General features: G+C 66.2%; 107 protein-coding genes, 2 tRNA genes and 1 pseudogene (1 of these 110 running past the window's edge). 55 read left to right on the plus strand and 55 right to left on the minus strand.

Annotation, left to right across the window (positions count from 1 at the left end):
- Positions 1-186: 186 nt before the first annotated feature.
- Positions 187-399, minus strand: coding sequence for a 30S ribosomal protein S21 (gene rpsU, locus P7644_RS07755; RefSeq protein ID WP_069103317.1), 213 nt, complete (start codon positions 397-399; stop codon positions 187-189).
- A gap of 269 nt (positions 400-668) precedes the next feature.
- Between rpsU and sufB the strand changes: the two genes are divergently transcribed.
- The 6 genes from sufB (at position 669) to sufT (ending at position 6,520) form a co-directional block, all read left to right on the plus strand.
- The gene (sufB, locus tag P7644_RS07760) at positions 669-2,171 is read left to right on the plus strand and encodes a Fe-S cluster assembly protein SufB (RefSeq protein ID WP_404302610.1); all 1,503 of its coding nucleotides are present in this window, start codon (positions 669-671) and stop codon (positions 2,169-2,171) included.
- Between the two features lie 71 nt (positions 2,172-2,242).
- Positions 2,243-3,013, plus strand: coding sequence for a Fe-S cluster assembly ATPase SufC (sufC, locus tag P7644_RS07765; protein WP_404302611.1), 771 nt, complete (start codon positions 2,243-2,245; stop codon positions 3,011-3,013).
- A gap of 4 nt (positions 3,014-3,017) precedes the next feature.
- A complete protein-coding gene (locus tag P7644_RS07770) occupies positions 3,018-4,265 on the plus strand; it encodes a SufD family Fe-S cluster assembly protein (protein WP_404302612.1) in 1,248 nt (415 codons plus the stop codon).
- Positions 4,258-5,508, plus strand: a complete 1,251-nt coding sequence (locus tag P7644_RS07775) for an aminotransferase class V-fold PLP-dependent enzyme (RefSeq protein ID WP_404302613.1) — start codon at positions 4,258-4,260, stop codon at positions 5,506-5,508. Before P7644_RS07770 ends, P7644_RS07775 begins: the two co-directional genes overlap by 8 nt.
- Entirely contained in the window at positions 5,505-5,969 is a 465-nt protein-coding gene (gene sufU / locus P7644_RS07780) for a Fe-S cluster assembly sulfur transfer protein SufU (RefSeq protein ID WP_404302614.1), read from the plus strand. The genes P7644_RS07775 and sufU overlap by 4 nt, the downstream gene beginning before the upstream one ends.
- Entirely contained in the window at positions 5,966-6,520 is a 555-nt protein-coding gene (gene sufT / locus P7644_RS07785) for a putative Fe-S cluster assembly protein SufT (RefSeq protein ID WP_404302615.1), read from the plus strand. Before sufU ends, sufT begins: the two co-directional genes overlap by 4 nt.
- A gap of 3 nt (positions 6,521-6,523) precedes the next feature.
- Here the strand turns inward: sufT and P7644_RS07790 are convergent, their stop codons facing one another.
- Positions 6,524-7,765 (minus strand): NAD(P)/FAD-dependent oxidoreductase, encoded by a 1,242-nt coding sequence (locus P7644_RS07790; RefSeq protein ID WP_404302617.1) that lies wholly within the window; start codon positions 7,763-7,765, stop codon positions 6,524-6,526.
- Positions 7,766-7,836: 71 nt separating this feature from the next.
- Between P7644_RS07790 and P7644_RS07795 the strand changes: the two genes are divergently transcribed.
- Entirely contained in the window at positions 7,837-8,334 is a 498-nt protein-coding gene (locus tag P7644_RS07795; RefSeq protein WP_404302618.1) for an acyl-CoA thioesterase, read from the plus strand.
- Here P7644_RS07795 and cobA read toward each other — a convergent pair whose 3' ends face one another.
- Together cobA and ybiB are read right to left on the minus strand one after the other, a co-directional pair.
- The gene (gene cobA, locus P7644_RS07800) at positions 8,335-9,108 is read right to left on the minus strand and encodes a uroporphyrinogen-III C-methyltransferase (protein WP_404302620.1); all 774 of its coding nucleotides are present in this window, start codon (positions 9,106-9,108) and stop codon (positions 8,335-8,337) included.
- Complete coding sequence (gene ybiB, locus P7644_RS07805; protein ID WP_404302621.1) at positions 9,105-10,034, minus strand: DNA-binding protein YbiB; 930 nt, start codon at positions 10,032-10,034, stop codon at positions 9,105-9,107. The genes cobA and ybiB overlap by 4 nt, the downstream gene beginning before the upstream one ends.
- Positions 10,035-10,179: 145 nt before the next feature.
- On the opposite strand from ybiB, the gene P7644_RS07810 reads away from it, so the two are divergent.
- On the plus strand, positions 10,180-10,806 hold the full coding sequence (locus tag P7644_RS07810; RefSeq protein WP_404302622.1) for an ANTAR domain-containing response regulator: 627 nt from the start codon (positions 10,180-10,182) through the stop codon (positions 10,804-10,806).
- Between the two features lie 193 nt (positions 10,807-10,999).
- Here the strand turns inward: P7644_RS07810 and P7644_RS07815 are convergent.
- The 3 genes and pseudogenes from P7644_RS07815 to P7644_RS07825 form a co-directional block, all read right to left on the minus strand.
- A pseudogene (locus tag P7644_RS07815) lies at positions 11,000-11,233 on the minus strand (PIN domain-containing protein); the annotation flags it as partial.
- A 171-nt stretch (positions 11,234-11,404) separates the two neighbouring features.
- Positions 11,405-11,752 (minus strand): FMN-binding negative transcriptional regulator, encoded by a 348-nt coding sequence (locus P7644_RS07820; protein WP_404302624.1) that lies wholly within the window; start codon positions 11,750-11,752, stop codon positions 11,405-11,407.
- A gap of 9 nt (positions 11,753-11,761) precedes the next feature.
- Entirely contained in the window at positions 11,762-12,409 is a 648-nt protein-coding gene (locus tag P7644_RS07825; RefSeq protein WP_404302625.1) for a LysE/ArgO family amino acid transporter, read from the minus strand.
- A 74-nt stretch (positions 12,410-12,483) separates the two neighbouring features.
- Between P7644_RS07825 and P7644_RS07830 the strand changes: the two genes are divergently transcribed.
- Entirely contained in the window at positions 12,484-13,380 is an 897-nt protein-coding gene (locus P7644_RS07830; protein ID WP_404302627.1) for a LysR family transcriptional regulator ArgP, read from the plus strand.
- A gap of 168 nt (positions 13,381-13,548) precedes the next feature.
- On the opposite strand, the gene P7644_RS07835 is transcribed toward P7644_RS07830, so the two are convergent.
- Positions 13,549-15,906 carry a P-loop ATPase, Sll1717 family gene (locus P7644_RS07835; RefSeq protein WP_404302628.1) on the minus strand — a complete coding sequence of 786 codons (2,358 nt, stop codon included), beginning with the start codon at positions 15,904-15,906 and terminating at the stop codon, positions 13,549-13,551.
- Between the two features lie 549 nt (positions 15,907-16,455).
- Between P7644_RS07835 and P7644_RS07840 the strand changes: the two genes are divergently transcribed.
- Genes P7644_RS07840 through P7644_RS07850 form a run of 3 tightly spaced genes read left to right on the plus strand, consistent with a single transcriptional unit; the run spans position 16,456 to position 19,476 of the window.
- A complete protein-coding gene (locus P7644_RS07840; RefSeq protein WP_404302629.1) occupies positions 16,456-17,700 on the plus strand; it encodes a CmpA/NrtA family ABC transporter substrate-binding protein in 1,245 nt (414 codons plus the stop codon).
- A 16-nt stretch (positions 17,701-17,716) separates the two neighbouring features.
- A complete protein-coding gene (gene ntrB, locus P7644_RS07845) occupies positions 17,717-18,655 on the plus strand; it encodes a nitrate ABC transporter permease (RefSeq protein WP_404302631.1) in 939 nt (312 codons plus the stop codon).
- Positions 18,652-19,476: an ABC transporter ATP-binding protein gene (locus tag P7644_RS07850; RefSeq protein WP_404302632.1), complete on the plus strand. Its 825-nt coding sequence runs from the start codon at positions 18,652-18,654 to the stop codon at positions 19,474-19,476. Before ntrB ends, P7644_RS07850 begins: the two co-directional genes overlap by 4 nt.
- On the opposite strand, the gene P7644_RS07855 is transcribed toward P7644_RS07850, so the two are convergent.
- The 9 genes from P7644_RS07855 to P7644_RS07895 all read right to left on the minus strand — a co-directional run bounded on the left by P7644_RS07855 (position 19,473) and on the right by P7644_RS07895 (position 35,867).
- Positions 19,473-21,851 carry a TonB-dependent receptor plug domain-containing protein gene (locus P7644_RS07855; RefSeq protein ID WP_404302633.1) on the minus strand — a complete coding sequence of 793 codons (2,379 nt, stop codon included), beginning with the start codon at positions 21,849-21,851 and terminating at the stop codon, positions 19,473-19,475. The genes P7644_RS07850 and P7644_RS07855 overlap by 4 nt on opposite strands.
- Positions 21,848-22,396 (minus strand): YfiR family protein, encoded by a 549-nt coding sequence (locus P7644_RS07860; protein ID WP_404302634.1) that lies wholly within the window; start codon positions 22,394-22,396, stop codon positions 21,848-21,850. The genes P7644_RS07855 and P7644_RS07860 overlap by 4 nt, the downstream gene beginning before the upstream one ends.
- Positions 22,380-23,621 (minus strand): diguanylate cyclase, encoded by a 1,242-nt coding sequence (locus P7644_RS07865; protein ID WP_404303155.1) that lies wholly within the window; start codon positions 23,619-23,621, stop codon positions 22,380-22,382. Before P7644_RS07865 ends, P7644_RS07860 begins: the two co-directional genes overlap by 17 nt.
- A gap of 263 nt (positions 23,622-23,884) precedes the next feature.
- Positions 23,885-26,683, minus strand: coding sequence for a molybdopterin-dependent oxidoreductase (locus tag P7644_RS07870; protein WP_404302635.1), 2,799 nt, complete (start codon positions 26,681-26,683; stop codon positions 23,885-23,887).
- On the minus strand, positions 26,680-27,063 hold the full coding sequence (gene nirD, locus P7644_RS07875; RefSeq protein ID WP_404302636.1) for a nitrite reductase small subunit NirD: 384 nt from the start codon (positions 27,061-27,063) through the stop codon (positions 26,680-26,682). The genes P7644_RS07870 and nirD overlap by 4 nt, the downstream gene beginning before the upstream one ends.
- A 74-nt stretch (positions 27,064-27,137) precedes the next feature.
- Positions 27,138-29,588 carry a nitrite reductase large subunit NirB gene (gene nirB / locus P7644_RS07880; protein WP_404302637.1) on the minus strand — a complete coding sequence of 817 codons (2,451 nt, stop codon included), beginning with the start codon at positions 29,586-29,588 and terminating at the stop codon, positions 27,138-27,140.
- Positions 29,589-29,853: 265 nt separating this feature from the next.
- Positions 29,854-31,362, minus strand: a complete 1,509-nt coding sequence (locus tag P7644_RS07885; protein ID WP_404302638.1) for an efflux transporter outer membrane subunit — start codon at positions 31,360-31,362, stop codon at positions 29,854-29,856.
- A complete protein-coding gene (locus tag P7644_RS07890) occupies positions 31,359-34,526 on the minus strand; it encodes an efflux RND transporter permease subunit (protein ID WP_404302639.1) in 3,168 nt (1,055 codons plus the stop codon). Before P7644_RS07890 ends, P7644_RS07885 begins: the two co-directional genes overlap by 4 nt.
- Positions 34,527-34,544: 18 nt before the next feature.
- A complete protein-coding gene (locus P7644_RS07895) occupies positions 34,545-35,867 on the minus strand; it encodes an efflux RND transporter periplasmic adaptor subunit (protein ID WP_404302640.1) in 1,323 nt (440 codons plus the stop codon).
- Between the two features lie 286 nt (positions 35,868-36,153).
- Between P7644_RS07895 and P7644_RS07900 the strand changes: the two genes are divergently transcribed.
- The 8 genes from P7644_RS07900 to P7644_RS07935 all read left to right on the plus strand — a co-directional run bounded on the left by P7644_RS07900 (position 36,154) and on the right by P7644_RS07935 (position 44,892).
- Positions 36,154-36,591, plus strand: a complete 438-nt coding sequence (locus tag P7644_RS07900) for a CBS domain-containing protein (protein ID WP_404302643.1) — start codon at positions 36,154-36,156, stop codon at positions 36,589-36,591.
- 151 nt (positions 36,592-36,742) lie between these two features.
- Complete coding sequence (gene tsaD, locus P7644_RS07905) at positions 36,743-37,786, plus strand: tRNA (adenosine(37)-N6)-threonylcarbamoyltransferase complex transferase subunit TsaD (protein ID WP_404302645.1); 1,044 nt, start codon at positions 36,743-36,745, stop codon at positions 37,784-37,786.
- Between the two features lie 86 nt (positions 37,787-37,872).
- A complete protein-coding gene (locus P7644_RS07910) occupies positions 37,873-39,300 on the plus strand; it encodes an efflux transporter outer membrane subunit (protein WP_404302646.1) in 1,428 nt (475 codons plus the stop codon).
- Positions 39,297-40,655: an efflux RND transporter periplasmic adaptor subunit gene (locus P7644_RS07915; protein ID WP_404302648.1), complete on the plus strand. Its 1,359-nt coding sequence runs from the start codon at positions 39,297-39,299 to the stop codon at positions 40,653-40,655. Before P7644_RS07910 ends, P7644_RS07915 begins: the two co-directional genes overlap by 4 nt.
- Positions 40,652-41,407 carry an ABC transporter ATP-binding protein gene (locus P7644_RS07920; RefSeq protein WP_404302650.1) on the plus strand — a complete coding sequence of 252 codons (756 nt, stop codon included), beginning with the start codon at positions 40,652-40,654 and terminating at the stop codon, positions 41,405-41,407. The genes P7644_RS07915 and P7644_RS07920 overlap by 4 nt, the downstream gene beginning before the upstream one ends.
- Complete coding sequence (locus P7644_RS07925; protein ID WP_404303156.1) at positions 41,407-42,615, plus strand: ABC transporter permease; 1,209 nt, start codon at positions 41,407-41,409, stop codon at positions 42,613-42,615. Before P7644_RS07920 ends, P7644_RS07925 begins: the two co-directional genes overlap by 1 nt.
- Positions 42,616-42,771: 156 nt before the next feature.
- Positions 42,772-43,569, plus strand: coding sequence for a DUF2242 domain-containing protein (locus P7644_RS07930; protein ID WP_404302652.1), 798 nt, complete (start codon positions 42,772-42,774; stop codon positions 43,567-43,569).
- A 39-nt stretch (positions 43,570-43,608) separates the two neighbouring features.
- Entirely contained in the window at positions 43,609-44,892 is a 1,284-nt protein-coding gene (locus tag P7644_RS07935) for a branched-chain amino acid ABC transporter substrate-binding protein (RefSeq protein WP_404302653.1), read from the plus strand.
- 257 nt (positions 44,893-45,149) lie between these two features.
- On the opposite strand, the gene mltB is transcribed toward P7644_RS07935, so the two are convergent.
- From mltB to P7644_RS07955, 4 genes are all read right to left on the minus strand, one after another.
- Complete coding sequence (mltB, locus tag P7644_RS07940) at positions 45,150-46,214, minus strand: lytic murein transglycosylase B (protein WP_404302655.1); 1,065 nt, start codon at positions 46,212-46,214, stop codon at positions 45,150-45,152.
- Complete coding sequence (locus tag P7644_RS07945) at positions 46,211-48,265, minus strand: DUF3488 and DUF4129 domain-containing transglutaminase family protein (protein ID WP_404302656.1); 2,055 nt, start codon at positions 48,263-48,265, stop codon at positions 46,211-46,213. Before P7644_RS07945 ends, mltB begins: the two co-directional genes overlap by 4 nt.
- Before the next feature lie 102 nt (positions 48,266-48,367).
- Positions 48,368-49,357: a DUF58 domain-containing protein gene (locus P7644_RS07950; protein WP_404302658.1), complete on the minus strand. Its 990-nt coding sequence runs from the start codon at positions 49,355-49,357 to the stop codon at positions 48,368-48,370.
- A gap of 5 nt (positions 49,358-49,362) precedes the next feature.
- The gene (locus P7644_RS07955) at positions 49,363-50,283 is read right to left on the minus strand and encodes an AAA family ATPase (protein ID WP_404302660.1); all 921 of its coding nucleotides are present in this window, start codon (positions 50,281-50,283) and stop codon (positions 49,363-49,365) included.
- A 92-nt stretch (positions 50,284-50,375) separates the two neighbouring features.
- On the opposite strand from P7644_RS07955, the gene P7644_RS07960 reads away from it, so the two are divergent.
- The 6 genes from P7644_RS07960 to P7644_RS07985 all read left to right on the plus strand — a co-directional run bounded on the left by P7644_RS07960 (position 50,376) and on the right by P7644_RS07985 (position 56,860).
- Entirely contained in the window at positions 50,376-51,281 is a 906-nt protein-coding gene (locus tag P7644_RS07960) for a histone deacetylase family protein (protein ID WP_404303158.1), read from the plus strand.
- Positions 51,282-51,295: 14 nt separating this feature from the next.
- Positions 51,296-52,084 (plus strand): enoyl-CoA hydratase, encoded by a 789-nt coding sequence (locus P7644_RS07965; RefSeq protein ID WP_404302662.1) that lies wholly within the window; start codon positions 51,296-51,298, stop codon positions 52,082-52,084.
- Between the two features lie 168 nt (positions 52,085-52,252).
- Positions 52,253-53,002: an electron transfer flavoprotein subunit beta/FixA family protein gene (locus P7644_RS07970; RefSeq protein WP_404302664.1), complete on the plus strand. Its 750-nt coding sequence runs from the start codon at positions 52,253-52,255 to the stop codon at positions 53,000-53,002.
- Between the two features lie 19 nt (positions 53,003-53,021).
- The gene (locus P7644_RS07975) at positions 53,022-53,954 is read left to right on the plus strand and encodes an electron transfer flavoprotein subunit alpha/FixB family protein (protein WP_404302665.1); all 933 of its coding nucleotides are present in this window, start codon (positions 53,022-53,024) and stop codon (positions 53,952-53,954) included.
- An 80-nt stretch (positions 53,955-54,034) separates the two neighbouring features.
- The gene (locus tag P7644_RS07980; protein ID WP_404302666.1) at positions 54,035-55,825 is read left to right on the plus strand and encodes an acyl-CoA dehydrogenase; all 1,791 of its coding nucleotides are present in this window, start codon (positions 54,035-54,037) and stop codon (positions 55,823-55,825) included.
- 78 nt (positions 55,826-55,903) lie between these two features.
- Positions 55,904-56,860 carry an NAD(P)H-dependent flavin oxidoreductase gene (locus P7644_RS07985; protein WP_404302668.1) on the plus strand — a complete coding sequence of 319 codons (957 nt, stop codon included), beginning with the start codon at positions 55,904-55,906 and terminating at the stop codon, positions 56,858-56,860.
- Positions 56,861-56,865: 5 nt separating this feature from the next.
- Here P7644_RS07985 and P7644_RS07990 read toward each other — a convergent pair whose 3' ends face one another.
- The 6 genes from P7644_RS07990 to P7644_RS08015 all read right to left on the minus strand — a co-directional run bounded on the left by P7644_RS07990 (position 56,866) and on the right by P7644_RS08015 (position 62,133).
- Positions 56,866-57,690 carry a zinc-dependent peptidase gene (locus P7644_RS07990; RefSeq protein ID WP_404302670.1) on the minus strand — a complete coding sequence of 275 codons (825 nt, stop codon included), beginning with the start codon at positions 57,688-57,690 and terminating at the stop codon, positions 56,866-56,868.
- The gene (locus tag P7644_RS07995) at positions 57,678-58,457 is read right to left on the minus strand and encodes a UDP-2,3-diacylglucosamine diphosphatase (RefSeq protein WP_404302672.1); all 780 of its coding nucleotides are present in this window, start codon (positions 58,455-58,457) and stop codon (positions 57,678-57,680) included. The genes P7644_RS07990 and P7644_RS07995 overlap by 13 nt, the downstream gene beginning before the upstream one ends.
- Before the next feature lie 8 nt (positions 58,458-58,465).
- A complete protein-coding gene (locus tag P7644_RS08000) occupies positions 58,466-58,993 on the minus strand; it encodes a peptidylprolyl isomerase (RefSeq protein ID WP_404302674.1) in 528 nt (175 codons plus the stop codon).
- A 21-nt stretch (positions 58,994-59,014) separates the two neighbouring features.
- On the minus strand, positions 59,015-59,593 hold the full coding sequence (locus P7644_RS08005; RefSeq protein WP_404302675.1) for a peptidylprolyl isomerase: 579 nt from the start codon (positions 59,591-59,593) through the stop codon (positions 59,015-59,017).
- Positions 59,590-60,972, minus strand: a complete 1,383-nt coding sequence (locus P7644_RS08010) for a L,D-transpeptidase family protein (protein WP_404302677.1) — start codon at positions 60,970-60,972, stop codon at positions 59,590-59,592. The genes P7644_RS08005 and P7644_RS08010 overlap by 4 nt, the downstream gene beginning before the upstream one ends.
- A gap of 78 nt (positions 60,973-61,050) precedes the next feature.
- Positions 61,051-62,133 (minus strand): tetratricopeptide repeat protein, encoded by a 1,083-nt coding sequence (locus P7644_RS08015; protein ID WP_404302678.1) that lies wholly within the window; start codon positions 62,131-62,133, stop codon positions 61,051-61,053.
- A 212-nt stretch (positions 62,134-62,345) separates the two neighbouring features.
- On the opposite strand from P7644_RS08015, the gene cysS reads away from it, so the two are divergent.
- From cysS to P7644_RS08045, 6 genes are all read left to right on the plus strand, one after another.
- Positions 62,346-63,722, plus strand: coding sequence for a cysteine--tRNA ligase (gene cysS, locus P7644_RS08020; protein WP_404302679.1), 1,377 nt, complete (start codon positions 62,346-62,348; stop codon positions 63,720-63,722).
- A gap of 45 nt (positions 63,723-63,767) precedes the next feature.
- Positions 63,768-64,415, plus strand: coding sequence for a DNA-3-methyladenine glycosylase family protein (locus P7644_RS08025; RefSeq protein ID WP_404302680.1), 648 nt, complete (start codon positions 63,768-63,770; stop codon positions 64,413-64,415).
- 54 nt (positions 64,416-64,469) lie between these two features.
- Positions 64,470-65,444 carry an acetyl-CoA carboxylase carboxyltransferase subunit alpha gene (locus P7644_RS08030; protein ID WP_404302681.1) on the plus strand — a complete coding sequence of 325 codons (975 nt, stop codon included), beginning with the start codon at positions 64,470-64,472 and terminating at the stop codon, positions 65,442-65,444.
- Between the two features lie 67 nt (positions 65,445-65,511).
- Positions 65,512-66,459 (plus strand): tRNA lysidine(34) synthetase TilS, encoded by a 948-nt coding sequence (gene tilS / locus P7644_RS08035; RefSeq protein ID WP_404302682.1) that lies wholly within the window; start codon positions 65,512-65,514, stop codon positions 66,457-66,459.
- Between the two features lie 96 nt (positions 66,460-66,555).
- Positions 66,556-67,824, plus strand: coding sequence for an aspartate kinase (locus P7644_RS08040; RefSeq protein WP_404302683.1), 1,269 nt, complete (start codon positions 66,556-66,558; stop codon positions 67,822-67,824).
- 44 nt (positions 67,825-67,868) lie between these two features.
- A tRNA-Ser gene (locus P7644_RS08045) sits at positions 67,869-67,961 on the plus strand.
- On the opposite strand, the gene P7644_RS08050 is transcribed toward P7644_RS08045, so the two are convergent.
- A complete protein-coding gene (locus P7644_RS08050) occupies positions 67,929-68,252 on the minus strand; it encodes a hypothetical protein (RefSeq protein WP_404302684.1) in 324 nt (107 codons plus the stop codon). The two genes, P7644_RS08045 and P7644_RS08050, sit on opposite strands and share 33 nt — an antisense overlap.
- Positions 68,253-68,338: 86 nt before the next feature.
- Here P7644_RS08050 and P7644_RS08055 point away from each other — a divergent pair, with 86 nt between their 5' ends.
- The 12 genes from P7644_RS08055 to P7644_RS08110 all read left to right on the plus strand — a co-directional run bounded on the left by P7644_RS08055 (position 68,339) and on the right by P7644_RS08110 (position 75,791).
- A complete protein-coding gene (locus P7644_RS08055; protein WP_404302685.1) occupies positions 68,339-68,674 on the plus strand; it encodes a hypothetical protein in 336 nt (111 codons plus the stop codon).
- Entirely contained in the window at positions 68,671-69,141 is a 471-nt protein-coding gene (locus tag P7644_RS08060) for a hypothetical protein (protein WP_404302686.1), read from the plus strand. Before P7644_RS08055 ends, P7644_RS08060 begins: the two co-directional genes overlap by 4 nt.
- Positions 69,138-69,515: a hypothetical protein gene (locus P7644_RS08065; RefSeq protein ID WP_404302687.1), complete on the plus strand. Its 378-nt coding sequence runs from the start codon at positions 69,138-69,140 to the stop codon at positions 69,513-69,515. The genes P7644_RS08060 and P7644_RS08065 overlap by 4 nt, the downstream gene beginning before the upstream one ends.
- Positions 69,515-70,702, plus strand: coding sequence for a phage/plasmid replication protein, II/X family (locus tag P7644_RS08070; RefSeq protein ID WP_404302688.1), 1,188 nt, complete (start codon positions 69,515-69,517; stop codon positions 70,700-70,702). The genes P7644_RS08065 and P7644_RS08070 overlap by 1 nt, the downstream gene beginning before the upstream one ends.
- Before the next feature lie 11 nt (positions 70,703-70,713).
- Positions 70,714-71,034 carry a single-stranded DNA-binding protein gene (locus P7644_RS08075; protein ID WP_404302689.1) on the plus strand — a complete coding sequence of 107 codons (321 nt, stop codon included), beginning with the start codon at positions 70,714-70,716 and terminating at the stop codon, positions 71,032-71,034.
- Positions 71,035-71,039: 5 nt separating this feature from the next.
- The gene (locus tag P7644_RS08080) at positions 71,040-71,360 is read left to right on the plus strand and encodes a hypothetical protein (RefSeq protein WP_404302690.1); all 321 of its coding nucleotides are present in this window, start codon (positions 71,040-71,042) and stop codon (positions 71,358-71,360) included.
- A gap of 12 nt (positions 71,361-71,372) precedes the next feature.
- Positions 71,373-71,585, plus strand: coding sequence for a hypothetical protein (locus tag P7644_RS08085; protein WP_404302691.1), 213 nt, complete (start codon positions 71,373-71,375; stop codon positions 71,583-71,585).
- A 4-nt stretch (positions 71,586-71,589) separates the two neighbouring features.
- A complete protein-coding gene (locus P7644_RS08090) occupies positions 71,590-71,871 on the plus strand; it encodes a major capsid protein (protein WP_404302692.1) in 282 nt (93 codons plus the stop codon).
- A gap of 137 nt (positions 71,872-72,008) precedes the next feature.
- Positions 72,009-73,748, plus strand: a complete 1,740-nt coding sequence (locus P7644_RS08095) for a hypothetical protein (RefSeq protein WP_404302693.1) — start codon at positions 72,009-72,011, stop codon at positions 73,746-73,748.
- 2 nt (positions 73,749-73,750) lie between these two features.
- Positions 73,751-74,053, plus strand: coding sequence for a DUF2523 domain-containing protein (locus tag P7644_RS08100; RefSeq protein WP_404302694.1), 303 nt, complete (start codon positions 73,751-73,753; stop codon positions 74,051-74,053).
- Between the two features lie 3 nt (positions 74,054-74,056).
- Positions 74,057-75,220: a zonular occludens toxin domain-containing protein gene (locus P7644_RS08105; RefSeq protein ID WP_404302695.1), complete on the plus strand. Its 1,164-nt coding sequence runs from the start codon at positions 74,057-74,059 to the stop codon at positions 75,218-75,220.
- A gap of 172 nt (positions 75,221-75,392) precedes the next feature.
- Entirely contained in the window at positions 75,393-75,791 is a 399-nt protein-coding gene (locus P7644_RS08110) for a hypothetical protein (RefSeq protein WP_404302696.1), read from the plus strand.
- A 146-nt stretch (positions 75,792-75,937) separates the two neighbouring features.
- On the opposite strand, the gene P7644_RS08115 is transcribed toward P7644_RS08110, so the two are convergent.
- On the minus strand, positions 75,938-76,135 hold the full coding sequence (locus P7644_RS08115) for a hypothetical protein (protein ID WP_404302697.1): 198 nt from the start codon (positions 76,133-76,135) through the stop codon (positions 75,938-75,940).
- Positions 76,136-76,137: 2 nt separating this feature from the next.
- Here P7644_RS08115 and P7644_RS08120 point away from each other — a divergent pair, with 2 nt between their 5' ends.
- Together P7644_RS08120 and P7644_RS08125 are read left to right on the plus strand one after the other, a co-directional pair.
- Positions 76,138-76,728 carry a recombinase family protein gene (locus tag P7644_RS08120; RefSeq protein WP_404302698.1) on the plus strand — a complete coding sequence of 197 codons (591 nt, stop codon included), beginning with the start codon at positions 76,138-76,140 and terminating at the stop codon, positions 76,726-76,728.
- A gap of 591 nt (positions 76,729-77,319) precedes the next feature.
- Positions 77,320-77,580 (plus strand): hypothetical protein, encoded by a 261-nt coding sequence (locus tag P7644_RS08125; protein WP_404302699.1) that lies wholly within the window; start codon positions 77,320-77,322, stop codon positions 77,578-77,580.
- Positions 77,581-77,588: 8 nt separating this feature from the next.
- Here the strand turns inward: P7644_RS08125 and asd are convergent, their stop codons facing one another.
- Positions 77,589-78,440, minus strand: a complete 852-nt coding sequence (gene asd, locus P7644_RS08130) for an archaetidylserine decarboxylase (RefSeq protein ID WP_404302700.1) — start codon at positions 78,438-78,440, stop codon at positions 77,589-77,591.
- A 154-nt stretch (positions 78,441-78,594) separates the two neighbouring features.
- On the opposite strand from asd, the gene P7644_RS08135 reads away from it, so the two are divergent.
- From P7644_RS08135 to P7644_RS08150, 4 genes are all read left to right on the plus strand, one after another.
- Entirely contained in the window at positions 78,595-79,746 is a 1,152-nt protein-coding gene (locus P7644_RS08135; RefSeq protein ID WP_404303159.1) for an HPP family protein, read from the plus strand.
- Between the two features lie 235 nt (positions 79,747-79,981).
- Positions 79,982-80,248, plus strand: a complete 267-nt coding sequence (gene infA / locus P7644_RS08140) for a translation initiation factor IF-1 (RefSeq protein ID WP_404302701.1) — start codon at positions 79,982-79,984, stop codon at positions 80,246-80,248.
- 63 nt (positions 80,249-80,311) lie between these two features.
- Positions 80,312-80,388 (plus strand) — tRNA-Pro (locus tag P7644_RS08145).
- A gap of 458 nt (positions 80,389-80,846) precedes the next feature.
- Complete coding sequence (locus P7644_RS08150) at positions 80,847-81,551, plus strand: heparan-alpha-glucosaminide N-acetyltransferase (protein ID WP_404303161.1); 705 nt, start codon at positions 80,847-80,849, stop codon at positions 81,549-81,551.
- A gap of 420 nt (positions 81,552-81,971) precedes the next feature.
- Here P7644_RS08150 and P7644_RS08155 read toward each other — a convergent pair whose 3' ends face one another.
- From P7644_RS08155 to dsrO, 12 genes are all read right to left on the minus strand, one after another.
- Positions 81,972-83,090: a ComEC/Rec2 family competence protein gene (locus P7644_RS08155; RefSeq protein WP_404302702.1), complete on the minus strand. Its 1,119-nt coding sequence runs from the start codon at positions 83,088-83,090 to the stop codon at positions 81,972-81,974.
- A 17-nt stretch (positions 83,091-83,107) separates the two neighbouring features.
- Positions 83,108-86,008: a hypothetical protein gene (locus P7644_RS08160; RefSeq protein WP_404302703.1), complete on the minus strand. Its 2,901-nt coding sequence runs from the start codon at positions 86,006-86,008 to the stop codon at positions 83,108-83,110.
- Positions 86,009-86,068: 60 nt separating this feature from the next.
- Positions 86,069-87,082, minus strand: coding sequence for a patatin-like phospholipase family protein (locus P7644_RS08165; RefSeq protein ID WP_404302704.1), 1,014 nt, complete (start codon positions 87,080-87,082; stop codon positions 86,069-86,071).
- 161 nt (positions 87,083-87,243) lie between these two features.
- Positions 87,244-88,065, minus strand: a complete 822-nt coding sequence (locus P7644_RS08170) for a TlpA family protein disulfide reductase (RefSeq protein WP_404302705.1) — start codon at positions 88,063-88,065, stop codon at positions 87,244-87,246.
- Positions 88,066-88,069: 4 nt separating this feature from the next.
- Positions 88,070-89,563, minus strand: a complete 1,494-nt coding sequence (locus tag P7644_RS08175; protein ID WP_404302707.1) for an ATP-binding protein — start codon at positions 89,561-89,563, stop codon at positions 88,070-88,072.
- Positions 89,560-90,237 carry a response regulator gene (locus tag P7644_RS08180; protein WP_404302708.1) on the minus strand — a complete coding sequence of 226 codons (678 nt, stop codon included), beginning with the start codon at positions 90,235-90,237 and terminating at the stop codon, positions 89,560-89,562. The genes P7644_RS08175 and P7644_RS08180 overlap by 4 nt, the downstream gene beginning before the upstream one ends.
- Before the next feature lie 587 nt (positions 90,238-90,824).
- A complete protein-coding gene (locus tag P7644_RS08185; protein WP_404302709.1) occupies positions 90,825-92,528 on the minus strand; it encodes a DUF2326 domain-containing protein in 1,704 nt (567 codons plus the stop codon).
- 20 nt (positions 92,529-92,548) lie between these two features.
- Complete coding sequence (locus tag P7644_RS08190; protein WP_404302710.1) at positions 92,549-92,776, minus strand: ABC-three component system middle component 6; 228 nt, start codon at positions 92,774-92,776, stop codon at positions 92,549-92,551.
- Positions 92,763-93,923, minus strand: a complete 1,161-nt coding sequence (locus tag P7644_RS08195; RefSeq protein ID WP_404302711.1) for an ABC-three component system protein — start codon at positions 93,921-93,923, stop codon at positions 92,763-92,765. Before P7644_RS08195 ends, P7644_RS08190 begins: the two co-directional genes overlap by 14 nt.
- A gap of 441 nt (positions 93,924-94,364) precedes the next feature.
- A complete protein-coding gene (locus P7644_RS08200) occupies positions 94,365-97,553 on the minus strand; it encodes a tetrathionate reductase subunit A (protein ID WP_404302712.1) in 3,189 nt (1,062 codons plus the stop codon).
- Positions 97,554-97,620: 67 nt separating this feature from the next.
- The gene (gene nrfD / locus P7644_RS08205; protein WP_404302713.1) at positions 97,621-98,691 is read right to left on the minus strand and encodes an NrfD/PsrC family molybdoenzyme membrane anchor subunit; all 1,071 of its coding nucleotides are present in this window, start codon (positions 98,689-98,691) and stop codon (positions 97,621-97,623) included.
- A 17-nt stretch (positions 98,692-98,708) separates the two neighbouring features.
- Positions 98,709-99,482: a sulfate reduction electron transfer complex DsrMKJOP subunit DsrO gene (dsrO, locus tag P7644_RS08210; protein WP_404302715.1), complete on the minus strand. Its 774-nt coding sequence runs from the start codon at positions 99,480-99,482 to the stop codon at positions 98,709-98,711.
- A gap of 255 nt (positions 99,483-99,737) precedes the next feature.
- Between dsrO and P7644_RS08215 the strand changes: the two genes are divergently transcribed.
- Positions 99,738-100,334 carry a 2'-5' RNA ligase family protein gene (locus P7644_RS08215; protein ID WP_404302716.1) on the plus strand — a complete coding sequence of 199 codons (597 nt, stop codon included), beginning with the start codon at positions 99,738-99,740 and terminating at the stop codon, positions 100,332-100,334.
- 101 nt (positions 100,335-100,435) lie between these two features.
- Here the strand turns inward: P7644_RS08215 and P7644_RS08220 are convergent, their stop codons facing one another.
- From P7644_RS08220 to P7644_RS08235, 4 genes are all read right to left on the minus strand, one after another.
- A complete protein-coding gene (locus tag P7644_RS08220; RefSeq protein ID WP_404302718.1) occupies positions 100,436-100,915 on the minus strand; it encodes a hypothetical protein in 480 nt (159 codons plus the stop codon).
- Positions 100,916-101,042: 127 nt separating this feature from the next.
- Positions 101,043-101,513, minus strand: coding sequence for a periplasmic heavy metal sensor (locus tag P7644_RS08225; RefSeq protein WP_404302720.1), 471 nt, complete (start codon positions 101,511-101,513; stop codon positions 101,043-101,045).
- Positions 101,510-101,953, minus strand: a complete 444-nt coding sequence (locus P7644_RS08230) for an anti-sigma factor family protein (RefSeq protein ID WP_404302722.1) — start codon at positions 101,951-101,953, stop codon at positions 101,510-101,512. The genes P7644_RS08225 and P7644_RS08230 overlap by 4 nt, the downstream gene beginning before the upstream one ends.
- Positions 101,954-101,978: 25 nt before the next feature.
- Complete coding sequence (locus P7644_RS08235) at positions 101,979-102,533, minus strand: sigma-70 family RNA polymerase sigma factor (protein WP_404302724.1); 555 nt, start codon at positions 102,531-102,533, stop codon at positions 101,979-101,981.
- Positions 102,534-102,639: 106 nt separating this feature from the next.
- On the opposite strand from P7644_RS08235, the gene P7644_RS08240 reads away from it, so the two are divergent.
- A complete protein-coding gene (locus P7644_RS08240; protein ID WP_404302726.1) occupies positions 102,640-102,960 on the plus strand; it encodes a hypothetical protein in 321 nt (106 codons plus the stop codon).
- Positions 102,961-103,010: 50 nt separating this feature from the next.
- Entirely contained in the window at positions 103,011-104,462 is a 1,452-nt protein-coding gene (gene rlmD, locus P7644_RS08245; RefSeq protein WP_404302727.1) for a 23S rRNA (uracil(1939)-C(5))-methyltransferase RlmD, read from the plus strand.
- A gap of 67 nt (positions 104,463-104,529) precedes the next feature.
- On the opposite strand, the gene P7644_RS08250 is transcribed toward rlmD, so the two are convergent.
- Entirely contained in the window at positions 104,530-104,910 is a 381-nt protein-coding gene (locus P7644_RS08250; RefSeq protein ID WP_404302728.1) for a hypothetical protein, read from the minus strand.
- Positions 104,911-105,008: 98 nt separating this feature from the next.
- Positions 105,009-105,701 carry a Bax inhibitor-1/YccA family protein gene (locus P7644_RS08255; RefSeq protein ID WP_404302730.1) on the minus strand — a complete coding sequence of 231 codons (693 nt, stop codon included), beginning with the start codon at positions 105,699-105,701 and terminating at the stop codon, positions 105,009-105,011.
- Positions 105,702-105,956: 255 nt separating this feature from the next.
- Here P7644_RS08255 and P7644_RS08260 point away from each other — a divergent pair, with 255 nt between their 5' ends.
- A complete protein-coding gene (locus P7644_RS08260) occupies positions 105,957-106,364 on the plus strand; it encodes a heme-binding protein (RefSeq protein WP_404302731.1) in 408 nt (135 codons plus the stop codon).
- 152 nt (positions 106,365-106,516) lie between these two features.
- On the opposite strand, the gene hemP is transcribed toward P7644_RS08260, so the two are convergent.
- The 6 genes from hemP to P7644_RS08290 form a co-directional block, all read right to left on the minus strand.
- Positions 106,517-106,738, minus strand: coding sequence for a hemin uptake protein HemP (gene hemP / locus P7644_RS08265; protein WP_404302732.1), 222 nt, complete (start codon positions 106,736-106,738; stop codon positions 106,517-106,519).
- 102 nt (positions 106,739-106,840) lie between these two features.
- Positions 106,841-107,251 (minus strand): ExbD/TolR family protein, encoded by a 411-nt coding sequence (locus tag P7644_RS08270; protein ID WP_404302733.1) that lies wholly within the window; start codon positions 107,249-107,251, stop codon positions 106,841-106,843.
- A 6-nt stretch (positions 107,252-107,257) separates the two neighbouring features.
- Positions 107,258-107,977 carry a MotA/TolQ/ExbB proton channel family protein gene (locus P7644_RS08275; RefSeq protein WP_404302734.1) on the minus strand — a complete coding sequence of 240 codons (720 nt, stop codon included), beginning with the start codon at positions 107,975-107,977 and terminating at the stop codon, positions 107,258-107,260.
- A gap of 15 nt (positions 107,978-107,992) precedes the next feature.
- Positions 107,993-108,709, minus strand: coding sequence for an energy transducer TonB (locus tag P7644_RS08280; protein WP_404302735.1), 717 nt, complete (start codon positions 108,707-108,709; stop codon positions 107,993-107,995).
- Positions 108,710-108,815: 106 nt separating this feature from the next.
- Entirely contained in the window at positions 108,816-109,088 is a 273-nt protein-coding gene (locus tag P7644_RS08285; RefSeq protein WP_404302736.1) for a bacterioferritin-associated ferredoxin, read from the minus strand.
- Positions 109,089-109,289: 201 nt separating this feature from the next.
- The gene (locus P7644_RS08290) at positions 109,290-109,580 is read right to left on the minus strand and encodes an SWIB/MDM2 domain-containing protein (RefSeq protein ID WP_317703036.1); all 291 of its coding nucleotides are present in this window, start codon (positions 109,578-109,580) and stop codon (positions 109,290-109,292) included.
- 259 nt (positions 109,581-109,839) lie between these two features.
- Between P7644_RS08290 and rraA the strand changes: the two genes are divergently transcribed.
- Complete coding sequence (gene rraA, locus P7644_RS08295; RefSeq protein ID WP_404302737.1) at positions 109,840-110,346, plus strand: ribonuclease E activity regulator RraA; 507 nt, start codon at positions 109,840-109,842, stop codon at positions 110,344-110,346.
- A gap of 161 nt (positions 110,347-110,507) precedes the next feature.
- Here the strand turns inward: rraA and P7644_RS08300 are convergent, their stop codons facing one another.
- A protein-coding gene (locus tag P7644_RS08300; RefSeq protein WP_404303162.1) for a DMT family transporter crosses the window boundary here: on the minus strand, positions 110,508-111,422 show its 3' portion. It continues 21 nt past the right edge of the window; only the last 915 of its 936 coding nucleotides appear in the window; its start codon lies beyond the right edge, outside the window; it ends in the stop codon at positions 110,508-110,510.

The raw sequence follows: 111,422 nt of genomic DNA on the forward strand, positions 1-111,422 counted from the left end.
GGCCGGGGGACAGGGTTTGCCAAAAGGCTTTCTGGCTAGGCGCAACGCCGCAGGCAGTAGTGTTGCTACGACAAGGCGGTGCAACGACGCCAGAAAGTCTTTTGGCAAACCCGCAAAAACAAAAAACCCGCGCTTGGCGTCCCTAGCGCGGGTTTGGTGGGCGTCTCGTAGCAACGCCGGCTGTGCTTAGTACAGCTTCTTGGGCAGCTGCATGCTGCGCACGCGCTTGTAGTGGCGCTTGACGGCGGCGGCCTTCTTGCGCTTGCGCTCGGAGGTGGGCTTCTCGTAGAACTCGCGGGCGCGCAGGTCGGTCAGCAGGCCCAGCTTCTCGATGGTGCGCTTGAAGCGGCGCAGGGCAACGTCAAAAGGCTCGTTTTCTTTAACGCGAATGGTGGTCATTAGCTAATTTGTTTCCAAAATATGCCCACAGAGGGTATCCAGGAAGATCGGGCCTGGGTGCCATGTGCGGCGGGTTCCCCGTCTATAACTAGTATCCGGCCGACGGGGCATTGCCAGCAGAGCCAAGCATTATAACTACACGAGGCATGGTGACAAGGATTGCGTGGCATGCTTGGCGATGTCCCTGGTGCGTGTGCAGGGACAGCCGCCCGGTTTGCCGGAATTGCAAAAGATTCATACGATATGAATATTTAAACCATGCCTCAGCCATGACCTCACAAACTGCCACCCTTGGCGCACCGGCCGCGAGCCAGGATGCCCAGCCAGTCCAGCAGGCGCCGGCCCTGGAGCAGGCGCTTGCCCGTCCCTACCAGCATGGTTTTGTCACCGACATCGAGTCCGACAGCCTGCCGCCGGGTCTAGATGAAGACACGATCCGTGCCATCTCGCGCAAGAAAAAGGAGCCCGAATTCCTGCTCAACTGGCGCCTGGCGGCGTTTGAGCGCTGGCGCGCCATGGAGCTGCCCGATTGGGCACACCTGAAGATAGCACCGATCGACTTCCAGGCGCTGTCCTACTATTCGGCGCCCAAGTCCATGAAGGACCGCCCCAAGAGCCTGGACGAGGTCGACCCCAAGCTGCTGGAAACCTACGAGAAGCTCGGCGTGCCGCTGCACGAGCGCGCGGCGCTGGCCGGCGTGGCGGTGGATGCGGTGTTCGACTCGGTCTCGGTGGGCACGACGTTCCGCAAGCAGCTGGCCGACGTGGGCGTGATCTTCTGCTCGTTCTCGCACGCGGTGCAGAACCACCCCGAGCTGGTGGAAAAATACCTGGGCACGGTGGTGCCTCAGGGTGACAACTTTTATGCGGCGCTGAACTCGGCCGTGTTCTCCGATGGCTCGTTTGTCTACATCCCCAAGGGCGTGCGCTGCCCGATGGAGCTGTCGTCCTACTTCCGCATCAACGCGCAGAACACGGGGCAGTTCGAGCGCACGCTGATCATTGCCGAGGAGGGCAGCTCGGTCAGCTACCTGGAGGGCTGCACCGCGCCGCAGCGCGACGAGAACCAGCTGCACGCGGCCGTGGTCGAACTCATCGCGCACGACGATGCCTTCATCAAGTATTCGACGGTGCAGAACTGGTACCCCGGCGACGAGAACGGCCGGGGCGGCATCTACAACTTCGTCACCAAGCGCGGCCTGGCCGCGGGCAGGCGCTCGCGCATCGCCTGGACGCAGATCGAGACCGGCTCGGCGATTACCTGGAAGTACCCCAGCGTGGTGCTGCGCGGCGATGAGTCCAACGGCGAGTTCCACTCGATTGCCGTGTCCAACCACTGGCAGCAGGCGGACACCGGCACGAAGATGATCCACCTGGGCAAGAACACCACCAGCCGCATCGTCTCCAAGGGCATCAGCGCGGGCCACGCGCAGAACAGCTACCGCGGCCTGGTGCGCGTCAACCCCGGCGCTGCCGGCGCGCGCAACCACACGCAGTGCGACTCGCTGCTCATCGGGCCGCATTGCGGCGCCCACACCTTCCCCTATGTGGACACCGCGCGCGGCGACGCCGTGGTGGAGCATGAGGCGACGACCACGCGCATCTCCGAGGAGCGGCTGTTCTACTGCGAGCAGCGCGGCATCGACGCGCAGGAGGCCACGGCGCTCATCGTCGGCGGCTTCTGCCAGGCCGTGCTGGAGGAACTGCCCATGGAGTTTGCCCTGGAGGCCAAGGCGCTGCTGGCCGTGTCGCTGGAAGGCGCCGTAGGCTGATATTTATGGATAAAAAGGCTTTATCGCTTGTGTATAAAGCGTAAGCAGCTATCAAAAAAGTAGGAACCCACATGACCCACACCCCACCCCTGCTGCAAGTGCGCGACCTGCGCGTTCAAGTTGGCGAGCGCACCGTGCTGCACTCGGTCTCGCTGGATGTGCAGCCCGGCCAGCTCGTCGTGCTGATGGGCGCCAACGGCAGCGGCAAGAGCACGCTGGGCATGGCGCTGGCGGGGCACCCGCATTACGCCGTCCAGGGCGGGCAGGCGCTGCTCGCCGGGCAGGACCTGCTGCAGCGGCCCGCGCATGAGCGCGCGCGCGCGGGGCTGTTCGTCTCCTTCCAGTCGCCGCCCGACGTGCCGGGCGTGAAGAACAATCTTTTCATCCGCACCGCCTTGAATGCCATGCACGAGGCGCGCGGCCAGGAGCCGCTGGATGCGTTCGACTTCCTGGCCAGCGCCAAGAAGGCCGCCAAGGAACTGGGCCTGCCCGAGGCCATGTTGAGCCGCCCGGTGAACGAGGGCTTCTCCGGCGGCGAGAGAAAGCGCAACGAGCTTTTGCAGCTGTCGCTTTTGAAGCCGCGCCTGGCGCTGCTCGACGAGATCGACTCCGGCATGGACGTGGACGGCGTGCGCGCCGTGGTCGCCCTGGTGCAGAAGCTGCGTGCCGAGGGGACGGCCTTCATCGTCGTCTCGCATTACCTCACGATGATCGAGCAGCTGCAGCCCGACGCCGTGCTGCGCCTGGACCAGGGCTGCATTGCCGAGACCGGTGACCTGGAGCTGGCGCGCCGCATTGCCCGCACCGGTTTTGCACGCGCGCACCAAACGGTGGAGGCCTGAGGCCATGGACAGCGCAAGAGCCGACATCCTCGCCGCACGCCAGCACCTGCAGCAGCAGGGCTGGATCGCGCGGCGCAGCGAAGCCTTTCACCACCTGCCGCCGCCCGCGCTCGACCAATGGCTGGGAGCGCAACTGGAGGGCGGCTGCGAGGCCCCGGCCCTGGACGGGTCGGGCTGGACGCTGCATCCCATCCACAACCAGTTTGGCAACCATGCCTCCAGTGGCATCCACGCCCGCTGGCTGGACGCCCTGGCCCCGGCCGAGCGCGCCGAGCTGTTCGCCGGCCTGCCGCTGCCGGGCGAGGGCGAGGCCGCGCCCTTTGCCTGGGCGCACCGCGCGCTGTGCCGCCTGGGGCTGCGCGTGCGCATCAGCGCCACGCCAGGCCGTGAGCGCGAACCCGTCTGGCTGGAGCTGCGCCACCAGCCGCGCGCCCAGGCCGAGGCGCCGCTGCTGGTGCTGGACGTGGAGCCCGGCGTGCGCTGCGTGCTGATAGAGACCCATGAACGCCAGGCCGACGCCTGCGGGCATCCGGTGGCGCAAAACCTGCACGCCCATGTGCGCCTGGGCGCGGGTGCCGAGCTGCAGCACCTGCGCATCGTCGGCCCCGCCGAGGCCGACAGCGTGGCGCACCATGTGCACGCCAGCCTGGCCGCGGGTGCGCAGTACGCGCAGGCGCTGGTGGCGACCAGCAGCAGCTACCACCTGCAGCGCAGCTGCATCACGCTGGAGGGTCGGGGCGCACAGGCGCGCAGCGCGGCCCTGCTGCTGGCGGGGGCGCACAAGATCGATCTGCAAACCTACACCCGCATGCAGGCCGCGCATGGCGCCAGCAGCGTGGAGGCCCTGGCCCTGGCCCAGGGCCGGGCTCAGGCCGTGGCCAACGCACACACGCGCATAGCGCCCGGCGCCGACGAGGCCGACGTGCGCCAGCGCCTCATGGGCGTGCCGCTGGCGGGCAGCCCGCGGCTCGTCCTGCGTCCGCACCTGGAGATCCTGCACGACAACGTGCAGGCCGCGCACGGCGCCACCTGGGGCGCGCTGCCCGAGGATGCGCTGTTCTACGCGCGCCAGCGCGGCCTGGACGAGGCCCGCGCCCGCGCCCTGATCATCGAAGGCATGGCGCGCGCATTGCTGGAGCGCTGCCTGGGTGGCGAGGACGACGGCCTGCTGGCGCAGTGGCTGCAAGGCGGCTGGCTGGCGCGTGCCATTGGCGGGCAACTGCAAGCGGATACGGAGGTGCAGCATGCTTGATACGGTGCGTGATCTTCCCTTGGCCGACCTGCGCGCGCAGTTCCCCCTCCTCGCGCAGTCCATCCACGGCCACCCCTTGGCCTACCTGGACAACGCCGCGACCACGCAAACGCCGCTGGCCGTGCAGCAGGCCATGCAGCGCTTCGAGCAGCATGACCGCGCCAACATCCACCGCGGCGTGCACACCCTGAGCCAGCGCGCCACCGACGCCTTCGAGGCGGCGCGCGCCACGCTCAAGGGCTTCATCGGCGCGGGCCAGGAGCACGAGCTCATCTTCACCAGCGGCACCACCGAGGCGCTGAACCTCGTGGCCCAGGGCCTGTGGGCCGCCGGCCCTGCCAAGGCCTGGCTGCGCGCGGGCGAGCGCATCATCGTCAGCGGCCTGGAGCACCACGCCAACCTCGTGCCCTGGCAGCAGGCGGCGCGCATGAGCGGGGCCGAGCTGGTCATCCTGCGGCCCGACGCGCAGGGCCGCGTGCATGTGCAGGACCTGCAGGCCCTGCTCACGCCGGCCACGCGCGTGCTGGCCATCACCGCAGGCGCCAACGCCACGGGCGAGCGTCCGCCCTACGAGGAGATGCTGGCCCTGGCGCGCGCGGCAGGGGCACTGACGGTGCTGGACGCGGCCCAGGCCGTGGGCCACGACATGCTGCCGCTCACCGCGCTGGACTGCGACTTCATGGCCTTCTCCGGCCACAAGATGTATGGCCCTATGGGCACGGGCGCCTTGGTGGGTAAGCGCGAGGCGCTACAACTTTTATATCCAGTGCGCCTGGGTGGAGACATGGTGGACTGGGTCAGCTACGAAGCGGCCGGCTATGCCCAGCTCCCTGCGCGCCTGGAGGGCGGCACGCCCAACGTCGCCGGGGCCGTGGGCCTGGCGGCGGCGGCGCAGTTCATCGCCGGCGTCGGGCGCAGCGCCATGGACCAGCACCTGCACGCCCTGCGCGCGCAGGCGCTGGCGGGCCTGTCGGCCATCGGCGGCGTCACCGTGCTGGCGCCGCACGCCACGCAGGCCACGCTGGTGTCCTTCGTGGCGCGCGACGTGCATCCGCACGACATTGGCACGCTGCTCGACGAGCGCGGCATTGCCGTGCGCACTGGCCACCACTGTGCCCAGCCGCTGCTCGATCACCTGGGCCTGGGGCCGACCACGCGCGCCTCGTTCGCGCTCTACAACACCGCCGAGGAGGTCGATCGCCTTATTGCCGCCGTGGCCCACGCCATCAAGGTCTTTCAATGAACAACGCCGAAAACGATCTGTACCAGGAGGTGGTGCTGGAGCACAAGCGCGCGCCGCGCAACTTCGGCACGCTGGAACATGCCACGCACCAGGCCCAGGGCACCAACCCCTCCTGCGGCGACCGCGTCGCCGTGCAGTTGCGGCTGGACGGCGAGCGGGTCGCCGACATCCGCTTCACGGGCCAGGGCTGCGCCATCTGCATGGCCTCCACCTCGATGATGACCGAGGCCGTCAAGGGCCGGGACCTGGCCGCGGCCCAGGCGCTGCAGCAGCATTTCCGCGCCGTGCTCACGGGCGAGGAAGATCCTGAGGAGGCGCCCCTGGGCAAGCTCATCAGCCTGGCCGGCGTGCGCCAGTACCCCAGCCGCATCAAGTGCGCGCTGCTGGGCTGGCACGCGCTGATGCACGCCATTGCCGACAACGACGGCCAGCCCGTATCGACCGAGGAGGGCCAGCCATGATGCACCGCCGCCACCGCGAGGACGTGCTGGTGCGCCGCAACGTGATGGTCGAGACCATCCCCAGCGGCCACCCCGTGGAGCTGGAGCAGGGCATGCTCGCGCAGATCACGCAGGCGCTGGGCTCCTCCTTCACGCTGCTGGTCGAGGGCCAGCTCATGCGCCTGAAAGGCGTGGACGCCGACGCCATCGGCAAGCGGCCGCCCGAAACCATCGCCGTGCCGGAGGACCTGCCCATCGATGAGCTGGAGCCGCTGATCTGGGACACGCTGCGCACCTGCTACGACCCCGAGATTCCGGTGAACATCGTCGATCTGGGCCTGATCTACCGCCTGGACTTCGAGCCTTCGGACGAGCCCGACAAGCTGCGCGTGGTCATCGACATGACGCTCACCGCCCCCGGCTGCGGCATGGGCGAATCCATTGCCAACGAGGTCTGCGACAAGGTGCTGGCGCTGCCGCGCGTGGGCGACATCACCGTGAACCTGGTGTTCGACCCGCCCTGGGACCGCTCCATGATGAGCGAGGAGGCGCAGCTGGCGCTGGGCCTGTAGCGTTCAACCCTGAGGCAATGCCTGCGCGCAGGCTGCGGCGCTGGACCAGGCCCACTGGAAGTTGTAGCCGCCCAGCCAGCCGGTGATGTCCACCACCTCGCCGATGAAGTACAGGCCGGGCTGGCTCTTGCACTCCATGCTCTGCTGCGACAGGGCGCGCGTGTCCACGCCGCCCAGCGTGACCTCGGCCTTCTTGTAGCCCTCGGTGCCGGTGGGCGTGAGCTGCCAGCGCGCCAGCCGCTCGGCCAGGCGCGCCAGGGCCTTGTCGCTGGCCTCGTTGATGGGGCGCTGCCAGTCGGCGTCGGTGCTGGCCCAGGCGTCGGCCAGGCGGGTGGGCACCAGGCCGGCGAGTTCGTTGGCGATGAGTTTCTTGGAGCGCGCCTTGGCCTGGGCCAGCGCGGCGGGCAGGTCCAAGCCCGGAGCCAGGTTGATGGCCAGCGGCTGGCCCGCCTGCCAGTAGCTGGAGATTTGCAGCACCGCCGGCCCCGACAGGCCGCGGTGCGTGAACAGCAGGTCTTCCAGAAAGGCCATGCGCTCCTTCTTGCTGCCGGTACTGATCTCCACCGGCAGCGCCAGGCCGGCCAGCTGCGCATAGGGCGCCCAGTCCGCGCCGTCAAAGGTCAGCGGCACCAGGCCGGGGCGGCGTTCGACCAGCGGCAGGTTGAACTGCCGGGCCAGCCGGTAGCCAAAGTCGCTCGCGCCTATCTTGGGAATGGACAGCCCGCCCGTGGCCACCACCAGGCTGCGCGCCTGCACCGGGCCGCGATCGGTATTTATTTGATAGCAGCTATCGCTCTCTCCTTCTGCGCTATCGGCCAAAAAGACTATATTTTTAACGCCGCAGGGCTGCCAGTGCTGTACGCCGCCATCGGCGCATTCGGCCAGCAGCATGGCGATGATGTCCTCGGCCGAGCGGTCGGCAAACAGCTGGCCCTTGTGCTTTTCATGGAACGCGATGCCGTGGCGCTGCACCAGGGCGATGAAGTCCTGCGGCGTGTAGCGCGACAGGGCCGAGCGGCAGAACTGCGGGTTCTGGCCCACGAAGTGCCGGTGCGGTGCGCGCACGTCGAGCTCGCGGTTGGTGAAGTTGCAGCGCCCGCCGCCCGAGATGCGGATCTTCTCGGCCACCTTGTCGGCATGGTCGATGAGCAGCACTTTCAGGCCGCGCTGACCCGCCCGGGCGGCGCAGAACAGGCCGGCGGCGCCGGCGCCGATGATGACGGCGTCAAAGAATGGTGTGGGCATGGGGCGGGGCGGGCTGGCAAAGCCGGACATTGTCGCCGCGTCTGCGCTCAGCACTTTCTACAATGCTCCGCATGAACCTGCCCGCCCACCAACTCAACATGACCGTGCTCATGTCGCCCGACATGGCCAACTTCTCCGGCAACGTGCATGGCGGCGCCATCCTCAAGCTGCTCGACCAGGTGGCCTATGCCTGTGCCAGCCGCTACTCGGGGCGCTACGTGGTCACGCTCAGCGTGGACCAGGTGATGTTCCTGCAGCCCATTCATGTGGGCGAGCTGGTGAGCTTTCTGGCCAGCGTGAACCACACGGGCAAGTCGTCGATGGAGATCGGCATCAAGGTCGTGGCCGAGGACATACGCAGCCAGGTGGTGCGGCATGTGAACAGCTGCTTCTTCTCGATGGTGGCGGTGGATGACGACTCCAAGCCCACGCCCGTGCCGCCGCTCACCCCCAGCAGCCCCGACGAGCGCCGCCGCTGGGAGGCCGCCCTGCTGCGCAAGGCGCTGCGCAAGGAGCAGGCCGAACGCTTCGAGCAGATCCGCCAGGCGGCGCAGGCCAGCTCCGGTTGATCAGGCCGGGGTGCCGCCCGCAGCGGCGATGCCGCGCACCACGTCGCCGATCACGATCACCGAGGGGCTGGCCAGGCGCTCGCGTTCAATGGTGTCCTGCAGCGTGCCCAGCGTGGTGACCGCATGGCGCTGCTGCGGCAGGCTCACATGCTGGATCACCGCCGCCGGCGTGTGGGCGGGCAGGGCGGTGAGCAGCTCCTGCTGGATGCGCGCGCAGCTGGCCACGCCCATGTAGATCACCAAGGTGAGGCGCGCATCGCGCGCCGTGGCCGCCAGCTGGCGCCAGTCGGTGCCGGCGTCCCCCGGCTGGCTGTGGCCGGTGATGAAGACCACGCCATGGGCATGGCGGCGGTGCGTGAGCGGCGCGCCCAGCAGCGTCATGCCGGCCAGGCCCGCCGTGATGCCGTTGACCACCTGCACGGCGATGCCGGCCGCGCGCAGGTGCTGCACCTCCTCGCCGCCACGGCCGAAGATGAAGGGGTCGCCGCCCTTGAGGCGCACCACGCGCTCGCCGGCCCGCACGGCCGCAACCATGCGCGCCTCGATATCGGCCTGGGGCGTGCTCTTGCAGCCGCCGCGCTTGCCGACATGCTCAATGCGCGCGCCGGCCGGGGCCAGGGCCACGATGGCCTCGCTCACCAGGTCGTCCACCAGCAGCACCGTGGCCGCCTGGATGGCCTTCAGGGCCTTCAGGGTGAGCAGTTCCGGGTCGCCCGGGCCGGCGCCCACCAGGGTGCAGCTGCCGGATGTGGGTGCAGCGTCGGGCGCGGTCATGGCTGGGCCTGCGCGGTGATCTGGCGGGCGAGCCGCACGATGTGCTCGACCTGCTGCTGTAGCGGCGCCGGCACGGGCGCCTGGCCCGCGAGCACGCGGCGCGTATAGGCGGCGGTGCTCGCCACGTCGATCTCGGCCGGCAGGCCCGGCACCTCGGCGGCCGTGCCCGGCTGCTGCTCCTGCAGCAATTGGTGCCGGCCGGCGATGAAGGCGTCGTAGCGTGGTGTGCGCCGCGGGTCGGCCGCCACCTCGCCCTCCAGCCCGCGCGACAGCAGCGCGTGCATCCCTCGCGTGGCGAAGGTGGCGCCCAGCAGCTCGAAATACTCGGGGTGGGTGTAGCTGGCCAGCAGCAGCGCCGGGCCCGCGCAGGGGGCGATGAGCTTGACCACGCTGTGGCCCGGGGTGCGCAGGCCGATGGCCTCGCGCACCGCCAAGAGCCGCGCCAGCCCCGGCAGCAGCGCCGCGGTGGCGATATGCGCCACACTTCCTGGAGCTATTGATTTGGGAGCTTGAAGCGTTTGTATATCAAGCGCTTCAAGCACTTCAGATGCCAGAACGCGGCGCGCCTCGGTGCGCATGCCGTGCAGCAGCACGGGCAGGCCTTCGCGCGCCAGCAGCAGGGCCAGCAGCGGCGTGAGCACGGGCAGCTTGCGCGCGCCGTTGTAGCAGGGCAGCACGATGAGCGGCTGCCCGCCCGCGCAGGCGGGAAAGGCGGCGATGCGCGCCTGCACGGCATCCAGAAAGCCGCACATCTCCTCCAGCGTCTCGCCCTTGATGCGCATGGCCACGCAAAAGGCGCCGAGCTCCAGGTCGGACACCTGGCCGTCGAGTACCTGACCGAACAGATCAGCCGCCTGCGCGCGGTCCAATGCCTTGGCGCCGCGTGCGCCACGGCCGATTTCCTTGATGTAGTGGCTGATGCCCATGGTGTTTCGTAATTAATGGATCTGCATATTTTCTGGCATCCCAGATAACTTGGCGCTATATCTATCACAAACCGAGGCAAGGAGCTTACGCAAGCCGCGTGCCAGGCGATAGTCTGATGGCGTGGTTTTTGCTTGCCTTGAGGCCATGGATGAACAACTACGCATCGTGGTCGTGGCCCCCGACCTGGCCCCCGCCGACCCCACCGACGAGCGCGCCATGCGGCAGGCCGAGCGCTCACGTACGCTGCGCATCGGCCTGCTGCAGCATGGCTTCAACCTGGTGGCCGTGCTGCCCACCGACATGCTGTTGGGCGCACACCTGGCGCAGCTGCAGCCGGACCTGGTGATCGTGGACGCCGAGAGCGAGGCGCGCGACACGCTCGAACATGTGGTGCTGGCCACGCGCGACGCGCCCCGGCCTATCGTGCTGTTCACCGACGACGAGGACACGACCCATGTGAAGGACGCCATGGCCGCCGGCGTGACGGCCTACATCGTCGCCGGCCTGGCGCCGCAGCGCATACGCCCCATTTTGGAAGTGGCGCTGGCCCGCTTTGCCCACGAACAGGCATTGCGCACCGAACTGGTGCAGGCACACACCGCCTTGCACGAGCGCAAGCTCATAGAGCGGGCCAAGGGCCTGCTGATGCAGCGCCAGGGCCTGAGCGAACAGGCCGCCTACGAGAAGCTGCGCAAGACCGCCATGGACAAGGGCCTGAAGCTGGGCGAGGTGGCGCGGCGCATGCTGGACATGGCGGAGCTGCTGGGGTAGCGCACCTCAGCCCCGCTGCGGTCCCGGCGTGCGCGCCACGTTCATCACCCAGCACACCAGCGAGGTAGCTCAGTGCCTCCATCCGAATGCCAATTGAGCCATTGCAGGCCCGGCACGCGGGAACCCCCCGCACATTGCGGGTTACCAAGGCGGCCTGGTGGCGCAAGGCCGTGGCGGCAATCAGGATGTCGTGCGGACCAATGGGCGTGCCCACGGCCTCCAGATCGGCACGCAACCGGGCCGCGTGGGTCGCGCATTCGCTGTCGAACGGCAATGCATGCCTGGGCCGCAGCAACTGCGCCAGCGCCGCCAGGCGCGGAGCCGCCGCCTCCGGCGGCAAGCGCAACAGCCCATAGCGCAGCTCATGTTCAACGATGGCGGGCACGCCGATATCGACGGGGGCGATGGCCTGCAGACGCGGCACCACCTGGGGGTCGCCGCGAAATTAGTAGCTGATGGTATTGCTGTCGAGGATCAGCATGGCCCGTCTTCAAAAGCCCAGGCGGGGCACATCGGCGGGCAAGCCTTCGGCGGCCCCGGCTTCGCGCAGCGGAAAATTTTCATCAACAGGCATCCCATGCCACACACTGGCGGGCCATCACGGCCCATCCGGCACCTCCGGATCCATGGTCTTTGCCACCCAATCGGCCACCTTGCCGTGCTCCGCCTTGCCCGGGTACCAGCCCGGCGTGATGTAGGCCTGCGGCCTCCGGAACATCACCACCGACGGCAGGCCCGCGCCCAATGCGCGCCACACCGGATTGGCGCGCGACACATGGCACATCAGCGTGCCGTGCTTGCCCCGGCCACGGTCCAGCACGAAGGGCACATGGTTGGCGGTGAGCCCGCCCTCCGCCTGGCACACCCAGGCCCCCAGCGCATGCGCCTCGATCAGCGTGAAGACCGCTTCGCGGTCCGTCCACTGGTGCTGTTTTCTGAGGTACATGAAGAACCCTCACATTCCTGAGAAAGCGTGGCGCGCCAGCAGCGCCGCCAGCGCGAACATCGTGGCGCCGATCAGCGCATCCAGCGCCTGCCATGCCCGGGGCCGCGCAAACCAGGGCGCCAGCCAGCGCGCTCCAAAACCCAGCAGGCCAAACCACAGCAGGCTGGCGCAGCTGGCCCCCGCCACGAACCAGCCGCGCAGCGCCTGCGGCTGCTGCGCGCCAATGCTGCCCATGAGCAGCACGGTATCCAGATAGACATGCGGGTTGAGCAGCGTGAACGCCACCGCCTGCGCCAGGGCCGCGCCCCGGCCCAGCCCCACGCCGCCACCCGCTGCCTGCAACGCCCCCGCATGCCGCGCCCGGCGCAGCGCCCGCCAGCCGTACACGGCCAGAAACACCGCCCCGGCCAGCGCCAGCGCGCGCGCCAGGCCGGGCCGCTCGCCCAGCGCCTGCGCCATGCCCAGCACGCCCGCCGTAATGAGCACCGCGTCGGATAGCGCGCAAAACAGCACCACGCTGCCCACATGCTCGCGGCGCAGGCCCTGGCGCAGCACGAAGGCGTTCTGCGCCCCGATGGCCACGATGAGGCCCAGGCACAGGACCAGGCCCTGGATGAACACAGGGGGAGCGAGGGCAGCGGTATCAATCCAGTTCATGCCGCGCAGCTTGCCAGCCGCAATCAATAAAGACAAACTGTCTTTGCTTCATCCACATTAACAAAACTGAATTCATGCTGGACTATTCCGCGCTCTCTGCCTTGACTGCCGTCATCCGCGAAGGGAGCTTCGAGCGCGCCGCGCGCACGCTGCATGTGACGCCCTCGGCCATCTCGCAACGCATACGCCTGCTGGAAGAGCGCGTGGGCTGCGCCCTGGTGGTGCGCGGTCAGCCCTGCCGCGCCACCGACGCCGGGCGGCGCCTGTGCCAGCACACCGACCGCGTGCGCCTGCTGGAGCAGGAACTGCAAGGCGCCCTGCCCGCGCTGGCCCCGGAAGGCATTGCCCGGGTGCCGCTGCCCGTGGCGGTGAACGCCGACAGCCTGGCCACCTGGTTCGCGCCCGCCGTCGCCACCTTCGCGGCCCAGGCGCCCGTGCTGATGGAAGTGGCCGTGGACGACGAAACCCACACCGCCGAATGGCTGCGCAGCGGCGCCGTGCTCGCCGCCGTCACCGCCACCGCCCGCCCCGCCACCGGCTGCAACAGCCAGCCCCTGGGCGCCATGCGCTACCGCGCCGCCGCCAGCCCGGCCTTCATGGCGCGCCACTTCGCCGAGGGCGTGACCGCTGGCACCCTGGCCCGCGCGCCCAGCCTGGTGTTCAGCCCCAAGGACGAACTGCAGGCCCGCTGGGCCCGCCGCCTGTGCCACCGGCATGTGGAGCTGCCCCGGCACACCCTGCCCTCGCCCCAGGCCTTCGCCACCGCCGCGCTGGCCGGCATGGGCTGGGGCATGCAGCTGGAGGTGCTGGTGGCGCAGCATTTGAAAGACGGCACCCTGGTCGAGCTGGTGCCCGATACGCCGCTGGATGTGCCGCTGTACTGGCAGCAGGCGCGGGCGGCTTCGGGGGTGTTGGAGGGGTTGAGTCGGGTGGTAGCGGAGGCGGCGCGGGGGGTGCTACGGGCGGTTTGAAAACCACCAAAAGGGAATGCCGAAATCAGGCTGGTTGCTGTCTTCGGTCCGAGTCCTGTGATCGGTGGTCAGGTGTCGCATAACGGACGTTCAACACCACGACGGGGCTTTGGGCTTGCCCCGTTCAGCCTGAGCCCTGCAGGTTCAACCCAGCCCATCACCTCAAGCTCACACCGAGTTGGTGTCACGAATTCCAAGCGCAGGGCGGAATGCTGGATTCATCACGTACACGGCATCACTTTTAGCACGAGCTGCACGAACCTGTAGAACCTTCAAATCGTAGTTCACGTTGAAGATGTAGTGAATGTGCTCTGCAGAATCCTGAATACCAAGAATTCCATAATACAAAAGAAAATCAATCACGCGCTGCACATCGCTAGATTCAATGCCAGCGCTTGCAATCAATTCCGTTAGAACGGCTTCTGTTAACTGAGGCGGTGCATCTATGAAGTGATAGAGCAAGTCGCGAGAATCAGGAAATACATCTGTCAATTCATGATCGAGCTCGACCAGTAGATCCTGGGAGTAGGCACGAATTCCTTTTTCAAGATCGCTCTCTTGAATTTTCTGATGAGCAAGATTTGCCGCAAAACCTTTTGCATGAGCAAACATTTTGATCACATTTCGCGGACGCATTAGCGAGCGCTCAATAATGTAGGCTGAAGTTTCCTCACCTTTGTAGTGTGAAATACAAAGTTGAGGCCAGATCTGATCAAACCCCACATTTACTGAACTAGCAGGCAGCCCGGACATCAAACGCAGTCGCAGCAACTCACGCAACATATCCGGGTCAGTCCAATCCAAAGCCACCCTCATCTCTTTGCCGTAGTCAGCGCTCTGACGCATCAGATGCTCATACACATCGTTACGAATGAAGGCGATGCAATGGACAATATGACCATCCTTGCGCATGTCGCGCTCAACCTTTCGCCCTGCATCAATAAGGCAGCGTAAGACCATCGCGTCGACAGCATCAACGCCTTGAGTGCTCCAACCTTTATCTAGGTTGTCAAACAGAACCCAAACACTTTGCTTATGCTCAAGATATGCGGATACTTGCCGCCGCAGATGCCGCACGTCATGAGAGTAAACAAGCTGCGTGACCTGATCTGTCGACAGCTTCGTCCCATCAGTGTCCCCGAATCTTTGTGCATAATCCTGGGCAATACGCTGCGAAAGAGCCAAAAGTCTCTCTGAAAAGTCGCCCTCAACGGAGTAACCTTCAGTTTTATAAGTCTGCTCAAGCTCTAGATATAAATCGCGAATTTCATGATTGAATTTGTGTGCACTGTGATCCTTCTCGAGGAGCTTGTAAGTAATCTCTAGCAAGATTAAATATTCCCAGAAAGCAGTCACCAAGTGATGGCTGGCGCCCTGCGTCAGATGGGCAAGAATATCCTCTTTCAACTTGAGCAGCTGATAGCCCTCAGGCTTTAGGTCAAGAACGACGTTTCGTTTGTCAGAGCGAGTCTTATCGCGGACTTGAATAAATAAAGCTGTTTTGCCAGCACCTTTTCGACCCACTACGAGGTTTACCTCTCCTCGCACTGCCTTACTATATTGATCGGTGCGTAAGAAGTAGCTACCCAAGGTCGTCATCTCATTCTCGGCCGTTGGATCTCCGATCTGCAACGACTGGAGTGGCGTTAGATCTTTGAGCGGTGTCGGATCTGCCTGCTGCAGATGCTCCGTAATTTCGAGGGAAAAGGCCGCTATGTGATCGATTATGTCTTCAGATCGGCCGAAGCGCTTGACTACATCACGAACATCCAAAGGTATATCTGCAGAGCCATGCGCCAGAATAAGGGTCGGTTTACCCATCCCATGGGCCAGACCAGCAACGAACAGTGTCCGAGTGTCGTGAATGAAGTTTGTTTCCTGACTCCCATCCAAGAAGTAGAGCAATATGCCAGCTGAACTTGCAACTTGCCTTATTGCATCTGCAGCGGATAGACGAGCATCTTCAGCTGGATTGAAGCTTCTGTACTTGTATCTTGCCTTCTTAAGGCGTGATGTCATCACTGTGGTGACGCCCCCTTTTGTAGGCGGCTCTACGACATATACCGGCGCAAGCCTGTCAAGCGCCGTCGAAAACGCCAGTGGCTTTGGGTCGACATATGCAGTAAGTGATCCAGCAAGCCCGTCCGAGTCGTCATATATATCGTAGCCAAGGGTGTCGAATATTCCAACTTCCCTAGCGACTCGTTTGTCACCCTCGGTATGCGAGTGCCTTATGAGGAAACAACGGCGGGATCTCCCAATCGCGAAACCAATTTCATATACCACATTTGGATTCAGGTAGGTAATGTCCGCGACAACAAACTTCGATGACTCTATCCCTTCCAAGATTGGAGAGATGAGTGGGTTTCCCGCAACGTCGTTAAACTCCCAGGGTGTGTAGCGCAGGCGCTTGCCTGACATACGATTTGCTTTGGCTACGCCTTCAGCAATGATTCCGGCCAACGACGAATCTCTAGACGGATACGCAACGAATGCTTTGTCAACTCCCCCTATAGTAGCTTCCATCGTCATCCTTAAAGTTCTCATGAATTTGGGAGATATTAAGCGACTACGTGGTGTGTAGCCATGGTCAGTTCTAAGGAGCGGTAGTTGACACCTATGACAACACTGTGGCAAACCCGCTCTGTCTAATCCGACGTCCGACCAGCAGCTACTGCAAAGCGATCCCTTGATCAGTGCGGCCACGCTGCTTCTCAGTGCGAGGCCGGTGCCCAGCCGATCAACGCACTACCTCACTCCCGCGCCCCCATGGTGCACCGCACAACCCCGGTGCGCCCTTGCACGCATCGCTTCAAGCCAAATTGGCCTCCAGCGCCCTAAAACAAAGCGCCTCAAGCTCCACATTCCATAGCAAACCCAGCTCCCAAAAGCTGGCACAAGCCTTGCATTGCTAGTTGCAGACCCCCACAGGGTCACCACGGCGGCGCCACCCAACGGCGGGCGGCTGCCACCGGAAACCGGACAAAGGCGTCCCCACCCTGCGCATGCTGCCCCTGGCGGCACGTGCGCAGCGTGAGGACGCCTTTTTTACTTTCACGATGCAAGGGGAGCCCCATGACCGATCTTCTGAAAACCAGCCTCAACCGCCGTACCGTGCTGCAGGCCGCCACCGTGGGCGCCGTGGGCGTGAGCCCCGCGCTGCGGGCGCTCGTGCATGCCCAGGGCTCGGACGCGCCCGAGAAGAAGGAGGTGAAGATCGGCTTCATTCCGCTGACCGACTGCGCCAGCGTGGTGATGGCCTCGGTGCTGGGCTTTGACAAGAAGTACGGCGTGACCATCATTCCCACCAAGGAAGCATCGTGGGCTGGCGTGCGCGACAAGCTGGTGAACGGCGAGCTGGACTTTGCCCACGTGCTGTACGGCCTGGTGTACGGCGTGCACCTGGGCACGGCCGGCCCGAAGAAGGACATGGCGGTGCTCATGTCCCTCAACAACAACGGCCAGGCGATCACGCTGTCGAAGGCGCTGGCCGACAAGGGCGCGGTGGACGGCCCCTCGCTCGCGGCGCTGATGGCCAAGGAGAAGCGCGAATACACCTTCGCGGGCACCTTCCCCACGGGCACGCACGCGATGTGGATGCACTACTGGCTGGCGGCGGCGGGCATCAACCCGCTGTCGGGCGCCAAGCTGATCACCGTGCCGCCGCCGCAGATGGTGGCCAACATGCGCGTGGGCAACATGGACGGCTTCTGCGTGGGCGAGCCCTGGAATCACCGCGCCATCATGGACGGCATCGGCATCACGGCCAACACCACGCAGGACATCTGGAAGGACCACCCCGAGAAGGTGCTGGGCACCACGGCGGAGTTCGTGAAGAAGTACCCCAACACCACGCGCGCCGTGATGATGGCGGTGCTGGAGGCCAGCCGGTGGATCGATGCGAGCCTGTCGAACAAGATGAAGATGGCCGAGACGATTGCCGGCAAGGCCTATGTGAACACCAGCGTGGATGCGATCAACCAGCGCATCCTGGGCCGCTACCAGAACGGCATGGGCAAGACCTGGGACGACGCCAACCACATGAAGTTCTTCAACGATGGCGCGGTGAACTTCCCCTATCTGTCGGACGGCATGTGGTTCCTCACGCAGCACAAGCGCTGGGGTCTGCTCAAGAGCCACCCCGACTATCCTGAAGTGGCCAAGCAGGTGAACCAGGTGGAACTGTACAAGTCGGTGGCCAGCGCCATGAAGATCAGCGTGCCCAAGGACGTGATGCGCCAAGCCAAGCTCATCGACGGCGTGGTGTGGGACGGCAAGGACCCCGCCAAGTACGCCGATGGTTTCAAGATCAAAGCCTGAGCCACCGGAGGTCACCATGGTCAGTGCCGTTTTTCATGCACCGCTGGACCCCACGCCAGCCGACGCGCCCGACGCTCACAAAAGCATAGCTGCTAGCGCCCTATCCACGGCCTCAACGGCCAAAAACACTGCAAAAGTATCAGAGGCTCCCGCCCCACGCGATGGCGGCGCGCTGTCGCGCGCCTTCTGGCAGAACGTGCTGCCGCCCGCGCTGGGCCTGGGGCTGCTGGTGGGGCTGTGGGCACTGGTGTCGGCCAGCACGGGCCGCAGCATTCCCAGCCCCTACGAGACCTGGCTGCAGGCGGTGGAGGTGTTCAGCAACCCCTTCTACCGCAACGGCCCCAACGACCAGGGCGTGGGCTGGAACGTGCTGGCCTCGCTGCAGCGCGTGGCCATCGGCTTTGGGCTGGCGGCGCTGGTGGGCATTCCGGCGGGGTTTGCCATCGGGCGCTTCGCCTTCCTCTCGCGCATGTTCAACCCGCTCATCAGCCTGCTGCGGCCGGTGTCGCCGCTGGCGTGGCTGCCCATCGGGCTGCTGGTGTTCAAGGGCGCCAACCCGGCGGCGATCTGGACCATCTTCATCTGCTCGATCTGGCCCATGGTCATCAACACCGCCGTGGGCGTGCAGCGCGTGCCGCAGGACTACCTGAACGTGGCCCGCGTGCTGAACCTGAGCGAGTGGAAGGTGCTCACCAAGATCCTGTTCCCCTCGGTGCTGCCCTACATGCTGACCGGCGTGCGCCTGGCCGTGGGCACGGCGTGGCTGGTGATCGTGGCGGCCGAGATGCTGACGGGCGGCGTGGGCATCGGCTTCTGGGTGTGGGACGAGTGGAACAACCTCAACGTCAAGAACATCATCATCGCCATCTTCGTGATCGGCATCGTCGGGCTGCTGCTCGAAGCGGCCCTGGTCAAGCTGGCCACGGCCTTCACGTTCGAAGAGGTGAAATCATGAACGCATCCACCCATCCCTCGCTAACCACCAAGTTCATCGAGGTCCAGGGCGTCGAGCAGACCTTCAAGACGGCCAAGGGCCTGTTCCCGGCGCTGCGCGATATCCACCTGACCATCGCCAAGGGCGAGTTCGTGGCGCTCATCGGGCACTCGGGCTGCGGCAAGTCCACGCTGCTGAACCTGATCGCCGGGCTGACCACGCCCACCAATGGTGCGCTGCTGTGCGCCAACAAGGAGATCAAGGGCCCGGGGCCCGAGCGCTCCGTGGTGTTCCAGAACCACTCGCTGCTGCCCTGGCTCACCTGCGAAGGCAACGTCTACCTGGCCGTGGAGCGCGTGTTCGGCGCCCGCGAGAGCAAGGCGCAACTGAAGGCCCGCACCGACGCCGCGCTGGCCCTGGTGGGCCTGACGCACGCCGGCCAGAAGCGCCCCGGCGAGATCTCGGGCGGCATGAAGCAGCGCGTGGGCATCGCCCGGGCGCTGTCGATGGAACCCCAGGTGCTGCTGATGGACGAGCCCTTCGGCGCGCTCGACGCGCTCACCCGCGCCAAGCTGCAGGACGAGCTGCTGGAGATCGTGGCGCGCACGCAAAGCACCGTGGTGATGGTGACGCACGACGTGGACGAGGCCGTGCTGCTGTCCGACAAGATCGTGATGATGACCAACGGCCCGGCCGCCACCATTGGCGAGGTGCTGCACGTCGAGCTGCCCCGCCCGCGCTCGCGCGTGGAGCTGGCCGAGGATGCGCGCTACGTGAACTACCGCAAGGCGGTGATCGACTTCCTCTACACGCGCCAGGGGCATGTGGAGAAAACCGCTTAAAACCGCACCCCCAGGCGCAGGTAATACGCCGCGCCGTTGTAGCCAAACGGCGCGTACTGCGAATAGCGGATCGGCTTGCCGGCGCCCGTGACGGCATCGTCCGTCACGCCCCACTGCGCGGGCTTGGCGTTGAGTACGTTGGTGCCGCCCAGGGTCAGGGTGGTGTGCCGGTTCAGGTGGTAGCTCCACTGCAGATCCAGCGTCCAGCGGGCGGCAAACGTGACGGGCGTGTGGCCGTGGGTGCTGGCGAAGCTGCCGTAGCGGTTGAGGTTGGCCACCAGCGCGTAGCCCGGGGTTTTGTACTGCGCCCAGAGCTTGAAAGCACTGCTCGGTTGGCCCGACTCCATCGTCACCCGGGTGTAGGGGTCGAGGATCAGATCCGTCATGTCCACCCCCAGCACCGCAGGCGCGCGGTTGACCTGGGTGATGCGCGTGCGCGCGTGCTGGTAGGCAGCGCTCAGGTGCCAGCGCCGGCCCTGGGGCAGGTCGTGCTGGTAGTCCAGGCGCAGGTCCACGCCGCGCGTGCGCGTGCCGACGGCGTTGGTGAAATAGGTGGCGCCGTCCACATGCTGCTGCAGCAGGATGGCCTGGGCCTGCGGGCTGAGCTGGGCCAGGTTCCAGCCGGCGATGTAGCCGGTGGGCATGATGCGGTCGCGGATGTCGGTGATGAAGCCGTCCACGCTGGCGGTGAGGGCGCGCGAGGGCTGCCAGACCGCGCCCAGGGTGAAGTGCCGCGAGCTTTCGGGCTTCAGGTCGGTGGCGCCCAGGGCGCGGGCGACGGGGTGATCAACGCCATAGTTGCCGTATTGCAGGATGGCGTCGCCATCGCGGATCATGGTCGTCGAGGTGTAGTTCGCCTGCGCCAGCGACGGCGCGCGAAAGCCGCTGCTCACGCTGGTGCGCAGCAGCCAGTGCGGCGTCGGCTGCAGGCGCAGGGCCAGCTTGCCGTTGAGGGTGTTGCCAAAGTCGCTGTAGTGCTCGGCGCGGGTGGCGGCGTTGAGCGTGAGCTGCGGCAGCAGGGCGTACTTCAGGTCCAGATACAGGGCGTGGCTATCCCGCTGGGTGCGGACCGCGTTCTCGGGCGCAAAGCCGCCAAAGCCCTGCGCCCCGGCGTACCAGGCGGAATCGGGGCCCAGCAGGTACGAGGCGGGCTCGCCGGCGCGGATGCGGTAGCTCTCGCGCCGGTATTCGTAGCCGCCGGCCAGGGTGTGCCGGCCAAACGGGCGGCTCCAGTCGGCGTTGATGCTGTGCTGCGCCAGGGCGGTGCCGCCGCTGTCGAAGGCCGTGGGCGAACTCGCGCCCAGGGAGCGGTTGAGCGAGTTGGCGACGTAGAAATGAAAGTCGTTGGCGCCGCCGGTGTAGGCCAGGTTCCACTGCGTGCCGTCGGTCCAGCTGCCCTTGGCGCCCAGGGTGGCCGAGAGGTCGGTGATCCGGGGCTCGATGCGCGGCAAGAAGCCCTGCGGGTAGAGGCTTGGCAGGTTGCGCTCGTCATCGGCCCGGCGGAAGAACGCGCCCGCGCTGCTGTGGCGGCGGCTGGCCTTGCCATGGGTGTAGACGGTGGTGTCGCCGCGGGGGATTTCGGCGTTCCAGGCCAGCAGCGCGTCTTGTGTGTCGGCCTCGCCAAAGTGGGTGTTGATGCGCCCGCCGTCCAGCGGGTCGGGCGCGGCGCGGTTGGTCGCGCCCCGGTCGCGCAGCTCGGCCGTGAGATTGATGAAGCCGTCGCCCGCCAGCGGCCGGGTGGTGAACAGCGCCGCCTGGCGCTGCAGGCCGTCGCCCGCCGTGGTGCGCCCCCAGCCGAGCAGCGCCTGGTTGGCGTGGCCGTAGCCCTTGAGCACGATGTTGATGATGCCGGCGATGGCGTCCGAGCCGTACTGCGCGGCGGCGCCGTCGCGCAGCACCTCCACGCGCTCGACGGCCAGCAGCGGGATGGTGCTCAGGTCCACCCCCGAGCTGCCCCGGCCGATGGTGCCGTTGGTGTGCAGCAGCGCGCTTTGCTGTTGGCGCTTGCCGTTGACCAGCACCAGCACCTGGTCGGGGTTGAGCGCGCGCAGCGTGAATGGCGGCGCGTGGTCGGTGCCGTCGGCAATCGAGGGGCGGGGGTAGTTGAAGCCGGGCACCAGCGCGGCCAGGGCCTGGGCCAGGCTCATGGTGCCGACGGAGAGCAGCTGCTCGGCGGTGTAAACGTCGATGGGGACGATGGCGCCCGGCGCGCTATGTGCGCCTGCGCGCGAGCCCACGTCGGCCTGCGGCGGGATCTGCACGCGCAGCAGCTCGTCGAGGGGCAGGGTGTACAGGTCTGGCTCCGGGGCCTGCGGGTTGGCCAGGGCGGCGGCGCAGACGGCCCACAGGGGCAGGAGGGACAGGGTTCGCTTCATGGCTGGCTTCCCCGCAGCACCGTGGCAATGGACAGCAGGGGCGCGCCAATGTGCAGGCCCGTTTTCACGGCAGCGTCGTAATTGATCTTGATCTGGACGTTTTGCTCGACGAAGTTGATCTGGATGATGCCGCCGAGCGCGGCAAAGCCCTTGGCATCGCTCACGCTCAGGATGCCGTGCTCCTGGGCGTAGGCGATGGCGGCCTGGCGCGTGGCGACGCTGGGCAGGGCGACGAAGAGCATGTCCGGCGTGCCCACGTCCTGCACCTGGGCCACAGTGCGGATGCGCACCGGCCGGCCCTGGATACGCTTGTCGGCGTACAGCCGGGCCAGCTGCTCGCCCAGGGGGTGGGCGCCGAGCACGGTAATGTCGAAGGCCGCGCGCTCGGGCTGCGGCCACTGCACGTAGCTGGCAAAGCGGCCCAGGAACACGGCCTTGAGCTGCAGCTCGTCCTGGCCCGGCCAGGCGGGCGCCATGCCGGCCAGCAGGCACAGCAGGACCACGAGGCGCTGCGCCAGGCGCCGCACCTCAGGTGCTCTCCACACGGTCGCGCCCGGCCTGCTTGGCGCGGTACAGGGCCTGGTCGGCGGCTTCGATCAGCGCCAACGCGGTCTCGGGGGCGGTGCTGCCCACGTGCAGGCCCAGGCTGACGGTGACGTGCAGCACCTGGCCACCCGCCAGGCGAAAGCTGTGGCTGGCGACGCTGGCGCGGATGCGCTCGGCCATGTCGGTGGTGATGGCGAGGTCGGCACCGTCGCACAGCACCAAAAACTCTTCCCCGCCAAAGCGCGCCGCCAGGTCGTAGCTGCGGATGTTGGCCTGCAGGATGCGCGCCATGTCTTGCAGCACCAGATCGCCCGCCGCGTGGCCCCAGCTGTCGTTGATGCGTTTGAAATGATCGACGTCGAGCAGGATCACGCCCATGGGCTCGCGCTTGCGCTGGGCGCGGGTGGCCATGGCCTGCAGGGTGGCGAGCGCATGGCCGCGATTGGCCAGGCCGGTGAGGGTGTCGGTGGTGGCCAGGCGGCTTAGTTGCTCGTCGCGCAGGCGGATTTCCTGCAGCATGGCGTTGAAGCCCCGGTACAGCTCGCCGAACTCGTCCGTGCGCTGCGTTGCCAGGACCGGGGTGTAGTCCTTGCTGCGGCCGATGCGGCGCATGAGGGCCAGCAGCTGCAGGATGGGCCGCGTGAAGATCAGTTGCAAGCGCCATGACAGCAGCAGCAGGCTTGCCAGGATCAGCGCCGATGCCACTCCCTGCAGCACGAAGAATTGGCGCATCTTGGCGTACATGGCGTCGTTGTCGGCCAGCAGGGCCAGGGTGCCGATGCGCTTGCCGTCGAAATCAATCGGGTAGATGACGTAGTGGTATGAGCGCTCCATGGCCTCGTGCAGCTCCCCGGGCCTGCCCGGGCGCTGGTCGATCTGTGCGCGCCAGGCCAGCGCCGCGGGCTCGGTCGTCCCCGGGGCCTGGTATTGGCCCAGCAGCTGGCCGTTTTCGCTTTCCACCACGGCGTAGCGGATGTGCGGGTTGGTGTGCAGCGGCGCCAGCATGTTGGCGGCGCTCTGCGCATCTTGGAAGGCGAGCGCGGCGCGCATGTTCTCGCTGATGATGGCGGCGATCTGGTGCAAGGCGCGCAGCGACGACTGGCGCTCGGCGGCCCAGGTGGAATACAGCGCCACCAGGGCCGACACGCACAGCCCCAGGCCCAGGCTCAGGCCGAGCAGCACCACCAGTTTGTAGCGAATGGAAAGCTGGTCAAACAGGGGCACGGTCAAGGCAGCGGGGGGCGGAAGTTCGGTTGGCGGCACTATACCTAAGGTGCTGCCGTCCCGCGCCTTGCGGCCGCAGCCCGAGTCTCTCTGCCGGCGGGTGACGTCTGGGGCGCGAGCGCGCGCCCGCCGGCGCGGCTCCGGGTGCGCGTCCAGTGCGGGTGCAGCAGGCGCAGCATCGCCAGCAAGGCCAGCCTTGAGAAAGCTGCGCAATTGCACCGTGGCGCATCTCCGCGGGAACAGCGAAGGGGGCGATACGGGGTTCAGGCCAGGCTAGCCTGCACCATGCGCTGCAGCTGCGGCACGCAGGAGCCGCACTGTGTGCCGCAGCGCAGGGTGTCCTTGAGTTGCTGCAGGCGCTGTGCGGCATCGCCCGTGCAGTGCTGCAACAGGGCGGTGATGGTGTTCTCCGCGACTCCCACGCAGGAGCACACGCTGGCGCCACGGGCTGCCACTGGTACCGGCGGCTGCGCGCCTGGCTGCAGCAGGGCGCGGCGCAGTGGCTGGGCGTCGTGGCGCTCCTGCAGCAGCGGGGCGATCCAGGCCTGGGCGCTGACGTCGCCGGCCAGCAGTACGGCCTGCAGCCGCTGGCCGTTGTCTGTGGCCTGCAACCGGGCGCGGCGCCATTGGCCCCGGCGAGCGTCGCGGTAGGAGAGCGGCCCCGCGCCCTGCAGCCCCAGCAGGGTGGCAATGCGCTCGACCAGGGCCTCATCGACGGCGTGGTGCGCGGCCGCGCGCAACTGCACGCCACTACCTTGTTCGGCGCGGCCAAACAGGCTGCAGCTGGCGAAGGGGAACTCGGCCATCAGCGCTTCGAGCTGCTGGCGCACCCGCTGCACCTGGGTCAGCGGCAGCCAGGCCTGGGCCCACAGGCCCCAGGGCAGCTCGGCCTTGAGCACCTTGATGGCGGCGTGCTTGAGTTCGGGTTGCAGCGATTGCGGGCAGCGCGCCGCCGTGGTCAGTGCGTTCACGCCCGCCAGGCGCTTGCCGGTGCTGCTGGCGCCGCCCAGCACCTCGTCGCCCCAGTGCATGGCCATGAACACCTGGCCGCTGCGCAGGCCTTCGCCCGCCTGCACGGGCGCCAGCACGCTGCCCCTGCGGCTGGTGAGGTAGGCCAGGTCGCCCGGCGCCAGGCCGAGCCGGTCCATGTCTTCGCGGGCCATTTGCGCCACGGGCTCGCTGGCGTGGGCCCAGAGGTTTTCCACCAGGCCGCTGCGGCTCAGGCCGTGCCACTGGTCGCGCAGGCGGCCGGTGAGCAGGGCCAGGGGGTGGCGTGCATCGATGGGATCGGCCACGGTGCCCGGCAGTTGCACGGCAAAGCGCGCGCGACCATCGGGGGTGGCGAAATGCTGGTTGGTGTACAGGCGCGCCAGGCCTTGGCTCTGGCCCTCGGGGCAGGGCCATTGGCGCGGCGCGGTTTCCAGCTGCGCCCAGGAGAGGCCCGTGATGTCCAGGTCGCGCCCGCGCGTGCTTTCGCGGTGCTCGTTCCAGATGGCCTCGGGGCCGTCGTAGGGGAACAGGCTGGGCAGGTGGGCGCGGTCGGGCAGCTGCGGCTGCAGGCGGCGCGCCACCTCGGTGACGATGCGCCAGTCGGCCCAGGCGAGGTCCGGCGCGGGCACGGCGGCGCGCACACGGCTGATGCGGCGCTCGCTGTTCGTCACCGTGCCTTCCTTCTCGCCCCAGGTGCTGGCGGGCAGCAGCAGGTCGGCAAAGCGCGCGGTGGCGCCGGTGGCATAGGCGTCCTGCACCACTACGTATTCGGCGCGCTGCAGGGCGCGGCGCACCAGGGCCTGGTCGGGCAGGCTGTGCGCGGGGTTGGTGCAGGCAATCCACAGCAGTTTGATCTGGCCGTCGGCGGCGGCCTGGAACATTTCGATCGCCGCCTTGCCCGGTGCAGCAGGCACGCTGGGCACGCCCCACAGCGCCGCCACTTCGGCACGGTGCCGGGCGTCGGCCAGGTTGCGGTGCGCGCTCAGCTGGTTGGCCAGCGCCCCCACCTCGCGCCCGCCCATGGCGTTGGGCTGGCCGGTGAGCGAGAGAGGCCCCGCGCCTGGCTTGCCGATCTGGCCACAGGCCAGGTGCAGGTTGATGAGGGCGGTGTTGTTGTCCGTGCCGTGCGCGGACTGGTTCAGGCCCTGGCAGTACAGGCTGAGCGTGGGTTGGCGGGTGCTGTTGCCATCCTGCACGCCGGCAAACCAGCGCGCGGCCCGCAGCAGGTCGCCGGGGGCAATGCCGCAATGCTGCTGCACTGCCTCGGGCGTGGCCTGGGTCACCAGGGCGGCCAGGCCCATCCAGCCCTGGGTGCGGGTGGCGATGAACTGCGGGTCTATCCAGGACTGCTCCAGCATGCAGCGCAGCATGCCGTGGTAGAGCCACACGTCCGAGCCGGGCTGGAGCGCCAGGTGCAGGTCGGCCAGCTCGGCGGTGTCGGTGCGGCGCGGGTCGCAGACGATGATCTTGAGCGCCGGGTTGGCGCGCCTGGCGTCCTCGATGCGCCGGAAAAGAATCGGGTGCGCCCAGGCCGGGTTCGCGCCGCTGATGAACAGCGTGGCCGCCTGGGCGATGTCGTCGTAGCAGGCGGGCGGCGCGTCGGCCCCCAGCGTGGCCTTGTAGCCGGCCACGGCGCTGCTCATGCACAGGCGCGAGTTGGTGTCGATGTTGTTCGTGCCCAGCAGCCCCTTGGCGAACTTGTTGAAGACGTAATAGTCCTCGGTGAGCAACTGGCCCGAGACGTACAGGCCCACGGCGTCGGCGCCGTGCTGCTGCACGGTGGCGGCGATGCGCTGGCCCAGGGTGTCCAGCGCCTGGTCCCAGGCCAGCGGCAGCGCCGCGCCACCGCGTTGCGCGCGCTGCAGGGGCTGCAGCAGGCGCACCTGGGCCTGCACCTCGGGGCGGGCCGTGAGGTGCAGGGTCGAGCCCTTGGAGCACAGCCGCCCGAAGTTGGCGGGGTGCTCCGGGTCGCCGCGCACGCGCGTGATGCGGCCGCCCTCGCTGTCGATGAGCACGCCGCAGCCCACGCCGCAGTAGGGGCAGGTGGAGCGGGTGGTGGTGCTTGCCGTCATGCCAATGCAACGCGCAAGGCAGGCCCGGCCAGCGGGCGGGTTTCGGTCAGGGCGCGGTGGGCCAGTTCGTCGGCATCCAGATACACGGCGCCGCCCTCCAGCTTGACCTGAAAGCTGGGCGTGCAGCCTTCGTCCGGCGCCTGGGCCTGGCCGTTGCACAGGCCGATGGTCCAGTTGTGCAGCGGGCAGGCCACGCTTTGGCCGAACACCATGCCCTGGCTCAGCGGGCCGCCCTTGTGCGGGCAGCGGTCCAGCAGGGCAAACACCTCGTCCGTGGCGGTGCGGAACACGGCCACCTCCAGGCCCTGCGCGCGCGCCACGCGGCGGGCGCCCAGCACCGGAATGTCTTCGAGCTTGCAGATGTATTTCCACTGTGTCATTGCTATACCTGTAGTAGCTGGTTGCGCTTGTCAATAAAGGGCTGGGGCCACTTTTTGTTTAAATAATGGAGGTCTCATGCCACGGCAATGGGGATGAACTGGCGTGCATCGACGCGTGCCTTCTCGCCCTCGAACCAGGGATCGGGCTCGCCCTCCAGCGCCGCCTGCAGCCGCGCCCACAGGGCCTTGCGGTTGGCGTGGTCTTCGAGCACCTTTTTCTTGGCGTGGTCCAGGCCCACGCGGGCGATGTAGTGCGCGGTGCGCTCCAGGTACCAGCCTTCTTCGCGGTACAGCTGCAGGAAGGCGCCGCTGACTTCCAGCACCTCCTCGGCGGTCTTCACCTTGGTGAAGAACTGCGCCACCTCGGTCTTGATGCCGCCGTTGCCGGCCACGTAGATTTCCCAGCCCGAGTCCACACCGATCACGCCCACGTCCTTGATGCCGCTTTCGGCGCAGTTGCGCGGGCAGCCGCTGACGGCGAGCTTGACCTTGTGCGGCGCGTACATGCGCCACAGCGCGCGCTCCAGGTCGCGGCCCATCCGGGTGCTGTCCTGCGTGCCAAAGCGGCACCATTCGCTGCCCACGCAGGTCTTCACGGTGCGCAGGCTCTTGCCGTAGGCGTGGCCGCAGGGCAGCCGCAAGTCGTTCCACACGCCCTGCAGGTCTTCCTTCTTCACGCCCAGCAGGTCGATGCGCTGGCCGCCCGTGACCTTGACGGCCGGGATCTGGTACTTGTCCACCACGTCGGCAATGCGGCGAAGTTCGTCGGCCGTGGTCTCGCCGGCCCACATGCGGGGCACCACGCTGTAGCTGCCGTCCTTCTGGATGTTGGCGTGGCTGCGCTCGTTGATGGCGCGGCTTTGCGGGTCGTCCAGCGCCTCCTTGGGCCAGGTGCTGAGAAGGTAGTAGTTGACGGCCGGGCGGCAGGTGGGGCAGCCGTTGGGCGTCTTCCATTCCATGAAGGCGAACACCTCCTCCTTGGACAGCAGCTTGTGGGTGCGGATCGCATCGCGCACCGCCTGGTGGCCGTGGTCGGTGCAGGCGCACACCGGCTTCGTTCTAGGCGTGGCGGAATAGTCGCCGCCCACCGTGGCCATGAGGATCTGCTCCACCAGGCCGGTACATGAGCCACAGCTGGCGCTGGCCTTGGTGTGCTTGCGCACCTCGTCCAGCGTGAACAGGCCTTTTTCCTTGACGGCCTTGCAGATCGTGCCCTTGGTCACGCCGTTGCAGCCGCAGACCTCGGCGTTGTCCGCCATGCTCGCGGCCTGGTTCTGGCCAGCATGGCCGCCTTCGCCGATGTTGCTTTCGCCAAACATCAGCTTGTCGCGCAGGTCGTTCACAGGGCGGCCGTCGCGCAGCAGCTTGAAGTACCAGCTCCCGTCCATCGTGTTGCCGTACAGGCAGGCGCCCACGAGCCTGTCGTCCTTGAGCACGAGCTTTTTGTACAGCCCGGCGCCGGGGTCGCTCATGACGATTTCCTCGGTGCCTTCGCCGCCCATGAAGTCGCCCGCAGAGAACAGGTCGATGCCCGTGACCTTGAGCTTGGTGGAGGTGAGCGAGCCCTGGTAGCGCCCGATGCCGAACTCGGCCAGGTGGTTCGCCAGCACCTTGCCCTGCTCGAACAGCGGCGCCACCAGGCCATAGGCCACGCCGCGGTGCTCGGCACACTCGCCCACGGCGTAGATGCGCGCGTCGGTGGTGGTCTGCAGGGTGTCGTTGACGACGATGCCCCGGTTCACATGCAGGCGCATGTTCTGCGCCAGCGCCACGTTGGGGCGGATGCCCACGGCCATGACCACCAGGTCGGCGCTCACCTCGGTGCCGTCCTTGAACTTCACGGCGCGCACACGGCCCGCGTCGTTGCCCAGCAGCGCCGAGGTCTGCGCCTGCATGAGGAACTGCATGCCACGCTCCTGCAGCGACTTCTGCAGCATCTTTCCGGCCACATCGTCGAGCTGGCGCTCCATCAGCCATTCGCTGGCATGCACCACGGCCACCTGCATGCCGCGCCTGCATAAACCGTTGGCCGCCTCCAGGCCCAACAGGCCGCCGCCGATGACCACCGCGTGCTGGTACTGGGCGGCAGCGTCGATCATGGCCTGCGTGTCGGCAATGTCGCGGTAGGCCAGCACGCCTTGCAGCTCCTTGCCCGGAATGGGCAGCATGAAGGGCCTGGAGCCCGTGGCCATGATGAGCCGGTCATAGGCCGCGCTCACCGTCTCGCCCGCCGCATTGGTGGCGTGCACCATGCGCCGTGTGCGGTCCACCTGCGTCACCGTGTAGCCGGCGTGGAGCTGGATGTGCTTGTCCTGGTACCAGGACCAGTCGTTGAGCACGATCTGTTCCAAGGTCTGCTCGCCCGCCAGCACCGGCGAGAGCAGGATGCGGTTGTAGTTGGGGTGCGGCTCGGAGCCGAACACCGTGATGTCGTACAGGTCGGGCGCGATCTTCAGCAGCTCTTCGAGCGTGCGCACCCCCGCCATGCCATTGCCCACCATCACCAGCCTGAGTTGCTTCACCATCGTCTCCCAGGGGCCATGCCCCGCAGCGATTACACCAAGAAGGGCGCCTGTGCGCCGCGGACCACAGTGGCCGCGAGTGGATCAATGCAATAGGCATGCCAGCCTGTGCGCTGGCTGGGATTGATGATCAAAATGGCCTGTAGCGCTTATGTATAAAGCGCGAACAGCTATTTATTCAGTAGTTTTTTGTGGTGCTGGCTAGCCTGCCGGTGCACGCTGGTGCGCGCCGCGCCCCGCCGTGGTGCGGCAGCCTGCCGCGCCTGGGTCAGGAGTTGTCCGGGGCCGCGTCCGCGTCCGCCCATTGCCCGCCCAGCGCCTTGTAGAGCGTGATGCGGTTGAGCTGCTCGGCCAGCTGCAGCGCGATCTCGGCCTGCTGCGCGGCATACAGCGAGCGCTGCGCGTCCAGCACCGCGAGGTAGTTGTCGGCGCCCAGGCGAAAGCGCGCATCGGACAGTTCCAGCGTGCGCCGGCTGGCCTGAACCAGGGAGCGCTGGGCGGCGAGACGCTCGTCCAGCGTGGCGCGCTCGGCCAGGGCGTCGGCGACCTCGCGGAAGGCCGTCTGTATGGCCTTCTCGTACTGGGCCACGGCCTGATCGCGCGTGACCTCGGCCACGCGCAGGTTCGCCTGGTTGCGCCCGGCGTCGAAGATCGGCAGGCGCAGCTGGGGCGCGAAGGTCCAGGTGCCGTTGCCGCCGTCGAACAGGCCCGACAGCGCATTGCTGGCCGTGCCCACCGAGGCGGTGAGCGTGATCGCGGGAAAGAAGGCCGCGCGCGCCGCGCCGATGCTGGCGTAGCTGCCGCGCAGCAGATGCTCGGCGGCGCGCAGGTCGGGGCGGCGCAGCAGGGTGGTGGAGGGCAGGTCCGTGGGGACGGCCAGCAGCACCGTGGCGGGCGCGGTTGCTGCGGCCGGCTCCGGGTCTGCGGTGCCGGGCATGCCGCCCGCCACGCTGGCGGGCAGCAGAGCGTAGTCCACGCTCGCGCCCACCAACAGCGCCAGCGCATTGCGGTCGCGCACGACCTGCGATGTGAAGGCGGCCACGTCCACGCGCGCGGTGTCGGCGCTGGATTGGGCCTGGGCCAGTGCCAGGGCCGAGGTGGCGCCCAGCTCGTGGCTGCGGCGCGTGAGATCGAGCGCCTGCTGGCGCGTGCGCAGGGTCTCGCGCGCCAGCGCGAGGCGCCGCGCGTCGGCGTCCAGCAGGAGCCAGGCGTTCATGACCTCAGCTACCAGGCTCAGCTGCACGCTGCGGCGGTTCTCGGCCACGCGCAGGAATTCCTGCAGCGCGGCATCGTTCAGGTTGCGCACGCGGCCGAAGAAGTCGATCTCGTAGCTGCTGAAACCCAGCGTGGCCCCGTACTGGCCGGCGGTACTCGGGCGCCCGGGCGTGGTCAGGTCGTCGGCCGTGCGGCTGCGGCTGCCGGTGCCGGCGGCGTTGATGCCGGGAAAGCGGTCGGCCTGCGCCACCCCGTACTGGGCGCGGGCCTTGTCGATGGCCAGCACGGCCACGCGCAGGTCGCGGTTGTTCTCCAGGGCCATGCCGACGAGCGTGCGCAGGCGCTGCTCCTGCACGAAGTCCTGCCACTGCATGGGGCCGGAATCGGACAGCGGCACGGCGTTCGTGCCGCCGGCGCCCTGGGCCAGCGGCGGCGCGACGGTCTCGGGCACGGGCAGCTGCGGTGCCTGGTAGCGTGGCGCGAGGTTGCAGCCGGCGAGCAGGGCGCAGGCCAGCGCGGCGTGCAGGGCCAGGGGCTTGAACAATGGGCTTGGACGCGTCATGTGGCGCTCTCAGGGCGGGTTGGGGCCGGCTGGGCCGCGTCCTCGTGGCGCGAGCGGCTCTTGAACCAGCTGCGGATCAGCAGAAAGAACACCGGCACCATGAAGATGCCGAGCACGGTGGAGGCCACGGTGCCGCCCAGCACGGCGGTGCCGATGGCGTTGCGCCCGCCCGCGCCCGCACCGGTGCCCAGGGCCAGCGGCGTGACGCCGAAGCCGAAGGCCAGCGAGGTCATGAGGATGGGGCGCAGGCGCATGCGCACGGCCTCCAGCGTGGCGTCCAGCAGCTTGCGGCCCTGCTCCTGCAGCTGCACGGCGAATTCCACGATCAGGATGGCGTTCTTGGACGCCAGGCCCACGGTGGTGATCAGGCCCACCTGGAAGTACACGTCATTGGCCAGGCCGCGCGACCAGGTGGCCAGCAGCGCGCCCAGCACGCCCAGCGGCACGGCCAGCATCACCGACACGGGCACGGTCCAGCTCTCGTACAGCGCCGCCAGGCACAGGAACACGAACAGGATGGAGATGGCGTACAAGAGCGGCGCCTGCGCGCCCGACTGGCGCTCCTGCAGCGAGGCGCCGGTCCATTCGTAGGCGATGCCGGGCGGCAGGCCCTTCAGGATGTCCTCCACGATCTGCATCGCCACGCCCGAGCTCACGCCCGGCGCGGCGCTGCCCACCAGCTCGTAGGCGGGCGCACCGTTGTAGCGCATGAGCTGGGGCGAGCCATAGGCCCAGTAGGCGCGCGAGAAGGCGCCGAAGGGCACCATCTCGCCGTTCTTGTTGCGCACCGTCCACTTGCCCACGTCCTGCGGCAGCATGCGGTGCGGCGCGTCGCCCTGGATGTAGACGCGCTTGACGCGGCCGTTGTGCAGGAAGTCGTTCACATAGGTGCCGCCTATGCTGCTGGAGAGCACGCCGTTGATGGCGTCGTAGCTCAGGCCCAGCGCGGCGGCCTTGCGGTCGTCGATGTCCAGGCGCAGCTCGGTGGCGTCGTCCAGGTTGGTGGTGCGCAGGCTGGTGAGCTCGGGGCGCTTGCGCGCCTCGTCCAGGAACCGGTCCTTGGCGGCCAGCAGCGCCTGGTGCCCCAGGCCGTTGATGTCCTTGAGCATGAAGTTGAAGCCCGAGTTCGAGCCCAGACTGCGCACGGCCGGCGGTGGCGAGATGAAGATGCGCGCATCGCGGATCCGGCCCAGGTCCTTCGTCGCCTGGTGGGCGATCGCGGCGGCGGACTGGTCTGCCCGAGCGCGCTCGTCCCAGGGCTTCAAACGGATGAAGGCGCGCGCCGAGCTCTGGTCGCCGTTCAGGCCCGAGACCTGGTTGAAGCTGATGACCTCGGGGATGGTCTTGAAATACGCGTTCACCTGGTCGAGCACGCCCTGCAGGCGCATGTCGGTGGCGCCCGCGGGCAGGTTGATGTTGGCCAGGATGTAGCCCTGGTCCTCCTCCGGCAGGAAGGCGGTGGGCACGCGGCCGATGATCCACCACACGGCCAGGCAGATCGCGGCAAAGACCAGCAGCATGCGCTTGGTGCGCCGCAGCATCCAGGCCACGCGGTTCTGGTAGCGCGTGGCGCCGGCATCGAACTGGCGGTTGAACCAGACGAAGAAACGGTCGTTCAGGCCCAGCAGTCCGCCGCGGATGCGCGGCTGCTGCTCCAGGTGGGCGGGCGTCTTGAGGATGCTGGCGCACAGCGCAGGCGTGAGCGTGAGGGCCACGAACACCGACAGCGCCATGGCCGCCACGATGGTGATGGAGAACTGCCGGTAGATCACGCCCGTGGAGCCGCCGAAGAAGGCCATGGGCACAAACACCGCCGCCAGCGTGACGCCTATGCCCACCAGCGCGGGCGTGATCTCGCGCATCGAGCGGCGCGTGGCCTCCTTCGGCGGCAGGCCGGTCTCGTGCATCACGCGCTCCACGTTCTCCACCACCACGATGGCATCGTCCACCAGCAGGCCGATGGCCAGCACCAGCGCGAACATGGTCAGCGTGTTGATCGAGTAGCCCGCCGCCGCCAGCACGCCAAAGGTGCCCAGCAGCACCACCGGCACGGCAATGGCCGGGATCAGCGTGGCGCGCAGGTTCTGCAGGAAAACGAACATCACCAGCACCACCAGCGCCATGGCCTCGGCCAGCGTGACCACCACCTCCTTGATCGAGGCGCGCACGAAGGGCGTGGAGTCGGAGCTGACGAAGTAGTCGATCTGGTTGGGAAAGTAGGGCTTGAGCTCGGCCAGCTTGGCGGCCACGGCGTCGGATACGGCCATGGCGTTGGCGCCGTCGGCCAGCACGATGCCCATGCCGGCGCCGGGCCGGCCGTTGAGCTTGGCCTTGACCCCGAGGTTGTCGGCTCCCAGCTCCACGCGTGCCACGTCCTTCACGGTGACCACCGCGCCGTCGGTGGCGGTCTTGAGCACGATGGCCTCGAACTCGGGCACGGTCTGCAGCTTGGTGCGCGCGGTGATGGTGGCGTTGAGCTGCTGCTCGGCCACGGCGGGCAGGGCGCCGAGCTGGCCGGCCGAGACCTGCGCGTTCTGCGCGTTCAGCGCGCTGATCAGGTCCGACGGCATGAGCTGGTATTTCTCCATCTTCGCTGGGTCCATCCAGATGCGCATGGCGTAGAAGGTGCCGAACACGCGGATGTCGCCCACGCCGTCGATGCGCCCGATCACGTCCACCAGGTTGGAGTTCAGGTAGTCCCCCACGTCCACCGCCGTCATCTTGGGGTCGTCGGAGAAGAACGCGTAGGTGACCAGGTAGTCCGTGCCGCCCTTGTTGATGAACACGCCGCGGCTCTTCACGGCGTCGGGCAGGCGGTTCATGGCCGACTGCAGCTTGTTCTGCACCTGCACTTGGGCCACGTCGATATTGGTGCCCGGCGCGAAGGTGAGGGTGGTGGCCGAGCGGCCCGACGCATCCGACGTCGAGCCCATGTAGATCATGTTGTCTATGCCCTTGAGCTGCTGCTCGATGATCTGCGTGACCGAGTTTTCCACCGTCTCGGCCGAGGCGCCCGTGTACTGCGCCGAGATGGTCACGCGCGGCGGCGCGATGTCCGGGTACTGCTCCAGCGGCAGCGTGAAGATCGCCAGGCCGCCGGCCAGCATGATGATGATGGACAGCACCCACGCGAAGATGGGGCGGTTGATGAAGAACTGGGCCATGTGCGCCTGCCCCTGCGGTTATTTGGGGGCGCCGGCCCGGGGGGCGGCGATGTCCACGCTCTGGCCATTGGCGGGGGCGGGGCGCTTGCCGTCCTCGGGGGCGCTGGGCAGCTTGGCCCCGCCCTGGCCGGCGTTCAGATCCACCACCTGCGGGCTGACCTTGTCGCCGGGCTTGACGCGCTGAAAGCCGTCCACCACCAGGCGCTCGCCCGCCTTGAGGCCGCTGTCGACCAGCCAGCGGCTGCCCAGGGCGCGCGCCAGCTCCACCGGGCGTTTCTCGATCACGTCGTCGGAGTTCACGATGAGTACGTTGGCGCGGCCCGTGAGGTCGCGGCTCACGGCCTGCTGCGGGATCAGCAGCGCGTCGCTGGCCAGTCCCGTGGGCAGCAGCGCCTGCACGTACATGCCGGGCATGAGCACGCCGCCCGGGTTGGGCAGCACGGCGCGCAGGGTCACCGTGCCCGTGGTGTCGTTGACGATCATGCCGGCGAACTGCAGCCGGCCCTCGTGCGGGTAGTCGCTGCCATCGTCCAGGCGGATGCGCACGCGCGCCTGGTTGCCGTCCACCTTCTGGTAGCGGCCCGCCTCCCAGTCGCGCCTGAGCTGCAGCAGCTCGGTGCTCGATTGGGTGAAATCCACATACATCGGGTCCAGCTGCACGATGGTGGTGAGCGCGCTCGCCTGGTTGGCCGTCACCAGCGCGCCGGGTGTGACGCTGGACAGGCTGGTGCGCCCGGCGATGGGGGCCTCGATGCGGCTGTAGCGCAGGTTGATGCGCGCCGTCTCCAGGTTGGCGCGGGCCACGCCCACGTCGGCGCGCGACTGTGCGGCGGCCGCCTGGCTCTCGTCATGGGCCTGGCGGCTGATGGCGTCGATCTTCACCAGCTCGGCATTGCGCCGCGCCGTAGCCTCCAGCGTGCGCGCGCTGGCCTCGGCCTTGGCGAGCGCCGCCTCGGCGCTGGCCAGCGCGGCGCGCAGTGAGCGGTCGTCCAGCTGGTACAGCGCCTGGCCGCGCTGCACCATCGCCCCTTCGGTGAACAGGCGCTGCTGCAGGATGCCCGAGACCTGCGGGCGCACCTCGGCGCTCAGGTAGGCGCGCGTGCGCCCCGGCAGGGTGGTGTCAAGCTGCTGCTGCTGCGGCTGCAGCGTGATCACGCCGACCTGGGCTGGGCCCTGCGGGGCGGCAGGTTTGCCCGCCTTGTCACCACAGGCGGCCAGTCCCGCGATGAGCACCAGGGCCGCCAGGCGCAGCGCCCAGCCTTGGCGCTGGAGTGCGGGTACATCATGGGGCGGGGCGGGGCGGGTGTGGCGGGCAATGTGGTCGCAGGTCGCGGTTGTCATGGGAACTGGGCGCAGTTTCTGGCGGGTGGCGGTCATTGTCTTCGGGGCCAGGGGTTGCAGCGCAAGGCCTTTGGACGAATGTCACCGAAGGTAAATGCCGCACTTTCGCATATTGGCGGCCGATACGCCGTGACGGGGGCGCTTCTTCATCCTTCTTTACATGCCTGCAATACATGCCACGGCCTGACCAATGCGGGGTGGCCGTTGTCAAGGTTGCATTTTTCCCCTGGTTCGGCGGACACTGTGGGCCACGCGTTCGTTTCACTTCAAAGCCTGGGAGGCCGCTATGACAACTGTTGCAGAAATCATCAAATCCAAATCCGATGCACAGGTGTATTCCGTCACGCCGTCGGATACGGTGCTCAGTGCCCTGCGGCTCATGGCCGAAAAGCGCATAGGCGCGCTGCTGGTGATGGAGGGCGAGCAGATCGCCGGCATCTTCACCGAGCGTGACTACGCCCGCAAGGTGGTGTTGCTGGGCCGGGCATCGATCGACACGCCGGTGCGCGAGGTCATGACGCGAGCGGTGCGCTTCGTGCACCCCACGCACAGCGCCGAGCAGTGCATGGCGCTGATGACGGAAAACCGCCTGCGCCACCTGCCCGTGGTGGACAAGGAGCGCGTGGTGGGGCTGTTGTCCATCGGCGACCTGGTCAAGAGCGTGATCTCCGAGCAGAAGTTCATCATCACCGAGATGGAGCGCTACATCACCGGGGCGCGCTAGTCGCTACTGAATTTGCAGTGTTTTAGGGTTGCAGCCTTTGCTCGGTGAGCGTCGATAGCTATCATTTTTATATGCCTTGACTGGCAGCACCCGACCCGGCTGAAGCCGGGGCCGGGGTGTATACCATTGCCCACGCCCTACACTCGCGGCCATGAGTCTGCTGATCCTGGGCATTGAATCCTCTTGTGACGAAACCGGCGTGGCCCTGGTGCGCGCGGGCGATGGCGGCGGCGTGCCCACGCTGCTGGCGCATGCGCTGCACAGCCAGATCGAGATGCACCAGGCCTATGGCGGCGTGGTGCCCGAGCTGGCCAGCCGCGACCACATCCGCCGCGTGCTGCCGCTGACCGAGGCCATTTTGAAGGAATCGGGCGAGCGCCTGGACGCCGTGGACGTGGTGGCCTATACGCGCGGCCCCGGCCTGGCGGGCGCGCTGCTGGTGGGGGCGGGCGTGGCCTGTGCGCTGGGCGCGGCGCTGGACATACCCGTGCTGGGCGTGCACCACCTCGAGGGCCATCTGCTGTCGCCCTTCCTGAGCAGCGACCCGCCCGAGTTCCCCTTCATCGCGCTGCTGGTCTCGGGCGGCCACACGCAGCTCATGCGCGTGGACGGCGTGGGCCGCTACGCCATCCTGGGCGAGACCATCGACGACGCGGCCGGCGAGGCCTTCGACAAGTCCGCCAAGCTCATGGGCCTGGGCTATCCCGGCGGGCCGGCGTTGTCGCGCCTGGCCGAGCAGGGCGACCCCAAGGCCTTCAAGCTGCCGCGTCCGCTGCTGCACAGCGGCGACCTGGACTTTTCCTTTGCCGGGCTCAAGACCGCGGTGCTGACCCAGGCCAGGACGCTGGGCGACGAACTGCAGGCGCGCAAGGCCGACCTGGCCGCCAGCACCCAGGCCGCGATTGTCGAGGTGCTGGTGAAAAAAACCCTGGCGGCCTTGGACCAGACCGGCATGCGGCGCGTGGTGGTGGCCGGCGGCGTGGGCGCCAACCGGCTGCTGCGCGCGCAGCTCGATGCCGCCTGTGCCCAGCGCCAGCTGCGCGTGCACTATCCGGAGCTTGAGCTGTGCACCGACAACGGCGCCATGATCGCCATGGCCGCGGCCATGCGCCTGCAGGCCGGCCAGCAGCAGGCCAACCGCGACTATGCCTTCGACGTGAAGCCGCGCTGGCCGCTGGACGCCATCGTGGCCTGACCTGCAGCCTCGCGGCGCGCGGCTTCTTTACAAAAGTTCATCCGGCGCTGGCGGCCGTGATAAACGGGCCTGTGACAATCCCCGTCATGCCTGTTTTTCTGCCTTCTTCTCCCATGTGGCCAAGGACGCCGGCGTGGGCGCCCTTGCTGGCGGCCCTGGTGCTGGCCGGCTGCGCCACGCGCCTGCCGCCGGTGCCGGACAGCGGCGTTTCCGTGCCCGGCACCTGGGCCCGCCAGGCCGGGGCAGCGGTGCAGTCTTCCGGCAATCTCGCCCAGTGGTGGCAGCAGCTCGGTGACGCGCAGCTCACCGGCCTGATCGACCAGGCGCTGCAGGCCCACACCAGCATGCGCGGCGCCCGCGCCGCCGTGGCGCAGGCCCGCGCACTGCGCGATGTGCAGGCGGCGGGGCTGCTGCCGGCGCTGGACGCATCGGGATCGGCCCAGCGCAGCCGCAGCCATGGCAGCACGGGCAGCAGCTTCCAGCTGGGGCTGGATGCGAGCTGGGAGCCCGACCTGTTCGGCCGCACCGCGAGCGGTGTGCGCGCCAGTGATGCCGACCTGCTGGCCGCCGAGTCCGGCGTGGCGGCGGCCCAGGTGGCGCTGGCGGCCGAGGTGGCGGTGAACTACATCAACCTGCGCAGCCAGCAGCAGCGCCTCTCGATTGCCGAGCGCAACCTGGCGGCGCAGCGCGAGACGGCGCAGATCACCCGCTGGCGCGTGCAGGCGGGCCTGGCGAATTCCGTGGCCGAACAGCAGGCGCGCACCATCGTCGAGCAGACCGCGGCCCAACTGCCCACACTGCAGGCCGGCATGGCCCAGTCGCGCCATGCGCTGGCGGTGCTCACCGGCCAGCCGCCCGCGGCGCTGGACCAGGCCCTGGACGCCAGTGCGCCCGTGCCACAGCCGCCCGCGGATCTGGCGCTGGCCTTTCCTGCCGACACGCTGCGCCAGCGCCCGGACGTGTGCCAGGCCGAGCTGCGCGTGCGTGCCGCCTGGGAGCGCGTGGCCCAGGCCGAGGCGCAGCGCCTGCCCAGCCTGCGCCTGGGCGGCACGCTCGGCCTGCAAGCGCTGTCGCTGGGCGCGCTCACGGGCGGCGGCGCCTCGGTGGCCTCGCTGCTGGCCGGCGTGTCGCTGCCGGTGTTCGATGGCGGCGCGCTGCGCGCGCAGGTGCGCGTGCAGCAGGCGGCGCTGGAGCAGGCGCGCCTGGGCTACGAGGCCGCTGTGCTGGCCGCGCTCAAGGATGTGGAGGACGCGCTGGTGGCGCTGCAGGGCGAGCGCGCGCGGCTCGCGCGTCTGAGCGCAGCGGCCGAGGCGGCGGGCAATGCGGCCGAGCTGGCGCAGCACCAGTACACCAGCGGCCTGGTGGATTTTCAGACGGTGCTGGACACGCAGCGCACGCTGCTGGCGGCGCAGGACGGTGTCGCCGGCTCGACGGCCAGCGTGGCTACCGACCATGTGCGCCTGTACAAGGCGCTGGGCGGCGGCTGGCAGGTATCGCAAGGGCAGGAACCATGACAGAGCAAGAGAAAAACACCAACTCCAATGCACCGGCGCCGCAAGACCTGCAGGCCCTGCTGGGCGACGGCCTGGGCCGGCGCTGGTGGCAGAGCATCACCCTGTGGCTGGGCCTGCTGGCCGTGGCCGCCGCGGCCGGCGGCTGGTGGTACTGGCAGGCGGGCAAGCGCGCCCAGGCCGTGCCGCGCTATGTCACGCAAGAGGTGCAGCGTGGCCAGGTCAGGCTGACCGTGGCGGCCAATGGCACGCTGCAGCCCACGCGCTCGGTGAACATCGGCAGCGAGCTGTCGGGCACGGTGCGCCGCGTGCTGGTGGATGTGAACGATGTGGTGAAGAAGGGCCAGGTGCTGGTGGAGCTGGACACCACCAAGCTCGACGCGCAGGTGCTGCGTTCGCGCGCCGCCGTGGCCTCGGCCCAGGCGCGGCTGGCCCAGGCCGCGGCCACCGTCAAGGAGGCGCGCGCGAGCCTGGCGCGGCTCGAAGAGGTGGCGCGCCTGTCGGGCGGCAAGGTGCCGTCCGCCGCCGAGCTGGACGCGGGCCGCGCCAGCTACGACCGCGCCCAGGCCGACGAGGCCGCCGCGCGCGCCAGCGTGCAGGACGCCAGGGCCGCCCTGGCCACCGACGAGACCAACGTCACCAAGGCCTCGATCCGCTCGCCCATCGACGGCGTGGTGCTGTCGCGCGTGGTGGAGCCGGGCAACGCCGTGGCCGCGTCGCTGCAGGCCGTGACCCTGCTCACGCTGGCCGAAGACCTGTCCCGGCTGCGCCTGGAGGTCAGCGTGGATGAGGCCGACGTGGGCGCTGTGCGGCCGGGCCAGCAGGCCAGCTTCACCGTCAGCGCCTACCCCTCGCGGCCGTACCCGGCGCGCACCACGCGCGTGGCCTTCGGCTCCACCAAGACCGACAACGTGGTCACCTACATCACCTACCTGGAGGTGGACAACGCCGACCTGAGCCTGCGCCCCGGCATGACGGCCGCGGCCACCATCACCTCCACGCAGCGCGACGACGTGCTCACCGTGCCCAACACGGCGCTGCGCTTCACGCCTGCGGGCGCGGCCGGCGACGCCGCGGCGCAGGGGCCCGCGGCCAGTGGCGACAAGGCGGGCGGCGGCATCATGGGCCAGCTCATACCGCGCATGCCGCGCCAGGCGGGCCAGCGCCGCAGCGCCGGCGATGGCGGCAAGGGCGGCGCCGGGCAGCGCCAGATCTGGGTGCTGGAGGGCGGCGCCCCCAGGGCCATGCGCGTGAAGGTGGGCATCAGCGACGGGCGCGTGACCGAGGTCGAGGGCGACGCATTGCAGCCCGGCATGCAGGTCATCACCGACCAGCTGGCCGCAGGGACGCGCCCATGAGTGCCCAGGCCGATGCCCAGCCGCTGATCCGTCTGCGCGGCATCACCAAGGTCTATGGCGAGGGCGCGCTGGCCTTGCAAGCGCTCAAGGGCGTGGACCTGGATATCGCCGGCGGCGAGTTCCTGGCCATCATGGGGCCCAGCGGCTCGGGCAAGTCCACGGCCATGAACGTGATCGGTTGCCTGGACCGGCCCAGCGCGGGCAGCTACCTGTTTCGCGGCGTGCCGGTGCAGTCGCTGGCGCGCGACGACCGGGCGCGGCTGCGCCGGCGCTTCATGGGCTTCGTGTTCCAGGGCTTCAACCTGCTGGCGCGCACCTCGGCGCAGGAGAACGTGGAGCTGCCGCTGCTCTACCGCGGCGAGAGCGCGGCGGCGCGCCACGCGGCCGCCGCACGGGCGCTGGATGCGGTGGGCCTCAAGGGCTGGGAGCACCACACGCCCGCCGAGCTGTCGGGCGGACAGCAGCAGCGCGTGGCCATTGCGCGCGCCATGGTCAGCCAGCCCGCGGTGCTGCTGGCCGACGAGCCCACGGGCAACCTGGACACGCAGCGCAGCCGCGAGATCATGGAGCTGCTGTGGCGCCTGAACGTGGAGCAGGGCATCACCGTGCTCATGGTCACGCATGAGATGGACATGGCGCAGTACGCGCGGCGCATCGTGCGCTTCGTCGATGGCCGCATCGACAGCGACATGCGCAACCCGCACCCCTACGCGCTGGCGCACCAGGGGGCGAAGGAGGGCACGCTGCCATGATGCTGCTCAACTCCCTGCTGCTGGCGCTGCGTTCGATCCGGCGCAACCTGATGCGCTCGTTTCTGACCGTGCTGGGCATCGTCATCGGCGTGAGCGCGGTGATCACCATGGTCACGCTGGGCAACGGCGCCACGCTGGCCGTGCAGGCCCAGATCGCCAGCCTGGGCACGAATCTGCTGCAGGTGCGTCCGGGCCAGCGCATGGGGCCGGGCGGCGGCAGCGGCGCGCCCGCGTTCAAGGACGTGGACGCCGACGCCATCGCGCAGCAGATCGGCGGCATCCTGGCCGTGGCGCCCGAAGCGCGCACCGGCGCCACCGTGGTGGCCAATGGACGCAACTGGGCGACGAGCGTGCTGGGCAGCACCAATGCCTGGCTGCAGACGGGCGGTTGGACGCTGGCCAGCGGGCGTGAGTTCACCGGCGACGAACAGCGCGTGGGCGCCGCCGTGTGCCTGATCGGCCAGACCGTGCGGCGCGAACTGTTCGGCGCCAACGCCGACCCGCTGGGCGCGCGCGTGCGCGTGCGCCAGTTCTCGTGCGAGGTGGTGGGCGTGCTGGCCTCCAAGGGGCAGGGGGCGTTTGGCAACGACCAGGACGACCTGGTGCTGCTGCCTTTGACAACCCTGCAGCGCCGCGTGATCGGCAGCACGCGCGTGCCCACGCTGCTGGTGTCGATGCAGGACGGCAGCGACCCCGAGCGCGTGAAGGCCGGCCTGACCGAGCTGCTGCGCGAGCGGCGCAAGCTTTCGGACACCGACGACGACAACTTCAACGTGCTGGACACCAAGCAGCTGGCCGACACCTTCTCGGGCACCACGCGCGTCATGACCACGCTGCTGGGCGCCGTGGCCGCCGTGAGCCTGCTGGTGGGCGGCATAGGCATCATGAACATCATGCTGGTCAGCGTGACCGAGCGCACGCGCGAGATCGGCCTGCGCCTGGCCATAGGCGCGCTGGAGCGCGAGGTGCTGATGCAGTTCCTCATCGAGGCCGTGGTGCTGGCGGCGCTCGGCGGGCTCATCGGTATCGTGCTGGCCACGGGCGCGTCCATGCTGCTGGCCGGGGCCATGGGCATTCCCTACATCTTCCACCCGGGGGTGAACATCCTGGCGTTCGCGTTCTCGGCCGTGATTGGCGTGCTGTTCGGTTTCTTTCCCGCACGGCGTGCGGCGCGGCTTGACCCCATCGAGGCGCTGCGCCATGAGTGAGTTTGGGATCAAATCCGCCTCAAACCCTTGGTGGTAAGGCGTTAATAGCTCCTGATTGAATAGTAATAGTCGGCGCATCAAGGGGTTTCACCCCGGCGCGCCGCTGCCGCGCATTCACAATGCGCCTTGCTCCGGGTTTTTTCCTGTCCGATTGCCGTGATCCGATTCCTACGCCTTCCCCCCGCCGCCGTCCTGGGCCGCCGTCTCGGCCTGGTGGCCTGCGCCCTGCTGGCAGGTTGCGCGCGCATCCCCGAAGCCATGCCGGGGCTGGAGCGCAACCTGCAGTTCACCCCCAACGATTTCGACAGCGCCGGCATGCATACGCGGCACATCGAGGCCTCCCAGGCACGCACCTGCGAGGCCGCGCGTCGCGCGCTGCTGAGCCAGGGCTATGTGGTGAACACCGCCAGCACCGAGCTGGTGGCCGGACGCAAGTACTACCAGCCCCACACCGACATCCACTACGAGGTGGAGATGCGCGTGGTCTGCGCCCCCGAGGGGCAGGGCGATGCGCGCACCTCGGCCTTCGCCAGCGCGCTGCAGGACCGCTACGTGATCAAGAAGGTCAACAATTCCGCATCGCTGGGCGTGGGGGGGCTGGGCTCGGTGTCGCTGCCTGTCTCGGCCACCGACGACACGCTGGTCAAGGTGGGCAGCGAGACCATCTCCGACCCACAGTTCTATGAGCGCTTCTTCCAGCTTTTCGAGCGCTATGTGCGCGTGGCGCCTGCGTCCGCCGCTGCCGCGCCGGCTCCGGCTCCGGCTCCGGCTCCGGCTCCGGCTCCGGCTCCGGCTCCGGCCGCCGCCGCCGCCGCCGCCGTGCAGACACCGACCGCCAGCGCCAACCAGTTGCCCTTGCAGGAGCACGAGGCGGTGCCGCGCGCTGAGGCGCCCGTGGATCAGGCCGCGGGCGAGCAGGCGCCGCAAGCCATCGAGCGGCTCATGGCCCAGTGAGGCTGCGGGGCTACCGTTTTCTTATCTCCACGACCTTTCATGTCCTTTCTGTCACGTCGGCAGGCGGTTCGCGCCTGCACCCTGGCGCTGCTGGCCCTGGCGGGCGGCGCCGCATCGGCGCAGCCTGCGCCGCCCGCCGCGCCCATCAAGCTGGCGCTCATCGAAAGCCTGTCCGGCAGCTTCGCCAACACCGGCGAGGCCGTGTTCCGCAACCTCCTCTGGGCCACCGAGCGCGTGAACGCGCGCGGCGGCGTGAAGCTGCCGGGCGGCGCCCGGGCGCTGCAGCTGGCCCGCTACGACAGCAAGGGCACGAACGAGGAGGCGCTGTCGGCCCTGCGCGCAGCCATCGACGATGGCGTGCATTACGTCTTGCAGGGCAACTCCTCGGCCACCGCCGCCGCGCTCATCGAGGCCATCGCCAAGCACAACCAGCGCGAGCCCGGACGGCGCGTGGTGTTCCTCAACTACTCGGCGGTCGATCCCGCGCTCACGAATGACAAGTGCAGCTTCTGGCACTTCCGCTTCGATGCCCATGCCGACATGCGCATGGCTGCGCTCATGGACGTGATGCGCGAGGACCAGACGCTCAAGCGCGCCTACCTCATCGGCCAGGACTACAGCTTCGGCCAGGCCGTGCTGCGCGAGGCCCGGCGCCAGCTTGGCCTGCAGCGCCCCGACGTGGCGATCGTCGGCGACGAGCTGCACCCCGTGGGCCGGGTGAAGGACTTCGCGCCCTATGCGGTGAAGATCAAGGCCAGCGGCGCGCAGGCCGTGATCACCGGCAATTGGGGCAACGACCTCACGCTGCTCGTCAAGGCCGCGCGCGAGGTGGGCTACGACGGCATGTTCTACACCTTCTACGGCAACGCCCTGGGCGCGCCCGCAGCGCTGGGCGACGCCGGCGTGGGCAAGGTGGTGGCCGTGGCCGACTGGCTGCCGAACCTGCCCACGCAGGGCAGCGAGGATTTCTACCGCGCCTTCCGCGCCCGCTTCCCGCAGCCGCAGGACGACTACGTGCACATGCGCATGCAGCTCATGGTCGAGGCCCTGGCCCAGGCCATGGAACGCGCCACCAGCACCGAGCCGCTGCCCGTGGCGCGTGCGCTGGAGCAGGCCAGCGTCAGCCTGTACGGCCAGGCGGGCCGCATGCGCGCGGCCGACCACCAGTTCCAGCAGTCGCTGGTCGTGGGCGTGATGGACAGGCTGGGCGCGCCGGGCGTGAAGTTCGACGTCGAGGGCTCGGGCTACGGCTTTCGCGTGGTGCGCCAGATTGCGGCGGACAAGGCGCAGATGCCGACCAGCTGCCGGATGCAGCTGCCGTGACCCCTTGATCGGGGGCGGATTCCAATCAATCCTGAGGCTTGTGGGGTAGTTATTCTTTTTGAGGGTGGCTGGCCGGGATGTGCCCCCGGCGGCGCACTCACTTTCTTTTGCTTCCACCATGTGTCCGGTCCATACAGCGAAGCAAAGAAAAGTACCTCGCCCGCCGGGGCGAGACCCGGCCAGCCGAACTCAAAAAGAAGAGCTGCCAACGCTTACCCAATAAGCCCTGGAAGCCATTCCTTCAAACCCACCCCCGATCAAGGCCGCGCCGCAGCCACCGCCCGCCCCAGCTCGATCACCGCCATGGCGTAGTAGCTAGACCAGTTGTAGCGCGTGACGGCGTAGAAGTTCTCGGTGCCGGCCACGTAGCTGGGGGGCAGGCCGCCGTTTTGCAGCTCCACCAGCGCCAGCGGGCCGGCGTGCTGCGCGCCTTCGCCCTGTACCTGTGCGCCCATGGCGGCCATACGGGCCGTGCTGAAGGTTGGCAGGATGTCGGGGGCGAGCAGCTCATCGAGTTGCAGGTGGGCGGCATCGAACTCAACGGCGTAATGCGTGGCCATGCCGGCCGTCCAGCCATGGCCCACGAAGTAGTTGGCCACCGAGCCGATTGCGTCCTGTGCGCTGCGCCACAGGTCGATGCGGCCGTCGCCGTCGAAGTCCACGGCCCAGCGTGCCCAGCTTGACGGCATGAACTGGCCCAGGCCCATGGCGCCGGCGTAGCTGCCGCGCGGGCCGAGCGGGTCCATGCCGGTGCGCTTCATCAGGGTCAGGAACTGCTCCAGCTCGCGCTGGAAGAAGGCGCGCCGCTCGGCCGCGCGTGGGTGGGCGTCGGGGAAGTCGAAGCTCAAGGTGGCCAGCGCGTCGATCACACGGTAGCCGCCCATGTGCTGGCCGTAGAGGGTTTCCACCCCAAGGATGCCGATGATGATCTCGGCCGGCACGCCGTATTCACGCTCGGCGCGTGCCAGGGCCTGGGCGTTGTCCTGCCAGAAGCGCAGCCCGGCGCGGATGCGCACCGGCTCGACGAAGCGCGCGCGGTAGGCGGCCCAGTTCTTCGGCGCGCCTTTGGGAGGCGGCAGCACCAGGCGCGGCACCTCGCGCAGCAGCCGGGCCTGGCCTATGGTGCGGCGCACCCATGCGCGTTCCAGGCCGCGGCGCTCGGCCAGGTCGTCGGCGAAGCGCATAGCATCGACGCGCTTGGCGTAGGGTGGAGCGGGTGCCGCCTTGGCGGTGTGATTTTTATGGTCATTTTTGGCTGTAACGCTTATGGATAAAGCGCTGAAAGCTATCAAAAAAATGGCTTTTACGGTGCGGGATGTCATGGCGTTCCTGTGCGGCGCGATTGTGCCGCGGGCCAGGGCAGGCGGGCGAATTCGCGCCGCAGCCGGGGCAGGGCGGCGGCGGGGTGGCGGGCGTAGCGCGCTTGCTCCAGGCGCAGCAGCCATTGCGCGGCGGGTTCGGCGGGCGGGCCCAGGTGGGCGCGTGCCTGCTCGGCCATGCCGCGCGGTGGCAGGTGCGGCGGCAGTGCCAGGCCGGCGCGGGCCAGGCGCTCGCGTGCCCGCTGCAGCAGCTGCTGCCAGGGGTCTTGGCGGCGTCGTTCCCATAGCGCCCACAGGGCGCCTGCGGCGGCGCTGCTGCAGATCAGAAAACCCAGCAGGCGCACCAGGTCCTGCCAACTGGGCGACTGCACGCCCAGGGCCTTGAGCAGATCCAGCTGGCGCCCCTGGGTGTAGTTGAGCACCCACTGGTTCCAGCCGTTGTTCACGGCCTCCCAGACGGTGCGCAGGTTTTGCAGCAGCGTGGGGCTGACGACGGCGTCCATGGCCGCGCCGAACACGCCGCGCGGCGCCTGCAGGCGCTGCAGCTGGCCCACGCGGCCGGGGGCGACGGCGCCCGTGGGGTCCACGCGCACCCAGCCGCGCCCGGCGATCCAGACCTCGGCCCAGGCATGGGCGTCGCTCTGGTGCACGGTCCAGTAGCCGTCGATGGCGTTCATCTGCCCGCCCTGGTAGCCGGTGACGATGCGCGCCGGCACATCCAGAGCGCGCATCAGCACCACGAAGGCCGAGGCGATGTGCTCGCAAAAGCCCTCCTTGCGCGTGAACCAGAATTCGTCCGCCGTGTGCTCGCCGTACAGGCCGGGCTCCAGCGAGTAGCGGTAGCCGCCCTGCGCCAGGCGCGCGAGCGCCGCATCCACGAAGGCCTGGGCGCCGCCGCGGCCAAGGCGCGGGTCGGCCTGCATCTGCCGCGCCAGGGCCAGGGTGCGCGGGTTCAGGTCCGGTGGCAGCTGTACGTAGGCCTGCATCTGGGGCGTGCGCCGCAGCGGGCCGTGGGTAAAGCGCAGGTGGCTCTCGGCACGGTAGCGCAGCACGCTGTGGATGGGACGGCTGGCGCTCCATTGCAGCTCGGGCGACATCAGGGCCCAGCTGCCCTGGGGCAGCTCGGGCGCGGCCTTGGTGGCGTCCAGGGTCAGCAGCCAGGGGCGCTGGTGCGGCTCCAGCGTGAGCTCGTAGCGCAGCGGCGCGCCCTGCACCTGCAGGTGGGCGGGGCTGGGCGCGGCCGCTGTGATGCCGCGCGCCTCGGGCTGCGACAGGGCGAACCAGTCGCGTCCGTTGAAGGCCGTGAGCACCGGGCCGCGAAAGTACAGATCCTGCGGCTCAGGGGGCAGCCCGCCCGGCGTGTCAAAGCGCACGCGCAGGGCCACGCTGCCGTCCAGCACCAGCGAGGCCATGCTGCCTATGCTCATCTGCCCCGACAGGCCGGTGCGTGCGCCGGTCTTGTCCGCGGGCATGCCCCACAGCGGCGCCATGCGCGGAAACAGCAGAAACAGCAGCGCCATGATGGGCGCGCCCAGCAGCATCATGCGCGCGGCCTGGCGCATGGCCGTGGCCAGCGGCGGCCGGCCCACGGGCATGTGGGCGTTGACCAGGGCCGTGAGCAGGCCCAGCAGCGCCACCAGCATGACGGCGGCGATGGGTAGCGCCTGCGAGAAGAAGAAGTTGGCCAGCAGCGTGAAAAAGCCCAGGAAGAACACCACCATGGCGTCGCGCCGCGCGCGCAGCTCCAGCGTCTTGAGCGCCAGCAGCATGACGATGAGCGTCACGCCCGCGTCGCGCCCGACGATGGTGCCGTGCGACTGCAGGGTCAGCAGCACCACCAGCGCCAGCAGCACGGCCGTGAGCCAGCGCCCGGGCAGGGGCCGGCTGCCCGCCGCCAGCCAGGCGCGCCAGGCCAGCAGCGTGGCGGTCATGGCGCTGGCCCAGGGCGGCAGGTGCGCTGCCAGCGGGGCGATGCAGCAGGCGACGACGGCCAGCAGGAACAGCGTGTCGCGCGCCTCGCGCGGCAGGCGCGCAAGGCGGCTGGCGAGGTTCATGGCAGGCCTCCGCCGCGCAGGTGCCATGGCTTGAAGCTATTTAAAAAATAGCTGATAGCGCTTGATGGTATTGGGGTGGATGCCAATTTCATTGAATATTCTTCAGCTGAGCGCCAGCGCCTCCAGGCAGCGGCGCCGGTGTGCGGGCCCATGATCCGGCGCGATCTGCCGGCCGGGCAGGCGCAGGCCGTAGTCCGCGCCCAGGCGGTCGGCCTGCAGCACCCAGGCCGTCAGGCGCGACAGCCGCGCCTCGGGCGCCTGCAGGCCGGTGGCGGCAAAGTCCAGCCAGAGCTCGTGGCGCTGGGACTGCTGGGTGTCGCGGCTGACCAGGCCGCTCGTGCCCGTGGCCAGCGAGCGCGCGGCCTTCTTCCAGACCACGAGCTTGAGCGGGTCGCCGCGCCGGTAGGCGCGCACGCCGTCAAACTCGCCCACGCCGCGCGCCGGGGCCTGGCCGCTGCCGCCGGTGCGCGGCTCGGCTGGCGGCAGCGGCGGCGCCGGTGTCTCGGGCCGGGGGTAGACCAGCACCTGCGCCGCCGGGCGCCACAGCGCCCAGACGCGAAAGGTGCCCAGCGGGTAGCGCGTCTCCAGCTTCAGCGTGGGCACCGCCTGCAGGCCGCGCCGCGCGGGCTGGAAGGCCACCTGCACCGTGGCGCTGTCCTGGCCCGGCACATCGGTCCAGGCCCATTGCGCGGCGCTGCTGCCGCGCACGGCCACGGCCAGCCCGTAGCGCGTGGCGCGCGCGGCGTTGTGCAGCTGCACCTGCAGCAGCGCGCCCGCGCCCAGAAATTGCGGCTCGGGCAGCAGCAGGCGCAGTTGCAGGCCGCGCAGCGTGGCATGGCTCAGGTGCACGCTCACCGCCACGCTGCCGGCCAGCAGAAAGGTCAGCAGATAGCCCAGGTTGAGCTGGAAGTTGATTGACGCCACCAGCAGCACCAGCAGCGTGAGCGCCAGCATCCAGCCCGCGGCCGTGGGCAGGATGTAGACGTTGCGCTGGGTCAGCGCCAGGGTGTCGCTTGGCGGCAGGCGCGCGCTCCACCACTGCCGCCAGCGTTCGGTGGCGGCCGCCCAGGGGGCGCGCAGGGTGCTGGTCATCAGGATCAGGGCAGGGGCACGGATTCGAGCATGGCGCGCACCTGCTCCACGCTGCCGCGCCCGGCGTCGCCCATGGGCACCAGGCGGTGGGCCATGGTCTTGGGCAGCACGGCCTGCACGTCGTCGGGCGCCACATAGTCGCGCCCCTCGATCAGCGCCTGCGCTTTGGCGGCGCGCATCAGCGCAATGCCCGCGCGCGGCGACAGGCCCTGCACGAACCAGCGACCCGAGCGCGTGGCGGTGATCAGGTCCTGCACATAGTTGAGCAGCGGCTCGGCCGCATGCACGGCCAGCACCTGGCGCTGCAGTTCGGTCAGTTCTTCCTGCGTGAGCAGCGGCGGCAGGCCGGCGAGCATGTCGCGGCGGTCGCCGCCGGCGAGCAGCTGGCGCTCGCTGGCGCGGTCGGGGTAGCCCAGCGAGATGCGCATCAGAAAGCGGTCGAGCTGGCTTTCGGGCAGGGCAAAGGTGCCCAGCTGGTCATGCGGATTCTGCGTGGCGATCACGAAGAAGGGCTGGGGCAGGGGGCGCGTGGCGCCCTCTACCGAGACCTGCTTTTCCTCCATCGCCTCCAGCAGCGCGCTCTGTGTCTTGGGGCTGGCGCGGTTGATCTCGTCGGCCAGCAGCACCTGGGTGAACACGGGGCCGGGGTGGAACACGAAGGCCTCGGTGCCGCGCTCGTAGACCGACACGCCCGTCAAGTCGCTGGGCATCAGGTCGGCGGTGAACTGCACGCGCGTGAAGCTGAGGCCAAAGGTGTGCGCCAGCGCATGGGCCAGGGTGGTTTTTCCTACCCCGGGAACGTCCTCGATGAGCAGATGACCACCCGCGAGCAGGCAGGTCACGCAGTCCTGGACTTGTAAGCTTTTCCCGGTGATCACCGTGTTAAGCTGGTTTAGGAGCGATCGGATTTTGTGCTGTGCATGCATGGCCTGACGTTATCCGAAAACAATTGATACACGGGGGATTGACTGTGAGCAAGACGGGCTATTACACCCATGGCGACTGCCGCAAGCACGAGATGGGGCCGGGGCATCCCGAATGCCCGGCGCGGCTGGATGCCATCGAGGACCGGCTGCTGGTGTCCGGAGTGTCGGCCGCGCTTGACCACCGCGAGGCCCCGCTGGCTTCCCTGGCCGACATCGAGCTGGCGCACGATCGCATGCATGTGGCCGCGCTGCGTGGCCTGTCGCTGCGGCTCGTCGAGGAAGAAGACGCCGGCGGCTCACCCTACTTCCAGCTCGACACCGACACCGCCATGAACCGCCACACCTGGACGGCGGCCCTGCGCGCCGCCGGCGCAGCCATCGAGGCCACCGATGCGGTCATGGCCGGCGAGCTCGAAAACGCCTTTTGCAGCGTGCGCCCGCCGGGCCACCACGCTATGCGAGCCAAGGCCATGGGCTTTTGCTTCTTCAACAACGTGGCCATTGCCGCCAAGTACGCACTGCAGCGCCATAACCTCAAGCGCGTGGCCGTGATCGACTTCGACGTGCATCACGGCAACGGCACCGAGGACATCCTGGCCGGCGACGAGCGCGCGCTCATGGTCAGCATCTTCCAGCATCCCTTCTATCCCTATAGCGGCGACCAGGATCCCGCGCCCAACATGCTCAACGTGCCCGTGCCCGCCTACACCAAGGGCATGGACGTGCGCGAGATCGTCGAGATGGTCTGGATGCCGCGCCTGGAGGCCTTCAAGCCCGAGATGATCTTCGTGAGCGCGGGCTTTGATGCGCACCGCGATGACGACATGGGCCAGCTCGGCCTGACCGAGCAGGACTACGCCTGGATCACCATGCGCATCAAGGACATCGCGCGGCGTTTTGCCAACAAGCGCATCGTCTCCTGCCTGGAGGGCGGCTACATGATGGGGCCGCTCTCGCGCAGCGTGGAGGCGCATCTGCGCGTGCTGGCCGATCTGTAATGGAGCATTCAGTCATGTCGGATGGTACGAATTTGCTGCAGGTGGCGCGCGATGCGCGCGGCGTGGTCACGCTCACGCTGAATGATCCGGCGCGCTTCAATGCGCTGGGCCACGAGATGCTGTCCGCCCTGCAGCGGGCCCTGGCGGACGTGGCGCAGGACGAGGGCGCGCGCGTGGTGGTGTTGGCCGCCGCAGGCAAGGCCTTTTGCGCCGGCCACAACCTCAAGGACATGGCGCAGCATCCCGACCTGGCCTGGTACCAGGACCTATTTGCCCAGTGCAGCCGCGTGATGCTGGCCATCCACAGGCTGCCCGTGCCGGTGATCGCGCGCGTGCACGGCATGGCCACGGCGGCCGGCTGCCAGCTGGTGGCGCAATGCGACCTGGCCGTGGCCAGCGAGGCGGCGAGCTTTGCCACCAGCGGCATCCACTACGGCCTGTTCTGCGCCACGCCCAGCGTGCCGCTGATGCGCAACATGTCGGCCAAGCGGGCCATGGAAATGCTGCTCACGGGCGACTTCATCGACGCGCGCACGGCCCTTGAGCAGGGGCTGGTGAACCGCGTTGCGGCGCCCGCACTGCTGGATGCCGAGGTGGAAACGCTGGTGCAGTCCATCCTGCAAAAACCCCGTGCGGCCGTGACCATGGGCAAGGCCCTGGTGTACCAGCAGCGTGAACTGGGCATCGATGCCGCCTACCAGATCGCCGGCCAGGTCATGGCCGTCAACATGATGGACGAGGCTGCGCAGGAGGGTGCGCGCGCATTTGCCGAGAAGCGCCAGCCGACCTGGAAGCAGGCCTGACCGGCGGCTGCCCTCATCAACGTGCTGGCATAATCGCCAAAAAGCACGGTCGTTCGTTCCTGATTTTTACGCTGTGGGCACTACGAATTCCACGCATGCTGCAGTGCGCAATAGAATGAGTCGGTTTACGTACGCGTCAATTAATCAACCATTGAAGGAGCTGCAGTCATGAAGGTCTTGGTCCCCGTGAAACGCGTGGTGGACTACAACGTGAAGGTCCGCGTGAAATCGGACGGCACGGGCGTAGACATCGCCAACGTGAAGATGAGCATGAACCCCTTTGACGAAATCGCCGTCGAAGAGGCGGTGCGCCTGAAGGAAAAGGGCGTGGCCACCGAGGTCATCGCCGTCTCCTGCGGCGTGGCCCAATGCCAGGAAACCCTGCGCACCGCCATGGCCATCGGCGCCGACCGCGGCATCCTGGTGGAGACGACGGAAGAACTGCAGCCCCTGGCCGTGGCCAAGCTGCTCAAGGCCCTGGTGGACAAAGAGCAACCCGGCCTCATCATCCTGGGCAAGCAGGCCATCGACGACGACGCCAACCAGACCGGCCAGATGCTTGCCGCCCTGGCCGACCTGCCCCAGGCCACCTTCGCCAACAAGGTCGAAGTGGCCGGCGATAAGGTCAACGTCACGCGCGAAGTCGACGGCGGCCTGGAAACCCTGCAGCTGACCACCCCGGCCGTGATCACCACCGACCTGCGCCTGAACGAGCCGCGCTACGTCACGCTGCCCAACATCATGAAGGCCAAGAAGAAGCCGCTGGAGACCGTCAAGCCCGAGGACCTGGGCGTGGACGTGGCCCCGCGCCTGAAGACCCTGAAGGTGGCCGAGCCCCCGAAGCGCGGCGCCGGCATCAAGGTGCCCGACGTGGCTACGCTGGTGGCCAAACTCAGGAACGAAGCCAAGGTCATCTAAGGCAGAAGGAGAACACAACATGACCGCACTCGTCATTGCAGAACACGACAACGCCAGCCTCAAGGCGGCCACCCTGAACACCGTCACCGCCGCCGCCGCCTGCGGCGCCGAGGTGCATGTGCTGGTGGCCGGTGAAGGCGCACAAGCCGCCGCAGCCGCCGCCGCCCAGATCGCCGGCGTCGCCAAGGTCCTGCACGCCGACGGCGCCGCCCTGAAGGACGGCCTGGCGGAAAACCTCGCCGCCCAGGTTCTCGCCATCGCAGCCAACTACAGCCACCTCCTGTTCCCCGCCACCGCCGGCGGCAAGAACGTGGCCCCGCGCGTGGCCGCCAAGCTCGACGTGGCGCAGATCAGCGACATCACCAAGGTGGTGAGCCCCGACAGCTTCGAGCGCCCGATCTACGCCGGCAACGCGATTGCCACCGTGCAATCGAGCGACGCCGTGAAGGTCATCACCGTGCGCGGCACGGGCTTTGACGCCGCGCCCGCCACCGGCGGCAGCGCCGCCGTGGAGAGTGTGGCCGCCGTCGCCGACAGCGGCAAGAGCGGCTTCGTGGGCCGCGAGGTCACCAAGAACGACCGCCCCGAGCTGACGGCCGCCAAGATCATCGTCAGCGGTGGCCGGGCGCTGGGCAGCAGCGAGAAGTTCAACGAGGTCATGACCCCGCTGGCCGACAAGCTGGGCGCGGCCATCGGCGCATCGCGCGCGGCGGTGGACGCGGGCTACGCCCCGAACGACCTGCAGGTGGGGCAGACGGGCAAGATCGTCGCGCCGCAGCTGTACATCGCCTGCGGCATCTCCGGGGCCATCCAGCACCTGGCGGGCATGAAGGACAGCAAGGTCATCGTGGCCATCAACAAGGACCCCGAGGCGCCGATCTTCAGCGTGGCCGACTATGGGCTGGAGGCGGATCTGTTCCAGGCGGTGCCGGAGCTGGTCAAGGCGCTCTGATCGCACACCACCGTACCGGGGCATCGCAGGCGATGCCCTTTTTTTCGAGCCAAATTTCCCATTCACGGACTTCCACCACCATGAGCTACACCGCCCCCGTCAAGGACATGCTGTTTGCCATCGAGCACCTGGCGCGCATCGATCAGGTCGCGCAAATCCCCGGTTTCGAGGATGCCGGCCTGGACACGGCCGCTGCCGTGCTGGAGGAATGCGCCAAGTTCAACGAGGGCGTGGTGGCGCCGCTGAATGTGGAAGGGGACAAGAACCCGTCCTCATTTGCCAACGGCCAGGTCACGACCACGCCGGGCTTCAGGCAGGCCTTCCGCCAGTTTGCCGAGGGCGGCTGGCAGGGCCTGCAGCACCCGGTGGACTTCGGCGGCCAGGGCCTGCCCAAGACCATCGGCGCGGCCTGCGGCGAGATGCTCAACAGCGCCAACCTGAGCTTTGCGCTGTGCCCGCTGCTGACCGACGGCGCCATCGAGGCGCTGCTCACCGCGGGCAGCGAGCAGCTCAAGGCCACCTACCTGGAAAAGCTGATCAGCGGCCAGTGGACCGGCACCATGAACCTGACGGAACCCGGGGCAGGTTCGGACCTGGCCCTGGTGCGCTCCAGGGCCGAGCCGCAGGCCGACGGCAGCTACAAGATCTTTGGCACCAAGATCTTCATCACCTACGGTGAGCACGACATGGCCGAGAACATCGTGCACCTGGTGCTGGCGCGCGTGGCAGGTGCGCCCGAGGGCGTGAAGGGCATCAGCCTGTTCGTGGTGCCCAAATTCCTCGTGAACCCGGATGGCAGCCTGGGCATGCGCAACGACGCGCATTGCGTGAGCATTGAGCACAAGCTGGGCATCAAGGCCAGTCCCACGGCGGTGCTGCAGTTTGGCGACCATGGTGGCGCCGTGGGTTATCTCGTCGGCGAGGAAAACCGCGGCCTGGAATACATGTTCATCATGATGAACGCCGCACGCTACGCCGTGGGCATGCAGGGCATTGCCGTGGCCGAGCGCGCCTACCAGCATGCTGTGCAGTACGCGCGCGAGCGTGTGCAAAGCCGCCCCGTGGACGGCAGCCTGCCGGGCGCCGGCCCCATCATCCACCACCCCGATGTGCGCCGCATGCTGATGACCATGCGTGCGCTCGCCGAGGGTTGCCGCGCCATGGCCACGGTGGCCGCGGCCGCCTACGACGCGGCGCACCATCACCCGGACGCCCAGGTGGCCAAGGACAACGCCGCGTTCTATGAATTCATGGTGCCGCTGGTCAAGGGCTACAGCACCGAGATGAGCCTGGAGGTCACGTCCCTGGGCGTGCAGGTGCACGGCGGCATGGGCTTCATCGAGGAAACCGGCGCCGCGCAGTACTACCGCGACGCGCGCATCCTGACCATCTACGAGGGCACGACCGCCATTCAGGCCAACGACCTGGTGGGGCGCAAGACGGCGCGTGACGGCGGCCAGCTGGCGCGCGCGATTGCCGCGCAGGTCGAGCAGACCGAAGGCGAGCTGAACGCCAGCGCTACGGCCGACGCCCGGGCCGTGGCCCGGCGCCTGGCGGCCGCGCGCCAGGCCTTCCTGGACGCCGTGGACTTCATCGCCGCCAACGCCAAGTCCGACCCCAATGCAGCCTTCGCGGGCAGCGTGCCCTACCTGATGCTGGCGGGCAATCTGGTGGCCGGCTGGCAGATGGGCCGCGCCCTGCTGGTGGCGCAGGAGCTGTCGTCCAAGGGACAGGATGTGGGCTTCATGCAGGCCAAGATCGCCACGGCGCGCTTTTATGCCGAGCACATCCTGGTGAAGGCGCCGTGCCAGCGCGATGCGATCGTCGAGGGCGCGGCCAGCGTCACGGCGCTGGCGCTTGAAGCGTTCTGATTGAAGAATTAATTTTGATAGCTGCTGACGCTTGTCCATCAAGCGCCAGAGCCCTTTTTAACTATGGAGACTCCCCGCATGTCCAAGCTGCCGCCGGCTCTGCAAAAACTCTCGCTGCCCGTGATTGGCTCGCCGCTGTTCATTATCAGCAACCCCAGGCTCGTGATCGAGCAGTGCAAGGCCGGCATCGTGGGCTCCATGCCCGCGCTCAATGCCCGCCCGGCGGCGCAACTGGAGGACTGGCTGGCCGAGATCACCGAGACCCTGGCCGCCTGGGACAGGGCGCATCCCGAGCAGCCATCGGCCCCGTTCGCCATCAACCAGATCGTGCACAAGAGCAATGACCGGCTGGAGCACGACATGCAGGTCTGCGCCAAGTACAAGGTGCCCATCGTCATTACCAGCCTGGGCGCGCGCGAGGACGTGAACCAGGCCGTGCACGGCTGGGGCGGCATCGTGCTGCACGACATCATCAACAACAAGTTTGCCCGCAAGGCCATAGAGAAGGGCGCCGACGGCCTGATCGCCGTGGCGGCCGGTGCCGGCGGCCATGCGGGCGTGAAGAGCCCGTTTGCCCTCATCCAGGAGATCCGCCAGTGGTTTGACGGCCCGGTCGCGCTGTCGGGCTCCATCGCCTCGGGCGGCGCCATCCTGGCGGCGCAGGCCATGGGTGCGGACTTTGCCTACATCGGCTCGGCCTTCATCGCCACGCACGAGGCACGCGCGCACGACGCCTACAAGCAGGCCATCGTCGATGGCTCATCGGACGACATCGTCTACAGCAACCTGTTCACGGGCGTGCATGGCAACTACCTCGCGGCCTCGATCCGCGCCGCGGGCCTGGATCCGGACAACCTGCCCGAGTCCGACCCGAGCAAGATGAACTTCGGCGGCGACGCGAAGAAGGCCTGGAAGGACATCTGGGGCTGCGGCCAGGGCATAGGCCATATCACCGAGGTCAGCTCGGCGGCCGACCTGATCGCACGCCTGCGCCGCGAATACCAGGTGGCGCGCGAGCGTCTGGCGCTCGGCTGAGCGTTTCAGGGGCGGAAGAACCCGTCCAGCACCGGCGCCAGCGTGGGAAATTCCTGCGCGAAGCGTGGCCGGTCGACAAAGTAGGCCTCGCAGGCCACGGCAAAGAACTCCGCCGGCGCCGTGGCGCCATAGGCATCCAGCCAGGGCCAGGCGCCGCCAAAGCGTTCGGCAATGATGACCTGCTCGCGAAACTGCCCATAGGCGGGCTCCCAGGCCGCGCGCCAGGCCGCATGGGCCGCGCGCCGGCTGGCCGTGCCCAGAAAACCCGGGGGCAGGGGCGGGCAGCCGTCGGCCGGGCCGTTCTTCATGTCGATCTTGTGCATGAATTCGTGGATCACCACGCTGCTGGCATTCGTGTGGCCTGCGTGATTGGGCTGGCCGGCGTCGTCCACGGCGGGCCAGCTCAGCATCACGGGGCCATGCTCCATGGCCTCGCCCAGCAACACCTCGTCGTAGTGGTGCACCACGCCGGCCTCGTCCACGGTCTTGCGCCGGGCCAGGGCCTCGGCCGGATGCACGACGATGCCGACGAAGTCGTCATACCAGGCCAGGGCCTTGGCCGGCGCGCCCCAGTGCAAGAGTGGCAGGCAGGCCTGGGCGGCGATGGAGACGGCCATGGCATCGGTCACCTGCAGGCCATGGGCGCCCGTGAATTCCTTGTGCTGCAGGAACAGGGCGCTCAGGGCGCGCAGCTTGGACTGGTCCTGCAGCGACAGCGCCCCCAGAAACGCGTGGCGCTGGACGGTTCGCAGCCACAGTTCGGCGGAGATCTCGGGCATGGGCGCTACGGCAGAGCGCACACGCCGGGCGATACGGTTCAGAAAGCGCATGGCAGGCGTTGCAAGCCGCCGGCCGTCAGGCGCAGCAGGCCGGCGCGCGGCGGGTCGGCCTGCAGGTCCCAGTCGGTGAGCACATGGCGCGCCAGGCCCGGCGCCAGCATATGCTCCGCCGGCAGGTGCGTGTGGCCGTGGATCAGCGCCTGGGCGCGCGCGGCGTGCAGCCAGGCGATGGCGGCGGTGGCGTCCACGTCGGCATAGACCGCCGTTCCGGCCTGCTTGCGCGCCTCGCTCTCGCTGCGCGCGCTGCGGCCCTGGGCGCGGCGCTCATGCAGGGGGCGCGCCAGCAGCCGGGCCTGCCATTCGGGGTCGCGCGCCAGGACGCGAAAGCGCTGGTACTCGGCGTCGTTCAGGCACAGCGCATCGCCATGCGACAGCAGCCAGCGCTGCCCCGCAAAGGTGAGCACCGTGGGGTCGGCCAGCACGGTGATGCCGGTGTGGCGCGTGAAGCCCGCGCCCACCAGAAAGTCGCGGTTGCCGTGCATGAAGTACAGCGGGCGCCGGCTTGCGGCGCTGGCCAGCAGGGCGCAGCAGCGGCCTTCAAAGCTGCCGGGCTCGGCGATGGCGTCATCGCCCACCCAGACCTCGAACAGGTCGCCGAGCAGGAACACCGCGTCGGCGGGCGTGCTGTCCAGGTAGTGCTGCAGCGCCCGCAGCGTGGCCGGCTGCCCCGGCTCCAGATGCAGGTCGGCCAGGAAATCGACCGTGCGCCAGTCGGCTGGCGCGGCCAGTTCGGCCATGCCCGGCACGGTGTGCTGCATGGCGTGGCTTACAGCGCCACGGCCTTGTCGATCACCACGGCGTCAAAGGGCACGTCGTCGTGGAAGCCCTTGCGCGTGGTGCGCACCTTCTTGATGGCCTCGACCACGTCCTCGCCCTGGACCACCTTGCCGAACACGGCGTAGCCCCAGCCCTGGGGCGTGGGCGAGGTGTGGTTCAAAAAGCCGTTGTCCACCGTGTTGATGAAGAACTGCGCCGTGGCGCTGTGCGGGTCGCCGGTGCGTGCCATGGCGATGGTGTACTTGTCGTTCTTCAGGCCGTTGGCGGCCTCGTTCTCGATCGGGGCCTCGGTGCCCTTTTGCTTCATGTCGGCGGTAAAGCCCCCGCCCTGGATCATGAAGCCCTTGATCACGCGGTGGAAGATGGTGCCGTCGTAGTGGCCCTTGTTCACGTAGGCGAGGAAGTTCGCGGTGGACTTGGGCGCGTTCACGGCGTCCAGCTCCAGCGTGATGACGCCCTGGGTGGCGCTCTCGGCGACGTTGATGGTGACGTGCAGTTCGACTTGCGGGTTGCTCATGGTGTGTTGTCCTTTCGGGGGTTACTTGACCAGCGTTGCGGAGTTGATGACGACGGGCGTGGTAGGCACGTTCTGGTGCGGCCCGCGGTTGCCCGTGGCCACGGCCTTGATCTTGTCCACCACCTCGGTGCCCTGGACGACCTTGCCGAAAACGGCATAGCCATAGCCATCGGGGTTGGGGGCGTTGAGCATGGCGTTGTCCTTCACGTTGATGAAGAACTGTGCCGTGGCCGAGTTGGGGTTGGCCGTGCGCGCCATGGCGATGGTGTAGGTGTCGTTCTTCAGGCCATTATTGGCTTCGAGGGCGATGGGGGCCTTGGTGGGCTTTTGCGCCATGTCGGCCGTGAAGCCGCCGCCCTGGATCATGAAGCCGTCGATCACGCGGTGAAAGACGGTGCCGTCGTAGTGCTTGCCCTGCACGTAGGCCAGGAAGTTCTCCACCGTCTTCGGCGCCTTGGCGGGGTCGAGCTGCACCACGATGTCGCCCATGCTGGTGGCGAGCTTGACCTGGGGTGTGGCAAGCTGGGCGTTAGCTATGTTAAAAATAGCTGAAAGCGCAATACCAGTAAGCGCTAGAGTCGAATTTCTTCTGGAAATCATCCAATCACTCCTTCGAAAAATATTTGCCAGCGTGCGCCCTTGCGCGTCCAGTACTGGCGCTTGATGGTGCCGCTGCGCGCGCCTTCGGCGACTTCGCCGAAGGTCACCACCATGGTGTCGCTGCTGTCGGTCCAGCGCAGCATGCTCTTGTCCTTGAGCGCCACGGTGCGGCCTTGCAGTGACTTGGCTTCGGCCTGCAGGGTTTGTGACCACTCGGTCAGGCCCTGGTTGCGCTGGCCCTGGAAGTCGGGCGCATAAAAACTCAGCAGGCGCGGCATGTCGCCCTGTGATTTGGCCGTGCGCCAGGCTTCGAGCACGGCGTGGAAGGCCTGGCGCTCGGCCTGCAGCGCCTGGGGCTTGACCCACTGCAGCTGCCGGGCAATGACCACGGGCGTACTGCGCGGCTCCACGGTCTGCAGGATGCGCTGCAGGTCCGGGTTGGCCAGGGCCAGGCAGCCATCGGTGGCCAGGGGCGCGCGCGAGAACTGCTCGGGCGGCGTGCCATGCAGCCAGATGCCGCTGCCCGTCTTGCCCCGGCTCTGGTCCAGTGGATTGGGGTAGTTGATGGGCAGGGCCCCGGCGCCGTAGAAATCCCTCAGCGTGGCCGGGTCGAGCCGGCTGGTGATGAAGTACACGCCCAGCGGCGTGCGCTGGTCGCCCTCGATGGCCTTTTCGGTGCCGAGCTTGCCGACCGAGGCGTAGTAGTCGGCCACCAGCACCAGCCCCTTGTCGGTGTTTTCGAACAGGTACAGGCGCGAGCGCGAGGCGTCCATGGCAATGGCATGGCGCGTGCGTGCGGGCAACTCCAGAAACTGTGTGGGGATGCTGCCTTGCGGCGGCGGCGCCTTGGTGGCGTCGATGCGCAGGCGCAGCTCGCTGCGCAGATCCGTCAGTGCTTGCACCGCCGCGGGCGGGAGGGCTGACTGGGCGGCAAACGCCTGCGAGACGGGGGCCGGGGCCGCCGTGGCAAATTGAAGGCCCGGTATCTGCGCCGGTGCGTGCATGGCGACCGGCATTGGCAGCACATCGCCGACCCGGGCCACGGGGCGGGCCCGGATCGCAAGCAGGTCGCCAAGGGCCAGCTGGGCGAGCTGGAAGTTGGGATGGTCTTGTACCAGACGCTCGGCCAGGGGCAGGGCCTCGCGGGCACGCCCTTGTGCCGTCAATTGGGAGATCTCCAGCAGGCGCCTTTCCGCATCACCGTCGCGCAAGGGGGCTGGTGGCTTTGCCTTCTTGCGCTTGACCTGCTTGCTCTGCTTGACCACGGGCTCGTGCGCTTTTTCCCCCTTCTTCGCCTGCGCGGACGCAGGCGCTGCCAGAACCGCGGCCATGGCTGCCGTGGCCAGGATGTGGTTGAGGGGACGCTGTGGCAGAGGCATGCGTGGTGTGCGTTGTAGAAATGGTATGCGGCGCCGTCAGCGCCGCATGTCATTAGTGCAGCACGCGGGTAAAGAGTTTCAGCCGCCGGTGGTTTCGCGCACGATGGCCCAGCGGCCAGCCTGGTTCACCATGTCCAGGGTCTTGCGGCTGGTGACATTCAGGCTGCCCGAGCTGTATTGCTGGCGAAAGCGCACCTGGGCCTTGTCGCCATCGACCGTGACCTGCAGATCGTTCACATTCACGGTGATCTTGGAGCGGCCCACGATGCGTTCGCGACGCTCTTTTTCCCAGGCCGCACGGCTGGGCTGGCCCTTGGGCTGGAAGTTCTTGGCGTATGCGCCCAGGTAGCCATGCATGTCCTGGTCCTCCCAGGCCGAGGCCCAGGCGCGCACGGCCTTTTCCACATCCTTTTCGGAGCCACTGGCGGCTGCGGCCTTGGTGGCCGCCGCTGCGGGTGCCGGTGCGGGCGGAGCCGCCGGTGTAGCCGTGACGGGGGCTGCCGCAGGTGTCGGGGCGGGGGCGGCCACCGCAGGTGCCGGTGTCGGTGCGGCCACCGCTGTCACGGCAGGCGCTGGCGCCGGGGCGGCGGCACGCGCCACGGTGGGGGCACTCTTGGCACCGGCGCTCTTGGCGTCTACAGAGAACAGCTCGCGGATCAGGGCCAGCTTGGGGCGCAGCGAATTGGCATGTGTGGCGTCCAGCTGCAGGGCCTTGTTATAGGCCTGACCCGCCAGCTTGGCGTAAATGTCGCCCAGGTTTTCATGGGCCGTGGCATACGCGGGGTTGGTGCGTATGGCCATTTCCAGGGCCGCGCGCGCCTTGTCGAGCTGGTTCTGGTTGGCGTAGAGCACGGCCAGGTTGTTGTAGGGCTCGGGCAGCTCGGGGTAGTCTTCCGTGAGCTTGGTGAAGGTGGCAATGGCATCGGCCTGCTTGCCTGTGTCGGCCTGCGCCACCCCACGCAGAAAGCGCAACTGGGGGTCGCGCGGGTTGGCGCCGATGCGCTGATCGGCCTTGGCCAGGGCATCTTGTGCCTTGCCAGTACGCAGCAGTTGCGTGATCTCCGAGTAATCGTCTGCCGCATGGGCCAGGGGCATCCCCAACAGCGCAGACAGGGCGGCAGTGCGCAGGAGTTGCGCAAGGGGATGGTGTGCTTGCTTCATCGGTGAGGGTTGGGGGGCCGGAGTCGGCGGGCGCTTATACTGCGGCGGATTGTAGCCGAGGGGGGTGCCAGGACGGCCCACGCCGAGGCCCGCCTTGCCAGGTGCCCGCCGGCTTCACCGCGGCCTTTTCCTGTATCCCAAAACGGGCCTTGGTCAGCCTCGTCGTGGCGGTATGGCGGTTGCAATTCCTACCTATTTCTGACGTTCATCCCATGAGTTTGCGCATCTACAACACGCTGTCGCGTGCCTTGGAGCATTTTTCTCCGCTCGAACCCGGCCATGTGCGCATGTATGTCTGCGGCATGACCGTGTACGACCTGTGCCACCTGGGCCATGCGCGTTCCATGATCGCTTTTGACGTGGTCCAGCGCTGGCTGCGCGCCTCGGGGCTCGCCGTCACCTATGTGCGCAACATCACCGATATCGACGACAAGATCATCAAGCGCGCCGTCGAGAACGGCGAGACCATCCGCAGCCTGACGGACCGCATGATCGACGCGCTGCACCAGGACGCCGATGCCCTGGGGATTGAGCGCCCCACGCACGAACCGCGTGCCACCGAGTATGTGCCGCAAATGCTCAGCATGATCGCTCGCCTGCAGGACAAGGGCCTGGCCTACCAGGCCGGCAGTGGCGACGTGAACTACGCCGTGCGCAAGTTTCCTGGCTACGGCAGGCTGTCTGGCAAGTCGCTCGATGAGCTCAATGCCGGCGAGCGCGTGGCCGTGCAGGATGGCAAGCTCGATCCGCTCGATTTCGTGCTGTGGAAGAGCGCCAAGCCCGAGGAGCCGGCCGAGGTGAAGTGGCAAAGCGCCTATGGCGAGGGCCGTCCGGGCTGGCATATCGAATGCTCGGCCATGGGCTGCACGCTGCTGGGCGAGAGCTTTGACATCCACGGCGGCGGCGCCGACCTGGCCTTTCCCCACCACGAAAACGAGATCGCACAGAGCGAGGGCGCCACGGGCAAGCCGTTTGCCAAGGTGTGGATGCACAATGGCTTCATCAACGTGGACAACGAGAAGATGTCCAAGAGCCTGGGCAACTTCTTCACCATCCGCGACGTGCTCCAGGAATATGACGCGGAAACGGTGCGCTTCTTCGTCGTGCGCAGCCACTATCGCAGTCCGCTGAACTACAGCGACGTGCACCTGGACGATGCGCGTGCCGCGCTCAAGCGCCTGTACACGGCGCTGTCCCTCGTGGCGCCGGCGCAGGTCCAGATTGACTGGGCAGAGCCGCATGCCGCGCGCTTCCGTGCAGCCATGGATGAAGACTTTGGCACGCCCGAAGCCGTGGCCGTGCTGTTCGAGTTGGCCGGCGAGGTCAACCGGTGCAAGTCGCCCGAGTTGGCGGGCCTGCTCAAGGCGCTGGGCGGGCACCTGGGCCTGTTGCAGGACGACCCCCAGGCCTTCCTGCAGGCTGGTGCCGGGCTGGACGAGGCCGCGATAGCAGCGCAGATCGCCGCGCGCGCGGCGGCCAAGGCCGCGAAGGATTTCGCCGCGGCGGATCGCATCAGGAATGACCTGCTGGCCCAGGGCATCGTGCTCAAGGACTCGGCCGCGGGTACCACCTGGGAGGCGGCACAGTAAATGTATTTAGAGTCAAAATGGCCTCTAGCGCATGCAGGATAAGCGGTGGCAGCTATAAAAAAAACAGCAAATCCGACCGCTCCGGATTACTGGGATGAGGCCTGCAAGCATCTGACCAGGAAGGACCGCGTGATGCGCCGCCTGATCCCCCAGGTGGGCGACGTGGCGCTGTACCAGCGCGGCGATGCGTTCACCACGCTGGCGCGTTCCATCGTCGGCCAGCAGGTGTCCGTGGCCTCGGCGCAGCGCGTGTGGGACCAGTTCGCCGAACTGCCGCGCAGCATGACGCCGCGCAGCGTGCTCAAGCTCAAGGTGGATGACATGCGCGCGGCCGGCCTGTCGGCGCGCAAGGTGGAGTACCTGGTCGACCTGGCGCTGCACTTCGACAATGGCCAGCTGCACGTGAAGCAGTGGGACCAGATGGATGATGCGGCCATCGTTGCCGAGCTCGTGGCCATACGCGGCATCAGCCGCTGGACGGCTGACATGTTCCTGATCTTCCACCTGGCACGGCCGAATGTGCTGCCGCTGGACGATGCGACGCTGATCCAGGGCATCAGCCAGCATTACTTTTCCGGCGACCCCGTGAGCCGCAGCGATGCGCGCGAGGTGGCCGAGGCGTGGAAGCCCTGGTGCAGCGTGGCGAGTTGGTATATTTGGCGCTCGCTAGCCCCCCTGCCGGTGGATTATTGATAACGAATGAGGGCAGGGCGGCCGGTTTCGGGCACCGCCCCGAGGAGTAACAAGTTGGCAAAAAAAACCTTTCTGGACTTCGAGCAGCCCATTGCCGAGCTGGAATCCAAAATCGAAGAGCTGCGCTATGTGCAAAACGAGAGCGCGGTGGATATTTCCGAAGAGATTGAACAGCTCAGCAAGAAGAGCCTGCAGCTCACCAAGGACATCTACAGCGACCTGAGCCCCTGGCAGATCACGAAGATCGCGCGCCACCCCGAGCGTCCCTACACCATGGACTACGTGCGCGAGATCTTCACGGACTTCGTGGAAATGCACGGCGACCGCCATTTCGCCGACGATCAGTCCATCGTCGGCGGCTTGGCGCGCTTCAACGGCCACGCCTGCATGGTGCTGGGGCACCAGAAGGGGCGTGACACCAAGGAGCGCACCGCGCGCAACTTCGGCATGAGCCGCCCCGAGGGCTATCGCAAGGCCCTGCGCCTGATGAAGACGGCCGAGAAGTTCAGGCTGCCCGTGTTCACCTTCGTGGACACGCCCGGCGCCTTCCCCGGCATCGACGCCGAGGAGCGCGGCCAGTCCGAGGCCATCGGCCGCAACATCTACGAGATGGCGCAGCTGGAGGTGCCCATCATCACCACGGTGATCGGCGAGGGCGGATCTGGCGGCGCGCTGGCGATTTCCGTGGCCGACCAGGTCATCATGCTGCAGTACTCGATCTACTCCGTGATCAGCCCCGAGGGCTGCGCCTCCATTCTCTGGAAAACCAGTGACAAGGCGCAGGATGCGGCCGATGCCATGGGCATCACGGCGCACCGACTCAAGGCCCTGGGCCTGGTGGACAAGATCGTCAACGAGCCCGTGGGCGGAGCGCACCGCGAGCACAAGCAGATGGCGGCCTTCTTGAAGCGGGCCCTGGGCGATGCCCATCGCCAGCTGTCCGACCTCAAGCCCAAGGAGCTGCTGGATCGCCGCTACGAGCGCCTGCAAAGCTACGGCCGCTTCAACGACACCAAGGCAGAGCGCTGAACCGGAGCGTCAGCCGCTGCACGCAACGGCCCTGTGGGGCCGTTGCGCTTTGTGCAAGCATCGCGCCATGACCCAGAGTTTTGATGCCGCCATGCGGGCCTTTGCGCCCCGTTTGCCCCTGGCCGTGGGCCTGAGCGGCGGCGCGGATTCGACGGCGCTGCTGCTGGCCTGCGCCGAGCGCTGGCCGGGCCAGGTCCACGCCTTTCATGTCCACCATGGCCTGCAGGCCGCAGCCGACGGCTTCGAGCAGCATTGCCAGGCCCTGTGCGCGCGCCTGAACGTGCCATTGAGCGTGCGGCGCGTCGATGCGCGCCACGCGCCCGGTCAAAGCCCCGAAGACGCGGCGCGCCAGGCACGTTACAAGGCTTTTGAGGCTCTGGCCCTGGTTAATCAAGTGCCAGAAGCTATTAAAACAATAGTATTGGCGCAGCATGCCGACGACCAGGTTGAGACCCTTTTGCTGGCCCTGTCGCGCGGCGCCGGTGTGGCTGGCCTGGCCGCCATGCCCGCCCAATGGCAGCGCGGCGGCCTGCACTGGAGCCGGCCGCTGCTGCGTGTGTCTGGCGATGCGGTGCGTGCCTGGCTGCGTGCGCGTGGCGAATCCTGGGTGGAAGACCCCAGCAACACCGACGAGCGCTACACGCGCAACCGTATCCGGTGGCAGTTGCTGCCCGTCCTGCAACAGGCCTTTCCGCATTTTCGAGACACGTTTGCGCGCAGCTGCATGCATGCGGCCCAGGCCAATGAACTGCTGCAGGAACTGGCCGAGGCAGACCTGGCCGCCGTAGGCCAGCCGCCGCGCATCGCTGCGCTGCGCGCCTTGAGCCGTGCGCGCCAGGCCAATGTGCTGCGCCACTGGCTGCGCATCCGGCACAGCACGACGCCATCGGCAGCGCAACTCGACGCGCTGCTCCAGCAAATTGCCGCCTGCACCACGCGTGGCCACCGTATCTATCTCAAGGTTGGCAATGGCCATGCGGTGCGCGAAGGTGAGGCGCTCGGTTGGTACAATTGACGAGTTTTGGATTTCATTTCCGCACGGAACGGCGGCGCACCAAAACAATCTTCGCAATAGCGCCGCTCACCAGCGTTCCGTCATTGCAGATATTCCATGGCACTGTTCGTTCATAAATACGGCGGCACCTCGATGGGCTCCACCGAGCGCATCCGCAACGTCGCCAAGCGCGTAGCCAAATGGGCACGGGCCGGCCACCAGATGGTGGTGGTACCCAGTGCCATGAGTGGCGAGACCAACCGCCTGCTGGCCCTGGCCAAGGAGCTCACGCCCTCGCAGGCCACCACGGCTTACTTCCGCGAGCTTGACATGCTGGCCGCCACGGGCGAGCAGGCATCGTCGGCACTGCTGGCTATTGCCTTGCAGGCCGAGGGCATGCCGGCCGTGAGTTACACCGGCTGGCAGGTGCCCGTGCGCACCGACAGCAGCTACACCAAGGCGCGCATCGAATCCATCGACGACAAGCGCGTGCGTGCCGACCTGGATGCAGGCAAGGTGGTCATCATCACGGGCTTTCAGGGCATTGATGACGAGGGCCACATCACCACGCTGGGTCGCGGCGGTTCCGACACCTCGGCCGTGGCCGTGGCCGCGGCCATGAAGGCCAGCGAGTGCCTGATCTACACCGACGTGGACGGCGTCTACACCACCGACCCGCGCGTCGTGCCCCAGGCCAAGCGCCTGAAGACCGTGAGCTTCGAGGAGATGCTGGAAATGGCCAGCCTGGGCAGCAAGGTGCTGCAGATCCGCTCGGTGGAATTTGCCGGCAAGTACCAAGTGCCCATGCGCGTGCTCTCCAGCTTCACGCCCTGGGATATCGACATCAACGAAGAGGCCGCCTCCGGCACCCTGATCACCTTTGAGGAAGACGAACAAATGGAACAAGCCGTCGTTTCCGGCATCGCTTTCAACCGCGACGAAACCAAGATCTCCGTGCTTGGCGTGCCCGACAGGCCCGGTATCGCCTACCAGATCCTGGGCCCCGTGGCCGACGCCAACATTGAAGTGGACGTGATCATCCAGAACATCAGCAAGGATGGCCGCACCGACTTCAGCTTTACCGTCAACCACAACGACCACGCGCGCACGCTGGAACTGCTCAGGGACAAAGTGCTGCCTGCCTTGGGGGCGCAAGAGGTGGTGGGCGACACCGCCATCTGCAAGGTCAGCATTGTCGGCATCGGCATGCGCAGCCATGTGGGGGTGGCCGCCAAGATGTTCCGCGTGCTGAGCGAAGAGGGCATCAACATCCAGATGATCTCCACCTCCGAGATCAAAACCTCGGTCGTGATCGAAGACAAATACCTGGAGCTGGCCGTACGCGCCCTGCACAAGGCCTTCGATCTGGACCAGCCCGTGGCCTGAAGTTTGGTTAAAGCAGTCTCAAACTGAGGCATAATAGATAGCTTGGAAACGTGACCGAGTGGCCGAAGGTGCTCCCCTGCTAAGGGAGTATGGGGTGTAGAGCCTCATCGAGGGTTCGAATCCCTCCGTTTCCGCCAATCATCTGGAAAAGCTGCCAACATGGCCTTGAAGCCATCGGCAGCTTTTTTTTCGTCCTCGTTTTCTGACGAGGCCAAGTCTTCGGCCATCGCGGCTATGAAGGCGTGCGCAGGGTCTTCACCCAGGATTGCGCGCAGTTTGCCCCGAACACGCCAGTTCGCGGGTCTTTTCCCCTGCTTCATCTGAATCAACGTCGGCGCTGTCGTGTCCAGCAGCGCCGCGAGCTTGCGTTGGCTTCCTGCAGCGATGGCTGCGGCTTCGATGAGTTCGGACAGTTCATTGGTGGTCATGGTTGCAATATGCGATCACAAAGGTTACATTCCGGTCGCATCTTGCGATCGGTTGCAGGGTGCCAATTTTCCCACAGGAGCCGGCAATGCCCCATTCCCCCATCACCGCAGGAACGAAGGTTGTCTACCAGGAAGGCATCTACACCGTCCGCGCCGTAGACGGCAACGTCCTCGAGCTCGAGTACCACACGGGCGATTTCTTCCGCCTGGTGCACATCTCAAGCGTCATCGTTTGCCCACCCCCTGCCACCCAAACGGCGGCCAGCTTGCCGGCTCCAGCCGCCGGGCAGGGGGTGGGCACCCGTCATCACTTCCTCTGCTTGTTCTTTTTCCCGGCTGGTCGTCTGGCGAAGGTGCATCAGTCCGAGTGCATGTATGCCCCAGGCGCGCTGGTGTCTGTTGGCCGTAGGTGGCCTGCATGAGACTCGTCGCCAAACACGCCCAGGTCGGCTACCAGACCCCCGGCGAGCGGCCAGGCTGCCGCAACTGCGCGCACTTCGATGTCACGCGCCACGACAGCCCGGTCATCGCCCCGCGCACTGCCTGCACGCTGCATGACCTCGAAGTCACCAGCGGCGGCATCTGCAACAGCCACAAGCCCAAGCGCAAGGCCGGCGAGGCCCAGCTCGCATTCCTGGCCCGCCAGCGAGATCTGCTGGAGCACCAGGCGCAAGAGCTGCAGCCGCGCATGGTCGATTCCCGCGTGCTTCCCCAGGTCGGGGAAATGCACGAAGGCAAGGTGATGACGGTTGCCAGGCACCGCCGCCTGATGGTCGAGCAGCTCATTGCGAATGAAGAAGCCTCGGGCGATCCCGAGCTCATTCGCGTTGCGGCCATGCGCCGTCGCTGGAATGGCGCCGCTCCCCAAGTTAGGGAGCGCCGCACGTGAAGCTCATCAACGGCGGCCAGTCCGGTTCCGGCATGGTCCACCTCTACAGCGCCCCCGAGCCCCGCATGAGCTGGGCGGCATTGCGCATCGTCCGCGTGTCATCGCACCTGCGCATGTGCATGGAGAACCCCGAGCGTTCGGCCTGGTTCGATCAACACGTGTTCGAGGTGGACACGTTGCTGCGCGAGTACGCCACGGACTACATCAGCCAGGCCACGACGGACCTCGATTACCACGCCTTCCTGAGCCGCGAAGCGGCTGCAGGACGGCGTTTTTCGCGCGCTCTGCCACGGGGCGGTTTTTGTCAGGCGGGCGTGGTAGCACCGCCTGACAGTCTCATGTGTGAGACAAACGCATCCATGGGGCGGCCCTGATGGCATACGACACGGTTAAGCTGCGCTCGCCCTACATGGATGCCTCCCTGATGCGCCGGATCGAGCAGCAATGCATCCTGCGCTCGGGCCTGCACCTGGGCACCGGCGAGGTCCTGTACGAACTCCACGCGGGCGAATTGCTCGGCTCCTGGGACAGCCGCATTGCGATCAAGCCCATGCACGAGGAGCATGTGGCCGACAAGAACGGCCGCGTTGCGATGCATCCTTGCGAGCCCTACCTGATCGTCGAGGCCAGCGTCCACAAGGTCCAGCTCGGGCACAACGTGTACGGCGGTCCCTCGGTGTTCCTGACGGCCTGCCGCGACTTGGTCGCCCTGGTGGAAAAGCTGCTCGATACCGACCTGCCTGCGGCCGACTTTTGGACGGTCCACCGCGTGGACGTGGCGAACGTCTTCGACTTGCCGCAGACCCAGGTGAAGCGCTTCTTCGAATCCATGCAGCTGCTGAGCTTCCCCAGGCGGGGGAAGAAGGCCATGAAAACGGCCCAATCGCTGTACTTCCCCGGCAAGACCACTACGGTCAAGTTCTATCACAAGGGCCCGGAATTCCGGGTCCACGACGTGGGGCGCTTGAAGCGCTTTTTTCGCATCCTTTTCAGCCACCTTCACGGCGACGACGACGGCAAGAACTTCGAGCGCGTCGAACGGAAAGTGCAGGCCCTTCAACGCCTGGCTGACAAGCGCCTGCGCGTCGAGGTGGAAATCCACGCAGACAAGCTGCAGTACGACTTTGGCCGATGCCCCCGCGTGTCGGAAGTCAGCGACGACTACCTGCAGCGCATTCACGACAGCGAAATCGAGCGAGTACTCCGAGAAGGGAAGCAAGGCATGGAAACCGTCCGCACCGAAGAGGCCGTATGGCGGCGCCTGCAGGAATGCCACCCGGCCAAGCTCGCTCATGTGCTGCATGCCTTCTGGCAGGTCATGGCCACGCGTGGCGATGACAAGGCCCGCGAGCGCTACACGAAGCCTACGTTCTACCGCAACCGCAAGCTGCTGGAGGAGTCCGGCGTGAGCTGGCGCGGCTCGGACGTGTTCATCGTCGCCAACGATTGCCCCATTCACGATTTCGCGCCGCTGCGCGCGGATCGCCGCTTCTGCCACCTCCCGGCGCGGAATCGGCCTGAGTACCACGTCAGCCGGGACCTGTTGCGGCTTGCCGCTTGAAAGACTGAACCATGAACGCACCCGTTACCGCATCCGCTCAGGGAATGAAGCTTGCCCCCATGCAAGTGGTCATCCGTGGCCGCATCGACGCCGCGCGCCGCCACGACAAGACGACGTACACGCGCATCGTCACGCCCGCCCCGGACCCCTACAGCCGCCCGCAGACGGTCGAAGTGCGCAGCAAGCAGCGCCTGGGCCAGACCGGCGACGAAATCACCGTGCAGGCCCAGCTCGGCGGCTACACGCGCAAGCCGTTTCGCAGCACCGACAAGGAAACTGGCGAAACCACGATGGTGACCCCGGTCGATCTGACGTTGGACGCGGTCGAATGATCACGATGACAGAAGCTGAGCTGCGCACCTTCGCGATCAGCGTTGCGCAAATCGCGTTTGCGGCGGGCGTCATCGGCGGCGTTGCCTGGACGCTGGTGCGCGACCTCATCAGTGCAGTGGCCGACGCCGTGTGCAGCTGGGAAGAACGCCGCATACGCATTGACCAGGCACGCATGCGCCAGCAACACGGTCCGTTCCTACTGCCCGGCCTTAGCCGCATCGGCCGTGCCATGGCGCGGCGTGTGTACAGGATGCGCGCCAGCACGCAAGCCGACCAGGCGCGAGCCAGCGAGCGCGAGGGCGGCTTGCACGCTGGCCAGCACTGACGAAGAGCGCACATGTACTGCTTGCACCACGACGGCCAGAGCTACGCGGAAGTGTCCTGCGACACGCCCGATGCGCTGATCGTCGTGACCAGGTTGGAGCTGGCCCAAATGAGCCCCTTCAACCTGGACCCCCAATCTGCAGTGGAAATTGGAGGCGCCCTGCTGATGGTCATGGCCGTGGCGTGGTTGCTGCGGCAGGCCCGTAAATACCTCGAATCGGAGTGAAGAAATGAACCTCGTCAACGTTGAGAAACGCCGCGCCCTGTCTGTTGTGAACGCTGCAGCCGATCTGGCCTGTAAGGCTGGAAACGCTCTGGCGCGTCCTGCGGTGGTGGGCCTGACGGGCTTGGTGGCCGCCGGCAGCTCGCACGCTGCAGGCGTCACCATCGACACCTCGGACATCGTGTCCACGATCAGCGGCGGCGTGACTGCCGTTAGCGCTATCGGCGTGGCCGTGATCTCCCTGGTGGTTGTGATCAAGCTCTACAAGTGGGTTCAGCGCGTCCTGTAAAGGGCGCTTTGGGAGGGGCGTGCTCGCAAGGGTGCGCCCCTTTTTTCTCACTAACTTGGGGAGCCGGTCATGGGGTTTTGGGTTCTGTGTGCGTTGGTGCTGGCCGGCGTAATCATCTTTTGGCCATGAGGTGCGGCATGGCTCATTTTTTCTGCGTGATATTTGCGTTTTGTTTGATGTTCTTTTCTGGTGTGGCGCAAGCTTTGGATAAGGTTGAGGTTTATGAGCCAACTGATTGGAAAATTGGACAATATTCCAGTTATGGCGCGGCATGTTCTGCAATATTAGATTTTGTTAATGGGGTGTGGGCTCCGAGTGGAAATCTTGGCTCCATGCAGGGCTGTGAGCCTTCTGTGGTTTATGTGAAGCGTGCTGGTGATCCTACAAACTACAAGTTTTATATTAGAAAATTGTATTCTTGTCCGGAAAATTCAACTGATAAAAGTGGCTCATGTGTTTGCAATATGGGTTTTGAGGAAAAAGACGGGCAGTGTAAGCCTAAAAATCCATGCCCGATAGGTCAGCACGAAGAAGGCGGCGCATGTGTTCCCGACAATTGCAAACCAGATGAAATCCGAGTAAATGGTTTTTGCGTAAAAGAACCCGAGTGCCCAAAGGGGCAGACGCGCGTTAATGGCAAATGCGTCCCTGACAAATGTCCTGCGGGTAAAGATTATGGTGTGTATGAGGTAGACAGTCCAAGTGCGACGACATATTTGTGCTCTACGGGGTTTTCTGAGGGCGTTGAGGGGTGTCAGATTCGGGTCCGTTCGTCTTTTTCTGTGAGCTTCACAAATAGCAAGGGCGAATTGGTTACGCAATACTCGGGTAACGGCATTGGCACTGGCGGTAAATGCTCGGGCGGTGGCTCTGGCAATGGTGGCTCTGCGAATAGTGGCGGTGGCTCTGGTGGTGGTCCGACTGATTCGGGTGGCGGCACAGGTGGTGGCGCTGGTGGCGGTACGGGCGGCGGCACGGGTGGCGGCACCGGCGGCACGGGTGGCGGCACCGGCGGCACGGGTGGCGGCACCGGCGGCACGGGTGGCGGCACCGGCGGCACAGGTGGCGGCACCGGCGGCACAGGTGACGGCACCGGCGGCACGGGCGGCACGGGCGGCACGGGCGGCACCGGCGGCACGGGCGGCACGGGCGGCACGGGCGGCACGGGTGGCACGGGCGGCACGGGTGGCACGGGCGGCACGGGCGGCACGGGCGGCTCAGCAAAACTTTCTGATGTGAAACCTCCCAATCCCGTGGATAAAGATAAAGATGGTAAATGCCCTTCTGGTACGAAGCAGGTAGGCAATCTTTGTTATTCCGATCAACCCAAGCCGCCAGATGGTGATGGCATATGTCCTGGCGGTTATGTGAAAATTGAAAAGGAGTGCATGCCATTGGTGCCTAGTGGCGGCGCTACTGGTGGCACTGATGGCGGCACTGGTAATGGTGAAGGTGATGGCGAAGACGATGAATCTGGGTTCGGCGGATCGTGCGAATCAGGCTTTACTTGCGAGGGCGATGCAATCCAGTGCGCCATTGCACGCGAGCAGCATATTCGCAATTGCAAGCTGTTCAATGACCCAGCCGATAGCGTCTATACAGCAGCTGTGGATGGTAGCGATGGCCTCAATACCGACAAGCTCAAGAGCGAAGCCGCGCAGGTCAGCATTGGAAGCTTTGATCAGTCCGGTTTCGGCTGGGGCAGTTCATGCCCTGCGGATCCCTCTATTTCGCTCAATTTCGGTCAGAGCGGTGAAGTCACCATTCCGTTTTCTCGCATCTGCGGGCCTTTAAGTGTCTTGTCCATGGCCGGCGTCGGCATCACGCTGCTCGGCTGCATGGTCTGGGTGCTCGGTGGCCGCAATAACAGGGGATAAACATGCCGTGGATCGCTTCCGTGTTTCTTGCGGGCCTGCTGCAACTGGTGTCCAGCTTCGTCGGCCGCGTGCTGGTGGCCCTGGGTTTCGGCTATGTCGAGTACGTGGGCATCAGCACCCTGGTCGATACGGTCAAGACCCAGGCGACGGGGCTCTTGTCATCGGTGGGTGCATCCAGCCTGGCCGAATGGGCCGGGTTCTTCCGCATCGATCAACACATCAGCATCGTCATCAGCGCCATTGGCGTGAAGGTGCTACTGAACTCCCTGGGTGGCGACAAGGTGCGCCGCCTGGTGCAAAAGTAAATCATGCCGATCAACTTCGTCACCGGCCTCCCCAGGCAGGGGAAAACGCTCTTCACCTTCATCCAGGTGCAGGAGCGTGCCAAGAAAGAAGGCCGCCCGGTCTACTACTGCAACATCCCCGAAGTCACGCTCGATGGCTGGACGGAAATCGACCATCCCGACAAATGGATGGAGTGTCCCAATGACGCCATTATCGTGGTCGATGAGCTGCAGGACTTCTGGGGCATGGCCCCGCCCGGCGCCAGGGTGCCCGCGCCGATCCTTGAGCTGTCCAAGCACGGCAAACGCGGCATTGACTTCTACTTCATCACGCAAGACCCGGCGTTGGTCCACGTCACGCCGCGCAAGCTCTGCGAAACCCATTGGCATGTGGTCCGTGCCTTCGGCAGCGAGAACGCCGTGGCCCATAAATTCAACCGGATGCAGACCGATCCGGAACGGGTCAAGAACAAGAGCGAGAAATTCCCCTGGCGCTACCCAAAAGAGGCCTTCGGTAAAAAAGACAAGGCCGGCGAATGGATAACCCGGCCCTGGTACAAGTCCGCCGATGTGCACAACATTAAGCGGCAGATCCCGCTCAAGGTCTGGGCCATCCCCGGCGGCGTCATCCTGGCCGGCCTGGCTGTATGGGCCGGCGTCCACCTGTTCGGTGGCGTCCTTGAGCGCGCCAAGGGGGTCGGCGGCGCAAAGGCCACGCCTCCCGGCGCCGTGGCGCCATCCTCTGCCACTGGCACAGCCGCGGCTAGGCCTGCGGCGCGGGACATCAGCGGTGACTACGTCGAGGTTCGCAAGCCACGCCTGGCCGACTTTCCGCATACGGCCCCGGCCTATGACCAAGTCACCCAGCCGATCGAAGCGCCGTACCCTGCCGCGTGCGTGCACATGGCCAAGGTCTGCAAGTGCTACACCCAGCAAGCTACGCTCCTGCAGGTGAGCGGCGAGGTGTGCTTGCAGATCGTGGCGCAAGGCTTTTTCATGGACTGGAAGCAGCGTCAGGAGCCTCCACAGCAACAAGCCCGCCGCGAAGATCCCGCACGCCCTACCGCGCCGGCGCAGCCGCCCGTCGTCATCAACATGCCGGCCCAGGCCCAGCCCGCGCAGCAACCCAATAGTTACCTGGAAGCCCTGGCCCAGCGCAATGCGCAGGTGCGGTCAACACTGCAATAGCTAAACTCCCCGACATGGGGAGGACGGCATGCGGCAAAAGCGGTTTTTGTGGGCATGGGCAATCGCCTTGCTGCCCGTTTCATTCGGCGCGCACGCCGAGGTTTATCGGTGTGGGAACACCTATTCGCATGAGCCATGCGAGGGCGGCCGGACAGTTGACGTGACGCCTCCCTTGAGCGATCCCGCCGGCCCGGGCACCAAGCGAATCTACCTGTGCCGAAGGCCGGACAATGCCCTGTTCTGGGTGCCCGACCACTGCCGTGGCCATGGCTGGACGATTGAGCGAACGGAAACGGTCCCGGCACGCGTGCCCTGGGAGCAGCAACTCGAAATCGCACGGGCCAAGCGCAATGCCGGTGAGCAGTTGCGCCAGGCAGCGATGGTGCCGCCGTCAGTGGTGCAGCAATACCCGGATTCCGGCGATGCAAAGGCATCGCGCTGCAGTTATCTGGATGAACGGATCAAGGACCTGGATCGCATGGGCCGCGCGGGCAGTCGGCTCTATGACCTTGATTGGATCCGCCGCGAACGCAAGTCAACCCGAGACGAGCAATTCAGGCTGCGTTGTTGAGCCAGGCCCCCTCCGGGGTATGGGGCAACGCCCCATGTAGCCGTCTGGCCGCGCAGCGTACCCCATGGCATGGAGCACCAGGCCCCCAGCGCGCCCCAGGCAGCCATGCCGGCCAGGCCGAACGCATCGCCCAAGTGTCGCGGCAGTCACACCGCAGCAGCCGCCGGCCGCGAGGCATGAGGCTGGACAAGGCGCCCGGCCTGCTCGTGCTTGATAAACCGGTATTGCGCGTCAGCGCTCTCCCGCTCTACATCGTCGCCCTGACGCACGCCTAAAAACCGCACGATGTATATCCACGGATTGCCCTTCTCCGAGCCGGCGAATATCAGCGCAAGGAGGAACAAAAATGCTGATTGGATACGCCCGCGTTTCGACGCAGGAGCAGGACACGGCCCTGCAAATGGATGCATTGAATAGGGCGGGTTGCCAGCGAATTTTTCAAGAGAAGGCGAGCGGCGCATCTCGCCGTGGCCGTGAGGAATTGGCGCGCTGCCTCGCGTTCCTGAGTAAGGGTGACGTCTTGGTGGTCTACAAGATCGATCGGATAGCGCGGAGCCTGTTTGACCTGCTGGACATCTTGCGCCACCTGGAGCGGGTCGGAGCCACGATCAAAAGCGTCACGGAACCTCTGGACACCACGAATAGCATGGGCGTCTTCGTCATTCAGATGCTCGGCGCTGTGGCCCAGTTGGAGAGATCGATGATCAGGGAGAGATCTATTGCCGGGCAGCTTGCCGCCAGGGAGAGGGGGAGGGTGCCGGGGAGGAGTCGGAGTCTGTCGCCTGGTGAGGAGCGCGCGTTGGTCGCTGAGTACCAGGCGGGCGAGGCGACTTACAAGGGTTTAGGCGTCAAATATGGCGTTTCGGAGTCCGCCGCCAAGCGTGCCGTGTACCGGGCCACGAAGCCGGCCGAGTACCTCAAGCGCCAGCGCTGCTAGCGCATCCATCCGTTTCCGCCAATACAAAAGCCTAAGTAGTTGATCTACTTAGGCTTTTTTGTGCGCCCAGCATGGGCGCTCACCTGCGGGTGCAAGTCCCGCTGCGAGCTGGTCACAGTGAGCAAAGCACAAGCGCAACTACCTTGATGCGCGCCGCAAGTGCTGCAGCCCCTGATCCTAAGAACTCCACTTTTCAGGGACAAGGTCATACGAAAAATGGCCTGTTCTGGGGACTTTGATGCGCTTGCTGCGCAGAGTTGGCGCGGCACCCTCGGTGCCGCCTTCTGTTCACCATTAGGGGCACAAATCGGATTTTCTGATGCCCCCAAATGCCTCTGCCAGACACCGCCTCTCTCAAGAGGCTTTTGCTGGACGCATACGATTGAATGGTTCACTACAATCACACACGACGGCACTCATCCGTGGGCTGCCTCAGCACGATGCAGTACGAGCAACGCTGGATCGCAGCCCAGCGCAAAGATGCTGCATGACAACCCGGGTTATGAGATCCCAGATTGGGCGACCTCATTTTCATACCCCAAGCTTCTCACAGCGCGCAGAAACTCTGAACACGCTCCAAGTTCGCGAACCATGGAAATCAGCCAAACCCCCATCGAGACCGCAGATCAGCCCGAAGTGCCATGGGGCTGGTCCAGACAGTTTCGCATGGCGGTCTACAAGCCTGGAACGCGTGTCAGGCGTGCTGGCAGCTGGGAAACGGTGAGCCATATCGCGCTGCGCCGCAATGTCCTGGCTGTGTATCTGGTCGGCAATGCCGAGCCTGTCGATCCTATGGAACTGGAGCTCGAACCCACGGTGTTCACGACCGAGCGCGTATCCGAGCCGTATTGATTCGTCGCTCAGGCTGAGGTCCGTTGCGCCATGGCCTCGCCCAGGCGCACGGGGCGCGAGGCCGCCCAGTCAGGCTCGAACTGCACGGCGTCGCGCGCAAACAGCAGCACGACGGTGGAGCCGAGCAGAAAGCGACCCATTTCCTCGCCCTGGCGCAGTGTGATGGACTGCTTTTCATAGTCCCAGCGGCGCGGTTGGCCCGTACGTGGCGGGTTCACCCGGCCGTGCCACACGGTAGCCATGCTGCCCACGATGGTGGCGCCCACCAGCACCAGTGCCATGGGGCCCAAAGGGGTCTCGAACAGGCACACCACGCGCTCGTTGCGCGCAAACAGCCCGGGCACACCACGCGCTGTCGTGGGGTTCACCGAAAACAGGGCGCCCGGCACATGCTCCATGCGCAGCAGGCGGCCGTCACACGGCATGTGAATGCGGTGGTAGTCGCGTGGGCTCAGGTAGATGGTGACGAAGTGCCCATCCTGGAACTGCGCGGCCAACTGCGCGTCGCCGCCCAGCAGAGCCGTAGTGGAATAGTGGTGGCCCTTGGCCTGGAAGATCTGGTCGTGCTCTATGGGGCCAAGCTGGCTTACTGCACCATCCACCGGGCATGCGACGGCCGTATCGGCCAATGGACGCACGCCGTGGCGTAACGCGCGTGTGAAGAAGTCGTTGAAGCTCGCGTAGCTTGCAATGTCAGGGTTGGCGGCCTCGCTCATGTCCACCTGGTAGCGCGCCACAAAGCGGCGGATGACCGCTGTGGTCAGGCTGCCGGCATGGGCCGAGGCCAACCGGCCGGCGAGGGTGGTGAGCAGGTGTTTGGGCAGCAAATACTGCGGTAGTACGGCAAGGCGGTCTGACACGTAGCGGCAATCATGGCAAAAAAGCCGGGCCATTCTATAGAGTGATCGGGCTCTCCTCCCCGATGCCGGTTGGCCTCAACCCATAACCATGCCTGCGCATTGCCAATACGCTGCGCTGATAATGCGCCCCCCTTGTGGTGTGCGTCGCTTTGCCATGTCTTTGCTCCCAGCCCCGAAACCCCGCTCAGAGGCCGTGCCTGCCCGCGTCCTGACCTGGTTGCGCCTTTTTAAGCCCGCGCGCGTGTGCATCAATCAGCGCGAGCGCCTGCGCATGGTGGCGGGCATCGTGCTCAGTGTGGCCATGGTTGCGGTTTGTGCCCACTGGCTTGGCATGGCGTCCCCGCCCTGGATGGTGGCCTCGCTGGGCGCCAGCGCCGTGCTGATCATTGCATTGCCTTCCAGTCCACTGGCGCAGCCTTGGCCGGTTCTGGCGGGCAGCGTACTGTCGTATCTGGTGGGCGTGGCCTGTGCAGCACTGGTGCCGAATCTGTCTCTGGCCAGCGGCCTGGCCGTGGGGCTAGCCGTAGCCGGGATGTTGGCACTGCGCTGTCTGCACCCGCCTGGGGGCGGCATGGCGCTGTTTGCGGTGCTGCACCCGCAGGAGAGTACGGCCATGGCGGCTGTTCCAGTGTTGCTCAACGTACTGTTGCTGATATTGATGGGCGTGGTCTTCAATCACCTGACGGGTCGCAGCTACCCGCATGCCCAGGGGCGTACAGTCTCCACGCGCAAAGATGCCGGGGCCTTCACTTCTGCCGATTTGGATGCTGCCTTGCTGCACTACAACCAAGTGCTGGACGTGAGTCGCGATGATCTGGTGGACCTGCTGCACCTGGCGGGTAAGGCGGCGTTTCAGCGCACGCTGGGCGAGCTGCGCTGCCGGCAGATCATGTCGGCACCCGTGCATGCCGTGGTGGCTGACACGCACCTCAAGGATGCTTGGGCGCTGATGCGCAAGCATGCGATAAAGGCGTTGCCGGTGGTGGACGCGCAGCATGCGGTGATCGGTATCGTCACCGTGGCGGACTTCATGCGGCTGGCTAACCTGGAGGTGCATGAAGGCATGGGGCAGCGCCTGCGCGCGCTTATCATGGGTCGCCCCAAGCGGCCCGATCAGGTACAGCAACTGATGTCCTCACCCGTGCTGCAGGTGGTTGCCGAGCAGCATGTCATGGATCTGGTACCGTTGTTTTCTGAGGCTGGCCACCACCATATTCCCGTGGTGGACGAAGAGCGGCAACTGCTTGGCATCATTACCCAGTCAGATCTCGTGAAAACATTGGCTGCTGCCGTAGCGCAACGTTAGCGTGGGTACGTCGGCATCGCAGTACAATTGTCCGTTTCATGCATAGCGCAACGCATGTTCATTGAAGCCGCCTTTCCCCCGGACTGTTGGCCCCCCATGCCCAGGGTTCAGCGACTCACCTGCCTGCAAGCCCCGTGCTTCGAGCCCACGAAGAGGTCGATGCGGCGCCCGGCGACGCACGCATAGGCTGCATGTGCGCCACTGCAGACATTTGTTATCGAGAGACTGACCACACATGGCCAAAGAAGAACTGATTGAGATGCAGGGTAGCGTCACCGAAGTCCTGCCAGACTCGCGTTTTCGCGTGACCCTGGATAATGGGCACCAGCTCATCGCCTATACCGGCGGTAAGATGCGCAAGCACCACATCCGCATCCTCGCCGGCGACAAGGTGTCGCTGGAGATGTCGCCCTACGACTTGACCAAGGGTCGCATTACCTTCCGCCATCTGGCGGGGCGCGGCCCAGGGCCAGGCGCCGGTACGCCATCGGGTAAGCGTTGACCACAGTAAATATCGCGCCGTTTGCCAGGACAGTGTAATTTGACAGGTTAGAATGCTGAGCATCGGAGCGTAGCGCAGCCTGGTAGCGCATCTGCTTTGGGAGCAGAGGGTCGCGAGTTCGAATCCCGCCGCTCCGACCAATGAAATCAAGGCCTTGCATCATTTCGATGCAAGGCCTTTTGTCTATGCTGCGTCCAGCATCGGCGCACACCCGCGGGTGCAAGTCCTGCCGCAAGCATCACGGTGACCGAGATCAGGCTAGGCAAGCGTAGAGCGTAAATCGCGAACCGATGAACAAGAGCCGCATAGGAAACGCAGCCAGGCAGGGCGAGCAAAAATCTCTTGTGGCCAAGGCGAGGTGGCGTAGATGGGAAGGAAAGTGTGCGAGCTTTGCCTGGGAGGTATCGCCTTGTGCCTGAAAGGGCGACGGTCGAAATTTCGCCGGGTGGTATGACAAGGGCGCCCCAGATATTCGAGGCTCCCTATGCGGATCTGGTGCGCATCATCGGAGGTCTGTGTGAGGGTATCCAACTTTGGCGCGAGCGGGCGTGGCGCCGCAGCAAGGTATGACTTGGTGGACGCGCTGCGCGGCCTGGCCATGGTGTGGATGACGGTCTTTCACTTCTGCTTCGACCTCAGTCACTTCGGCTATTGGTCGCAGGACTTTCGCGCCGATCCTTTCTGGACGGTGCAGCGCACCTCGATCGTGAGCCTGTTTCTGCTATGTGCCGGCCTAGGCCAGGCGGTGGCCTGGCACAGGGGGCTTGCGTGGCCGCGCTTTTGGCGGCGCTGGGGGCAGATTGTGGGCTGTGCGTTGTTGGTTACGGCCGGCTCTTATCTCATGTTTCCGCGCAGTTTCATCTACTTTGGCGTGTTGCATGGCATGGCGCTGATGCTGCTAGTCGCACGGCTGACGGGAGGCTGGGGGCGTTGGTTGTGGCTTGCTGGCCTGCTGGCCATTGCCTCGCCCTGGCTGGCAGCGTTGGCGTTCGAAGGACCGTTGGCTGCGCTGGCTGCAGAGTTCAATGGTCGAGCGCTGAACTGGATTGGGTGGGTGACGCAAAAACCCTTTACCGAGGACTATGTGCCCTTGTTTCCCTGGCTCGGGGTGATGTGGTGGGGTATGGCCTTCGGGCAGTGGCTGCTCGCCCGTGGTGAGTACTGGTTTTCCAGGCCGTTACCGCGTGGCGCGGCGCCTTTGGTTGCCTTGGGGCGTTACAGCCTCAGCTACTACATGCTGCACCAGCCGGTCATGATGGGGGCATTGATGCTTTTGGGTTGGCTCACCCCATCGGTGGCATAGAGGGCTGCAACGCCGCCTGTGCCTGGCATCACATACCGGGACGCCAAGGCCCTCTTGGGCACCGTCACTGCCACCGTTGCTATGAGAAAGAGCCAGTCTGAGGCGGCTGGCTCTTTGGGTTGAAATTCCGCATGGCGGAAACCTGGAGCAATGGACCCTTGGCTGGGTCAGGGAATGCGCCTACAGGCGGGATGGAGCGCGCTTACGGTCGCGTTCGTCTTCGGGCCAAGCAGTGAGCATTGTGGTCATGGTCATAGGGAAAACTCCTTAGATGTATCCACAACGCGGTCTGAAGGAGCCGCGTTGACAGGGATTCGAAAAAAAGTGCAACCCCAGGATAGCCGTCGTTTTTGCTCTATTAATAGGAGCTTCAGGCGCTTTGTAGGAAAGCGTTTTGACCTATTTTTACCCTTGGTATCGCTACGCCAGCAGTGGCAGCACGATGCCGGCCTCACCGTGTGGGGGATAGCGCGTCGCATAGGTGGCATGCGCAGTGCGCGAGTCCGCTTCCCAGCGTTCATTGAACGGACTACGGTAGTTGAACCACAGGGTCGGCTTGCGCCGCGCGCCGCGGATCACGGCCTCTACGGCCTGGGCGTCCGGGTGCTTGAACTTGTCGCCGTTGCTGCTGAACAGGAAATGCTCGGCATCGACGAGTTGCATGAACTCCGGCGTCAGGTTGTTGCGGCTGCCGTGATGCGCCATCTTGACCGCGTCCACGCGCAGCCTGTCCTGGCCGGGGGCGAGCAGGCGGCGAATGGACGCGCACACGGTTTTCATGTGGGCATCGGCCAGGAACAGGCAGGACTTGCCGGCGTACTCGGCCAGGAAGGCGATGCTGCTGCCGTTGGCCGCGGATGCGTCCGTTCCTTTGAGCTGGGCGCGCAGCTGGGCCGTCAGGTCTTCTGGGCCCAGCGTCAGTTCGGCGCCCGGGTGGAATTTTGTTTCATCGACGAGCTGCACCCATGCGGCGTCCAGATCCCCGGGGTCAAGCTCCCACTGTGCGACGTCCTTGCGCCATTGCCTGCCCATCGTGGCCAGCTTGGCCTTGTCGGGCGACAGCAGCGTGAGCACCATGCCGCGGTCGTCCGGCAGCGCCACGCGCGGCAGCGCTCCCTTGCCCGGAACGACGACCGCCTTGCCGCCGAATGCGTGGTTCCACTCGTCATAGGCGCGGCGGTGGATGAGGGCGCTCAGAAACTCTCCTTCACGCCCGCCCAGGTCGGTCTGCGCCGCTATCTGCCGGTAGCCGTTGAACCAGATGTCCATGGGCTCGATGGGCCACTTCGCGCGAGGCAGTGCCAGCAGGCGGACAATGCCCTCGATGTGATCCGTGTCCACATGAGTGATCACCAGTAACTCGACGCGCTGATCGCCCGCGGGGAGCCTGTCCAGACGCGCCGAAAACTCCGGCCAGGCGTGCAGCGGTCCGCCGTCGATCAGGATGCGCCGCGTGCGACCGGCATCACCAAATTCGATCCACAGCGCGTCACCATGCCTGGCCGGCAGCATTTCGACCGTGAAAAATGGGTGGGCCATCGTCTTCTACTCCTCTGCTAGCGCACGAGCCGCCAGTCGGCGTCGCCATAGGCGACGACGCACAGCGGCATCAGCAGGCCTTCGAGCAGCGCCCGCTGCTTGAGTGCGCGCATCGCCTCGCCCAGCCGCTGCGGCGCAGCCCCGTTGGGCAGCAGCTCCTGTGCCAGCAGCACGCCCACGCGCGCTGCGTGCTCGCCGAACACGGTGGCGATGGTGCCGATCACCACGGCTGCGCCGCGGTCGCGGAACACCGCGACATGTTCGGCGTATTCATTGGCGGTGCCGGCGGTATCGCAGCCCAGCAGGGCGACCAGTGGGCGCGCGGGCTCGTTGGCTGGATGCACATGCGCCTTCTTCACCTGGATCGTGCCTATGGTCGTGCCGCCGATCTCCAGCGTGACGTTGGCTCCCGTGCCGTCGGTGTGCGGCAGTGCCAGCAGGAAATGCGGTTTGGCCTGCGCGACCATCGTCGCCCAGTCGCCCCAGGTCGTTGCCGTCACCGGTGCTGCGCCAAGTTTTTCCTTCAGGGTGGTGGTCACCGTATCCTGTGCGGCGCCGGGCACCCGCTTGCTGCTGGCGAACAGGGCCGTGCCGCCAAGCGGCAGGTCTGCGCTGTCCCGCCCCGGCTCCGATTGCAGGAAGAATTCTCGCCCCGGGGCCGCGAGCTCGGGTGTCACCTGGTGGCGCTCGATCACCTTGCGCAGGCCCCAGAAGCCGAGCGGGCACACGCGCCTGGCATCGCCGCCGCTGCATTGCTGCGGGCAGCTGCCTTGGGTGAGTGCGTCGCGCCAGTGTGCGCAGACGGCCGCGTCGTCGTCCGGCACCTCATGGTCGTAGATGAATTCGAACGGCACGGTTGCGTCGGTGCGCGTACTCACGATCTGGATGTATTCCTGCCGCGCCACATCGGGCCGGTTGGTCGGCCGGTCTATCTGTTGGCGTACCAGGTAAAGATCCAGCCACGCGCCTTTCTTCGCCAGGTCGACGAACAATGCCCGGCCTTTCTCACCGGCAAGCCCGTCGGCGTAGTCGGTCACCGACTTCGCCACCCTGGAGAGCGCCGTGTTGATGTCTGCCGTCACGGCAAGGCTTTTGCTCACATCTGCGATCCACGCGTGGTCTGCAGACAAGGCGACGCCGCGCGGCTCGCCCGCCTCGGTGTGGTTGGTGACGAACGCCAGGTCGAACTGGCGCCGGCCTTCCAGGTCACCCAGCCGGTGGCGCACCGGCACGAGGTCGAGCAGCACCGGCGCTGCGCCTGGGTCTTGAGGCGCATCCACGGCGACCACGCCGCCGCGCAGCGCCGCCGTCTGCAACACGCGGCCTCGGTGCAGCACGGTGATGCGGCCATCGAATGGGCCGGTGGCCTTGGGCGTGAAGCGGAACTCGCACTCGCTGCTGGGCCCGTCGACGGGCAGGATGATGGACTTGTGCAGCGGCTCGGGCAATTGCCCGGGCTCGATAAGCCAGACGGTGAGCCGCCATTGCTGATGTCCTGGCGGCAGTGCGTTCGCCGGAAACTCGCTTGGAGTCGACTGCCACTTTTCCTCTGCTGGGCCGATGCGAACCCGCACCAGCGCTGGCTTGCCGGCCACGAAGCCGCCCGCGGCAGTGCTGAACCGGCTGCGCCGGCGCACGAAGGACTGCTGCTGCAGAAAGCGTGCGGCCCGTCGCGTGTCGGTGTCTTCCGTGGTGCGCGCATCGGCCACGGCGGCGCCCAGCGTCGCGAGCTCGGAGGCTCCTTCGCGCTCGCCCCCGAAGTGCAGCTGGCTGGTATCGAATTGCACGGTATCAGCGTCGGTATAGCCCGCTCGCATGGTTGTTGCACGGGCGCCCGTGCGGGCCGTGAAGCGGGTGACTTGCTTCACCCAGTGGGGACTGAGTTTTTCGACGTCAATCGCAGTCCCGGCGGGCAGAGCCTGCACGCGTGCGACTAACGTATCCGCGAGCGAGCGCATACGCACAGCGGCGATGGCGTCGGTCAGCCAGGTGCTTGCCGTGCCGACCGGCTGGTGCTGCGCTGCCGCATGCAGTGCCTGGTCGAGCGGCTTGTCGTGCGAGAACTCCTCTACGAACGTATTGAGGGCGGCCCCGCTCGCTGCGGGATCCGCTTCCAGTGTCCAGAGCACGATACCGCTGGCGCTGGTGTGCTGCGCAACCGCCTGTAGTTGCGCGTCGATGGACTCGGTGCCGGCGTCGCTGGCCGAGGCAATCAGCACGAGGTTGGCCTTGCAGCGAAACGGCAGCGCCAGGAGTGCGGCGAGCAGCGTGGCCATGGTGCCGCTGTGCACGAGTACGTCGCAGTTCGCGTTGTCGCGGTCTATGTTCACATGGCGGGCCAGCCGCTCGCTCGGCCATTTGCCGAGTGCGGCGGCGATGGCGGCCTCGCCGTCGGCGGACACCGCGCCCAGGCGCAGCGGCCAATTGAGCACCAGGATCGGGTTGGGTGCCGACCATGCCATCGAGACGGCCGCCGCCGCGGGTCGTGCCTCGCCAAGCAGGCGCAGCCAGGGCAGGTGCGGCTCACCCGGCGGCGTGTTCACGATGCGCAGGCGTGGCTGCACGCCCATGATGCCTGCCACATTCACCCAAGCCTGCGCCCATGCCGCTGGATCAATGCGCACCAGCGGCAGGCGGCCGTCGGCATCCACGGTATCGGTGGGCTCCGGAAAGCGCCAGGTCACGCTCAGCGCATGTTCGCGCGCCGCCGACAAGGCGTCGCCCACGGCGTGCCGTGCTATTTCAAGCAGCGTGTCGGCGCTTGCGGCATCCGGATGGCGTTCGATCAAGCCGAGGTAGCCTTGCGAGGCAGGCGCTTTGCGTGCCGTGCCGGCCACGATTCCAAGCGCCAGCCATGCGGCGGCGAACTGCGCGTCCGAGAGCCCGGTTCCCCATTGCATCCAGTAGTCGAACTTCATGGCCAAGCTCCAAAAGTCTGTCTGCCCAGGTGCGCCGCTGGCGTTGCGTGCGTCACCAGCTCAGGGGCTGATGAGCTCGGGTGCGTAGCGGCGGATGCGTGCCTCGACCAAGGCGCCGCCATGTCGTGTGAGCACATCCATCTCTTCGGCGCTCAGCCGCGCAAGATCCGTCTTGATGGATGAGGCAAACGCGGCGTCCCCGGCCTGCGCCTGGCCCTCCTTGCTGTCGATGGAGAACCACAGCGGCCGCGGGCCGGCGAGTGCCGCGTGCCGGTGCTGCAGGCGGTCGAATTCCAGGCCGCGGATCTGCTCCATCATGATGTCCAGCGCCGCCTTCAGCACGATGGCGCCCGACTCGGTGGGCCGTTCATCGAAGGCGAAGGGCTTGCCGCCATCGCTGACGATCACGTAGTCGAGCGCATTGCGCGCGCGCAACAGGGGGTTGATGCCCATGTTGTCGTACACGCCGCCGTCCGTGAGCGTGACGTATTCGACGCTGCTGGCATGCGCGTAGGCGCTGGCGTCGAGCCGCAGCGGCGGGAATACCGGCGGAAAGGCCGACGACGCGGCCACCGCACGGCAGACCGGGAAACCGGGTGCGGCCACCACGCCCAGCTCGTGCTCGCCCATCTCGGCCGGCCCGCCGCCACCGGCAACGAAGAAGAACATGTTGCCGGTCGCCAGATTGGTGGCATTGAAGTAAATGCGCGGCCCGCTGCCGAAGGCATCCAGCGCCGCGCCCTTGAAGAGGTCTCGGTCGTAGCTTGCGGCAAGCTTGTCCAGGCGGCTTTCAAACGGATCGAGCACACCGCCGATCACCGACGACACGGCCACAGAGCGCGTGCGCAAGTACTTGTCGAGGGTGTCTAGCCTGGCAGGGTCGGCCCAATTTTTGACGACTGCGCCGCCGGCGATGCTGCCACCGGAGACGCAGGTGAACAGGTCGATGTGGTCGAGGATGCCAAGCGCCGCAAGCCTGCGCATCACCCCCAGGTGGAACGCCGCGGCGCGAAACCCGCCGCCCGACAATGCAAGACCGATGCGCTTGGGCGTACCAGCGATCATCAAGGCCATGCTAGCCTCCTTAGCCGGATCACCGGCCGGTTGGATGCGACGGGTTCATGATATTCCTCCTGACGGCGGTGGAGGACAATTATTGGGGGGCTCTGGAGCGCCTGGGCAACGGCAAATAGCCCGCCCGCAAGGCTTCTGCCAGCCCTGGGCACTCGTGTATTTCATGGCTTGGCGCCGGTGATCTGCGCCAGGTGATGCGCCAGCGTGGCGGCCGAAAGCTCGCCCGCGCGCACGGCCCGCAGCCGGCCCTGGGCGTCGTAGAACAGCGTGGTCGGTAGGGCCTTGTGCCCCAGCGCCTGGCCCAGCTGCGACGCAGGATCCAGCAGCACATCGGTGGCGGGCAGGCCCTGTTGGGCGGCAAAGCGCGTGACGACCTCGGGCGCCTCCCCCTGGTTGATCCACAGAAAGCGCAGCTGCGCGTGCGCCTGGCGGGCCTGCAGCAGCACCGGCATTTCGCGCCGGCAGGGCGGGCACCAGCTGGCCCACAGGTTCACCACCACGGCTTGGCCGCGCAGGTCGGGCAGGGCCAGGGAGCGGGCGTCCAGGGCCACGCCGCGCCAGGCCGGCAGGCCCGCCGGGCCGGATGGGGCCGTGGCCTGCAGCAGCGCCAGGCCCGTGAACCACAGGGCGGCAAACGCGGCCAGGCCCGCTGCGGTCGTCTGGCGCCAGGGACTGCGCCGCAGCCACAGCGCGGCCACATAGAGCAGGGCGGTGCCCAGGCCGGCCCAGGGCTCCCAGCCCCCGTCGCGGATGTCGATCACCGACCAGGGGGCGGCGCCATATTCGCCCGCGTAGCGCAGCACGAAGGCCAGGCGCGCCGCCAGCAGCGCCAGCAGCGCCAGCCGCCAGCCATGCGGGCCGGGCGCCAGGCCCTGGCGCGCCGACAGGCGTTCGTACACCAGGCTGCCCAGCTGCCAGCCGGCCAGCAGGATCAGCATGGCCCAGGGCAGCACCAGGGGGCCGAGTTGCAGCACGCGCTCCATCGCCTCAGCCCTCGGCCACGCGGGGCATGGCCGCCTGCGCGGGCAGGCTCAGGCGTGCCAGCAGCCCCGGCGCGCCGGGCTCCAGCACCAGCGTGCCGCCCACGCTTTCGGCAATGCGCCGCACGATGGTCAGGCCCAGCCCGCTGCCCGGGCCGCTGCCGGACTTGCGCCAAAAGCGCTGCATGGCCTGCTCGCACTCCTGGGCTGTGAGGCCTGGACCCCGGTCGTGCACGCACATTTCCACCCGCCCCATGCCGGGGGTGCCGGGGTTGTCGGTGCCATTGGCTGGGGCAGCGTCGGCCTGCCACTGCAGCGTGACGCTCACCTGCTCTGCCCCGCGGTGGTGGCGCAGCGCGTTGTCGATCAGGTTGGTGATGGCGCAGGTCAGCAGCGCCGGCGCCAGCGGCAGCTGAATGGCCTGCCAGGCCTGCGGGTCGGCCGGCAGCTGGCGCATGTCCAGCGGCCGGGCGGGCAGGGGCCCGCCCTCGTCGCTGGCGCGCTGCTGCGACTGGCTGCACGCCAGCTGGAAGGCCTGGGCAATGCCCGCGCCCGTGGTGCTGCGCGCCTCGCCAGCGCTGGCGCTCTCCACCCGGGCCAGTTGCAGCAGCTGCTCCAGCGTGGCATGCATGTGGTCAATGCCTTCGCCTGCCTGGCGCAGGGCATTGGCGGCGATCTCGGGCGCGGCGTCCGGCCGCTTGGCGGCCAGCGCCAGCTGCGCCACCTGCACATGGGTCTTGATGGCCGTGAGCGGCGTGCGCAGCTCGTGCGCGGCATCGGCGGTCCAGCGGCGTTCGTGCTCGATGCTGGCATCCATGCGCGCCAGCAGCTGGTTCAGGCTGTCCACCAGCGGGGCCAGCTCCTGGGTGTCATGGCCCGACTGCACGGGCGTGGGGTCTTGCGGCGGGCGCCGGCCCAGTTCTTCGCGCAGCTGCTCCAGGGGCTGCAGGCTGTGCGAGCAAATCCACCAGGTGAGCAGCAGGATGCCGCCCAGCGCCAGGGCAAAGGGTAGCACCAGCGTGCGTACGAAGGTCTCCACCAGATGGTCGCGCACGTCCAGCCGGTCGGCGGTGGCCACGCGCACGCCGTTTTCCTCCTGCACATAGGTGCGCCACTGCTTGCCGCCCTTGGTGATCTGGCCAAAGCCCGCGCTGCCGGCCGACGCCAGGTCCGGAATGTTGCTGGTGCGGGCGATGGGCAGTATGTCCACCTCGCTGCGCACCAGGCTCACCTCGCAGGCCACGCCGTCGCGCGCAATCACCGACAGCAGCGCATCGCTGTGCGCGCCCGGCGCGGCGGCCAGCTCAGCGTGCTGGAACTGCTGCACGATGCCCACCACCATCTTGGCCGATGCGATCAGCCGCTCGTCCAGCATGGTGCGCAGCTCGCGCTGCATGTTGGTGAACTGCCAGGCCGCCACGCCGCCCCAGATCAGGCAGATGGTCAGGCTCAGGCCCAGCATCAGCCGCAGGCGCAGGCTCTTGCGCGGCGCCGCCGTCATGCCGCACCGCCGCAGTAGCGCGCGCCCAGGCGAAAGCCCAGGCCGCGCACCGTGTCGATGATGTCGGCCCCCAGCTTGCGGCGCAGGTGGTGCACATGCACGTTGACCGTGTTGCTGCCCACGTCCAGGTCCTGGCCGTACAGGCTGTCGTGCAGCTGCGCCGGGCTCAGCACCCGGCCGCGCGCTTGCAGCAGCGCCTGCAGCAGCATCCACTCGCGGCGCGAAATGTCCACCGGAGCGCCGTCGCGCACGACCTCGCCCGTGGTCATGTTCACCAGGCAGTCGCCCAGCGCCAGCAGATCGCTGGCCCGCCCGCCCGCGCGGCGCAGCAGGGCCTGCAGGCGCAGCACCAGCTCCTGCAGGTCGAAGGGCTTGGTCAGGTAGTCGTCGGTGCCGGTCTGGAAGCCGGCCACCTTGTCCTCGATGGTGCCGCGTGCCGTGAGGATGAGCACGGGCAGGTCATGCCCCCTGGCGCGCCAGTGGCGCAGCAGGTTGATGCCATCGCCATCGGGCAGCCCCAGGTCGAGCACGCAGGCATCGAAGTCGCGGCTGGCCATGCGGGCCTCGGCCTGGGCCACGCTGGCCGCGGTGTCGCTGGTGAAACCATGCAGCTCCAGCCCGGTCCGGATGCCGCTGGCCACCAGGGCGTTGTCTTCGACGATCAGGATGTGCATGCAGGCTCGCTGGGCAAAAGCCCGCATTCTAGGAATGGCACGTTATCCCCGCATTACGGGGCGGCGGGCAGGGCGGCGTTGCAGCCCTGCTGCGTCGCAATAGGCCAGGGCAGACCTGCAACGCTCTGTATTGATTCCGCGGCATTGGCGTGCGGAGGGGCAGCGGACTTTGCCCAGGGGGCGGGCAGCATGCCGTACTGTTCACTCGGAAAATGTGGATTGCTATCAATATGGTAGCTGTTTGCGCTTATGCGGCAAGCCGTAAAGGCATTTTTTGCTCATGAGACAGCAGGGCCTGTGTCCTCAAGACATATTGAAGGGGGCCGCAGCCTAGAGAAGTGCTAAGGCAGCGTCAGTGCTTCGATCCCTCTAGGTGACGGTTTGCGGCCAGAAGCCGCTGTCTGGCGCGTGGCCGCGAACAGCAGGTCTAGGCTGAGATCGGAAGTACGCCAACTTCCGCTTTGCGCGGACGTCATAAGTCGTTCCAGGGGTGGAGCGCGTCAAGGCCTTTACCGACAAAAGCGGTCTACAAATCACCCGCTGAGCGGGGCACTACATTTATTCCTCGGGGCCTTGAGCTGTGACTATCACGACGTGTGCTGCTCGATACGGAACAGCTTATCAGACTGCGAAAGTCTGATACAGAAATACTCATCCTTGTTTAACGCCGGGGGCAACTTGTCCCGAAGAATCGAAGCAACGAACTGAACATGTTTGCACTCTCGTTCAACCAAGGTCGCAATATTGACAAGTTGGTTGTCGTGCATCAATTCCTTTTTGTCGCTCAGCAGGAAATGATAACAAGGTATTTTTTCGTTATCGGCGAAAAATGTGTAGGCTATATCGAAGCAGGTTATCTCTCCTTGCTTCTTTCCCGAGCTGAAGTTTGTATTGAATGCGCTGAATTTATAGACGCGTTGGCCTGTCCTGGTGATGCCGATGTCAAACTTCAGTGCGTACTCTTCTCCATACAGCTCTCTGGAAACCTCTGAGAAATATTTATTAAACAAATTGACGCGCTCTTGAACTTGCGCTTGAAATTTATCAGAAAAAATAAGAACATCAATTCCTTCGAGCTTTTCATTTAGATTCTTTAGATTTTTTTCGACTGCTGTGATTTGTTCGATAATTATCTCGTACTCGCCCTTCTTTTGGTGCTTTTCGTTGAGCTTAACAACAATTTTTTCAAGCTCCTCAAATGAGCCGCTGGTCGCTAGTTTTTTTGTTAATTCTCGCTCTGTTGTGCGAAGCTGGTCTAATCGAGCTGAAAATTCGATGATTTGGGCTTCTAGCTGCGGAAGCTCTTTTTTTATGTAGCGAGTCTTTTCATTCACCATTTTGTTGTGGAATTCGACTAGTTCGGAAAATTTTCGATTGAGTTTACCGAGCTTAGCTGAAACCTCGCTATACAAAGACTTAAGTTGTTCTATATCGATATTTGCAGTGCTGGATTGAACCTCTTGAACCGCCTCTTGGATAAGGTTTCGCCTTAAATTCAATCGGCTCAGCTTTGAGCCAGATACGCTAATCTCATACCGAACTTTGTCGAGTGCTTTAAGGTCATCTTCAAGATTGGGATTGGTGTTGAGCGATGACCTCTGTGCGTCAAGCCTCTGAATTTCTCCTTCCAGTAGAGATAGAGACGCCTCATATGCAGAGCGTGTTTGCTTGCTCTCCAATCTGTTCTTGAACGCTGTTTCGATCCTGATCTGAGAGAGGACAGTTTGTTTGGAATCCCCGTCGTCAAAACTACAGCCAAGTAGGAATAGGTAAAGCGCTTCATACTCTTCGTCACGTGTGAAGCTGTCCAAAGTCTTGAGTGTATTGTTTACGCTCTGATCTTTGTATCGTATGTTGTGTGATATCAACTGCCGAAAAGTGGGCTTCTTTCCGTAATGATTTAGGAATAACTGATTTGTGAGACGTTCTTCAAATGCATCCTCGGTAAGGTGCTCACCGTTAATTCGACGAATCTGTTTTTTTCGTGGCAAGAAGTTTCGTTCGATAACGAGTTCCTCTGCAAAGGGACTCTCGAGGTCGGAAGTAAGTGTCAGCGTGATCAAGACCTCCTTGTCTATAAGGTAGTTCTTGACCTTTAAGTCTTCATTCCTCTTGTTTTCTGGATCCGTATAAATACCTTTTGCGCTGGCGCCTAGACAGAAATCAATCAACTGGAGTACCGTCGTTTTTCCAACGTTGTTTCCAGTGGCCAGGATTTCTAAAGGAGGGGTTTCATCAACGATGAAGTTGATTCCTGCGTGGAACGTTATATTTCGGATGAGTCCATCCACGCTATTAATGTAAAGTGACTTTAGGAACATAATTCAATCTCGCCGTTATTGTTGTATTGCACGATAGAAGCGAGAAAGAGCCAGTCTAATGAAAGTGCAAACAACGCAATCGGCATTCCATGGAAAATTCGCGTCTCCATCAGCAAGTCCATAAAACTAAGAGCCTTATTTTTTTTGAGCGCTTTTATGATGTATGCGCCATTAAAGTATAGGCTGTTTGCTGGATGGATGTCCTTAGGCAATAGCATGCTTATTCTCCTTGGGCTTTTTGAATATTCGGCACCTAAGAAATGCATCAACCGCAAGAATATTCACACAGAGTTCGAGTTCTTCCAGTGTTGTTGGTTGAAAGTTTGAACTGCTTTTTGCAGCATTCATAACGTGCTGGATAATTTCAAAAAATAAATCATCGCCTTTATGTTGTCTGCTCAGCTGAAGATAAAATCTGTTAAATGCGTGCAAGACGGAGGTGCTTTTGTTTCGCCCCGCCTCATCAAAGCTGGCGTAGATTTTATCTATTCTAGGATGATAGATTTTATGGTGTTCGATTAGTTCTGCGGCGACTTCCAAGCCATTTAATTCAATTTTCGCTTCGACGTTGAATGGAATGGTGCTGGAATTCTGTGCGCCTAGGCTCAAGTCTTCGCTGCCGATTATATTGATAAGGGCTGCGATATTCGACTCCGACGGAATGGTATCATTGTCAGCTGGAAGTTCGCTCTGTAGAAATTTGTAAACTTGATGCTGGCGAGACGGTTCCAGTATGGCAATTGCATTACTCAAAGACTTGATGTCGATAATGTCATTTTTGGGTTCGAAAATTAATTTATGAGGATTCCTGAATTCATTAGCTCTCAAGCCGGATGCATCTTTAGATATAGAGACGAACCGAAATCTGTATCCTTCATATTCGGATAAGTCTTTCTCGAGTGATTTTTGCACCTTTGTGGTGGTGGCTGTAGAGGAAACTTGAAGGACAGTTTTGTTGCTGTGATCAATTAGATCGATACCCTCGGCGTTTTGCTCTATAGAATTCATGTTGACGAAGGCTAGTCCGTAAATACAGTTAAGCAGGCGAGCGTAAAAGTTTTCGCAATGTACATGCAAATCTAAGATATTTAGACTACCTCGTATCTCCACTTCATAGGCAAGAAGGCTTAATTTCTTAATGCACAGGTCAAAATAGGTTTTGCTTTGCACAGCGCCCTCTCCCTTGATGTGTTTATTTCTGCGACTCTTGGCCTCTGTCATCGCGTGCCTACATGTGGCGAGACAGAAGACGTCAGCAGGTCGTAACAACCTGAAATCATACGTGTTACACACAGCTCCGCCCATGCGAACGGTCGCTAGTGAGTTCTCCCGCTGTTCCTGTCGGCGCACGTCGTAGGCGGCCATGATCAGTGGTGCGCGGATCAGGCTGCGATCGCCCCAGTCTGGTCTGCTAAGCCACAGGCGGAGCCCGGTCGAGCACTTCCGCGTTCGGGTCGCTACGCTCAAAGCCTCGGCCCAAGACCGTTGGATGGTGGACCAACAGTTATACGGCTCAACTCTTCGTTGGTAAGCCCACCGACCGTATCACCGGGGGCGCGCACATTGGCCCCGAGAGTGCGAAAGATGCCATTGCGACAACTCCAGCGTTGAGTGGCAGCTTTGTGGCTCTCGACTCGTTGCCATACACGACTGCAACCGCTACAAAGCAAACGTTGGCCGCCAAGGTGCGAAGGACAGCAACGGGTCGAAACCGCCGATAAGAACGAAAAAGCCCATCGCAACTGAGATGGGCTTTTTCATTCAGCGCACCTGCGCAAGCGCACGGCGCTCAGTGCCTGACGGGCATCACACCTTCTTCACCCGCACCGGCAACCCCTGCCGCACCACCGCCCCCGACACCCAGTCGATCCACACGTTGTCCTTGGCGGGCCGGGTGGGGTCGGCAAAGCCCAGGCGGTTCAGGTTCACGCCGTTGCCGTGCTGCGGGTTGTGGGCCATGGGCTGGCCGTCCACGGTGTGGGCCGCGGCGCCCAGCTGGGTGTGGCCGTAGCCGTATTCGATGGCGATGGCGCCCTGGGCGATGCCGCCGCGCACCAGGGCCACGCCCTGCAACTGGGCGCCGGGTGTGCTCACCTCGATGTGGTCGCCGTTGGCAATGCCCAGCTTGGCCGCGTCGTCCCTGTTCAGGCTGATGGGGTTGTGCGGGTGCACCTGGCGCAGGCGGCTGGCGGCAATCGACATGCTGCTCATTAGGTTGGACTTGTAGCTGCTCATGGTCAGCGGCCAGTCCTGCTCGGGGAAGTGCGTGCGCATGCTGCTGCCGTCCGCGAAGCGGGTGGGGAACCAGGTGGGGCAGCCCGCGTAGCGTTCGCCGGTCATGGAGTGGCGCATCTTGGCCAGGCCTTCGTGCCACAGCTGCACGGGGAACTTGTGCGCGGCCTTGACGTGCTCGCCCTTCCAGGCGTCTTCGATCTTGTCGAAGCGGCCGCCCCGGCTCATCACCATGGCCACGCGGCGCACTTCCTCGGGCTTCAGGCGCTTGTCCAGGTCGGGCATCCAGCGCTTCAGGCCCGTGATCTCGATGTCGTCGTCCGACGCCTCGGGCACGGGCTTGCCGGCCTGGTAGGCGATGTTGCACATGCCGCGCAGGTAGAAGTCTTCGGACGATTCCAGGTCCAGCGGCTCGCCGTCCTTGGTGGACATGGCGCCCTTGCCAAAGCCGGGCAGTTGCAGCTGCTTGGCCACGGCGAAGACGAAGCTCTCGAAGCTCACGGGCTTGCCGTCCGCCGTCTTGGCGGTGGCGGCCTCCACCACGGGCCAGCGCACGGTGCTGCTCTTGGCGACCACGTCGGCCCAGGGCGCGCCGATGCCCCAGCTCTCGTAGGTCACGGTGTCGGGCACGATGTAGTCGGCCAGGGCCGAGGTCTCGTTGATGAACGGGTCCACCGAGATGAACAGCGGCAGCTTCTTCGGATCCTTGATGGCGTCCACCAGCGTGTTCTCGAAGCCGCAGATGGCGTACACCGGGTTGCTCATGTGGTTGATCCAGGCCTTGACCGGGTAGGGGTAGCCCAGCAGGCCCGCGGCCAGCATTTCGCTGGACAGGCCGCCCGGCGCCGGATACCAGGGCGCCTTGGCGGGGTAGGGGTTCTGGCCGGCTTCCTTCTTGCGCTTGAACTCGCTGGTCTTCTCGTAGGGAAAGCGCGTGCGCGACAGGGCCACGCCGCTGGGCTTTACCGCCCCCGGGAACTGCGCGAAGTTGTAGCGCGGGCCGGGGCCGAAGGGGCCGAACGGGCCGGCATCGAGCACCCAGCCGCCCTTGACGTTCAGGTTGCCGATCAGGTTGTTGAGCATGGCGATCGCGTAGGCGGTATAGAAGCCCGCGCCGCTCATGGTGCCGCCGTGCGAGTTGGCCACGGCCTGCTTGCCGTGGCTGGTGAATTCGCGCGCCAGGTCTTCGATGTCTTTCACCGCCACACCGCACAGATCCGAATATTCCTGCAGCGTCTTGCGCCGTGCTTCCTCTCGCAGCTTGACGAACGAGGTGCACACGGCGATGGGCGCGGGCTCCTCGGTGGCGCCCGCGGCCTTGAGCGGGGTGAACTCGCGTTCCACCACCAGCTCGGCCGCCTGGGCCACGGTGTGGGGCACCAGCTTGAAGCCGCCCTTGCCGTCGGCCACCTGCACCACGTACACGTCTTCGGCCGGGGTCTTCTCGTCCACCGGCTCGGGCATGGGCAGGCCAATGTCCGCGCCGCGCAGGAACTGGCCGTAGCGCGGGTGCTTGGCGTCGTTGATGAGCAGGTGCGTGGCGTTGCTCCACGCGGCCTCGCCGGCGGCGGCCATCGCGGCCGGGCCGGGCTGGGCGAGGAACTGCGCGTCGTAGCGCTCGTGGTCGATGATCCAGCGGATCAGCGCCATGGCCAGCGCCAGGTCGGTAGCGGGCTTGATGGCCAGCCAGCGGTTGTTGTCGCCGGCCGCGTGGCTCGACGACATGGGCAGGATGGGCGAAACCACCACGTAGCGGTAGCTGCTTTCCTCGCGCGAGCGCGCCTCGGCCAGCTCGCGGCCCATGCGCTGGAACGGGTTGCCCGCCTGCGCCGGCGCCGTGCCCAGGAACAGGCCGAAGCGCGAGTTCTTCCAGTCCGGCTTGCCGTGCGGCATGCCCGGAATGTTGCCCAGCGCCGCAGCCGTGCCCACGCGGTAGGTCTGGCCGCAGTAGGCGCCGTGGTTGGCAAAGTTGACCGAGCCGAAGGCCGGGCCGACGAAGCGCCGGATCAGCGGCGTGCGCCCCTCGTTCGAGGCATCGGTGAACAGCAACTGGTTGGACTTGGGGCCGTACTCGGGATTCTCGGCGTCGATCAGCGTGCTCACGTCACGGATGGCGGCCAGGCCCTCCACATGGCCCTCGCCGAACAGGTCGCCGCCCGCGCAGACCTCTTTGACCAGCTGCTCCAGCGAAATCGTCTGCCACTGGCCCGAGCCGCGCGGGCCCACGCGCTTCAGCGGTGCCAGCACGCGGTGCGGCGCCGTCTGGTGTTCGAACATGGCCGAGCCGCGCGCGCAACTGGTGGCGCGGCCCTCCAGGCCGTTGTCGCCGCCGAGACTGGCATAGACCTCGCGCACCGGCATGTCCATGGGGGCGTGCTGCGTGGTGGCCAGCGGGTGGTAGGGGTTGCCGGCCACGCGCAGGATGCGGTTGCTTTCGGTATCCACGCGCACGCGAATGCCGCACTGCGTCCAGCAGCCCAGGCAGCTGCTGGGGCTGACCACCTGGCCGGGCTGGGTGGTGAGCTGGCCGGTCACGGGGTCGATTCGGAACTCGGGGGTGAGCGAGTTGCCGCGCGTGGCGCTCTTCGTCGCCGTGCCCGAGGTGCCTTGGATGAGACCCTTGGCGCCCTTGGCCACGGTCTCGCCATAGCCCGCGGCAAAGGCCGCCAGGCCGCCGGCCACGGCGCCGCCGCGCAGCAGCATGCGGCGGCGGTTGACTTCTTCGGGTTGCTGCGCGGTGGGTGCTTGTTTCTTGTCGGTCATGTGATCCCTTTCGAGGCGGGTTGCAGCCGCTTTAATTACTATTTATTTAATAGCTGCTAGCGCTTTTCTATATTGCGTTGAAGGCCGATTTGTCTTGAATTTCCGTGCCCATGTCCCGGCGCTCCGGGAAGAACTCCAGCGCCCAGCTCGCCAGCGCCACCAGCGCCACGCACAGGCCGGCCACGCCCACCATGCCCAAGAGGCCGTCGCCGCCCAGCGGCATGTGGTAGAGGTACAGGCCGGCACCAAACTTGGGCACGCCCTGCACGCTCATGAACAGCGCCCAGCGGAAGGCCCAGGCGCTGGCCGCCAGCCCCAGGCCCAGCACCAGGGTGTAGCCTCGTGCTGTGAGACGTTGGCGCCCGCGCAGCAGCGCCGCGAGCACGGCCACGCCGCCGATGGCCGAGGCCACCATGCCTAAGCGCCACACCGGAAAGTCATGCCACAGCCGCGCGGCGGCCTGCAGCGACGGGCTGCGCGCAACCAGGCCCAGCGTCAGCCAGCTCAGCGTGGCCAAGGCCAGCGCCACGGCCAGGCCCAGGCCCGTGGCACGCAGCAGCTGCAGCGTGGCTGTATCGGGGCGCAGGCGCTCGGGCAGGAAGCGCTCGATCACGAACATCACGCCCACGGTCGCCAGCCAGCCCGTGAGCGCCAGGTTGACCGGCAGCCATGCGGTGTTCCACAGCGGGCGGGCGCGCACCACCATGACCTCGGCGCCGGTGTAGACCGTGATGCTCAGTGCCGACAGCACCAGCAGCGGCGCCAGCATTCGCATCCAACGGGTCTTGCCCAGCCACCAGCTGGCGCACATGGCCAGCGACAGGCCGATGAAGGCTGGCAGCAGCAGCGCGCCGACCGACATCCACGACCAGGGCGTGAAGTGGGCGTAGAAATGCCAGAAGCGCGCCGGCTGGTGCAGGTCGGCCAGCAGCGACACGGGCGCCGCGATGGCGCTCACGGCCAGCGTGAGCACGGCCGCGGGCAGCAGGCGCCGCGGCGCGCTGCCGGCCGGCGCCCACACGCACAGCGCGCTGAGCAGCGCGCCACCTGTGGCCACGCCGGCGAGGAAGAAATACTGCACGGCCCAGGGCAGCCAGGCGGCCTCGTAGTGCGGGGTCAGGAGTTCGATGATCTGCATGGTGATGCCGTCCTCTCTCAGTGATCCGACACCAGGCGCACGCTGGCCTGGCCGTCCACGCCGTTGACGAACTCGTCGGGCAGGCCGACGTAGAACACGCGCGGCTCGGTCTTCATGCCGGGCTTCAGCACCTTGATCTCATCCCTGTGCTCGGCCATGCGGCGGTTGATCTCGCTGCCCGCGTCATTCAGGTCGCCGATCACGCGCGCGCCGCCCACGCAGCTTTCCACGCAGGCGGGCAGCAGGCCCACCTCCAGCCGGTGCTCGCAGAAGGTGCACTTGTCGGCGGTCTGCGTCTCGTGGTTGATGAAGCGCGCGTCGTACGGGCAGGCCTGCACGCAGTAGCCGCAGCCCACGCAGCGCTCGTTGTCCACCAGCACGATGCCGTCGCTGCGCTGGAACGTGGCCTGTACCGGGCACACGGGCACGCAGGGCGGCTCCTCGCAGTGGTTGCACAGGCGCGGCAGGCTGACCATGGCGGGCGCGCTGCCGTCTGGCCTGTCAACCTCGTACTGCAGCACCGTGGTGCGGAACTGGCCTATGGGTGGCTGGTTTTCCACCGAGCAGCTCACCGTGCAGGCCTGGCAGCCAATGCACTTGCGCAGGTCCACCAGCATGCCGAAGCGCTTGCCCTCCATGCCGGGGCGCCGCTGGGGCTGGCCCGGTGCGAAGGGGGTGGCGGCGTGGCCGGCACCCGCCATGCCGAAAGCCGTGGCCAGGCCTATGAGCTCTTGCAAAAAACCGCGTTTGCCGGCCTGCGCCGGCGCGAGGGAAGGGGAAGTTTGTGACATGAATACTCTGGAATATTTATTTTGTCCGAGTATTGTCTGTTTATATCCTTGGTTATTAATTTGATCGCAATCAATAAATACAGTAAATATTTATTGACATATTTTATGCATAAACTTAAATATTCTATTAATTGATTATTAATGGAGTATTAAAAAAATCCGAGTGAAATGCTGGAGCATCATCTGCACGCTCCTGCACGGCCCGGATAAGTCCCGTCGCTGGCAGATCGAAGGCGCGGCGCTACAGTCGTGCCCATGCCAAGCCAACAACCGCCGCCGGCCGACGTGGCGCCCGCAGCGCCGCCCCTTCAGCACCATCTGTTCTTCGCGGTGGTGCCCGACGCGGCCACGGCGCGCGCAGCAACGGATCTGGGGCAGGCGCTCATCGCGCGCCACGGCCTGCAGGCGCAGGTGCGCACGCAGCGCCTGCATGCCACGCTGCTGTCGCTGGGCTGGGAGGCCACGCTGTCCGGGCGCCATCTGGCCTGGGCATGTGCCGCGGCGGCGCATGTGCGGGTGCCGGCATTCGAGCTGCGCTTCGACCATGTGCTGAGTTTTCCGCGGGCGCCGCGTGCCAAGCGCCCCTGTGTGCTGTGCGCGAGCGCTGAGGCGCAGGCTGGCTTCCTGCGCCTGCATGCGGCCCTGCATGCGGCGCTGTGGCCCCAGGCGCAGGCGCCGCACATCACGCCGCACATGACGCTGTGCTACAGCCGCCAGGCCGTGCCCGAGCAGGCGGTGGCGCCGCTGGCCTGGAAGGTGGACCGCTTCGCGCTGCTGCACAACCGGCGCGGGTCGAGCGGGCCTTATGAGGTGATCGGCGAGTGGCCCCTGGACGCCATGGATGCTATTTGAAGCATAGCTGCCTACGCTTCATATATGGGCGCTTGAGCCATATTTGATGAAGTCTATGCATCGTCCATCAGGTGGGCGCTGCCCACCTGTGGCCATGCCCCTCAATGGGGCAGCTTGACGGCCTTCCAGCCGCTGTGGCTGAAGTACTTGCCGTAGGCGTTGGAGGCCTTGGCCACCTGCACCACGCCCGCGGCGCGCTTGCCCTCGCCATGCTTGCCCTGGGCGGCCTCGGCGCCGGCCGCCAGGTCGGCCACGATGATGTGCAACTGCTCATCGGCGGCGGCGGGCAGCTTGCAGTTTTCCACCATGTAGGCGATCTGCTGGTTAATGGCGTTGCCGAAGGCGTCGTAGTCGGCCGGCGTGGCCTTGCCCGCATGCGCGCTGGGCAGGATCTGTGTGACCGATCCGTGGATGGACGTCATGGCCTGGCGCAGCGGCGCGTCGGTGCCCCATTTCTTGCCGGCATTGAGCTGCAGCTGGTGGGTCTCGGCGCTGCCGTGGTGGTCGTGCGCGCCAGCGGCGGTGGCGGCCAGGGGGGCGGCCAGGGCGGCGGTCAGCAGCAGGGCGGTGAAGGTTTTCATGAGAAAGCTCCGTTGAAGGTTGAACCATGCAAGGCGGCCGTGCCCGGGTGGCCTGGCTGCCTTGCTGTCTTCAACGAAGGGCGCGCAGAAATGTTCCATCTGTTTTGCATCTTTGATGAGCGCGCTCTCATTTGCGGTGCAGCAGCTCCTCTTCGGTCGCCTCCTCGGCATAGCGGCCCAGCAGCAGCTGCAGCAGCCGTTCGCGCTGGTCTTCTCCCAGCAGCGCGCGCTCGGCCAGCAGCTGGGCGATCACGCGTTGCTGCTGCGCGGCCTGCAGCTGGGCGATGGCGGCCTGCTCGGCGTCGATGGCCGCGCGGTCCGGCGTGGCGGCGAAGATGTGGCGTACCAGGGCCTCGCGGTGGCGGCGTATGTCGTCCCAGTTGGCCGACAGGTCGTGCAGGAAGGGCGCCTCCAGAGCGTCCCAGCGCGCGCGCTGCTCGGGTGTGAGCTGCAGATAGTCGGGCAGGTGCACGGCCGGCGGCGCCGCGACTTGGGATGGCGCCACGAGGGCGGGGCGCAGTACCAGCGCCGCGAGCACGCCCAGGTTGAGCGCCAGCGAGACGGCCAGCAGGGTGCGGGTCCAGGCGGGGTGTTTCATGGCAGGGTCCTCGGCAGTCGGCAAATTTCGGCGGCGGCGCACAGCCCGCCGGGTGGCACGGGGTCGAACACGCGCGCCATGGCCGGGCTGGCCGCCGGTACGGCCGCCCCGGTGCCCAGCAGCAGCCCGCCCAGCCACAGGCCCGAGACCAGGGCCGCGCCGGTCGCCAGGCCCGTGGGCAGCCAGCCCGCCAGGCTCCAGCCGGTGCGCCGGGGCCTGGGGGCACGCCGCGGCAGCCGGTCCTGCAACTGCGCCGCCAGGTCGAAGCCCAGTGTGGGCGAGGGCAGGGCGTGCAGCTCCTGGCGCAGCGCCTGCAGCGCATCCAGCTGCTGGCGGCATACCGGGCAGGCCAGCAGGTGCTGGCGCAGCGCGGCCTGCCGGCGCGCGGGCAGTGCCTGGTCGGCATAGGCGGAAAGGTCTTCGGTGCGAGGGCAGGTCATGGTGACTCCTTGCGGTTGCTTGTGCTCAGCGCGGCATGTGCTGCAGCAGCCCGGCGCGCGCGCGGGCGATGCGGGATTTGACGGTGCCCAGGCCGATGCCCAGCACCTCGGCAATGTCTTCGTAGGGCAGGTCCTCGATGTCGCGCAGCAGCAGGATCTCGCGGTGCTCCACCGACAGCCGTGCCAGCGCGCCCTCCAGTGCCGCGATGCGCTGGCGTCCCTGCAGCACGGCCTCGGGCGTGGGCGTATCCGCCGGCACCTGGTCGTGCAGCGCCTCGTCCAGCGCCACGAACTCCACATGCCGCGCCCGGCGCAGCCGGTCCAGTGCCTGGTTGCGCGCGATGCGGAACAACCAGGTGGACAGCTGCGCATCCGGGCGCCAGCGGGGCAGCGCCTGGTAGGCGCTCAGAAAGGTTTCCTGGGCCAGCTCGCGCGCATCCTCCTGCGACCGCGTCAGGCGCAGCAGGAAGCGGTAGATGCGGTCCTGGTAGCGCGCCACCAACTCCGAGAACGCCGCAACCTCCCCGCGCTGGGCGCGGGCGATGCAGTCGGTCTCGTCAAGCTGGCTCAAAGGGCGCATTGCCGGTATCAACGTATGGGCCGCGCAATAGTTCCATTGCCGGGCGGATCCCGAATCAAACTTCGCAATAATGCCCGGCATTCACGTGACGCGAAGGTAGGGAAGCATGACAGTCATTCGCCTGGCCAAGACCGCTGCGGCCGCCTTGGCGGCCGGCTTGTTCGCGCAGGGCGGCTGGGCCGCCTGCTATGTCGTCTATGACGCGAACAAGCAGATCATCTACCGCTCGCAGATGCCGCCGGTGGACATGTCGCGCCCGCTGCATGAGACGGTGCCGCAGATAGCGCCCGGCGGCACGCTGGTGTTCTCGCTGGACATGAGCGGCTGTGAGCTGGAAATCCACAAGCTGCCCGGCGCGGCGGACGCGCACGCCGCTGCCGCCGACGCGGCCGCCCCGGCACGCGCGCCGCGCACCGAGCGCCGCTGAAATGGCGCCCGTGGCCCGCCGGGGCATGGCGGGCCTGAGACAATCGGGGCATGAGCGAGCCTACTGACATTCCTCTCCCACCCGAACCCTCCCGCGATCTGCCGCCCGGCTGGCTCGAAGTCACGTCCATGGACATGGATGCCCAGGGCGTGGCGCGCAAGCCCGATGGCAAGGTCGTGTTCATCGACGGCGCCCTGCCCACCGAGCTGGTCAGCGCCAATACCCACCGCAAGAAGAACAACTGGGAGCAGGCCAGCCTGACCGAGATTCACCGCGAATCGAGTCAGCGCGTCACGCCCGGCTGTCCGCATTTCGGCCTGCACGCGGGCGCCTGCGGCGGCTGCAAGATGCAGCATCTGCATGCGGACGCGCAGGTGGCCATGAAGCAGCGCGTGCTGGAGGACAACCTCTGGCACCTGGCCAAGGTCCGGGCCGAAACCATATTGCGCCCCATCCAGGGCCCGGCCTGGGGCTACCGCTACCGCGCGCGCCTGTCGGTGCGCTACGTGGCCAAGAAGGGCGTGGTGCTGGTCGGCTTTCACGAGCGCAAGAGCCGCTACATCGCCGACATGCAGAGCTGCAAGATCCTGCCGCCGCATGTGGACGCCATGCTCATGCCGCTGCGCGTGCTGATCGGCGGCATGCAGGCGCGCGACACCTGCCCGCAGATCGAGCTGGCCTGCGGCGATACGGTCACGGCCCTGGTGCTGCGCCACCTGGAGCCGCTTGTCGACGGCGACAAGCAAAGGCTGCGTGACTTTGCGGCCCAGTATGGCGTGCAATGGTGGCTGCAGCCCAAGGGGCCGGACACGGTGCATTTGCTCGACGAGGGCGGCGAGCAGCTGGCCTATGGCCTGCCGGACTTCCATCTCACCATGCCCTTCAGGCCCACCGATTTCACCCAGGTCAATCCGCACATCAACCGCGTGCTGGTCACGCGCGCGCTGCGCCTGCTGGACGCGCAGAAATCAGAGCGCGTGATCGACTGGTTCTGCGGCCTGGGCAATTTCACGCTGCCCATCGCCACCCAGGCGCGCGAGGTGCTGGGCGTGGAGGGCAGTGAGGCGTTGGTCGCGCGCTCACGCGAGAATTACAAGGAAAATCAGCTTCAAAGGCCTGCTGGACAAGCGCTGGCAGCTACCAATTTTGTTGCGCGTAACCTGTTCGAGATGACGCCCCAGGTGTTGATTGCCGACGGCCGGGCCGACAAATGGCTGGTCGATCCGCCGCGCGAGGGCGCATTCGCGCTGTCCAAGGCCCTGGCCGACATCCACCAGGCGCGTATCGGCGCCGAGGATGCGGCGCCGCTGCCCGCGGGCCACGAGGGCTGGCAGCCGCCGCGGCGCATCGTCTACGTGAGCTGCAACCCCGCCACGCTGGCACGCGACGCGGGCCTGCTGGTGCACCAGACGGGCTACCGCTGCGCGGCGGCGGGCGTGGTCAACATGTTCCCGCACACGGCCCATGTGGAGAGCATGGCGGTGTTCGAACGGGCGGACTGAAGAATTTGAGCGTTTTACGGTTCCAGCGCTTTTCCATCAAGCGCTGGATGCTATTGCTTGAATAGCGTCAGCTGGGGTTGCGCGAGGCGCGTGGCGGGGCCTCGTCCTCGCCGCTGCGGGCCGCGGGGGCAGGTTTTTTCTCCAGCTGCGTGAGCACCGAGGGCGCGCCCTCGATCTTGTTCTCGCGCATGTACAGGTCCATCTCCTTCCAGCCCGCGAACACCATGGCCTTGGATGCCTTGGGATTCAGCGTGAAGCAGTCCTCCAGCCCGCGCAGCGCGTGGCGGCAGGCGCCGCCAATGGCCTTGGCCTCGGCCTCGCGCTGGGCCACGCGCGGGTCCGGGATCAGGCCGGGAATCTCGCAGCCGGCCAGCGGCAGCAGAGCGGCAGCAGCAATGGCGGCACGCAGGCCGGCGGCAAGGCGAGGGCGGTGACGAGGTGGCAGCATGTACTCCCGTTATCGGCAGCGGGGCTGGCAAATTGAGGCCATCGGCCCAGAAAAAAACCCCGGCGGGGCCGGGGCTTGGGTTGCGGGTGCGTGGCGCTTCACTCGCGCTCGCCACCCATGATGCCCAGCAGGGCCAGCAGGCTCTGGAACACGTTGAAGATGTCCAGGTACAGGGCCAGCGTGGCGCTGATGTAGTTGGTCTCGCCACCGTCGATGATCTGCTTCAGGTCATACAGCATGTAGGCGCTGAAGATGCCAATGGCTGCCACCGAGATCGCCATCATGCCGGCCGACGAGCCCACGAAGACGTTGACGATGGCGCCCACCATCAGCACCAGCGCGCCCACGAAGAGCCACTTGCCCATACCCGACAGGTCGCGCTTGATGACGCTGGCCAGGCTGGCCATGACGAAGAACACACCCGCCGTGCCGGCAAAGGCCGTCATGATCAGGTCGGTGCCGTTCTTGAAGCCCAGCACCATGCCGATCATGCGCGAGAGCATCAGGCCCATGAAGAAGGTGAAGCCCAGCAGCACGGCCACGCCGGCGGAGGAATTCTTGGTTTTCTCGATGGCGAACATGAAGCCGAAGGCTCCGCCCAGGAATACGATCAGCCCCAGGCCGCCGCGCAGTGATTCGGTGATGCCCGTGGCCACGCCTATCCACGCGCCCAGCACTGTGGGCAGCAGGCTCAGCGCCAGCAGCCAGTAGGTGTTGCGCAGTACGCGGTTGCGCTGCTCCTGCGCCAAGCCATAGCCTGTGCTGCCGACGCGGGTGATTTGTGTGCTCATGTGCTTGTTCTCCTGGATAGGTTTGCCTGCGTGGCAGGCCGGGGCATTCTAGATGCGAGCGGCGGATGTGAACTGCAATACCCTTCAAGCTTGATATTCATGGGCAGAGGCAGCGCATCCCATACACGGCAGGTTGGGTTCTTTTGCCCTGCAATGGTTCATTGCCGGACGGCACTGAGGCTATGCTTTTCGTTCCTGCGTGCCGTGCATTGCCGTGGCGCGCGTCCATTTACCTCGATTGCAGGAGTTGCCTCCGTGAAGACCAAACCCGAACTTGAACTGTCCGACCTGAAGCTGATCGCGGCCGCCGCCGAAGCCGAGGCCCTGAAAAACCACTGGGCCGTGACGATTGCCATCGTGGACGACGGCGGCCATCTGCTGTGGCTGCAGCGCCTGGATGGTGCGCCGGCCATCTCCGCGCATATCGCCCCGGCCAAGGCCCATACGGCCGCCCTGGGGCGGCGCGACAGCAAGGGCTATGAAGACGTGATCAACGGCGGGCGCACCGCGTTTTTGAGCGCGCCCACCGTGCAGGGCATGCTCGAGGGCGGCGTAGCCATCATGAAGGGCGGCCAGTGCCTGGGCGCCGTGGGCGTGAGCGGCGTGAAGTCCAGCGAAGACGCCCAGATCGCGCGCGTGGGTATTGCCGCCATCGGCCTGTAAACCAGGCCAGCAGCACGAAAAAAAACCGGCGCGGATGCCGGTTTTTTGGCAGGCTTGGCGTGGGAAAAAAGGCTTGGCTATGCGGGCATGCCCCTTGGCTGGCCAAAACGACCCTTGGGACCGAGGTCCTGGAGTCGCCCCACGATGAAACCCTATTTGGTCAGTATCAGCTTGCCCAGCTTGGTGGCCTGCAGGCGGTAGCTGGCACCGTTGTGCACGATGGTCACGGCCTTGCGGCCGCGCAGCAGGGTGTTGCTGTCAAGCGCCATGGCGCCTGTCTGAACGCTTGCCGATCCCTGTGCTTGGCCGGTATCGCCAGCGGTGAAGATGCGCGCTGCGGTCTGGGCGGATGGGATGGTCAGGCTGGCGTGCATGGATGTATCTTGGTGCGTTGCAATGCTTTAATGATAATGATTATCAATTGCGTGTCAAGCATTCTCCGCGGCCGATTCCGTATGCGTGTGCTTCAGGGGTGATCACTGCGCGGGATCGGTCACAAAGCCGATCTTGCGCACGCCGGCACGCTGTGCGGCCGACATGGCCTGCGCCACGCGTTCGTAGCGCACGTCCTTGTCACCGCGGATGTGCAGGTCTGGCTGCGGATCCTTGCGTGCCTCGGCCTGCAGGCGCTGCTCCAGCTCTTCGTCGCTGATGGTGGACTCGTTCCAGTGGTACTTGCCATCGGCCGTCACCGACAGGCGTATGGTTTCGGGCTTGATCACCTCGCGCTCGTTGGAGGCGCGCGGCAGGTCCACCGGCACGGCATGCTTCATCACGGGCACGGTGATGATGAAAATGATGAGCAGCACCAGCATGACGTCCACCAGCGGCGTCATGTTGATCTCGTTCATCACCTCGTCGGCGTCGTCCTGGGTTCCGAAGGCCATGGCGCATCAGCCTTTCTTGATGGGCAGCACCCGGGCCGCGCCGTCGCCCTGCACCGTGACGCGCGCGCCGGTCACGAAGTAGGCATGCAGGTCATGGGCAAAGCTGTTGAGGCTGCCGAGAATGGACTTGTTGCCGCGCACCAGCGCGTTGTAGCCCAGCACCGCCGGAATGGCCACGGCCAGGCCTAGGGCGGTCATGATCAGCGCCTCGCCGATCGGGCCGGCCACCTTGTCGATGGTGGACTGGCCCGAGGCGCCAATCGCCACCAGCGCGTGGTAGATGCCCCAGACGGTGCCGAACAGGCCGATGAAGGGGGCGGTGGAGCCCACGGAAGCCAGGATCGCCAGGCCGGACTGCATGCGGGCGGTGAACTCGTCGATGCAGTTGCGCAGGCAGCGCGTGACCCAGTCGCTCACGTCCAGGCTGTCGTGCAGGTGGACCTGGGTGTTGCGGTGGTGTGCCGTGGCCTCGCGTCCCTCCAGGGCCAGGTGGCGAAACGGGTTCGTGGGGTCGGCGCCCAGCTTGGTCAGACCGGCGGCAAAGTCTGCGCTATGCCAGAAATCGCGCGCCTGGCGCGCGTGCTTCTTGTACCTGATGATGTCCAGCGCCTTGATGAGGATGACGATCCACGATGCCAGCGACATGCCCAGCAGCAGCAGGGCGACGGCACGCGTGACGAAGTCGCCTTGTGTCCAGACGTTGGCGATGCCGAAATGCGATTCCATGAAAACTCCCGCGATTTAGTGTTGGAGAACGAAGTTGATGGGTTGCAGGTACCACATGGCCTCGGGCACGCCATTGCGCGTGCCGGGCACGAAGCGCCAGCGCGATACCGTGTCCACGGCCTGGCGGTCCAGGCGCTCGAAACCGCTGGACTGTTTGATTTCGACCTTTTGCGGCAGGCCGTCGGCGCCGATCAGCACGCGCAGGACGATTTTGCCCTGCTCGCCCAGGCGCTTGCTCACGGCCGGGTACGCGGGTTTGGGGTTGTTCAGGTGGCTGGCGTCGCTGCTGGGCTGAACGATGGCCGGACCCGGCGCAGCCGCGGGTGCGGGCGCCGGAGCGGCTGCCACCGGGGCCTCGACGGGTTTTGCCGCCGGTTGCGGCTCCAGTACGCCCACGGGGGCGGCGGGTGCCGGCATGGGGTCGGCAATGGCCGCGGGCATGGGAGCGGGTGCCGGGGCCGGCCGGGGCACGCTGGGCTTGGGCGGCGCGGGTGCCGGCTTCGGGGGGGCGGGTTTTGGCGGGGGCGGCGCCGGCGGTGTGGGTGGTGCGGGCGGCTGCGGCGTGAGAAATTCGCTCAAGACCTGGGCCGGGATGATCACCTCAGCTGCCTTGCGCACCAATCCCGATTGCAAGGCCCACAGGGCGGCCACATGCAGTGCCACGACGGATAGCGCAATCACGGCATTGCGACTCAGGCCTGCGGGCGCGGCATAGCGATCTGACAGTGACATAAATTGATAGCTGCCAGCGCTTGTCCAGCACGGGCTGAAGGCCTAAAAATAGTGAAATCCTGGGTTTATTTATGCAGGATCCACCAGGCCGAGCATAAAACGATGATCAAGCTTGCGGCGAGACTTGCGAGCAACTGCATGGAGTGCCTTGGGCTGTGGAGGGGGCCAACGCACCGGCGCTGGGTTCGCCTTCCCTGTAGATGGCCGCCACCGGTGCCGATGCACAGCACTGTGCCACGACATCGCGCGCGCAGTCCTCGCAGCGTCCGCACTGGGTGGCCACGCCGAGCTCGAACTGGATCTCATCGAAGCTCATGCCGGCGCGCGCATGGCGTGCAATCTCACGGTCGGAAATACGGCGGCAAACACAGACGATCATGGTGCGGATGGCCCGGGGAGGCTATGAAAGCGATGGCATTCATTATAAATGCGAATTCGTCGCATTTGCGATCAGTATCCATGCCGCAATGTCGGAAACCACTTTGGTCTTGCCCGGCTGCAAAAAAAACCGGCGACGAGGCGCCGGTCTTCTCGGTTGGCCGGCACCTTGTGCGCTCGGCTCGCCCGCTAAGGGCATGTCTTATTTGACATGCTTGCCGATCAGGCCTGCCATCTCGAACATCGAAACCTGGGGCTTGCCAAACACTTCCTTGAGCTTGGCGTCGGCATTGATCATGCGTTTGTTGGCGGCGTCCTGCAGGTTGTGGGCCTTGATGTAGACCCACAGCTTGCTGATGATCTCCGTGCGTGGCAGCGGCGTGGCACCCACCACGGCAGCCAGGGCGGGGCTGGGGGTCAGGGGCTTCATGAAGGCAGCGTTGGGAGTGCGCTTCTTTGCGGGAGCTGCGGGCGCGGTCTTTGCAGTTGCCATGTCGTATGGTCCTTTGGGAAGTGAAAAGTATCGCCAGCGAAAAACTGCTTCTGCTGCTGCTCCACTGGTTCGCGCGATGCTACTGTGAAAAAAACGCCATTCCAAGGGAGAGCGTTTCTTTTTTGCCTAGATTTGTTGCGTCCCTTGCGTCCCTTGCGTCCCTTGCGCCCCTTGCGCCCCTTGGGGCAGACCGATAATGCAAGGCTGCGAGCCGGTGGCTGCGGCCGCAACCCCTTTTTCCATCAGAAAGAATCGGCACATGACGAATTCAGTGTCTATCAGTACCTGTGATTTGTGCGATGCGCACAAGGGCGACGACAGCGGCAGCTTCCGGGTGCTGCCGCCGGTTTTTCAGTGCTACGGCGCCGTGACGGCCTTTCACGGGCCGGTGAGTACCGTGAAGTGCTTCGAGGACAACACCCTGGTCAAGGCCGCCGTGGAGCGCCCGGGCCAGGGCCGGGTGCTGGTGGTGGACGGTGGCGCCTCGCTGCGTCGCGCCCTGGTGGGCGGCAACCTGGCGGCCAGTGCGGCGCGCAACGGCTGGGCGGGCATCGTGGTCAACGGCTGCGTGCGCGACATGGCCGAGCTGGCCGCCGAGCCGTTGGGCATACGCGCGCTGGCCCTGATGCCCCTGCCTACGGAAAAGCGAGGCGAGGGCCTGGCCGAGGTGGCGGTGCAGATCCAGGGCGTGTGGGTGCGCCCGGGCGACTGGCTCTATGCCGATGCCGACGGTGTCGTGGTCAGCTCGCTTCCGCTGCAAGCCTAGGAGCCTGTCGGACTTGGAAATCGTCGGCTGCAAATCGGCCGCAGCAGTCCATTTTTCACCGTCTTTTTGCCCCATAGCTGGGCTATGGGGCTGCAAATCCGGCAAAAACTGTACTCGCTGGGGCCGATTTTCGCTTTCGACGCTCCAAGTCCGACAGGCTCCTAGCGCCCCACGCGCAGCGCCAGCCGCGAGGGCAGGGTGGCCAGCACCACACTGGCCAGTGCCAGGCCGAAGGCCAGCAGCTGCAGGGTGGTGAAACGCTCGCCGAGGACCAGCACACCCACCAGGGCGGCGCTGACGGGCAGCAGCACGGTGAACACGCCGCCCTGGGCGGCCGGCACGGCGCGCAGTCCCGTCATCCACAGCCATACCGTCCACATGCAGGCGGCCAGCGCGTAGAGCAGCAGCAGCAGCCAGGTGCCCCAGGGCACGGCCGCAAAGTCGAAATCCAGCGCCAGGTACAGGCCGAATGGCGTGGACAGGGCAAAGCCCCACAGATTGATGAGCGAGGTGATGCGCTTCGGTCCCAGGGCGCCGGTGAGCTTCTTGCCGATCACCGAATACGCCGCCTCGCACACCGAGGCGCACAGCAGCAAGGCATAGCCCAGCCATTGCAGATTTGAGGTATTTTGGCTCTCAAGCACATTGCTTGCCTGCGCTGAATGCTCTTGTTTTGATAGTGCAAACAACCCAATCCCGATGACCGCACAGGCCACTGCCACCCAGGTGCGGGGCGCCACGCGCTCGCGCAGGAAGAACCAGCTCATCAGCGCCACGCAGGCCGGAATGCAGGCCATGATCACTCCGGCCGAGGTGGCGCTGGTCAGGCTCACGCCGTAAATCATGCACACGGTGAACAAAAAATTGCCCAGCAGCGCTTGCAGGAACAGCAGGGCGCGGATCTGCCCCGTCAGGGGAGGTTCCTCCGGGGGCTTTTTGAGCCAGCTCAGCATGGCCGCCCCGCCGATGCCAAAGCGCATCCAGGCCAGCAGCAACACCGGAAACGCGGCCGCGAGGGGTTTTGACAATGCCACATAGGAGCCCACCAGCGACATGCTGAGGGCCAGGCATAGATA

This window comes from Alicycliphilus denitrificans (assembly GCF_044792555.1).
Classification (GTDB): domain Bacteria; phylum Pseudomonadota; class Gammaproteobacteria; order Burkholderiales; family Burkholderiaceae_C; genus Alicycliphilus; species Alicycliphilus denitrificans_A.

What these genes read in the sequence shown, in the direction of transcription:
- rpsU (WP_069103317.1), bottom strand. Translation starts at nt 399, where the DNA reads ATGACCACCATTCGCGTTAAAGAAAACGAGCCTTTTGACGTTGCCCTG.
- sufB (WP_404302610.1), top strand. Translation starts at nt 669, where the DNA reads ATGACCTCACAAACTGCCACCCTTGGCGCACCGGCCGCGAGCCAGGAT.
- sufC (WP_404302611.1), top strand. Translation starts at nt 2,243, where the DNA reads ATGACCCACACCCCACCCCTGCTGCAAGTGCGCGACCTGCGCGTTCAA.
- P7644_RS07770 (WP_404302612.1), top strand. Translation starts at nt 3,018, where the DNA reads ATGGACAGCGCAAGAGCCGACATCCTCGCCGCACGCCAGCACCTGCAG.
- P7644_RS07775 (WP_404302613.1), top strand. Translation starts at nt 4,258, where the DNA reads ATGCTTGATACGGTGCGTGATCTTCCCTTGGCCGACCTGCGCGCGCAG.
- sufU (WP_404302614.1), top strand. Translation starts at nt 5,505, where the DNA reads ATGAACAACGCCGAAAACGATCTGTACCAGGAGGTGGTGCTGGAGCAC.
- sufT (WP_404302615.1), top strand. Translation starts at nt 5,966, where the DNA reads ATGATGCACCGCCGCCACCGCGAGGACGTGCTGGTGCGCCGCAACGTG.
- P7644_RS07790 (WP_404302617.1), bottom strand. Translation starts at nt 7,765, where the DNA reads ATGCCCACACCATTCTTTGACGCCGTCATCATCGGCGCCGGCGCCGCC.
- P7644_RS07795 (WP_404302618.1), top strand. Translation starts at nt 7,837, where the DNA reads ATGAACCTGCCCGCCCACCAACTCAACATGACCGTGCTCATGTCGCCC.
- cobA (WP_404302620.1), bottom strand. Translation starts at nt 9,108, where the DNA reads ATGACCGCGCCCGACGCTGCACCCACATCCGGCAGCTGCACCCTGGTG.
- ybiB (WP_404302621.1), bottom strand. Translation starts at nt 10,034, where the DNA reads ATGGGCATCAGCCACTACATCAAGGAAATCGGCCGTGGCGCACGCGGC.
- P7644_RS07810 (WP_404302622.1), top strand. Translation starts at nt 10,180, where the DNA reads ATGGATGAACAACTACGCATCGTGGTCGTGGCCCCCGACCTGGCCCCC.
- P7644_RS07820 (WP_404302624.1), bottom strand. Translation starts at nt 11,752, where the DNA reads ATGTACCTCAGAAAACAGCACCAGTGGACGGACCGCGAAGCGGTCTTC.
- P7644_RS07825 (WP_404302625.1), bottom strand. Translation starts at nt 12,409, where the DNA reads ATGAACTGGATTGATACCGCTGCCCTCGCTCCCCCTGTGTTCATCCAG.
- P7644_RS07830 (WP_404302627.1), top strand. Translation starts at nt 12,484, where the DNA reads ATGCTGGACTATTCCGCGCTCTCTGCCTTGACTGCCGTCATCCGCGAA.
- P7644_RS07835 (WP_404302628.1), bottom strand. Translation starts at nt 15,906, where the DNA reads ATGGAAGCTACTATAGGGGGAGTTGACAAAGCATTCGTTGCGTATCCG.
- P7644_RS07840 (WP_404302629.1), top strand. Translation starts at nt 16,456, where the DNA reads ATGACCGATCTTCTGAAAACCAGCCTCAACCGCCGTACCGTGCTGCAG.
- ntrB (WP_404302631.1), top strand. Translation starts at nt 17,717, where the DNA reads ATGGTCAGTGCCGTTTTTCATGCACCGCTGGACCCCACGCCAGCCGAC.
- P7644_RS07850 (WP_404302632.1), top strand. Translation starts at nt 18,652, where the DNA reads ATGAACGCATCCACCCATCCCTCGCTAACCACCAAGTTCATCGAGGTC.
- P7644_RS07855 (WP_404302633.1), bottom strand. Translation starts at nt 21,851, where the DNA reads ATGAAGCGAACCCTGTCCCTCCTGCCCCTGTGGGCCGTCTGCGCCGCC.
- P7644_RS07870 (WP_404302635.1), bottom strand. Translation starts at nt 26,683, where the DNA reads ATGACGGCAAGCACCACCACCCGCTCCACCTGCCCCTACTGCGGCGTG.
- nirD (WP_404302636.1), bottom strand. Translation starts at nt 27,063, where the DNA reads ATGACACAGTGGAAATACATCTGCAAGCTCGAAGACATTCCGGTGCTG.
- nirB (WP_404302637.1), bottom strand. Translation starts at nt 29,588, where the DNA reads ATGGTGAAGCAACTCAGGCTGGTGATGGTGGGCAATGGCATGGCGGGG.
- P7644_RS07885 (WP_404302638.1), bottom strand. Translation starts at nt 31,362, where the DNA reads ATGACGCGTCCAAGCCCATTGTTCAAGCCCCTGGCCCTGCACGCCGCG.
- P7644_RS07890 (WP_404302639.1), bottom strand. Translation starts at nt 34,526, where the DNA reads ATGGCCCAGTTCTTCATCAACCGCCCCATCTTCGCGTGGGTGCTGTCC.
- P7644_RS07895 (WP_404302640.1), bottom strand. Translation starts at nt 35,867, where the DNA reads ATGACAACCGCGACCTGCGACCACATTGCCCGCCACACCCGCCCCGCC.
- P7644_RS07900 (WP_404302643.1), top strand. Translation starts at nt 36,154, where the DNA reads ATGACAACTGTTGCAGAAATCATCAAATCCAAATCCGATGCACAGGTG.
- tsaD (WP_404302645.1), top strand. Translation starts at nt 36,743, where the DNA reads ATGAGTCTGCTGATCCTGGGCATTGAATCCTCTTGTGACGAAACCGGC.
- P7644_RS07910 (WP_404302646.1), top strand. Translation starts at nt 37,873, where the DNA reads ATGCCTGTTTTTCTGCCTTCTTCTCCCATGTGGCCAAGGACGCCGGCG.
- P7644_RS07915 (WP_404302648.1), top strand. Translation starts at nt 39,297, where the DNA reads ATGACAGAGCAAGAGAAAAACACCAACTCCAATGCACCGGCGCCGCAA.
- P7644_RS07920 (WP_404302650.1), top strand. Translation starts at nt 40,652, where the DNA reads ATGAGTGCCCAGGCCGATGCCCAGCCGCTGATCCGTCTGCGCGGCATC.
- P7644_RS07925 (WP_404303156.1), top strand. Translation starts at nt 41,407, where the DNA reads ATGCTGCTCAACTCCCTGCTGCTGGCGCTGCGTTCGATCCGGCGCAAC.
- P7644_RS07935 (WP_404302653.1), top strand. Translation starts at nt 43,609, where the DNA reads ATGTCCTTTCTGTCACGTCGGCAGGCGGTTCGCGCCTGCACCCTGGCG.
- mltB (WP_404302655.1), bottom strand. Translation starts at nt 46,214, where the DNA reads ATGACATCCCGCACCGTAAAAGCCATTTTTTTGATAGCTTTCAGCGCT.
- P7644_RS07945 (WP_404302656.1), bottom strand. Translation starts at nt 48,265, where the DNA reads ATGAACCTCGCCAGCCGCCTTGCGCGCCTGCCGCGCGAGGCGCGCGAC.
- P7644_RS07950 (WP_404302658.1), bottom strand. Translation starts at nt 49,357, where the DNA reads ATGACCAGCACCCTGCGCGCCCCCTGGGCGGCCGCCACCGAACGCTGG.
- P7644_RS07955 (WP_404302660.1), bottom strand. Translation starts at nt 50,283, where the DNA reads ATGCATGCACAGCACAAAATCCGATCGCTCCTAAACCAGCTTAACACG.
- P7644_RS07960 (WP_404303158.1), top strand. Translation starts at nt 50,376, where the DNA reads ATGGGGCCGGGGCATCCCGAATGCCCGGCGCGGCTGGATGCCATCGAG.
- P7644_RS07965 (WP_404302662.1), top strand. Translation starts at nt 51,296, where the DNA reads ATGTCGGATGGTACGAATTTGCTGCAGGTGGCGCGCGATGCGCGCGGC.
- P7644_RS07970 (WP_404302664.1), top strand. Translation starts at nt 52,253, where the DNA reads ATGAAGGTCTTGGTCCCCGTGAAACGCGTGGTGGACTACAACGTGAAG.
- P7644_RS07975 (WP_404302665.1), top strand. Translation starts at nt 53,022, where the DNA reads ATGACCGCACTCGTCATTGCAGAACACGACAACGCCAGCCTCAAGGCG.
- P7644_RS07980 (WP_404302666.1), top strand. Translation starts at nt 54,035, where the DNA reads ATGAGCTACACCGCCCCCGTCAAGGACATGCTGTTTGCCATCGAGCAC.
- P7644_RS07985 (WP_404302668.1), top strand. Translation starts at nt 55,904, where the DNA reads ATGTCCAAGCTGCCGCCGGCTCTGCAAAAACTCTCGCTGCCCGTGATT.
- P7644_RS07990 (WP_404302670.1), bottom strand. Translation starts at nt 57,690, where the DNA reads ATGCGCTTTCTGAACCGTATCGCCCGGCGTGTGCGCTCTGCCGTAGCG.
- P7644_RS07995 (WP_404302672.1), bottom strand. Translation starts at nt 58,457, where the DNA reads ATGCAGCACACCGTGCCGGGCATGGCCGAACTGGCCGCGCCAGCCGAC.
- P7644_RS08000 (WP_404302674.1), bottom strand. Translation starts at nt 58,993, where the DNA reads ATGAGCAACCCGCAAGTCGAACTGCACGTCACCATCAACGTCGCCGAG.
- P7644_RS08005 (WP_404302675.1), bottom strand. Translation starts at nt 59,593, where the DNA reads ATGATTTCCAGAAGAAATTCGACTCTAGCGCTTACTGGTATTGCGCTT.
- P7644_RS08010 (WP_404302677.1), bottom strand. Translation starts at nt 60,972, where the DNA reads ATGCCTCTGCCACAGCGTCCCCTCAACCACATCCTGGCCACGGCAGCC.
- P7644_RS08015 (WP_404302678.1), bottom strand. Translation starts at nt 62,133, where the DNA reads ATGAAGCAAGCACACCATCCCCTTGCGCAACTCCTGCGCACTGCCGCC.
- cysS (WP_404302679.1), top strand. Translation starts at nt 62,346, where the DNA reads ATGAGTTTGCGCATCTACAACACGCTGTCGCGTGCCTTGGAGCATTTT.
- tilS (WP_404302682.1), top strand. Translation starts at nt 65,512, where the DNA reads ATGACCCAGAGTTTTGATGCCGCCATGCGGGCCTTTGCGCCCCGTTTG.
- P7644_RS08040 (WP_404302683.1), top strand. Translation starts at nt 66,556, where the DNA reads ATGGCACTGTTCGTTCATAAATACGGCGGCACCTCGATGGGCTCCACC.
- P7644_RS08050 (WP_404302684.1), bottom strand. Translation starts at nt 68,252, where the DNA reads ATGACCACCAATGAACTGTCCGAACTCATCGAAGCCGCAGCCATCGCT.
- P7644_RS08055 (WP_404302685.1), top strand. Translation starts at nt 68,339, where the DNA reads ATGCCCCATTCCCCCATCACCGCAGGAACGAAGGTTGTCTACCAGGAA.
- P7644_RS08060 (WP_404302686.1), top strand. Translation starts at nt 68,671, where the DNA reads ATGAGACTCGTCGCCAAACACGCCCAGGTCGGCTACCAGACCCCCGGC.
- P7644_RS08070 (WP_404302688.1), top strand. Translation starts at nt 69,515, where the DNA reads ATGGCATACGACACGGTTAAGCTGCGCTCGCCCTACATGGATGCCTCC.
- P7644_RS08075 (WP_404302689.1), top strand. Translation starts at nt 70,714, where the DNA reads ATGAACGCACCCGTTACCGCATCCGCTCAGGGAATGAAGCTTGCCCCC.
- P7644_RS08080 (WP_404302690.1), top strand. Translation starts at nt 71,040, where the DNA reads ATGACAGAAGCTGAGCTGCGCACCTTCGCGATCAGCGTTGCGCAAATC.
- P7644_RS08085 (WP_404302691.1), top strand. Translation starts at nt 71,373, where the DNA reads ATGTACTGCTTGCACCACGACGGCCAGAGCTACGCGGAAGTGTCCTGC.
- P7644_RS08090 (WP_404302692.1), top strand. Translation starts at nt 71,590, where the DNA reads ATGAACCTCGTCAACGTTGAGAAACGCCGCGCCCTGTCTGTTGTGAAC.
- P7644_RS08095 (WP_404302693.1), top strand. Translation starts at nt 72,009, where the DNA reads ATGGCTCATTTTTTCTGCGTGATATTTGCGTTTTGTTTGATGTTCTTT.
- P7644_RS08100 (WP_404302694.1), top strand. Translation starts at nt 73,751, where the DNA reads ATGCCGTGGATCGCTTCCGTGTTTCTTGCGGGCCTGCTGCAACTGGTG.
- P7644_RS08105 (WP_404302695.1), top strand. Translation starts at nt 74,057, where the DNA reads ATGCCGATCAACTTCGTCACCGGCCTCCCCAGGCAGGGGAAAACGCTC.
- P7644_RS08120 (WP_404302698.1), top strand. Translation starts at nt 76,138, where the DNA reads ATGCTGATTGGATACGCCCGCGTTTCGACGCAGGAGCAGGACACGGCC.
- P7644_RS08125 (WP_404302699.1), top strand. Translation starts at nt 77,320, where the DNA reads ATGGAAATCAGCCAAACCCCCATCGAGACCGCAGATCAGCCCGAAGTG.
- P7644_RS08135 (WP_404303159.1), top strand. Translation starts at nt 78,595, where the DNA reads ATGTCTTTGCTCCCAGCCCCGAAACCCCGCTCAGAGGCCGTGCCTGCC.
- infA (WP_404302701.1), top strand. Translation starts at nt 79,982, where the DNA reads ATGGCCAAAGAAGAACTGATTGAGATGCAGGGTAGCGTCACCGAAGTC.
- P7644_RS08150 (WP_404303161.1), top strand. Translation starts at nt 80,847, where the DNA reads ATGGTGTGGATGACGGTCTTTCACTTCTGCTTCGACCTCAGTCACTTC.
- P7644_RS08155 (WP_404302702.1), bottom strand. Translation starts at nt 83,090, where the DNA reads ATGGCCCACCCATTTTTCACGGTCGAAATGCTGCCGGCCAGGCATGGT.
- P7644_RS08160 (WP_404302703.1), bottom strand. Translation starts at nt 86,008, where the DNA reads ATGAAGTTCGACTACTGGATGCAATGGGGAACCGGGCTCTCGGACGCG.
- P7644_RS08165 (WP_404302704.1), bottom strand. Translation starts at nt 87,082, where the DNA reads ATGGCCTTGATGATCGCTGGTACGCCCAAGCGCATCGGTCTTGCATTG.
- P7644_RS08170 (WP_404302705.1), bottom strand. Translation starts at nt 88,065, where the DNA reads ATGGAGCGCGTGCTGCAACTCGGCCCCCTGGTGCTGCCCTGGGCCATG.
- P7644_RS08175 (WP_404302707.1), bottom strand. Translation starts at nt 89,563, where the DNA reads ATGACGGCGGCGCCGCGCAAGAGCCTGCGCCTGCGGCTGATGCTGGGC.
- P7644_RS08180 (WP_404302708.1), bottom strand. Translation starts at nt 90,237, where the DNA reads ATGCACATCCTGATCGTCGAAGACAACGCCCTGGTGGCCAGCGGCATC.
- P7644_RS08190 (WP_404302710.1), bottom strand. Translation starts at nt 92,776, where the DNA reads ATGCTATTGCCTAAGGACATCCATCCAGCAAACAGCCTATACTTTAAT.
- P7644_RS08195 (WP_404302711.1), bottom strand. Translation starts at nt 93,923, where the DNA reads ATGGCCGCCTACGACGTGCGCCGACAGGAACAGCGGGAGAACTCACTA.
- P7644_RS08200 (WP_404302712.1), bottom strand. Translation starts at nt 97,553, where the DNA reads ATGACCGACAAGAAACAAGCACCCACCGCGCAGCAACCCGAAGAAGTC.
- nrfD (WP_404302713.1), bottom strand. Translation starts at nt 98,691, where the DNA reads ATGCAGATCATCGAACTCCTGACCCCGCACTACGAGGCCGCCTGGCTG.
- dsrO (WP_404302715.1), bottom strand. Translation starts at nt 99,482, where the DNA reads ATGTCACAAACTTCCCCTTCCCTCGCGCCGGCGCAGGCCGGCAAACGC.
- P7644_RS08215 (WP_404302716.1), top strand. Translation starts at nt 99,738, where the DNA reads ATGCCAAGCCAACAACCGCCGCCGGCCGACGTGGCGCCCGCAGCGCCG.
- P7644_RS08220 (WP_404302718.1), bottom strand. Translation starts at nt 100,915, where the DNA reads ATGAAAACCTTCACCGCCCTGCTGCTGACCGCCGCCCTGGCCGCCCCC.
- P7644_RS08225 (WP_404302720.1), bottom strand. Translation starts at nt 101,513, where the DNA reads ATGAAACACCCCGCCTGGACCCGCACCCTGCTGGCCGTCTCGCTGGCG.
- P7644_RS08230 (WP_404302722.1), bottom strand. Translation starts at nt 101,953, where the DNA reads ATGACCTGCCCTCGCACCGAAGACCTTTCCGCCTATGCCGACCAGGCA.
- P7644_RS08235 (WP_404302724.1), bottom strand. Translation starts at nt 102,533, where the DNA reads ATGCGCCCTTTGAGCCAGCTTGACGAGACCGACTGCATCGCCCGCGCC.
- P7644_RS08240 (WP_404302726.1), top strand. Translation starts at nt 102,640, where the DNA reads ATGACAGTCATTCGCCTGGCCAAGACCGCTGCGGCCGCCTTGGCGGCC.
- rlmD (WP_404302727.1), top strand. Translation starts at nt 103,011, where the DNA reads ATGAGCGAGCCTACTGACATTCCTCTCCCACCCGAACCCTCCCGCGAT.
- P7644_RS08250 (WP_404302728.1), bottom strand. Translation starts at nt 104,910, where the DNA reads ATGCTGCCACCTCGTCACCGCCCTCGCCTTGCCGCCGGCCTGCGTGCC.
- P7644_RS08255 (WP_404302730.1), bottom strand. Translation starts at nt 105,701, where the DNA reads ATGAGCACACAAATCACCCGCGTCGGCAGCACAGGCTATGGCTTGGCG.
- hemP (WP_404302732.1), bottom strand. Translation starts at nt 106,738, where the DNA reads ATGCACGCCAGCCTGACCATCCCATCCGCCCAGACCGCAGCGCGCATC.
- P7644_RS08270 (WP_404302733.1), bottom strand. Translation starts at nt 107,251, where the DNA reads ATGGCCTTCGGAACCCAGGACGACGCCGACGAGGTGATGAACGAGATC.
- P7644_RS08275 (WP_404302734.1), bottom strand. Translation starts at nt 107,977, where the DNA reads ATGGAATCGCATTTCGGCATCGCCAACGTCTGGACACAAGGCGACTTC.
- P7644_RS08280 (WP_404302735.1), bottom strand. Translation starts at nt 108,709, where the DNA reads ATGTCACTGTCAGATCGCTATGCCGCGCCCGCAGGCCTGAGTCGCAAT.
- P7644_RS08285 (WP_404302736.1), bottom strand. Translation starts at nt 109,088, where the DNA reads ATGATCGTCTGTGTTTGCCGCCGTATTTCCGACCGTGAGATTGCACGC.
- P7644_RS08290 (WP_317703036.1), bottom strand. Translation starts at nt 109,580, where the DNA reads ATGGCAACTGCAAAGACCGCGCCCGCAGCTCCCGCAAAGAAGCGCACT.
- rraA (WP_404302737.1), top strand. Translation starts at nt 109,840, where the DNA reads ATGACGAATTCAGTGTCTATCAGTACCTGTGATTTGTGCGATGCGCAC.